At 65.1% G+C, this 110142-nt stretch carries 115 protein-coding genes, 3 tRNA genes and 1 pseudogene (2 of these 119 only partly in view); 73 read left to right on the forward strand and 46 right to left on the reverse strand.

Features of this window, described 5'->3' with window-relative positions; genetic code table 11:
• The 3 genes from BLQ71_RS15425 to BLQ71_RS15435 all read left to right on the forward strand — a co-directional run.
• Positions 1–132, forward strand: the 3' end of a protein-coding gene (locus BLQ71_RS15425) for an aminotransferase class I/II-fold pyridoxal phosphate-dependent enzyme (RefSeq protein WP_074622353.1). It extends 1047 nt beyond the left edge of the window; only the last 132 of its 1179 coding nucleotides appear in the window; the start codon falls outside the window, past its left edge; its stop codon occupies positions 130–132.
• Between the two features lie 22 nt (positions 133–154).
• Positions 155–3301: a DNA translocase FtsK gene (locus BLQ71_RS15430; protein WP_074622354.1), complete on the forward strand. Its 3147-nt coding sequence runs from the start codon at positions 155–157 to the stop codon at positions 3299–3301.
• A gap of 202 nt (positions 3302–3503) precedes the next feature.
• Complete coding sequence (locus BLQ71_RS15435; RefSeq protein ID WP_074622355.1) at positions 3504–4106, forward strand: LolA family protein; 603 nt, start codon at positions 3504–3506, stop codon at positions 4104–4106.
• Between the two features lie 39 nt (positions 4107–4145).
• Here the strand turns inward: BLQ71_RS15435 and BLQ71_RS15440 are convergent, their stop codons facing one another.
• Complete coding sequence (locus tag BLQ71_RS15440; protein WP_043142223.1) at positions 4146–4739, reverse strand: transglycosylase SLT domain-containing protein; 594 nt, start codon at positions 4737–4739, stop codon at positions 4146–4148.
• Between the two features lie 249 nt (positions 4740–4988).
• Here BLQ71_RS15440 and hspQ point away from each other — a divergent pair, with 249 nt between their 5' ends.
• The gene (gene hspQ / locus BLQ71_RS15445; protein WP_043142221.1) at positions 4989–5315 is read left to right on the forward strand and encodes a heat shock protein HspQ; all 327 of its coding nucleotides are present in this window, start codon (positions 4989–4991) and stop codon (positions 5313–5315) included.
• A gap of 31 nt (positions 5316–5346) precedes the next feature.
• Here the strand turns inward: hspQ and BLQ71_RS15450 are convergent, their stop codons facing one another.
• The 6 genes from BLQ71_RS15450 to BLQ71_RS15475 form a co-directional block, all read right to left on the reverse strand.
• Positions 5347–5940, reverse strand: coding sequence for a 2-hydroxychromene-2-carboxylate isomerase (locus BLQ71_RS15450; RefSeq protein ID WP_074622356.1), 594 nt, complete (start codon positions 5938–5940; stop codon positions 5347–5349).
• A 61-nt stretch (positions 5941–6001) separates the two neighbouring features.
• The gene (locus BLQ71_RS15455) at positions 6002–7069 is read right to left on the reverse strand and encodes a threonine aldolase family protein (RefSeq protein WP_074622357.1); all 1068 of its coding nucleotides are present in this window, start codon (positions 7067–7069) and stop codon (positions 6002–6004) included.
• A complete protein-coding gene (locus tag BLQ71_RS15460) occupies positions 7066–7536 on the reverse strand; it encodes a YcgN family cysteine cluster protein (RefSeq protein WP_074622358.1) in 471 nt (156 codons plus the stop codon). Before BLQ71_RS15460 ends, BLQ71_RS15455 begins: the two co-directional genes overlap by 4 nt.
• Positions 7533–8465 carry a bifunctional riboflavin kinase/FAD synthetase gene (locus BLQ71_RS15465; RefSeq protein WP_074622359.1) on the reverse strand — a complete coding sequence of 311 codons (933 nt, stop codon included), beginning with the start codon at positions 8463–8465 and terminating at the stop codon, positions 7533–7535. The genes BLQ71_RS15460 and BLQ71_RS15465 overlap by 4 nt, the downstream gene beginning before the upstream one ends.
• Positions 8466–8601: 136 nt before the next feature.
• Positions 8602–8916: a DUF1244 domain-containing protein gene (locus BLQ71_RS15470; RefSeq protein ID WP_074622360.1), complete on the reverse strand. Its 315-nt coding sequence runs from the start codon at positions 8914–8916 to the stop codon at positions 8602–8604.
• 5 nt (positions 8917–8921) lie between these two features.
• Positions 8922–9671, reverse strand: coding sequence for an N-formylglutamate amidohydrolase (locus BLQ71_RS15475; protein WP_074622361.1), 750 nt, complete (start codon positions 9669–9671; stop codon positions 8922–8924).
• A 160-nt stretch (positions 9672–9831) separates the two neighbouring features.
• Here BLQ71_RS15475 and pyk point away from each other — a divergent pair, with 160 nt between their 5' ends.
• Both pyk and BLQ71_RS15485 read left to right on the forward strand, forming a co-directional pair.
• Entirely contained in the window at positions 9832–11277 is a 1446-nt protein-coding gene (gene pyk, locus BLQ71_RS15480; protein ID WP_069207998.1) for a pyruvate kinase, read from the forward strand.
• Positions 11278–11305: 28 nt separating this feature from the next.
• Entirely contained in the window at positions 11306–11530 is a 225-nt protein-coding gene (locus BLQ71_RS15485; protein WP_069207999.1) for a hypothetical protein, read from the forward strand.
• 8 nt (positions 11531–11538) lie between these two features.
• Here BLQ71_RS15485 and BLQ71_RS15490 read toward each other — a convergent pair whose 3' ends face one another.
• Positions 11539–12690, reverse strand: coding sequence for an AI-2E family transporter (locus tag BLQ71_RS15490; protein WP_083342272.1), 1152 nt, complete (start codon positions 12688–12690; stop codon positions 11539–11541).
• Between the two features lie 238 nt (positions 12691–12928).
• Here BLQ71_RS15490 and rpmI point away from each other — a divergent pair, with 238 nt between their 5' ends.
• The 12 genes from rpmI to pheT all read left to right on the forward strand — a co-directional run bounded on the left by rpmI (position 12929) and on the right by pheT (position 21694).
• Positions 12929–13129, forward strand: coding sequence for a 50S ribosomal protein L35 (rpmI, locus tag BLQ71_RS15495; protein ID WP_074622362.1), 201 nt, complete (start codon positions 12929–12931; stop codon positions 13127–13129).
• A 15-nt stretch (positions 13130–13144) separates the two neighbouring features.
• Entirely contained in the window at positions 13145–13510 is a 366-nt protein-coding gene (gene rplT, locus BLQ71_RS15500; protein WP_043142189.1) for a 50S ribosomal protein L20, read from the forward strand.
• Between the two features lie 572 nt (positions 13511–14082).
• Complete coding sequence (locus BLQ71_RS26980; protein ID WP_268236878.1) at positions 14083–14205, forward strand: hypothetical protein; 123 nt, start codon at positions 14083–14085, stop codon at positions 14203–14205.
• 468 nt (positions 14206–14673) lie between these two features.
• Positions 14674–14748 (forward strand) — tRNA-Glu (locus tag BLQ71_RS15505).
• Positions 14749–14761: 13 nt separating this feature from the next.
• A tRNA-Asp gene (locus tag BLQ71_RS15510) sits at positions 14762–14836 on the forward strand.
• Positions 14837–14903: 67 nt separating this feature from the next.
• Complete coding sequence (locus tag BLQ71_RS15515; protein WP_074622363.1) at positions 14904–15629, forward strand: gamma-glutamylcyclotransferase; 726 nt, start codon at positions 14904–14906, stop codon at positions 15627–15629.
• A gap of 83 nt (positions 15630–15712) precedes the next feature.
• Positions 15713–16786, forward strand: coding sequence for a phenylalanine--tRNA ligase subunit alpha (pheS, locus tag BLQ71_RS15520; protein WP_074622364.1), 1074 nt, complete (start codon positions 15713–15715; stop codon positions 16784–16786).
• On the forward strand, positions 16787–17380 hold the full coding sequence (locus tag BLQ71_RS26045) for a hypothetical protein (protein ID WP_133066163.1): 594 nt from the start codon (positions 16787–16789) through the stop codon (positions 17378–17380).
• Positions 17381–17486: 106 nt separating this feature from the next.
• Positions 17487–17876: a hypothetical protein gene (locus BLQ71_RS15530; protein ID WP_043142177.1), complete on the forward strand. Its 390-nt coding sequence runs from the start codon at positions 17487–17489 to the stop codon at positions 17874–17876.
• Between the two features lies 1 nt (position 17877).
• Positions 17878–18159 carry a YrhK family protein gene (locus BLQ71_RS15535; protein ID WP_074622366.1) on the forward strand — a complete coding sequence of 94 codons (282 nt, stop codon included), beginning with the start codon at positions 17878–17880 and terminating at the stop codon, positions 18157–18159.
• A gap of 44 nt (positions 18160–18203) precedes the next feature.
• Positions 18204–19076, forward strand: a complete 873-nt coding sequence (locus BLQ71_RS15540; RefSeq protein ID WP_074622367.1) for a nitrilase-related carbon-nitrogen hydrolase — start codon at positions 18204–18206, stop codon at positions 19074–19076.
• A gap of 212 nt (positions 19077–19288) precedes the next feature.
• Positions 19289–21694, forward strand: coding sequence for a phenylalanine--tRNA ligase subunit beta (pheT, locus tag BLQ71_RS15545; RefSeq protein WP_074622368.1), 2406 nt, complete (start codon positions 19289–19291; stop codon positions 21692–21694).
• 42 nt (positions 21695–21736) lie between these two features.
• Here the strand turns inward: pheT and BLQ71_RS15550 are convergent, their stop codons facing one another.
• The 4 genes from BLQ71_RS15550 to BLQ71_RS15565 form a co-directional block, all read right to left on the reverse strand.
• Positions 21737–22645 (reverse strand): DMT family transporter, encoded by a 909-nt coding sequence (locus BLQ71_RS15550; protein WP_074622369.1) that lies wholly within the window; start codon positions 22643–22645, stop codon positions 21737–21739.
• A 113-nt stretch (positions 22646–22758) separates the two neighbouring features.
• A complete protein-coding gene (locus tag BLQ71_RS15555; RefSeq protein WP_043142165.1) occupies positions 22759–23211 on the reverse strand; it encodes an EF-hand domain-containing protein in 453 nt (150 codons plus the stop codon).
• An 82-nt stretch (positions 23212–23293) separates the two neighbouring features.
• Positions 23294–23635: a carboxymuconolactone decarboxylase family protein gene (locus BLQ71_RS15560; protein WP_043142594.1), complete on the reverse strand. Its 342-nt coding sequence runs from the start codon at positions 23633–23635 to the stop codon at positions 23294–23296.
• 133 nt (positions 23636–23768) lie between these two features.
• Positions 23769–25454 (reverse strand): acyl-CoA dehydrogenase family protein, encoded by a 1686-nt coding sequence (locus tag BLQ71_RS15565; protein ID WP_074622370.1) that lies wholly within the window; start codon positions 25452–25454, stop codon positions 23769–23771.
• 228 nt (positions 25455–25682) lie between these two features.
• On the opposite strand from BLQ71_RS15565, the gene BLQ71_RS15570 reads away from it, so the two are divergent.
• Complete coding sequence (locus BLQ71_RS15570) at positions 25683–26450, forward strand: sulfite exporter TauE/SafE family protein (protein ID WP_043142158.1); 768 nt, start codon at positions 25683–25685, stop codon at positions 26448–26450.
• Positions 26451–26455: 5 nt separating this feature from the next.
• A complete protein-coding gene (locus BLQ71_RS15575) occupies positions 26456–26773 on the forward strand; it encodes a hypothetical protein (protein WP_074622371.1) in 318 nt (105 codons plus the stop codon).
• A 29-nt stretch (positions 26774–26802) separates the two neighbouring features.
• Here the strand turns inward: BLQ71_RS15575 and BLQ71_RS15580 are convergent.
• Positions 26803–26878, reverse strand: a tRNA-Ala gene (locus BLQ71_RS15580).
• Positions 26879–27073: 195 nt separating this feature from the next.
• Positions 27074–27397, reverse strand: coding sequence for a TIGR02300 family protein (locus tag BLQ71_RS15585; protein ID WP_043142153.1), 324 nt, complete (start codon positions 27395–27397; stop codon positions 27074–27076).
• Between the two features lie 106 nt (positions 27398–27503).
• On the opposite strand from BLQ71_RS15585, the gene BLQ71_RS15590 reads away from it, so the two are divergent.
• Positions 27504–28193: a M48 family metallopeptidase gene (locus tag BLQ71_RS15590; RefSeq protein WP_074622372.1), complete on the forward strand. Its 690-nt coding sequence runs from the start codon at positions 27504–27506 to the stop codon at positions 28191–28193.
• A gap of 27 nt (positions 28194–28220) precedes the next feature.
• On the opposite strand, the gene BLQ71_RS15595 is transcribed toward BLQ71_RS15590, so the two are convergent.
• Complete coding sequence (locus BLQ71_RS15595; protein ID WP_074622373.1) at positions 28221–28736, reverse strand: J domain-containing protein; 516 nt, start codon at positions 28734–28736, stop codon at positions 28221–28223.
• Positions 28737–28923: 187 nt separating this feature from the next.
• On the opposite strand from BLQ71_RS15595, the gene BLQ71_RS15600 reads away from it, so the two are divergent.
• Both BLQ71_RS15600 and BLQ71_RS15605 read left to right on the forward strand, forming a co-directional pair.
• Positions 28924–29571 carry a GntR family transcriptional regulator gene (locus BLQ71_RS15600; protein WP_043142144.1) on the forward strand — a complete coding sequence of 216 codons (648 nt, stop codon included), beginning with the start codon at positions 28924–28926 and terminating at the stop codon, positions 29569–29571.
• Between the two features lie 46 nt (positions 29572–29617).
• A complete protein-coding gene (locus BLQ71_RS15605; protein WP_074622374.1) occupies positions 29618–30793 on the forward strand; it encodes a cation:proton antiporter in 1176 nt (391 codons plus the stop codon).
• A 14-nt stretch (positions 30794–30807) separates the two neighbouring features.
• On the opposite strand, the gene BLQ71_RS15610 is transcribed toward BLQ71_RS15605, so the two are convergent.
• The 4 genes from BLQ71_RS15610 to BLQ71_RS15625 all read right to left on the reverse strand — a co-directional run bounded on the left by BLQ71_RS15610 (position 30808) and on the right by BLQ71_RS15625 (position 33590).
• Positions 30808–31221, reverse strand: a complete 414-nt coding sequence (locus tag BLQ71_RS15610; RefSeq protein ID WP_043142138.1) for a thioredoxin family protein — start codon at positions 31219–31221, stop codon at positions 30808–30810.
• Between the two features lie 39 nt (positions 31222–31260).
• On the reverse strand, positions 31261–31974 hold the full coding sequence (locus tag BLQ71_RS15615; RefSeq protein WP_074622375.1) for a cytochrome c biogenesis CcdA family protein: 714 nt from the start codon (positions 31972–31974) through the stop codon (positions 31261–31263).
• A 93-nt stretch (positions 31975–32067) separates the two neighbouring features.
• A complete protein-coding gene (locus BLQ71_RS26430; protein ID WP_157923313.1) occupies positions 32068–32244 on the reverse strand; it encodes a hypothetical protein in 177 nt (58 codons plus the stop codon).
• 383 nt (positions 32245–32627) lie between these two features.
• The gene (locus BLQ71_RS15625; protein ID WP_043142130.1) at positions 32628–33590 is read right to left on the reverse strand and encodes an acetyl-CoA carboxylase carboxyltransferase subunit alpha; all 963 of its coding nucleotides are present in this window, start codon (positions 33588–33590) and stop codon (positions 32628–32630) included.
• Positions 33591–33700: 110 nt separating this feature from the next.
• Here BLQ71_RS15625 and BLQ71_RS15630 point away from each other — a divergent pair, with 110 nt between their 5' ends.
• A complete protein-coding gene (locus BLQ71_RS15630) occupies positions 33701–34558 on the forward strand; it encodes an AraC family transcriptional regulator (RefSeq protein ID WP_074622377.1) in 858 nt (285 codons plus the stop codon).
• A 2-nt stretch (positions 34559–34560) separates the two neighbouring features.
• On the opposite strand, the gene BLQ71_RS15635 is transcribed toward BLQ71_RS15630, so the two are convergent.
• A complete protein-coding gene (locus tag BLQ71_RS15635; protein ID WP_074622378.1) occupies positions 34561–35154 on the reverse strand; it encodes a LysE family translocator in 594 nt (197 codons plus the stop codon).
• Between the two features lie 72 nt (positions 35155–35226).
• Between BLQ71_RS15635 and BLQ71_RS15640 the strand changes: the two genes are divergently transcribed.
• Positions 35227–35679 (forward strand): Lrp/AsnC family transcriptional regulator, encoded by a 453-nt coding sequence (locus tag BLQ71_RS15640; RefSeq protein ID WP_074622379.1) that lies wholly within the window; start codon positions 35227–35229, stop codon positions 35677–35679.
• A gap of 73 nt (positions 35680–35752) precedes the next feature.
• Positions 35753–36547: a hypothetical protein gene (locus BLQ71_RS15645; RefSeq protein WP_074622380.1), complete on the forward strand. Its 795-nt coding sequence runs from the start codon at positions 35753–35755 to the stop codon at positions 36545–36547.
• 34 nt (positions 36548–36581) lie between these two features.
• Here BLQ71_RS15645 and BLQ71_RS15650 read toward each other — a convergent pair whose 3' ends face one another.
• Positions 36582–37541, reverse strand: a complete 960-nt coding sequence (locus tag BLQ71_RS15650; protein WP_043142122.1) for an L-malyl-CoA/beta-methylmalyl-CoA lyase — start codon at positions 37539–37541, stop codon at positions 36582–36584.
• Positions 37542–37782: 241 nt separating this feature from the next.
• Between BLQ71_RS15650 and dgcN the strand changes: the two genes are divergently transcribed.
• From dgcN to BLQ71_RS15670, 4 genes are all read left to right on the forward strand, one after another.
• Entirely contained in the window at positions 37783–38784 is a 1002-nt protein-coding gene (gene dgcN, locus BLQ71_RS15655; RefSeq protein WP_043142583.1) for an N-acetyltransferase DgcN, read from the forward strand.
• A 161-nt stretch (positions 38785–38945) separates the two neighbouring features.
• Complete coding sequence (dgcA, locus tag BLQ71_RS15660; RefSeq protein WP_043142119.1) at positions 38946–39911, forward strand: N-acetyl-D-Glu racemase DgcA; 966 nt, start codon at positions 38946–38948, stop codon at positions 39909–39911.
• Between the two features lie 95 nt (positions 39912–40006).
• Positions 40007–40870 (forward strand): D-amino-acid transaminase, encoded by an 864-nt coding sequence (locus BLQ71_RS15665; protein WP_043142116.1) that lies wholly within the window; start codon positions 40007–40009, stop codon positions 40868–40870.
• Positions 40871–40874: 4 nt separating this feature from the next.
• Positions 40875–43058, forward strand: a complete 2184-nt coding sequence (locus BLQ71_RS15670; RefSeq protein ID WP_074622381.1) for an OmpA family protein — start codon at positions 40875–40877, stop codon at positions 43056–43058.
• Positions 43059–43067: 9 nt separating this feature from the next.
• Here the strand turns inward: BLQ71_RS15670 and BLQ71_RS15675 are convergent, their stop codons facing one another.
• Positions 43068–44276, reverse strand: a complete 1209-nt coding sequence (locus BLQ71_RS15675) for a TIGR03862 family flavoprotein (protein WP_074622382.1) — start codon at positions 44274–44276, stop codon at positions 43068–43070.
• Complete coding sequence (locus tag BLQ71_RS15680) at positions 44273–45622, reverse strand: mechanosensitive ion channel family protein (protein ID WP_074622383.1); 1350 nt, start codon at positions 45620–45622, stop codon at positions 44273–44275. The genes BLQ71_RS15675 and BLQ71_RS15680 overlap by 4 nt, the downstream gene beginning before the upstream one ends.
• Positions 45623–45692: 70 nt before the next feature.
• On the opposite strand from BLQ71_RS15680, the gene BLQ71_RS15685 reads away from it, so the two are divergent.
• Together BLQ71_RS15685 and ybgC are read left to right on the forward strand one after the other, a co-directional pair.
• On the forward strand, positions 45693–45995 hold the full coding sequence (locus BLQ71_RS15685; protein WP_074622384.1) for an HNH endonuclease family protein: 303 nt from the start codon (positions 45693–45695) through the stop codon (positions 45993–45995).
• A gap of 61 nt (positions 45996–46056) precedes the next feature.
• Complete coding sequence (gene ybgC / locus BLQ71_RS15690) at positions 46057–46443, forward strand: tol-pal system-associated acyl-CoA thioesterase (RefSeq protein ID WP_074622385.1); 387 nt, start codon at positions 46057–46059, stop codon at positions 46441–46443.
• A gap of 6 nt (positions 46444–46449) precedes the next feature.
• Here ybgC and BLQ71_RS15695 read toward each other — a convergent pair whose 3' ends face one another.
• Positions 46450–47154, reverse strand: coding sequence for an SDR family NAD(P)-dependent oxidoreductase (locus tag BLQ71_RS15695; protein WP_074622386.1), 705 nt, complete (start codon positions 47152–47154; stop codon positions 46450–46452).
• Between the two features lie 212 nt (positions 47155–47366).
• On the opposite strand from BLQ71_RS15695, the gene tolQ reads away from it, so the two are divergent.
• The 15 genes from tolQ (at position 47367) to BLQ71_RS15775 (ending at position 62155) form a co-directional block, all read left to right on the forward strand.
• Positions 47367–48062: a protein TolQ gene (gene tolQ / locus BLQ71_RS15700; RefSeq protein WP_043142103.1), complete on the forward strand. Its 696-nt coding sequence runs from the start codon at positions 47367–47369 to the stop codon at positions 48060–48062.
• Positions 48063–48065: 3 nt separating this feature from the next.
• Complete coding sequence (gene tolR / locus BLQ71_RS15705) at positions 48066–48542, forward strand: protein TolR (RefSeq protein WP_043142100.1); 477 nt, start codon at positions 48066–48068, stop codon at positions 48540–48542.
• A 7-nt stretch (positions 48543–48549) separates the two neighbouring features.
• Positions 48550–49755 carry a cell envelope integrity protein TolA gene (tolA, locus tag BLQ71_RS26435; protein WP_074622387.1) on the forward strand — a complete coding sequence of 402 codons (1206 nt, stop codon included), beginning with the start codon at positions 48550–48552 and terminating at the stop codon, positions 49753–49755.
• A gap of 511 nt (positions 49756–50266) precedes the next feature.
• Positions 50267–51592 carry a Tol-Pal system beta propeller repeat protein TolB gene (gene tolB, locus BLQ71_RS15720; protein ID WP_043142096.1) on the forward strand — a complete coding sequence of 442 codons (1326 nt, stop codon included), beginning with the start codon at positions 50267–50269 and terminating at the stop codon, positions 51590–51592.
• A 67-nt stretch (positions 51593–51659) separates the two neighbouring features.
• A complete protein-coding gene (gene pal / locus BLQ71_RS15725) occupies positions 51660–52175 on the forward strand; it encodes a peptidoglycan-associated lipoprotein Pal (protein WP_069208023.1) in 516 nt (171 codons plus the stop codon).
• 3 nt (positions 52176–52178) lie between these two features.
• Positions 52179–53009, forward strand: coding sequence for a tetratricopeptide repeat protein (locus BLQ71_RS15730; protein ID WP_074622388.1), 831 nt, complete (start codon positions 52179–52181; stop codon positions 53007–53009).
• A 4-nt stretch (positions 53010–53013) separates the two neighbouring features.
• On the forward strand, positions 53014–54258 hold the full coding sequence (gene tilS / locus BLQ71_RS15735) for a tRNA lysidine(34) synthetase TilS (protein WP_232784779.1): 1245 nt from the start codon (positions 53014–53016) through the stop codon (positions 54256–54258).
• A gap of 78 nt (positions 54259–54336) precedes the next feature.
• A complete protein-coding gene (gene ftsH, locus BLQ71_RS15740; protein WP_043142086.1) occupies positions 54337–56256 on the forward strand; it encodes an ATP-dependent zinc metalloprotease FtsH in 1920 nt (639 codons plus the stop codon).
• Entirely contained in the window at positions 56253–57071 is an 819-nt protein-coding gene (locus tag BLQ71_RS15745) for a methyltransferase domain-containing protein (protein WP_083342275.1), read from the forward strand. The genes ftsH and BLQ71_RS15745 overlap by 4 nt, the downstream gene beginning before the upstream one ends.
• Positions 57072–57081: 10 nt before the next feature.
• A complete protein-coding gene (locus tag BLQ71_RS15750) occupies positions 57082–57669 on the forward strand; it encodes an MOSC domain-containing protein (protein ID WP_074622389.1) in 588 nt (195 codons plus the stop codon).
• Between the two features lie 281 nt (positions 57670–57950).
• On the forward strand, positions 57951–59627 hold the full coding sequence (locus BLQ71_RS15755) for a formate--tetrahydrofolate ligase (RefSeq protein WP_074622390.1): 1677 nt from the start codon (positions 57951–57953) through the stop codon (positions 59625–59627).
• Positions 59628–59867, forward strand: a complete 240-nt coding sequence (locus BLQ71_RS15760; protein WP_133066165.1) for a hypothetical protein — start codon at positions 59628–59630, stop codon at positions 59865–59867.
• A 40-nt stretch (positions 59868–59907) separates the two neighbouring features.
• Positions 59908–60222, forward strand: coding sequence for a chorismate mutase (locus BLQ71_RS15765; RefSeq protein WP_069208028.1), 315 nt, complete (start codon positions 59908–59910; stop codon positions 60220–60222).
• Positions 60219–61121 carry a bifunctional methylenetetrahydrofolate dehydrogenase/methenyltetrahydrofolate cyclohydrolase FolD gene (gene folD / locus BLQ71_RS15770; protein WP_043141911.1) on the forward strand — a complete coding sequence of 301 codons (903 nt, stop codon included), beginning with the start codon at positions 60219–60221 and terminating at the stop codon, positions 61119–61121. The genes BLQ71_RS15765 and folD overlap by 4 nt, the downstream gene beginning before the upstream one ends.
• Positions 61122–61267: 146 nt before the next feature.
• Positions 61268–62155, forward strand: a complete 888-nt coding sequence (locus BLQ71_RS15775; RefSeq protein WP_074622391.1) for an NAD-dependent epimerase/dehydratase family protein — start codon at positions 61268–61270, stop codon at positions 62153–62155.
• A gap of 3 nt (positions 62156–62158) precedes the next feature.
• Here BLQ71_RS15775 and BLQ71_RS15780 read toward each other — a convergent pair whose 3' ends face one another.
• The 4 genes from BLQ71_RS15780 to BLQ71_RS15795 form a co-directional block, all read right to left on the reverse strand.
• Positions 62159–62581, reverse strand: coding sequence for a PaaI family thioesterase (locus BLQ71_RS15780; protein WP_074622392.1), 423 nt, complete (start codon positions 62579–62581; stop codon positions 62159–62161).
• A gap of 41 nt (positions 62582–62622) precedes the next feature.
• Complete coding sequence (gene pdeM, locus BLQ71_RS15785; protein ID WP_074622393.1) at positions 62623–63300, reverse strand: ligase-associated DNA damage response endonuclease PdeM; 678 nt, start codon at positions 63298–63300, stop codon at positions 62623–62625.
• A 48-nt stretch (positions 63301–63348) separates the two neighbouring features.
• Positions 63349–63744 carry a hypothetical protein gene (locus tag BLQ71_RS15790; RefSeq protein ID WP_043144729.1) on the reverse strand — a complete coding sequence of 132 codons (396 nt, stop codon included), beginning with the start codon at positions 63742–63744 and terminating at the stop codon, positions 63349–63351.
• 173 nt (positions 63745–63917) lie between these two features.
• Entirely contained in the window at positions 63918–66356 is a 2439-nt protein-coding gene (locus BLQ71_RS15795) for a ligase-associated DNA damage response DEXH box helicase (protein ID WP_074622434.1), read from the reverse strand.
• Between the two features lie 111 nt (positions 66357–66467).
• Between BLQ71_RS15795 and BLQ71_RS15800 the strand changes: the two genes are divergently transcribed.
• From BLQ71_RS15800 to BLQ71_RS15810, 3 genes are read left to right on the forward strand one after another with little or no spacing between them, the layout of a single operon-like run.
• Positions 66468–67544, forward strand: a complete 1077-nt coding sequence (locus tag BLQ71_RS15800; protein ID WP_074622394.1) for a CaiB/BaiF CoA transferase family protein — start codon at positions 66468–66470, stop codon at positions 67542–67544.
• The gene (locus tag BLQ71_RS15805) at positions 67541–68209 is read left to right on the forward strand and encodes a nitroreductase (RefSeq protein ID WP_074622395.1); all 669 of its coding nucleotides are present in this window, start codon (positions 67541–67543) and stop codon (positions 68207–68209) included. Before BLQ71_RS15800 ends, BLQ71_RS15805 begins: the two co-directional genes overlap by 4 nt.
• Before the next feature lie 22 nt (positions 68210–68231).
• Positions 68232–69260 carry a trans-3-hydroxy-L-proline dehydratase gene (locus BLQ71_RS15810; RefSeq protein ID WP_074622396.1) on the forward strand — a complete coding sequence of 343 codons (1029 nt, stop codon included), beginning with the start codon at positions 68232–68234 and terminating at the stop codon, positions 69258–69260.
• Here BLQ71_RS15810 and BLQ71_RS15815 read toward each other — a convergent pair.
• On the reverse strand, positions 69257–70189 hold the full coding sequence (locus BLQ71_RS15815; protein WP_074622397.1) for an aldo/keto reductase: 933 nt from the start codon (positions 70187–70189) through the stop codon (positions 69257–69259). The genes BLQ71_RS15810 and BLQ71_RS15815 overlap by 4 nt on opposite strands.
• A 157-nt stretch (positions 70190–70346) precedes the next feature.
• On the opposite strand from BLQ71_RS15815, the gene BLQ71_RS15820 reads away from it, so the two are divergent.
• Positions 70347–71072, forward strand: a complete 726-nt coding sequence (locus BLQ71_RS15820; protein ID WP_229754889.1) for a vWA domain-containing protein — start codon at positions 70347–70349, stop codon at positions 71070–71072.
• 112 nt (positions 71073–71184) lie between these two features.
• Entirely contained in the window at positions 71185–71691 is a 507-nt protein-coding gene (locus BLQ71_RS15825; protein WP_133066198.1) for a pilus assembly protein N-terminal domain-containing protein, read from the forward strand.
• Positions 71692–71756: 65 nt separating this feature from the next.
• Here the strand turns inward: BLQ71_RS15825 and BLQ71_RS15830 are convergent, their stop codons facing one another.
• The 10 genes from BLQ71_RS15830 to BLQ71_RS15875 form a co-directional block, all read right to left on the reverse strand.
• Positions 71757–72833: a BMP family ABC transporter substrate-binding protein gene (locus tag BLQ71_RS15830; RefSeq protein WP_074622399.1), complete on the reverse strand. Its 1077-nt coding sequence runs from the start codon at positions 72831–72833 to the stop codon at positions 71757–71759.
• A gap of 29 nt (positions 72834–72862) precedes the next feature.
• Complete coding sequence (locus tag BLQ71_RS15835; protein ID WP_175459244.1) at positions 72863–73786, reverse strand: ABC transporter permease; 924 nt, start codon at positions 73784–73786, stop codon at positions 72863–72865.
• On the reverse strand, positions 73786–74871 hold the full coding sequence (locus BLQ71_RS15840) for an ABC transporter permease (RefSeq protein WP_069208037.1): 1086 nt from the start codon (positions 74869–74871) through the stop codon (positions 73786–73788). Before BLQ71_RS15840 ends, BLQ71_RS15835 begins: the two co-directional genes overlap by 1 nt.
• Positions 74872–74898: 27 nt before the next feature.
• Complete coding sequence (locus BLQ71_RS15845; protein ID WP_043144716.1) at positions 74899–76422, reverse strand: ABC transporter ATP-binding protein; 1524 nt, start codon at positions 76420–76422, stop codon at positions 74899–74901.
• Positions 76389–77327: a xanthine dehydrogenase accessory protein XdhC gene (gene xdhC, locus BLQ71_RS15850; protein WP_074622400.1), complete on the reverse strand. Its 939-nt coding sequence runs from the start codon at positions 77325–77327 to the stop codon at positions 76389–76391. Before xdhC ends, BLQ71_RS15845 begins: the two co-directional genes overlap by 34 nt.
• Positions 77324–79666 (reverse strand): xanthine dehydrogenase molybdopterin binding subunit, encoded by a 2343-nt coding sequence (gene xdhB / locus BLQ71_RS15855; RefSeq protein ID WP_074622401.1) that lies wholly within the window; start codon positions 79664–79666, stop codon positions 77324–77326. Before xdhB ends, xdhC begins: the two co-directional genes overlap by 4 nt.
• Positions 79663–81045 (reverse strand): xanthine dehydrogenase small subunit, encoded by a 1383-nt coding sequence (gene xdhA, locus BLQ71_RS15860; protein ID WP_074622402.1) that lies wholly within the window; start codon positions 81043–81045, stop codon positions 79663–79665. The genes xdhB and xdhA overlap by 4 nt, the downstream gene beginning before the upstream one ends.
• A gap of 203 nt (positions 81046–81248) precedes the next feature.
• Positions 81249–81728 carry an SRPBCC family protein gene (locus tag BLQ71_RS15865; protein WP_043144710.1) on the reverse strand — a complete coding sequence of 160 codons (480 nt, stop codon included), beginning with the start codon at positions 81726–81728 and terminating at the stop codon, positions 81249–81251.
• Between the two features lie 3 nt (positions 81729–81731).
• On the reverse strand, positions 81732–82067 hold the full coding sequence (locus BLQ71_RS15870; RefSeq protein WP_043144709.1) for an ArsR/SmtB family transcription factor: 336 nt from the start codon (positions 82065–82067) through the stop codon (positions 81732–81734).
• Positions 82068–82121: 54 nt separating this feature from the next.
• Entirely contained in the window at positions 82122–82721 is a 600-nt protein-coding gene (locus tag BLQ71_RS15875) for a MarR family winged helix-turn-helix transcriptional regulator (protein WP_069208158.1), read from the reverse strand.
• Between the two features lie 164 nt (positions 82722–82885).
• Between BLQ71_RS15875 and BLQ71_RS15880 the strand changes: the two genes are divergently transcribed.
• A complete protein-coding gene (locus BLQ71_RS15880; RefSeq protein WP_074622403.1) occupies positions 82886–84394 on the forward strand; it encodes an MDR family MFS transporter in 1509 nt (502 codons plus the stop codon).
• A 4-nt stretch (positions 84395–84398) separates the two neighbouring features.
• Here BLQ71_RS15880 and BLQ71_RS15885 read toward each other — a convergent pair whose 3' ends face one another.
• A complete protein-coding gene (locus tag BLQ71_RS15885; protein WP_074622404.1) occupies positions 84399–85328 on the reverse strand; it encodes an alpha/beta hydrolase in 930 nt (309 codons plus the stop codon).
• Between the two features lie 189 nt (positions 85329–85517).
• Between BLQ71_RS15885 and dnaE the strand changes: the two genes are divergently transcribed.
• Both dnaE and BLQ71_RS15895 read left to right on the forward strand, forming a co-directional pair.
• Positions 85518–89054: a DNA polymerase III subunit alpha gene (gene dnaE / locus BLQ71_RS15890; protein ID WP_043144773.1), complete on the forward strand. Its 3537-nt coding sequence runs from the start codon at positions 85518–85520 to the stop codon at positions 89052–89054.
• Positions 89055–89151: 97 nt separating this feature from the next.
• Positions 89152–89970: a hypothetical protein gene (locus tag BLQ71_RS15895; RefSeq protein ID WP_043144705.1), complete on the forward strand. Its 819-nt coding sequence runs from the start codon at positions 89152–89154 to the stop codon at positions 89968–89970.
• An 80-nt stretch (positions 89971–90050) separates the two neighbouring features.
• Here the strand turns inward: BLQ71_RS15895 and BLQ71_RS15900 are convergent, their stop codons facing one another.
• Complete coding sequence (locus BLQ71_RS15900; protein ID WP_043144703.1) at positions 90051–90257, reverse strand: SlyX family protein; 207 nt, start codon at positions 90255–90257, stop codon at positions 90051–90053.
• Positions 90258–90385: 128 nt separating this feature from the next.
• Between BLQ71_RS15900 and hisS the strand changes: the two genes are divergently transcribed.
• From hisS to hisG, 3 genes are read left to right on the forward strand one after another with little or no spacing between them, the layout of a single operon-like run.
• Positions 90386–91858 (forward strand): histidine--tRNA ligase, encoded by a 1473-nt coding sequence (gene hisS / locus BLQ71_RS15905; RefSeq protein WP_074622405.1) that lies wholly within the window; start codon positions 90386–90388, stop codon positions 91856–91858.
• Complete coding sequence (locus BLQ71_RS15910) at positions 91855–92937, forward strand: ATP phosphoribosyltransferase regulatory subunit (RefSeq protein ID WP_074622406.1); 1083 nt, start codon at positions 91855–91857, stop codon at positions 92935–92937. The genes hisS and BLQ71_RS15910 overlap by 4 nt, the downstream gene beginning before the upstream one ends.
• Positions 92934–93626: an ATP phosphoribosyltransferase gene (hisG, locus tag BLQ71_RS15915; RefSeq protein WP_043144699.1), complete on the forward strand. Its 693-nt coding sequence runs from the start codon at positions 92934–92936 to the stop codon at positions 93624–93626. The genes BLQ71_RS15910 and hisG overlap by 4 nt, the downstream gene beginning before the upstream one ends.
• Positions 93627–93679: 53 nt before the next feature.
• Here the strand turns inward: hisG and yghU are convergent, their stop codons facing one another.
• Positions 93680–94525, reverse strand: a complete 846-nt coding sequence (gene yghU / locus BLQ71_RS15920) for a glutathione-dependent disulfide-bond oxidoreductase (RefSeq protein ID WP_074622407.1) — start codon at positions 94523–94525, stop codon at positions 93680–93682.
• Positions 94526–94595: 70 nt separating this feature from the next.
• Between yghU and BLQ71_RS15925 the strand changes: the two genes are divergently transcribed.
• Positions 94596–95096, forward strand: coding sequence for a YdcF family protein (locus BLQ71_RS15925; protein WP_229754890.1), 501 nt, complete (start codon positions 94596–94598; stop codon positions 95094–95096).
• Positions 95097–95111: 15 nt separating this feature from the next.
• On the opposite strand, the gene BLQ71_RS15930 is transcribed toward BLQ71_RS15925, so the two are convergent.
• Positions 95112–95501 (reverse strand): hypothetical protein, encoded by a 390-nt coding sequence (locus BLQ71_RS15930; protein WP_043144694.1) that lies wholly within the window; start codon positions 95499–95501, stop codon positions 95112–95114.
• A gap of 83 nt (positions 95502–95584) precedes the next feature.
• On the reverse strand, positions 95585–96016 hold the full coding sequence (locus tag BLQ71_RS15935; RefSeq protein WP_074622436.1) for a DUF1489 family protein: 432 nt from the start codon (positions 96014–96016) through the stop codon (positions 95585–95587).
• Between the two features lie 348 nt (positions 96017–96364).
• On the opposite strand from BLQ71_RS15935, the pseudogene BLQ71_RS26825 reads away from it, so the two are divergent.
• Positions 96365–97052, forward strand: a pseudogene (locus tag BLQ71_RS26825) (SDR family oxidoreductase).
• Positions 97053–97183: 131 nt separating this feature from the next.
• On the opposite strand, the gene BLQ71_RS15945 reads toward BLQ71_RS26825, so the two are convergent.
• On the reverse strand, positions 97184–97897 hold the full coding sequence (locus tag BLQ71_RS15945; protein WP_229754891.1) for an IclR family transcriptional regulator: 714 nt from the start codon (positions 97895–97897) through the stop codon (positions 97184–97186).
• Between the two features lie 390 nt (positions 97898–98287).
• On the opposite strand from BLQ71_RS15945, the gene BLQ71_RS27160 reads away from it, so the two are divergent.
• Positions 98288–98635 (forward strand): hypothetical protein, encoded by a 348-nt coding sequence (locus BLQ71_RS27160; RefSeq protein WP_198548590.1) that lies wholly within the window; start codon positions 98288–98290, stop codon positions 98633–98635.
• 212 nt (positions 98636–98847) lie between these two features.
• Positions 98848–99096, forward strand: coding sequence for an amidohydrolase family protein (locus BLQ71_RS27075; protein WP_074622411.1), 249 nt, complete (start codon positions 98848–98850; stop codon positions 99094–99096).
• Here BLQ71_RS27075 and BLQ71_RS15965 read toward each other — a convergent pair.
• Complete coding sequence (locus BLQ71_RS15965; protein WP_074622412.1) at positions 99004–99510, reverse strand: LysR substrate-binding domain-containing protein; 507 nt, start codon at positions 99508–99510, stop codon at positions 99004–99006. The two genes, BLQ71_RS27075 and BLQ71_RS15965, sit on opposite strands and share 93 nt — an antisense overlap.
• Before the next feature lie 306 nt (positions 99511–99816).
• On the opposite strand from BLQ71_RS15965, the gene BLQ71_RS15970 reads away from it, so the two are divergent.
• The 11 genes from BLQ71_RS15970 to BLQ71_RS16020 all read left to right on the forward strand — a co-directional run.
• A complete protein-coding gene (locus tag BLQ71_RS15970) occupies positions 99817–101115 on the forward strand; it encodes an amidohydrolase family protein (protein WP_074622413.1) in 1299 nt (432 codons plus the stop codon).
• Between the two features lie 23 nt (positions 101116–101138).
• Entirely contained in the window at positions 101139–102062 is a 924-nt protein-coding gene (locus BLQ71_RS15975; RefSeq protein WP_074622414.1) for a LysR family transcriptional regulator, read from the forward strand.
• Between the two features lie 219 nt (positions 102063–102281).
• Positions 102282–102713: an ABC transporter substrate-binding protein gene (locus tag BLQ71_RS26645; RefSeq protein WP_268236879.1), complete on the forward strand. Its 432-nt coding sequence runs from the start codon at positions 102282–102284 to the stop codon at positions 102711–102713.
• Positions 102710–103150 carry an ABC transporter permease family protein gene (locus BLQ71_RS15985; RefSeq protein ID WP_074622416.1) on the forward strand — a complete coding sequence of 147 codons (441 nt, stop codon included), beginning with the start codon at positions 102710–102712 and terminating at the stop codon, positions 103148–103150. The genes BLQ71_RS26645 and BLQ71_RS15985 overlap by 4 nt, the downstream gene beginning before the upstream one ends.
• Before the next feature lie 68 nt (positions 103151–103218).
• Positions 103219–103935 carry a GntR family transcriptional regulator gene (locus tag BLQ71_RS15990; RefSeq protein ID WP_074622417.1) on the forward strand — a complete coding sequence of 239 codons (717 nt, stop codon included), beginning with the start codon at positions 103219–103221 and terminating at the stop codon, positions 103933–103935.
• Between the two features lie 94 nt (positions 103936–104029).
• Positions 104030–104893, forward strand: coding sequence for an FAD binding domain-containing protein (locus BLQ71_RS15995; RefSeq protein ID WP_074622418.1), 864 nt, complete (start codon positions 104030–104032; stop codon positions 104891–104893).
• Positions 104890–105387: a (2Fe-2S)-binding protein gene (locus BLQ71_RS16000; RefSeq protein ID WP_043144683.1), complete on the forward strand. Its 498-nt coding sequence runs from the start codon at positions 104890–104892 to the stop codon at positions 105385–105387. Before BLQ71_RS15995 ends, BLQ71_RS16000 begins: the two co-directional genes overlap by 4 nt.
• Positions 105384–107696 (forward strand): xanthine dehydrogenase family protein molybdopterin-binding subunit, encoded by a 2313-nt coding sequence (locus tag BLQ71_RS16005; protein ID WP_074622419.1) that lies wholly within the window; start codon positions 105384–105386, stop codon positions 107694–107696. The genes BLQ71_RS16000 and BLQ71_RS16005 overlap by 4 nt, the downstream gene beginning before the upstream one ends.
• Positions 107693–108739, forward strand: a complete 1047-nt coding sequence (locus BLQ71_RS16010; RefSeq protein ID WP_223306262.1) for a CobW family GTP-binding protein — start codon at positions 107693–107695, stop codon at positions 108737–108739. The genes BLQ71_RS16005 and BLQ71_RS16010 overlap by 4 nt, the downstream gene beginning before the upstream one ends.
• Before the next feature lie 326 nt (positions 108740–109065).
• Positions 109066–109995 carry an amidohydrolase family protein gene (locus tag BLQ71_RS16015; RefSeq protein ID WP_074622420.1) on the forward strand — a complete coding sequence of 310 codons (930 nt, stop codon included), beginning with the start codon at positions 109066–109068 and terminating at the stop codon, positions 109993–109995.
• Positions 109996–110026: 31 nt separating this feature from the next.
• Positions 110027–110142 carry the 5' end (the start) of an amidohydrolase family protein gene (locus tag BLQ71_RS16020; RefSeq protein WP_074622421.1) on the forward strand. 829 nt of this gene lie beyond the right edge of the window, so 116 of the gene's 945 nt are visible here — the first part of the coding sequence; it begins with the start codon at positions 110027–110029; its stop codon lies beyond the right edge, outside the window.

Below are 110142 nucleotides of genomic sequence, written 5' to 3' on the forward strand. Positions count from 1 at the left end.
CCCGGCGCCTACCTGTCGCGCGACACGGCGGATGGAAACCCGGGGCAGGGGTACATCCGCGCGGCGCTTGTCGCGCCCCAGGACGAGACAAGGGATGGGCTGACCCGGATCCGGGACTGCCTGTTCACATAATAAAGAAAAAGACGAGGCGAAGATGGCATCTTTCCAGGCAAGGGGGCGTGATCCCCTGTTCGACACCAATACCGCCGCGACGCTGGAAAAGCGGGGTCGCGAGCTGATCGGGCTGGCGCTGGTCGCGCTGGGGCTGATGGTGGCGGCCATGATCGCCTCGTATACGCCGGATGATCCCTCGTGGCTTTCGGCCACCGATGCGCCGGTGCAGAACTGGATGGGACGCCTTGGGGCCTATGTCGCTGCGCCGCTGTTCATGATCATTGGCCTGGGGGCCTGGGCGCTGGCCGCCGTTTTCCTGGCCTGGGGTGTCCGCCTGGCCCTGCACCAGGGCAATGGCCGCGCCTTTTCCTGCCTGATCTTCTCGCCCATCTGGGTGGCGCTTTGTGCGGTCTATGCCTCGGGCCTGCACGAGTCCGCCGGATGGACGCATCATTTTGGCCTTGGCGGTCTGTTCGGTGACATGATGATGGGTTCGGCCCTCAACGTGCTGCCCTTTGCCCCGGGCACGGGACTGAAGATCATGCAGCTGGGGCTGGGCGCGGGCATCCTTGCGCTGGGCGCCTTCGTGCTGGGCTTTACCCGTGAGGAATTGAAATCGCTGGGCCGCTTCCTTCTGGTCAGTGTGGTCATGACCTACGCCACGCTGGTGCGCCTGATGGGCCGCGGGGCCAACGGTACCATGACCGTGGCACAGCGGATGCAGGCCGCCAGTGCCGAACGTCGCGCCGCCCGGGCCGAGCGGCGCGCCGCCGCCGCCGAAGCCGCACAAGAGGCCGATCTTGTTGCCAGCGCCGAACCGGCGCCTGCCGCCGTGCCCTCTGCCTCGCGCGTGCTGCGCGCCGACATGGGCGTGCCGCCGTCGCCCGAGGCCGGGTTCTACGACCCCGACGAGGACATCCTGGAAGAGGCGCCCATGCCGCAGCCCGAGAAACAGGGCTTTCTGTCGCGCATGATCCGCCGGGCGGACCCTGATCCGCTGCCCGAACCCGAGCTGGTCGAGGAACTGATCGACCATGACGTCGATGTCCCTGGAGAGGACCGCATCCGGGCCAAGATCGCCCGTGCGGTGAAATCCCGCAGCACGGTGCTGCCGGGCCGTCAGACGCCGGGCATCATGGCCGACAAGCCGCTGACCAAGGGACGCGGATACGGCCCGCAGCCCATCGTCTTCCGCGACACGCCGCGCCAGCCCGCGCTGCCGCCGGAACCGCCGCTGACCGCGGCGGACCGCCCTCTGCCGCCCGAGCCGCGCCTGACCGCCGCTGATCCGGTCCCCGCGCCTGCCGCTGCGCCGGCCCCCCGGACCGCACCAAGTGCCGAGGAGGTTTCCGAACCGGCGCCGCGCGTCCTGCCCCGTGCCCCTGCCGCGGAACCCGAGGTCGATGCCGAACTCTACTCTGACCTCAGCGATTTCGACGACTATGGCGACCAGAATGGCTTTGACGACGACTACGCCGACGAAGCCGAGGTGCTGAGCGACGACTACCAGCCCGAGCCTGCCCCGCAGTCTGCACCGCAACCGCGCGCCGCCGTGCCGCTGCCGGAACCCAAGAAGGTTGTTCAACAGCCGGTGCGCAAGCCCGTGCAGCCCTCGAAACGCGCCCAAGCAGAGGCCCAGCCCCAGCTGCGTTTCGACGATGATGGGCCGGAATACGAATTGCCGCCGCTCTCGCTGCTCATGTCTCCGGACAAGATCGAGCGTCACGTCCTCTCCGACGAGGCGCTCGAGGAAAACGCACGGATGCTGGAAACCGTGCTGGACGACTACGGCGTCAAGGGCGAGATCGTCAGCGTCCGCCCCGGCCCGGTTGTCACCATGTACGAACTTGAACCCGCGCCGGGTCTCAAGGCCAGCCGCGTCATCGGCCTTGCCGACGACATCGCGCGTTCCATGTCGGCCCTCTCTGCCCGCGTCTCGACCGTGCCGGGGCGCAGCGTGATCGGGATCGAACTGCCCAACGACAACCGCGAGATGGTTTCCTTCCGCGAGATCCTGGCGGGCCGCGACTATGGCGACGGCAAGCACAAGCTGCCGCTGGCGCTGGGCAAGAACATCGGTGGCGAGCCTCTGGTGGCGAACCTGGCCAAGATGCCTCACCTGCTGATCGCGGGGACCACCGGTTCCGGTAAGTCCGTCGCCATCAACACCATGATCCTGTCGCTGCTTTACAAGCTGACGCCCGAGGACCTGCGGCTGGTGATGATCGACCCCAAGATGCTGGAACTCAGCGTCTATGACGGCATCCCGCACCTTCTGTCCCCGGTCGTGACCGATCCGAAAAAGGCGGTCGTGGCCCTGAAATGGGTCGTGGGCGAGATGGAAGATCGTTACCGCAAGATGTCCAAGATGGGCGTCCGCAACATCGACGGCTACAACAGCCGCGTCGAGGACGCGCTGGGCAAGGGCGAGATGTTCAGCCGCACGGTCCAGACCGGCTTTGACGACGACACCGGCGAACCCGTCTTCGAGACCGAGGAATTCGAACCGAAGAAAATGCCCTATATCGTCGTCATCGTCGACGAGATGGCCGACCTGATGATGGTCGCGGGGAAAGAGATCGAGGCCTGCATCCAGCGTCTGGCGCAGATGGCGCGAGCCTCGGGCATCCACCTCATCATGGCCACGCAGCGGCCCTCGGTCGATGTCATCACCGGCACGATCAAGGCGAACTTCCCCACCCGGATCTCTTTCCAGGTGACCTCCAAGATCGACAGCCGGACAATCCTTGGCGAAATGGGGGCCGAACAGCTGCTGGGCATGGGCGACATGCTCTACATGGCGGGGGGCGCCAAGATCACCCGCTGCCACGGGCCGTTCGTGTCCGATGAAGAGGTCGAGGAAATCGTCAACCACCTCAAGGCCTTCGGCCCGCCGGAATATGTGGGGGGCGTCGTCTCGGGCCCCGACGAGGAAAAGGCCGACAACATCGACGCGGTGCTGGGTCTGAACACCGGCGGGAACACCGGTGGCGAGGATGCGTTGTATGATCAGGCCGTGGCCATCGTCATAAAGGACCGCAAGTGCTCGACCTCGTACATCCAGCGCAAGCTGGGCATCGGTTACAACAAGGCCGCGCGCCTGGTCGAGCAGATGGAGGACGAGGGTGTCGTCAGCCCCGCCAACCATGTCGGCAAGCGCGAGATCCTGGTGCCGGAACAGGCCTGAGACCGGGGCAGGGAGGGGGCGCGGCCCCCTCTGCGCCTGCGGCGCATTCACACCCGGAGTATTTTTGCAGAGAAGAAGCATGGGGTGCGAGGGCATTGAAGGGGCGGCTTTCCGCCCCGATATTGACCTGCAAGAGGCCTGCTATCGCATAGCGCAGCGCGATGTGCCATGTCAGCGGGCATTCCGAGCAGGAAGGAAACACATGATCCGCAGAGCTTTCACCGCAGGTCTCATTGCCCTTGGCACGCTTGCGGCGCTGCCCGCCAGCGCCCAGCAACTGTCGCTGAACGAGATCTCGCGCTACCTGAACTCGATCACCTCGGCCACGGGCACTTTCACCCAGATCAACTCCGACGGCACGATCTCGACCGGCGAAATCGCGATCAAGCGGCCGGGCAAGGTGCGTTTCGATTACAACCCGCCAGAGCGGGCGCTGGTCATGGCAAGCGCCGGGGCCGTCTATATCCTTGACCGCAAGCTGGGCGCCCGACCGGACACCTATCCGCTGCGGCAGACGCCGCTGTCGATCATCCTTGCGCGCCAGGTGGACCTGAGCCGCGCCGGCATGGTCGTCGGGCATGGGTTTGATGGCACGGCGACCACCGTCACCGCGCAGGACCCTGACAACCCGGATTATGGCACAATCCAGCTGAAGTTCACTGGCGCACCGGTTGAGTTGCGGCAATGGATCATCACGGACCGAAACGGTAGCCAGACCACGGTGATCCTGGGCGGGCTGGAACAGGCAAACCTGTCCAACAGCGTCTTCTCGATTGAAAGCGAACTGTCCAAGCTCAAGCGCTGAGGGTGTGGCGCGGTCCCATCCCGGGGCCGCGCGTTTTCCTTACCGTGCGGCGCGGCAATTCCTGAGTTGCCGCTCGTAGAGCACCGCCCGTTCGCCCACCTGTGTCGACACCCGCAGCAGCCAGGACTTGGCATTGTAGCTGCCTCGGCGATAGCCCGTGCGACCCTCGTGGTAGGCAAGGTAATGGCGCCGCGCGTCCGACTTCGGAATGCCCAGCTCCTTGTGCGACAGATCCATGTACCAGCCCATGAAATCGGTTGCGTCGCGGATGTTGTCTCGGCGCGCACCGCGCCGGCCCGCGTCGGCCAGGTATTCGTCCCAGGTGCCGTCCAGCGCCTGACTGTACCCGAAGGCCGAGCTTTGACGCCCGATCGGGATCACGCCGAGGCTGTACCGGAAGGGGGTTCGCGCATCGCTGTCGAACTTGCTCTCCTGGTAGATCGTTGCCATCTGAACGTGCACGGGAACACCCCAGCGCCGTTCGGCACTGCGGAAGGCACGGTAATATCCGGGACGCTGTTCGAGAATCGAACAGGCGTTGTCCAGGTTGCGCGGAGACGTACCAGACCCGCCGCCACCCCCACAGGAGGCCGCAAGAAGCACGATCACCAAGGCGCGAAGGACTCTGCTCATTTGCCACTCGCCTCGCTTTGTCTTTTTATTGTAAGGCATTTTAGCTGATTGCGCCGGGCGAGGGAATCACATTTCCTCCAGTCCAGCGGGTCACCGCTGTCGCGGGGCATGGTATCGGGACCAGTGCGCCCTTGGCCTATGATCTGGACTGTTGGCGGGTGTTTCACAGAGTGTTTCCCGTCAATTTGAGGCGAAAGTTGGACAAGGCACCGGCGGAAACGGTATCAAGGAGGCAGGAAGAGGTTCGTTATGTTGCACAATCGCGCGAAATATCACCTGGGTCAGGTCGTCCGCCACCGCAAGCACCCCTTCCGGGGCGTGGTGTTTGATGTCGACCCCGAATTCTCGAACACCGAGGAATGGTACGAATCCATTCCCGAGGACAGCCGCCCGTCCAAGAAGCAGCCGTTCTATCACCTGCTGGCAGAAAACGATCAGAGCTTTTACGTGGCCTATGTCTCGGAACAGAACCTGGTCGCCGACTACTCGGGCGAGCCGGTAGATCACCCGGACATTCCCGATCTCTTCGGCGCCTTCGAGGACGGGTCTTACGCGCTGCACTTCCAGATGAACTGAGGGCTGGCGTCCCGCGGCGATGAGAACGGGATCATCCCGCCTTTGCCGCCCAGGCGGCGGCCTCGTCCAGGCGGTCGTCGCCCCAGAACAATTCTTCCCCTGCAACGAAAGACGGGCTGCCGAAGATGCCCAGGGCCTCGGCCTTGTCGGTTTCCGCGCTCAGCAGAGCCGTGCCTTCTTCGCCCGCGGCACGGGCCAGCACCGCGACAGGGTCCTGCCCCACGGCCCGCAGGCTGTCTGACAGGTTCGGATCGCTGCCCGCTTCCTTCCCGTCGACGAACCAGCGGCGGTAGGTTTCTATCGTGTAATCCTCGCCCCAGCCTTCGGTCATGCCCAGAACCGCTATCTTGTTGGCCAGCGGCAGGTCGGGCAGTGGGTAAGGGGCGGGCACATTGATCGGTAGCCCGAAAAGCTCGGCCCGCCGTTCCATGTCGCGCCACATGTAGGCGGTCTTGATCGGCTTGTCGCGAAAGGGGATGTTGTTCTGGGCCATCATGATCCGGCGCACGTCAAAGGGGCGCCATGTCACCTGCAGCCCGTGATCGCGCGCATAATCCCGCATCCGCGCGACCGTCAGATAGCTGTAGGTACTGCCGATCGAATACCAGAAATCGAGTTTGGCCATGTCAGATCCTCCTGCCGCGAGGTCAGCCTAGCGGCAGGCGGTACGGGCTGTGAAGCCCGTGTCACAGGGCGGCGCGCATGACCTTCAGGAATTCCGTGATTTCGGCTTCGGTCGTGGACCAGTTGCACACCAGGCGCGCAAGCGCCGGTTCATCGGCCTTCTCGGGCGGGTTGCCCCAAAGCGCGTAGACCGCGCCCGCCGCCTGGGCCGCCTTGTGCGCCCGCAGCGGCGCGCGAAAGAACAGCATGTTGGCGCGGGTCTTGTTCACGATTTCCAGCCCCATGTCCTGCAGCCCCCGGGCCAGGGTCTCGCAGCGGTCATTGGCCTGCTGAGCCAGGTCGCGCCACAGGTCGTCCTGAAGGTAGGCCAGCATCTGGGCCGCGACGTAACGGTGCTTGGAATAGAGGTGGCCCGCGCGTTTCACCCGCAGTTCGAATTCCTGCGCCCGGGTAAAGCCGCTGCTGGCGGGTGCCTCTGGGTCAAAGATCACCACCGCCTCGGCATCCATCAGACCGTTCTTGGTGCCGCCGAAAACGGCGATGTCCACGCCCGCCTTCCAGGTCATTTCGGCCGGGGTGCAGCCCAGCTTGACACAGGCATTGGCAAAGCGCGCCCCGTCCAGGTGCACAGACAAACCGTATTCCCGTGCCACCGCACACAGCGCCCCGATGTCGGACAGCGCGTAGACATTCCCGCCCTCGGTCACATTGGTGATCGAGACCGGCCCACGCTGTGGCCCGTGCACGCCGCGGTTGCCCTCGCCCAGGATCGCGCTGCGCAGGGCCTCAGGTGTCATCACGTCGCCGCCGCGCACAAGGGTCAGCTTGGCGCCGCCGGTGTAGAACTCGGGCGCGTTGCACTCGTCCTCGTGGATATGCGCGTGCTCGGAGCAGAAGATCGTCTGGAACGGCGCGCAGAGCGTGGCCAGCGACAGTGAATTCGCAGCGGTGCCGGTGGCCACCAGATAGACCGCCGCGTCCGGGGCTTCGAAAAGGGCGCGGACCCGGTCCGCCACTTCTGCCGTCACGTCGTCGGCGCCATAGCTTGCCGCCGAACCGCTGTTCACCCGCGCCAGAACGTCAATGACCTGTTGCGGGACCGGGCTGGCATTGTCGGACGCAAAATTCATAGCGGCTCCTCGATGATATGGTCTTCCCAGTCGTCTTCATCGACCTCGAACTCGGGCACCGTGGCGTCCCGCATCGACACGCCTGCATCATGAACAGAGTCGGGCGTGCCAGAAATCAGGGGGTGCCAATCGTAAAGGGGCTTGCCCTCGTAAAGCAGCTTGTAAGCGCAGGTCTCGGGCATCCAGTAATGGTTCTTGGCGATGTTTGCGGGCCGCAACACGATGCATTCCGGCACGAACTGATGCCGGATCTCGTACTGGGAGCAGCGGCAGGTGCTGTCGTCGAACAGGCGGCAGGCGACACGGGTCAGCGCCACCTCCCCGGTGTCCTCGTCCTCAAGCTTGTTCAGGCAGCACTTGCCGCATCCGTCGCAGAGAGCCTCCCACTCGGCGTCCGACATGTCCTGAAGGCGCTTGCGCTCCCAGAAGCGCGGCGTCAGGCCGGTGCGGGCAATCGGATCTGTCATTCGGCGGCCAGGATCTCGCGGGCTTTCAGGCAATCCGCGTCCATCTGGGTGATCAGCGCCTCAAGCCCGTCGAATTTCAGCTCGGGCCGCAGGTATTCGACCAGTCCGACCGACAGGGTCGCACCGTAGAGGTCGCCCGTGAAGTCGAAGAGATAGGTTTCGATGTTGGGCACTTCGCCATTGAACATCGGGCGGACGCCGATGCTGGCGGCCCCGCGATAGCTGCCCTTGTGCGGACCGTCGCGCACGTCCACCAATACGGCGTAGACGCCGAACCGGGGCGGGTGCAGCCCGTCTATGGACATGTTCGCGGTGGGATAGCCAAGCTCACGCCCGCGCTGTTCGCCGCCGACCACCTTGCCTTCGATCCGGTGCCAGTGACCCAGCAGGGCCGCGGCATCGCGGGGGCGGCCGTCGGACAGCGCGTCGCGGATCGCGGTCGACGAAACCTGTACACCGCCGGTTTCCAACAGGTCAGCAACCGTCACGCCAAACCCCATTTCTTCGCCGAAGGCCTGCAGACTTTCGACATTGCCCGCGCGCCCCTTGCCGAAACAGAAATCCGCGCCCACCACCACGTTGACCAGGCCGAACCCCTTGCGGATCACCCGGTCCGCGAAGTCCCGCGGGGTCAACGAGGCCAGTACCGTATTGAAATTCAACTGGTACAGCCGTTCGACCCCAAGTTTCTCAAGCCGTGCGGCGCGGGTCTCGGCGCTCATCAGGCGAAAGGGGGCAGAGTCCGGGGCGAAGTATTCGCGCGGATGCGGTTCGAACGTCATCACACCAAGGGGCGCCCCCGGCGCCGACCGGCGCGCGAGGTCGATCACCGCCTGGTGGCCCAGGTGGACGCCGTCAAAGTTGCCGATGGCGACGCTGGCACCCTGATCTTCGGGCCGCGTGTACTGATAGTCGTGAACGATCCGCATGCGCTTCCCGTTACCGGCACGCGCGCCCGTGCGCAAGCATCCCCCGGCATGGCGTGGCGCCCGTGCCCCGATTTGTGATGCCGCCCACACGGATGCCGCGCGGGCGCACAAATATCCTGTCCGACTGCGGGCGGGTTCAGCCCTTGTCGGTCACGTTTTCCTTGAAGGCCTTTTCGAAGGCGGCCTGCTTGTCGGCCCCGGCCTCGGTCTGGTGCTGCGCCTTCCACTCGGAATAGGGCATCCCGTAGTAGACCTCGCGGGCCTCTTCCTTGCCCATCTCGATGCCCTTTTCGTTCGCCGCCTCCTGGTACCAGCGGCTCAGGCAGTTGCGGCAGAAGCCGGCCAGGTTCATCATGTCGATGTTCTGTACGTCCTGCCGGTCTTCCATCAGGTGCTGGCGCAGCCGGCGAAAGGCGGCGGCCTCGATCTCGATGCGGGTTTGGTCGTCCATCTTTGTCACTCCTCTTTCTCCGTCACGGCGGCCAGCGCCTGTTGCAGCAGCGGCGCCAGGCGCGCCGCCCAGTGTCGCTGGCCGACCTCTTCCTCGATCAGGTCGTTGCGGACCTCGATCAGCGTGTTCAGGCGTCCTGCGCCAAGGGCGTGGCGGTCGATCGCATCGCCGGGCAGGTGACCGGGGTAGGGCTGGTTGCGTCCCACCACCAGATCGGGTTCCGCCTCCAGCATGTCAATGAGCGGATCGGACAGGCGCGCATCCCATGCGGCGTGGAGCACGCCGACATGCCAGGGGCGGGGCGGGCGTCCGTGCAGTTGCGGCGTGAAGGAATGGATCGCCACGATGGCCACATCGTCGCGCCCTGCCACCATTTTCGCCAAAGCGGCATCATAGGGGCGGTAATAGGCGTTCAGGCGGCGTTCCTTTTCCTCGGCGTCCGCATGGCGGTTGCCGGGGATCACCGAACCGTCGTAGAGCTTCATCAGCAGGGTCGGGTCGTCTTCGCCCCGGTTCGGGTCGATCACGAGGCGTGAGAAATTCGACAGCACAACCGGCGCATCCAGCAATTCACCCAGTTCCCGCGCCATACCGGCGGCGCCCACGTCATAGGCAATGTGGCGCGCCATGTCCGACACCGGCAGGCCGAGAGAGCCGCCAAGATCGGGCGGCACGATGTTGGCGGCATGATCACAGGTGATCAGGAACCGGCTCTGGCGGGTTTCGCCGATGATCTGGCAGGGGGAATATGTCATGGTCTCGTCGTCTTTGGCCCGCTACACATATGCCAGTTGCGCGGCAAAGGGAAATACGTGATAAAGCAGGCGCCGTTAGCGGTAACGCCGCAACTGCATTTGCCAGCGCGCACACGCGGACGCGACTGGCCACCACAGCCGACCGGGCAGGGAGAAAGACATGAAACGCGACCGTAACGTCAAGATCGTGGCCACGCTTGGCCCCGCATCCAACACCTACGAGATGATCCGGGCCCTGCACGAGGCCGGAGCGGATGTCTTTCGCCTGAACATGAGCCACGGCACCCACGAGGAAATCGAGGAACGCCACAAGATGATCCGGCAGGTCGAAAAGGACCTGGACAGCCCGATCGCGATCCTTGCCGACCTCCAGGGCCCGAAACTGCGCGTGGGTGAGTTCGCCAACGGCTCGGAAGAGCTGGAGTGGGGCCAGAAGTTCCGGTTGGACCTGGACGAAGCGCCGGGTGACGCGACACGCGTGCAGCTGCCGCACCCCGAGATCTTTGCCGCCCTCAGCGGCGGGTCGCACCTGCTGGTCAATGACGGCAAGATCCGCCTCAAAGTGGCCGACTGCGGCAAGGATCACGCAAATTGCATCGTCGAGGCGGGCGGCACGATTTCCAACCGAAAGGGCGTGAACGTTCCCGACGTGGTGCTGCCGCTTGCCGCGCTCAGCGACAAGGACCGCCGCGACCTGGAATTTGCCTGCGGGCTGGGCGTCGACTGGATCGCTTTGTCCTTTGTCCAGCGGGTCGAGGACGTCGAAGAGGCGCGGCGCCTGGTCTGGGGCCGGGCGGCAATCATCTCGAAGATCGAGAAACCCTCGGCGGTCGAGGCTTTTGACGAGATCCTGGAGGTCTCGGACGGGATCATGGTCGCCCGTGGCGACCTGGGTGTCGAACTGCCTGTTCAGGCGGTGCCGCCGATCCAGAAGCGCCTGGTGCGCAAGTGCCGCGCGGCCGCCAAGCCGGTGATCGTTGCGACGCAGATGCTGGAATCCATGATCGAAAGCCCGATGCCGACCCGGGCCGAGGTCTCGGACGTGTCCGGCGCCATCTACGAGGGCACCGACGCCATCATGCTGTCGGCGGAATCGGCCGCCGGTCAGTACCCGATCGAAGCTGTCACCACGATGAACAACGTGGCCATCTCTGTCGAGAGCGACCCGACCTACCGCGACGTGATCGAGGCCTCGCGCAACGCCGTGCGGACCTCTGTCGCCGACGGCATCGTAGCCGCTGCGCGCGAGATCGCCGAGACGACAGAGATCAAGGCGATCTGCTGCTTTACCTCCTCGGGCACCACTGCGGCCCTGGTTGCGCGGGAACGTCCGCGCGTGCCGATCATCGCCATGACCCCGATGACCGGTGCCGCACGCCGGCTGTCGCTGACCTGGGGCACGCAATGCGTCATGACCGGAGAGCTGGAGCGGTTCAAGCAGGCTGTCGTCAACGCGGCCCGTGCCGCGCGCGCGCAGGGCTATGCCGGTGAAAAGGACCAGATCGTCGTCACCGCAGGCGTGCCCTTCAACCAGCCGGGAACGACCAACATCCTGCGCGTTGCCCCCTGCAACGAGCGTTTGATCTTTTCGACCGATCCGGAATAACCTTTCCCCTGCAAGAGGGGGCAGGCCAATGGAACCTGACATGATGCTGGTCACCGGCATGGGGCTGGTCGTTCTGTCCCTGCCAGCGATCATTTCGGCCTGGTCCGACAATCGGGCGCCCCGTGTGGGCGCCCTCGTGTTGTTCGGGGGTGCGGGACTTGTCTTCTGGGCCTTCCGCGAAAAGGACGGCGGTTATCGCCCGCAGGATATTCCTGACGCGGTCTATGGCGTGATCGGTCAGATTCTGAACTGAGAGCGGGCTCAGGAAGAGGGGCGGGGTTTCGCTGTATCCTCTGTGGGTGCCTGTTCCGGCTCCATCTCCAGGTCGAGGTCCGGCAGCCCTTCGCGAGAGAGCAGGATGGCCACGGGCCGCACGCGCGGGATGTGCGAACAGATGATCATGATCGACACCATGATCGGCACCGCCAGGAACATGCCCACGATCCCCCAGACCGCGGCCCAGAAGGCCAGGCTGGCGATGATGCCGAAAGAGGACAGCCGCAGTGTCTTGCCCAGCAGCAGTGGGTCAAGCACCTGGCCCACGGTGAACTGGATCACGGTTACGATCGACAGGACCGTCAGGCCGGCAAAGGCGTCACCGGTCTGGACGTAGCTGACCAGGGCCACCACCACCGTCGCCACGATGGAGCCAATGTTGGGAATGAAGTTCAGGACGAAGGTCAACACCGCCATCGGCATCGCCAGGTCCAGCGCAAAGAAGGTCATCACCGCGTAGACCAGCGCCCCGGTGACGGAGCTGATGACCACCTTGACCACGAGGTAACGGTTCACCCGGTGGATGATCGAGGAAATGATCCGTTCGACCCGCCGCGCGCGCCGCTCATCCCCCATGAGGCTGGCCAGCTTGGTCGGGAACCAAAGGCGCTCCAGGAACATGAAGCCCACGAACAGCGTGACCAGCACCGCTCCCGAGGCGATGTTACCCGCCTGCCCGGCGAGGGATGACAGGTAAGGACCCAGCTGGATCGATTTCATCCAGTCCAGCACGGCGGTCTCGACATCCGCCCCCATCCAGCCGACCAGGTCCGCCACCGCCTGCTGGGCGGGATCCGCGTATTGCAGGATCGTGACTACAACCGTGTTCGCCTGGGCGAGGATGATCAAAGAGGCGGAAATCAGGATGGTGGCGATCAAGAGCACCGCCAGCATCGAGGCAATCCAGATCGAAACCCGGGCACTGCCGATCCTCATTCGCTGGAAATAGTTGATCGCATCGGAGGTCAGCGAGAACAGCATGATCGCGATGGCCAGCGAGATCAGCAGGAACTTGGCCTGCACCAGCAGAAAGAGGATCACCGCGAAGGCGATGATGCCCAGAAACCAGGTCTGCGCCTTTCGGATTTCGGAGACTTCCGCGCGCGCGGACTGGTCGGTGTCTGGATGATCGGGCATATGTCGGGATTGAAACTCTGTAATTGTGTTTGCGTGGCCGCGCGACCCAAGGATAATGGGGCCTGTCGCGGGGAGCAAGGCGAGGCGCCAGCGGGATCCTGTCGCTTGCGGTCCGGGGCAGGTCGTGCCCCCGTGTTCGCCCCTTGCCAAACCTGCCGCGTCCCCCTATACGGCGCTTTCCAACCGCGCGGCCGGCCACCAGTGGCATGCCGAGTCGCGCCAAGTAACGGAGATTGAAATGCCCAAGATGAAGACCAAGTCGAGCGCCAAGAAGCGCTTCAAGGTGAGCGCCACCGGCAAGGTGCTGGCTGCCCAGGCCGGCAAGCGCCACGGCATGATCAAGCGCACCAAGAAATTCATCCGCGATGCGCGCGGAACCACCACCATGTCCAAGCCTGACGCCAAGATCGTCAAGCAGTACATGCCCTACGACCGCTGATCAGGAGGATAAGATATGTCCCGTACCAAAGGCGGAACCGTTACCCACGCGCGTCACAAGAAGATCACCAGCCAGGCCAAAGGTTACTATGGCCGCCGCAAGAACACCTTCAAGGTGGCGGCACAGGCTGTCGACAAGGCGAACCAGTACGCCACGCGTGACCGCAAGAACCGCAAGCGCAACTTCCGCGCCCTGTGGATTCAGCGTATCAACGCCGCCGTGCGCGCGCATGACGAATCGCTGACGTACTCGCGTTTCATCAATGGCCTGACACTGGCTGGCATCGAGGTCGACCGCAAGGTCCTGGCCGACCTGGCCGTGCACGAGCCCGAGGCATTCGCCGCCATCGTCGACCAGGCGAAAGGCGCGCTGCCGGCCTGAGCCGAGCGCATCTCGAAAATCGGACAAGGCCCGGGCTAAGCGCCCGGGCCTTTTCTGTTGCGGGGTTCCCTGTGACGAATTGGCAGAATGCGCGGCTATGCGCGTATGGCGGGAGTTTCAGTGTGAAAACGTGCGCAAAGCGGTTTGGGCTTCGCTAGGGTCGAGCCAGACCTTCTTCCCGACACGACAGGACCCCCCTCTTGGCAGTGGTTTTTCAGGGCACGTCCGCGATCCGCGTCACCGAGATCAATGGTGACGAGATGTTCACGCTTCAGGACGCGCAGATCTATGCGTCTGGGGGGCCGTCACGCTGGGCACCGGGGCCCTGTCGACAGAGTTTCACAACCGCGGCACCGTCCTTTCGGGCGCTGCGGCGGTTGGCGTGCTCACTGCGGACAGCACGGTGGGCAATTTCGGCACGATCAATGGTGTCGTGACGGCGGTCGACTATGCGCCCGGCGCGGCCGGTCTGCACTTCCTGTAGAACTACGGCGACATCAGCAGCAGCGGTACGGCCATCGGGATGCAGGGCAATCCCGCCATGAGCCTTTTCCGGCGCGAACCTGATCCGGGTGATCGAAACGGCCTCCGGGTCCTGCATCGTCCAGTTCGAGACGACGGGCGACGGCATCGCCGATGCCGAGATCCGGGTGGCCGGTGTCGTCGGCCTGACCACGGACGACTTCGATCTGTGAACGTACAGCCGTGAATTGCGTCCATTTGGCCTTTGGCATGGGGAGGCCCTCTGCTATGCAGACGACCTGAGTTCAACTGCGAGAGACCTGTCATGTTCCCGCGCATCGCCTTTGCAGAACGCGATCCCGGCCCACCTCGGGGGATCGGGTGCTTGTGCGCGCGCAGCGACTAGCAGTCAGATCCGGTTTTTTCCCGAGGGGCGGCATCCATGTGATGCCGCCCCTTTTCTTTTGTTCCGCAGAAAGGAGCCGCCTTGGCCGAAGACCCCTACGATCCCGAGGAGGCAGAGGACCCAGTCCTCTGTCTCCGTTCCCGACCCAGACCCATGCGACCCCGGCGATCCGGCTCTCAACACCCCTTCAAGGCGGTGAATGGAGTTCCATTGATATCGTGTTAAGATTTTGATAATATTCAATAAAATACTTGAGGCGTGACGCCGAATTCACTAGGTTCCCGTCATGGCCAATGGGGCGTTCGTCTAGGGGTCAGGACACCCGCCTTTCGAGCGGATAACACGGGTTCGAATCCCGTACGCCCTGCCAGGCCCGGCGTTTGGGTCGCGTAGCTCAACGGGAGAGCACCGGATTGTCTATCCGGGTGTTGCGGGTTCGAATCCCGTCGCGATCGCCACCGCCGCCTTTGCTTTTCCGGCACGCCCATGCAAGTTGGGCCCCACGTATCCCGGGGCGCTTCATTTATGACTACCAACGATCCATTCCGTCACCACCCCGGCCTGCGCGCTCTGATCAAGCCGCGCGAAGACAGCTTTTTCGCGGATTTTCACGTCGACAAGGCCATCGAGATCGGCAAACAGCACGGGCGCGCCACCGACTGGATCCTGACCGAAGCCGAGATCGAGGCCGACCGGGCACAGGCACTGGCCGGGCGAATGGACCGCGATCTCTGGGTCTTTGCCTACGGCTCGCTGATGTGGGATCCGGCGGTGCGCTTTACCGAGGTGCGTCGCGGATTTGCGCCGGGGGCTGAACGGCGGTTCATCCTGTTCGACATCAACGGCGCGCGCGGGACAGAGGACCAGCCGGGACTGATGGCGGCGCTGGACGCGGGGCAGGGGTGCCACGGGCTGATCTTCCGGATCGCGGCCAGGGATGTGCAGGACGAGACCCGCAGCCTCTGGCACCGCGAACGTCTGGGAGAGGCCTATCTGCCGCGCTTCATTTCCGTCGAAACCGATCACGGAACCGAAGAGGCGCTGGCCTTCCTCGCCAACCATGCGGCCGGCAACATCAGGGGCGATCTGCAACATGACGAACAGGTGCGGCTGATCGCGACCGGCGAGGGGTTTCTCGGTACCAGCCGCGAATACCTTGAAAACCTCGCCGCGCACTTCGAAGAGATGAAGATCGAGGATGCAGAGGTCACCCGGCTCGTGACCGACGTGCGGGCCTACGCCTCGGGCTAGGCGGTGCCGGTAGGGACCAAAGCAAGGTTGCAAACCGGCCATGTCGGGGCTAACCCGTCGCGGGCAAGCCTGAGGGATCGGACATGGAAGACCTGCGCGAGAAATACATCGACCTGATTGCCAAGGCGGGTGACGAAGCCGCGCTGGAGGACCTGCGCGTCGCCGCGGTGGGCAAGAAGGGCGAGATCAGCCTCAAGATGCGTGAACTGGGCAAGATGAGCCCCGAGGAGCGCCAGGTCGCCGGCCCCGCGCTGAACGCGCTCAAGGATGAGATCAACGCCGCCCTGGCCGCCAAGAAGGCTGCCCTGGCCGATGTCGCGCTCGAGGAGCGGCTCAAGACCGAATGGCTGGACGTGACCCTGCCAGGCCGCCCGATGCGCCGCGGCACGATCCACCCGGTCAGCCAGGTCATGGAAGAGATCACCGCGATCTTTGCCGATCTCGGCTTTTCCGTTGCCGAAGGTCCGCAGATCGACAGCGACTGGTACAACTTCGACGCGCTGAACATCCCCAGCCACCACCCGGCGCGGGCCGAGATGGACACCTTCTACATGCACCGCGCCGAGGGCGACAATCGCCCGCCGCATGTGCTGCGCACCCACACCAGCCCCGTGCAGATCCGCCACATGGAGGCGCATGGCGCCCCCTGCCGGATCATCGCGCCGGGTCGTGTCTACCGCGCCGACTACGACCAGACCCATACGCCGATGTTCCACCAGGTCGAGGGGCTGGCCATCGACCGCGACATCTCGATGGCGAACCTGAAATGGGTGCTCGAGGAATTCGTGAAGGCGTATTTCGAGGTCGACCACGTCGAGCTGCGCTTCCGCGCCTCGCATTTCCCCTTCACCGAGCCTTCGGCCGAGGTCGACATCCAGTGTTCCTGGGAGGGCGGCGTGCTGAAGGTTGGCGAGGGCGACGACTGGCTCGAAATCCTCGGCTCCGGCATGGTGCACCCGCAAGTGTTGAAAAACTCGGGCGTGAACCCGGACGAATGGCAGGGCTTTGCCTTCGGTATGGGGATCGACCGGATCGCGATGCTGAAATACGGCATCCCCGACCTGCGCGCCTTCTTCGACTCTGACCTGCGCTGGCTGCAGCACTACGGGTTCGCGGCGCTGGACGTGCCGACGACGGCGGCTGGTTTGAGTAGGTAAATGACATCGGACCTGATAACTTTTGGATTTGCGCCTTTAGTTTGGCTCGTCATTGCCTTGTTGTGGAAATTCCACCGAGGAGAAATGAAAGGTCGTAGTATAGCACTTGAGCGACGGCTTCTCGGTTATGCCTTGTTGAAATGTCCGCGCAAGGATAGCTGCATCGAAGCTGTGAAATTCGAGGTCCTTCTGGGCATTCTAAAAAAAGTCGAAGCAAAGAATGGCGTGATGGCCAGCGTTTGGGCGCTCGTGTTGCTATTAGTGACGGTGGCATTTGAGGACATAAAGCTTTTGGCTGGTTGCGATCTGGAGAGTGATTTTCTCAATGCAGTCTTGATTGCGGCCTTGCCTTTCTTGTCTGCTTCAATTTTGGGTGCGCGGCAACTTGATAATTATTGCAATATATCTTCGCGCGAGGCGCTTTGGAGTCGCGATGAGCCTAATGATATGGAGTTGAAGCGGAAATTGAAAGAGGATCTCGAACTTGACGCTTTGCTGAAAGAGGATTTACTTTGGGTTTCTCAATCTGGAGCGCAACTGTTTATCTTGTTTTTTGTTTTGGCTTTCTATATTTCATCGGCAAGTTGGCTCTAGTTTTTCCTAACCCGTAGCACTCCCTTTATAGGTGGGTAGGCAGGCTTGTGCATTGCCGCGCAACAATGTCATCCTTGAGAACAAGCCCATCTCTCGGAGACAGCCCATGTTCCGCGCCCTCTCTCTCGCCGCCCTTCTCGCAACACCCGCCCTCGGTGACGAGGTCTGGGACAGCGCGCAAGGTCCTGTCGTCTACGAAGAGGACACTGGCGGCGCGGCTGTCCTGTCCTTTACGCATCCGAACGGCTATCCGGCCAGGCTGGTCATCCCGGGACTGGCCGGCAACTACCAGGACCGCGCCGTGCACCGGGCCTTCTGGGTCGGGCAGGGGCCAGGCACCTGCTTTGCCGCCATGAGCCTCGGCGGCCAGCCCAGCCATGACTGGGGTGAGGCGCTCATCAGTTTCGACAGGCCCGCCTTTCCGACTTCCTTCACCCTCTCGTTGGGTGACTGCTTTGGCCCGATGACCACATCCTTCCGGGCGCTCGCACGCTGACATGGCGCTCTTTACCCACGAAAATCGCCAACGCAGCGCCGACTCGCGCCGCGTCTATGCCGCCTTCGAGATCGCCCATACCACCGTCGATTTCATTGCCGCCTTCTGTTTCCTGATCGGTTCGATCCTGTTCTTCTGGCCGGAGTGGGAGACGCAGGCGATCTGGCTCTTCGTCATCGGATCGGTCTTCTTCGCGCTGAAACCAACCCTGCGGCTGGTTCGGGAATTGAGGCTGGCGGCAATGGGCGACGCCGAGGACCTGGCGGAACGCTATCGCGATTGACGCTTGCCGGACGGGCATGGCAGGCGGGGCCAAAGGGGAGGTACATGATGTCCGAAACGCTCACCGTCGGCGCCGCGCAGTTCGGCAGCCGGATCGGCGATCTCGACGCCAATTTCGAGGAACATCACCGCTGGGTGAGCCAGGCCAGGGGGCTGGACCTGCTGGTTTTTCCCGAGCTTAGCCTAGTTGGTCACTACGGGGCCGAAAACCTGCTGGACGTGACGATGAAACGGCACGACCCGCGCCTGATCGAGCTCAGCCGCGCGGCGGGGGACACGATCCTGATCGTCGGTTTCGTCGAGGAAGGCCCGGCGGCACAGTTCTACAACGCGGCGGGCGTCTACAAGAACGGCAAGCTGATCTACATCCATCGCAAGATCAATCTCCCCTCCTATGGCAAGCTGATCGAGACGAAATACTACGCCCAGGGCCGCTTCGTGGACACGCAGGAGATCACCGAGGACTGGCGCCTTGGCCTGCTGATCTGCGCCGATCTCTGGAACCCGGCACTGGTGCATCTTGCCTTCCTGCATGGCGCGACGCTGCTGGTTTCGCCGATCTCCAGCGGGGTCGAGGCGGTGGGAGAGGCGTTCGACAACCCCTCGGGCTGGACGGCCACGATGCATTTCTACTCGATGATGTATGGCGCGCCCTCGATCATGGTGAACCGGACCGGGCCGGAAGAGGATCTGAATTTCTGGGGTGGCTCGCGGATCCTCGACCCCTTCGGCCATCCGCTTGCTATCGCCGGACAGAACCCGGAGCTGATCACCGCCGAGCTTGATTATGGCCAGGTGCGCCGCGCCCGCGCCCTCTTGCCCACCGTGCGGGACAGCAACATCGGCCTGGTCGAACGCGAGATGAACCGCCTGAACGACAGATTGGGCGTTCCCGACATCATCCGCGACGACGACTAGGCCGCGCCGGGCCATCCTGGCTGGCGGGCCTCGCTGGGCGCGCGCCCATGTTTCTTTGGGCTGAAAATACCTCCGGGGGTGAAGGCCGCAGGCCGAGGGGGCAGAGTCCCCTTTTGCCTGCGGTTTCAACTGGCGGACCGCCGCCCTCTTTCCTCCCATCACCCGATCCGCTAAGGACGGCGCGACGTGACGCATTTGCGGGGCATGAAGCGATGAAATTCACCCTCTCCTGGCTCAAGGAACACCTCGACACCGAAGCATCGGTCGACGAGATCTCCGAGGCGCTGACCGATCTCGGCCTCGAGGTCGAAGAGGTCGTCGATCCGGCGAAATCGCTTTCCGCCTTTACGCTGGCCAAGGTGCAGGAGGCCGAACAGCATCCCGACGCCGACCGCCTCCGCGTCTGCAAGGTGGAAACCGATGAAGGCCTGAAACAGATCGTCTGCGGCGCGCCCAACGCACGCGCCGGGATCACCGTGGTGCTGGCCAAGCCGGGCGACTACGTCCCGGGCATCGACGTGACGCTGTCGGTGGGCAACATCCGGGGGGTCGAAAGCCACGGTATGATGGCCTCCGAGCGCGAGCTGGAACTCAGCGACGAACACACCGGCATCATCGAGCTGCCCTCGGGCGAGGTCGGCCAGAAATTTACCGACTGGTTGGCACAGAACGATCCGGCCAAGGTCGATCCGGTGATCGAGATCGCCATCACGCCAAACCGGCAGGACGCACTGGGCGTGCACGGCATAGCGCGCGACCTGGCGGCGCGCGGTCTCGGTACGCTCAAGCCGCTGAAGGTGGAAAAGGTCGCGGGCCAGTTCCCCTGTCCGATCAGCGTCACCATCGACGCGGACACGCAAGGCGAGGGCGGCTGCCACCTCTTCGCCGGGCGCCTGATCCGGGGCGTGAAGAACGGCCCGTCGCCGGCCTGGCTGCAGGACCGTCTGCGTGCCATCGGGCTGCGCCCGCGCTCCATCCTGGTGGATATCACCAACTTCTTCACCTTCGACCGCAACCGCCCGCTGCACGTCTTCGACGCGGACAAGGTCAAGGGTGACACGCTGCGCATCCACCGCGCGAAACAGGGCGACACGCTGGTGGGCCTGGATGAAAAGACCTATGCCTTCTCGGACGGGCAGGTGGTGATTTCCGACGCCGAGAGCATCGAGTCCATCGGTGGCATCATGGGCGGGCTGGAAACCGGCTGTACCGAAGAGACGACCAACGTCTTCCTCGAGGCCGCCGTCTGGGACCGCATCCAGATCGCGCACACGGGCCGTGCGCTCAAGATCAACTCCGACGCGCGCTATCGCAACGAACGCGGCATCGACCCCGAGTATGACCTGCAGGCGATGGAGGATGCGGCACAGATGATCCTCGACCTTTGCGGCGGCGAGGCCTCCGAGCTTGTCGTTGCGGGCGAGGTGCCGGACACCGCGCGCGCCTACAAGCTGGACACCGATCGCGTCATCTCTCTGGTGGGCATGGACATTCCCGCCGAGGAACAGCGCCGCACGCTGGAGGCGCTGGGGTTCCGCATGGAAGGCGACATGGCACATGTCCCGTCCTGGCGTCCCGACGTTCTGGGGGAGGCGGATCTTGTCGAGGAGGTGGCGCGCGTCGCCTCTCTGACCAAGCTGGAGGGCAAGCCGCTGCCGCGTCTCAGCGATGGCGTGACCCGTCCCGTTCTGTCGCCGATGCAGCTGCGTGAGCGCAGCGCGCGGCGGACCGTGGCCGCGCTGGGCTACAATGAATGCGTGACCTATACCTTCATCGACCAGGCGGCGGCGGCGCTGTTTGGCGGCGGTGACGATGCGCATATGCTCGCCAACCCGATCAGCTCCGAGATGAGCCACATGCGGCCCGCGCTGATGCCGGGCCTCCTGCAGGCTGCGGCCCGCAACCAGGCGCGGGGCTTCATGGACCAGGCACTGTTCGAGGTCGGCCATGCCTTCCACGGCGGCGAGCCGGGCGAACAGCATGTGCAGGTCACCGGCCTGCTGGTGGGGCGCACCGGGCCCAAGGATGTGCACGGTGCCTCGCGGCCCGTGGATCTGTATGACGCCAAGGCCGATGCCGAGGCGGTGCTGGCCGCGATGGGCGCACCTGCCAAGATGCAGATCCTGCGCGGGGCGCGGGAATGGTGGCACCCCGGGCGGCATGGCAAGTTCTGCCTTGGCCCCAAGAAGGTGCTGGGCGTCTTCGGAGAGCTGCACCCCAAGGTTCTGGCCGCGCTGGACGTCAAGGGACCGGCGGTGGGATTCACGCTCTGGCCGCAAGAGGTGCCGATGCCGCGCAAGAGCGGCGCGACCCGGCCCGCGCTGGTGCTGAACGATCTGCAGGCGGTCGAGCGCGACTTTGCCTTTGTCGTGGACGCGGATGTCGAGGCGCTGACGCTGGTAAACGCGGCGCAGGGCGCGGACAAGGCGCTGATCGACGAGGTGCGCGTCTTTGACGAGTTCATCGGCGGCAGCCTGGGCGAGGGCAAGAAGTCTCTCGCCATCACCGTGCGCCTTCAGCCCACGGACAAGACGCTGAAGGAAAAGGACATCGAGGCGGTCGCCGCCAGGATCGTCGAGAAGGTGACCAAGGCCACCGGCGGCACGCTGCGCGGCTGAGGCCCGCTTGCACCAAGCTGATCTGCGCGGGGTTCGCGCGGGTCAGCCTGGCTTCTGACCGGTGCGGCGGAGGCGCCGTTCCCGGTAGAGGATCATCAGGCCGGCAAAGACGATCAGCAGCGCTCCGGGCAACAGATCGTCGATTGGCGCCTCGTCGAAGAACAACCAGCCCAAGCCAAAGGCGATGGGTATCCCCAGATAGCTGAAAGGCGCCAGGTTACTGGGTTCGGTCATCCGGTAGGCCACGACGAGGCACAGCACCGCCGTGCCGCCGAAAAGCCCCATCAACACGATAAGCCCCAGGTCCTGCAGGTTGGCCACCGGGGTGAACCCTCCAACCGACAGGGCCAGTGTCAGCGATCCCAGCACCGCGACGGTCGAGGAATGCAGGTTGAACAGGGGGGTCGGGACCTCTGGATCGATCAGGCGCGCGGAAACGCCGGAAAACCCATAAAGCGCCGCCGCGCCGAACGGCAGCAGCATGTGCCATGAAAAACCGGCGGTGCCCGGCTGCATGATCATCATGACGCCGACAAAGCCCAGGGCGACCGCGGACCATCGGATCAGGCCGACACGTTCGCCCAGAAGCGGGACGGAAAGGGCAGTCGTGAACAGCGCGGTGGAATAGGAAATCGTGGTTGTGGTGGCAAAAGCCATAAGGCCAAGCGACAGGTAGAACAGGTACTGCGCAAAAGTGACGGCCACGCCCCGTGCCATTGCAAGCTGCCATTGGCGGATGCCCAGCCGTCGACCTCCGTTTCGCCAGGTGCTGTTCATCCACAGGACGATCGCGCTGGGCAGCAGGCCAAAGATGTTTCGGTAGGCCGAGAGTTCTGCCGCGCCGTAGTGGGGTGACAACCGTTTGATGAGAAGGCCCATCAGGTCGAACAGGACGATGGCCACGATGCTGACGATAACGGCAAGAACCACTTTGTCCGGCCTGGCTGACATGACGCTTCTTTCGCGATGATCCCTGCCAGCCAAGGATCACGTTTCAGAGGTATAGTCGACCATCTTGCCCCCGCGCGCAGTCTTTTGCGGCACGGGAGCAAGGCGGCGAAACGTCAGTTCTTGCCCGCGCCCATGCCGCGGCCAAAATCGGCGGTGGTCACGACGCCGTCTTTGTCGCCGTCCAGCCAGGCGATCCAGTCGGCGGCGGTGCCTGTGAATTCCTCCAGGCTGACCTTGCCATCGCCATCGACATCGTTGCGTTCCAGCAGCATGCCGTCGGCGGCGCGTTTCATGGCACCCCGGCCGTGGTTGCCCTGCGCGGCCATATCGGCCTCGCGGGCCTCGTCGAACAGGACATATTCCTCGGCGTCGAGAAAGCCGTCCTCGTTGGCGTCGAAGGCGGCAAAGACATTGGCGCGGCGCTCGGCCGCCTCTTTGGCCGTGACCTTGCCATCCCCGTCCAGATCCCAGTTCTCGACGAAATGGGCGCCGGGCCGCCCCTGCTGGGCAAGGAGGGGCGCGGTGGGAAGGGCAAGTGCTAGGGCAAGAGCAAGGTATCTGGTCATCGGATCCATCCGTTGTCTGAAATTGCATTCATATAACGATGGCAGAATGTGTTTCCGTCGCGGCAGGCTGCCGCAGCCCGTCTCAGGTGCCGGCGGACACCTCGTCAAAGGCGGCAAGGGCTTTGGAGGCATACATCAGGCCCGGTCCGCCCGACATCTGGATGGCGGTGCCGAGGGCCTCGACCATTTCCTCGCGCGTGACGCCGGCGCGGTGGCAGGCGCCGACATGGCTGGTGATGCAATCCTCGCAGCGCAGCGCCACGGCGATGCCAAGCGCGATCAGTTCCTTTTCCTTGTGGCTCAGCACGCCGTCCGCGCTGGCCGCCTTTTCCATCGTGACGAAACCGGCAAAGGTGTCGGGGATCGCCTTGCGCAGGTTGCGCAGGTTGTTGCGGGTTTCGGCGAATTTCTCGGTAAAGGACATATTGATCTCCTGGGATGTGTTCGGCTCCCAAGAGCATGCCGCGTTGCAGCGGTCCTTGATCCGGATCATGTGGTGTCAAACGCAAAAGGCCCCGCCACGTGGCGGGGCCTTTGTAATTCGGATCGTGTGCCGGTCAGGCCAGCAGGCGACGCGCAATCACCTGTGCCTGGATCTCGGCGGCACCCTCGAAGATGTTCAGGATGCGGGCGTCGCACAGGATGCGGCTGACCGTGTATTCCAGCGCGAAACCGTTGCCGCCGTGGATCTGCAGCGCATTGTCCGCATTGGCCCAGGCCACGCGGGCACCCAGCAGCTTTGCCATGCCGGCCTCGAGGTCGCAGCGCCGACCGTGGTCCTTTTCCCAGGCCGAGAAATAGGTCAACTGGCGGGCGATCATGACTTCCACTGCCATCATCGCCAGCTTGCCCGAGACGCGGGGGAAGTTGATCAGCGACTTGCCAAACTGCTTGCGGTCGATGGCATATTGCATGCCGACGTCCAGTGCCGCCTGCGCCACGCCGATGGCACGCGCGGCGGTCTGGATGCGGGCAGATTCGAACGTTTCCATCAGCTGCTTGAAGCCGTTGCCTTCTTCGCCGCCAAGGAGGTTCTCTCCCTTGACCTTGAAGTCGTCGAAGCCAAGCTCGTATTCCTTCATCCCGCGATAGCCCAGCACTTCGATCTCGCCGCCGGTCATGCCCTCGGTGGGGAAGGGGTCTTCGTCGGTGCCGGGGATCTTCTCGGCCAGGAACATCGACAAGCCCTTGTAGTTGTCCGTCGACGGATCGGTCCGCGCCAGCAGGGTCATCACATGGGTCCGCGCCGCATGGGTGATCCAGGTCTTGTTGCCGGTAATGCTGTAGTCGCCGTTCTCGTCCTTGACCGCGCGCGTCCGCAGCGAGCCCAGGTCGGAGCCGGTGTTGGGTTCGGTGAAGACCGCGGTCGGCAGGGTTTCACCGCTGGCAAAGCGCGGAAGCCATTTCTGCTTCTGCTCTTCCGTGCCGCCCGCGATCACCAGTTCTGCGGCAATCTCGGACCGCGTGCCCAGGGATCCGACACCGATGTACCCGCGCGAGAGTTCCTCGGAGACCACGCACATGGAGGCCTTGGACAGTCCCAGGCCGCCGTATTCCTCGGGGATGGTCAGACCGAAGACACCCATTTCCGCCAGCTCCTCGATGATTTCCATCGGGATCAGCTCATCCTTGAGGTGCCATTCATGTGCGTAGGGTTCGACCTTTTCCACGGCATACCGGCGGAACTGGTCACGGATCATCTCCAGCTCTTCGTCCAGCCCGGTGCGACCATGCGTGACCTCTGCCTGGCGTTCTTCCATCAGCTGCACAAGGCGGGTGCGGGCGCCGGGGTTGTTGCCGTGCTGCATGAGGTGTTCGACTTGGTCGGTCAGCATGGCGCGGCGTTCGTCCTGGTTCAGGCCCATGTCCGCAAGGCGCACGATCTCGCCCTGGTTCATCTGGATGCCGCCGTGGATCTGCGAGAGGTACTCGCCGAAGGCAATCTGGTGGATCAGCTGTTCGACCTCGCCAAAGGTGCCTTCGCTTTCCAGGCGCTTGGCCCAGGCCTGCATCTGGCGCAGAGATTCGACGTAGGTTGCCAGCCAGGCCAGCCCGTGAGCGGCAAACTGGTTCTGTTCGACCAGCGCGCCGGACACGCGGCCATCGGCCACCACCGTTTCCCGGACATGGGTGCGGGCGGTTTCCAGGATGCCTTCGATCGGGGCGATCGAGTCTCCGGTCAGGGTCAGAAGATCGGGCAGAATCACGCTGCCAAGGCTCAGGTCTTGTCCGTCATGCGCCATTCAACAGGTCCTCTCTCTTTGTCGCCGAGCGGGCTGGCGGGGCCACCCCATTGCGCGTATAGTGAAACATGCGTTCCAGAATTCAGGGTCAGCATACGTCTTCTCGACGGTCCTAGCTACTTTGCAGGTGCAGCGCAACAAAAATGCCTGAGGTGCGGCGGTATTGTTCATTTGTTGCGCGCTGATGAATCCGCGTGCGGTCGCGGCAGGACATGCTAAGAGGCCGTCATGCCCGGAATTCTTGCTGATCTGACCCCGCTTACGGTGCTTCTTGCCCTGGGAATTGCTTCGCTTGCCGGAGTGATCAAGGGGCTGGTCGGTTTTGCAATGCCGATGATTCTCGTTTCCGGCCTTGGCAGTCTCGTGGCGCCGGAACTGGCCCTGGCGGGCTTGATCCTGCCGACGCTGGTGACAAACGGTTTCCAGGCGCTGGCGCAGGGGCCAAGTGCAGCCATCCAATCCGTGCGCCGGTTCCGGGTCTTCCTGGCCGTTGCCTGCGTGATGCTGCTGCTGTCCGCGCAACTGGTGGCAGTGCTGCCGGCGCAGGTCCTTTTGCTGATGATCGGCGCACCGATCACCCTTTTCGCGGTCCTGCAGCTTGCTGGCTGGCAACCGCGCGTCGCAAGCGAAGGGCACCGGGGGCTGGAAATCGGGATCGGGGTATTCGCCGGCTTCATTGGCGGGTTCTCGGGCGTCTGGGGACCACCGACAGTCGCCTACCTGACGGCGATGGGCACCGAAAAGCGCGAACAGATGCGCGTACAGGGCGTGATCTACGGGCTGGGCGCCGTGGCGCTGACACTGGCGCACATTGGCTCGGGCGTGCTGAACGCGGCGACTGTCTGGCTGTCGCTGGCGCTGGTACCACCGGCACTGGCCGGCATGTGGATCGGGTCGCGGGTTCAGAACCGGATCGACCAGCGCGCTTTTCGTCGGGCAACCCTGCTGGTCCTGCTGGTCGCGGGCTTGAACCTGGTGCGTCGCGCCTTAATCTGACGTCCATGACCCAGCAGGATTGGCCCGCGCATGTGACGCGGCTTGTCGACGAGGAATTGGCGGACTTTGCGGTGGCAAGCCGGGGGGACCGGCTGCTGCTTGAGGATTTCGCGCGGATGCGCGTGCGCCGCCCGCGTCCCATCACCGTCAATTTCAGCGGGGGCTTGACCGACACCTGTTACAGCGTCACCCGTTCGAACGGGGCCTATTCGGTGCTCTTCCTGCCGAAGGCGGGGTATTTCAGTCTGTGCGTCGATAGTGATTTCGGACCGCTGGACATCGGTGTTCACGGGCCTGCGCTGGGCTGCTTCGCCTCGGTCTGAGGGCGCTTCGTCGTCTGACTGGAGGGGAATGGTGGAGCCTAGGGGGATCGAACCCCTGACCTCTACAATGCCATTGTAGCGCTCTCCCAGCTGAGCTAAGGCCCCATTCCCGGGCGACGCCAGCGGCGCCGTGCGCGGGTGATTACGCCCTGCTGCCGATGGGATCAAGCGGAAAATTGCGGCGGAGAGAGAATTTCCTCGCGGAGCTTGGGAAGAGGCCCACGCGGCGGAGGAAACAAAGAAAAACGCCGGTCGGAGAAACCGACCGGCGTTGCCGTGTTCTGCGCTGGTGACCAGCGATCAGGAGTCGTCGTCTTCGTTCGAGACGTCCGTGATATCGTCCAGGGAAACGTTGTCGTCGTCCTCATCCTCGAGAACATCGTCGTCGTCGAGATCGACGTTGACGTCATCGTCGTCGATCAGGTCGACTTCTTCCTCGGACTCCTTGGCCTTGGACTTGTTGGCCGCATCCGCCGAATCCGCAGCTATCATGCTCCGTTTGCCGGTTTCGAGGTTGACCACCTCGCCGGTGTAGGGGCTGACGATCGGGTCGCGGTTCAGGTCGTAGAAACGCTTGCCAGTGGTGGGGCAGACACGCTTGGTGCCCCATTCTTCCTTGGGCATGGGTGATCCCCTTCAACTCTCAGTGTCTGTCGACAATCCACGCCCCCTGCCATATCAGGTGAGGGATGTCAAAAGCTTTGACAGCAAGCAGCGGGGCAGGGGGCATATGGGGCAAATCACCTTGGCTGGCAACCCTCCGGTTGCGGTTGTCCTGCGGCGGTCGGCGCGTGCCCGCCGCCTGTCCCTGCGAATCTCGCAGCTGGACGGGCGGGTCACGCTGACCCTGCCGCAAAAGGTGCCCGAGGCCGAGGGGCTTGCCTTTCTGCGCGCCAAGGAAAGCTGGCTGCGCGGGCACCTCGCCGGTGTGTCGGGGCCGGTGGCCGTCGGCCCGGGCGCGCGCGTGCCTGTCGAAGGCGTCCTGCACGAGGTGCGCGGCGGCAGCGGTCGCCAGGTGCGACAATCAAATGGCGTGTTGCTGGTGCCCGGCCCCGAGGAGCGGATGGCGGCGCGACTGAAGGGCTGGCTGCGGACACGGGCGCGCGACCGTCTGGCAGAGGCCTCTGACCGCTATTCGGCGCGGCTCGGGCGGGGGTACAGTCGGCTGACGCTACGGGATACGCGTTCGCGCTGGGGCAGCTGCACCCATGATGGTGGCCTGATGTATTCCTGGCGGCTGATCCTGGGCCACCCCGAGGTGCTGGATTATGTCGCCGCGCATGAGGTCGCGCACCTGCGGCACATGGATCATTCCCCGGCCTTCTGGCGGCAGGTCGAGGCGCTTTATGGCGACTGGCGCAGTCCCCGAAAGTGGCTGAAGGAACACGGAGCAGAGCTGCACCGATACCGGTTCGACTGACCGCTTGATGCCGCGTGGGCAGCCCGGTTAGGCGCGGCGCAGCATCTTGCGCGGGTCGACCTGTGACGCGGCGGTGCACAGGCGCTGACCGGCCCGGAACCGCTCCTTTGCCTGGGCGGAGACGAAGCTGGCCCACAGTGTTTCACGTCGTTCGTATCGAGGCGGCTCTTGCCGGGGCTGTGCGGCGGCCTGCGGTGCCGCCTCGCGCGGGGCTTGCGATGGCTGACCGGCCTGCGCGCTGTCGCCGTGGGGCCCCTGTGTCTGCGCCTTGCGCCGACGCGCACGCCATCCTTTGTCGTCGCGCCGCTCCCGCGCCTCACGCTCTTTCATGATCCGCAATTTTTCGGGATTGTGCCAACGCAGCGCGTCATAGGCGTTGTTCAGTTCGGCAAGCTTGCGTGTACCTTCCTCGATATCGCCTCCGGTGACATCGGGATGGTTCGCCTTGACCAGCCTGATCCATGCCCGCCGGATGGTGGCAAAATCGTCCTCGGGGGTGACTCCAAGCGTCTTGTAGGCGGACATCGGTGCGGTACGGGTCATGACAAACTCTCTTGCGGTGCGTGGCACAGTCCAAGGCCCGCCCCCGGAACCGTCGGAAAAATCTTAAATTGAAGATAACTTTGATTCACATCCGCCGTGTAGCCCGTTTCGCCTGCAAGGGTTAACGCGGGCACACCGACGGCTGCGGGCCATTGACCGGCATCGAAAATGTGATCACAAAAGAGCCATGCAAGCCGCACCCAAACCAGAGATCGCCGCCTCCGCCCATGACCGCGTGTATCGCGGGCTGCGCACACGGATCATGCACGGGCAGATGGCGCCGGGTCAGGCGCTGACCCTGCGCGGCATCGGCCGGGAATTCGATGTCTCGATGACCCCGGCCCGCGAGGCCGTGAACCGTCTGGTGGCCGAGGGGGCGCTGACCATGTCCTCGTCCGGGCGGGTGTCCACGCCCGAACTGTCGAACGAACGGATCGAGGAGCTGGCCGCCCTGCGTGCCCTGATCGAGGTCGAGCTGGCCTCGCGCGCCTTGCCGCGCGCGCATATCGCGCTGATCGACCGGCTGCAGACCATCAATGCCACCATCGCCGACGTCGTGTCGAACCGCGATTCGGTGGGCTATATCCGCACCAACCTGGAGTTTCACCGTACGCTTTACCTGCGGGCCCAGGCGCCAGCGATGCTGGCGATGGCGGAAACCGTCTGGTTGCAACTGGGGCCGACGATGCGGGCGCTTTACGGTCGGTTGCGGCGATCGGAACCGCCACAATATCACCGCCTGATCATCGCGGCGCTCAAGGCGGGCGACGAGCCGGGTCTGCGGCTGGCGGTACGCTCGGACGTGACGCAAGGGTTGCGAATGCTGGCGGGCTGAAACGCGCCCCATTGGCAGGCTTGCCGCGATGCGGCATGAAAGACTCATGGAATTCGGACCGGTCTTCATCGCGCTGGGCGTCTTGTTCCTGGCGGGGCTTGCGGCGGACGCACTCGGCAGGCGGACGCGCGTGCCCGGCGTGACCTTGCTGTTGGTCATCGGCGTGCTGATCGGGTCGTCCGGATTGGCGCTGCTGCCGGAGGCGGCGATTCTCTGGTACGAACCGCTGTCGATCGTGGCCCTGACGATGGTGGCCTTTCTGCTGGGGTCGTCGTTGCGCCGCGACAAGGTGGCGGCGCACGGGCGGGCGATCCTGACGGTCTCCGTTGCGGTGGTGCTGGCGACGATGGTGGTCGTGGCCGCGGGCCTCTGGCTGGCGGGTCTGCCGCCAGAGCTGGCAATCCTGATCGGCGCAGTGGCCACGGCGACCGACCCGGCGGCCACGCAGGAAACCCTGCGCGAGGCCGGGGGCGAGGGCGATTTTGCCGATACCTTGCGCGGCATCGTCGCCATAGACGACGCCTGGGGGATGATGGTCTTTGCCCTGGCGGTGGTGGCCGCGCAGGCCGTCGCCATTGGTGATTTTGATCCCGGGTTGTTGCTCGTCGCCCTCTGGGAGGTTGGCGGCGCGCTGGTGCTTGGCCTGGTCATCGGCCTGCCCGGTGCCGTTCTGACCGGGCGCTTGCGCCCGGGCGAGCCGACGCGGATCGAGGCGCTGGGTCTTGTCTTCCTGACCGCCGGGCTGGCGCTCTGGCTGGAGGTGTCGTTTCTGCTGGCGGGCATGGCGGCGGGGGCGGTGATTGCCAACCGTGCGCAGCACCACGAACGCGCCTTCCACGAGATCGAGATGGTCGAGCGCCCTTTCCTGATCCTCTTTTTCCTGCTGGCCGGGGCGTCGATGCAGCTGGATGCACTCTCTGCCGTTGGCTGGATCGGGTTGGGCTATGTGATCCTGCGGATCCTCGGACGCGTTGCCGGGGGATGGCTGGGCGGCCTGTTCGGCGGGCTGACAGGCCCGGAACGCCGCTGGATCGGCCCGGCGTTGCTGCCGCAGGCCGGTGTCGCGGTGGGCATGGCCCTGGTCGCCACGGCAGAAATGCCGGCGGTCGGGGACATCCTGCTGACCCTGACCATCGGAACCACCGTGGTCTTCGAACTGATCGGCCCGGTGGTCACGCTCTTGGCCGTGCGCGCTGTGCGCAAGGCGGATGGCGGGGCCTGAGGCCCCGCCCGGCTTCAGGCCATCGCCGCGGTCAGGGCGGTGTCCATCAGCCCCTTGATCGACGCGCGCGAGGTCTGCGCGACGATCCGCCCCAGTTCCGCCTGCCCCTTCAGGACAACCAGCGTGGACCGACGCGGGATTTTCAGCGAGCGGGCCAGTTCAGAGCGGCCATGTTCATCCCAATCCACGTCGATGAAAGTGATCTGCGCCTCGTAGTCCGGGTTTTCCGACTTCAGGGCATTGATGACACGTTCCTGCGCGGCGCAGGTCGAACACCAGCTGGCCTTGAAATCCAGAAAGACGGTCTCGCCCTTGTCCAGGTGCGTGGTCACGAGGCCGGGCTTGTAGGCCAGCGGTGCCGCACGGGCGGCAAGGGGCAGGGCGAGGGCCGTTCCGGTGGTCAGGGTCAGAAAGCGGCGGCGATCCATGAGAAGGCTCCTTTGTGGGTCCGTGTCTTGGGGTTTGGGTCAGAGGGAAACGGAAAGGTCGATCAACCAGGGCGGCAAGACGCCGATGAGCCAGGCCTCGACCAGGTGATGAAGGTTGAAGAAAAGCGCCAGCCCCACGGCCACGAAGGTCGCGCCCAGGATCGGGCGCGCACGGACCGCAAGGGCGCGCAACTGGCTGTTGTAGCGGCCGACCGCGCCGCGCGTGCCATAGGCCAGTCCCAGGATCAGGGTCGAGACGCCAAGCGCAAAGCACAGCATGATCAGCGCGGCCCAGCCAAGATTCTGCCCCTGGCTGGCCAGGGAAATGGCACCGCCCAGCGTCGGGCCGATGCAGGGGCTCCAGACGGCGCCCAGCAGAACCCCGCCCAGGAATTGCCCGCGCAATGCGCCCCGGTCAATTTGGTCCATCTGCGCATCGGCACGGGCCGACAAGCCGGCGGTGGCCGTCTCAAGCACGCCTGCCGCCTGCGGCAGCAACAGCGCCAGGCCGAAGAATACCATCAGCACGGCGCCAAACCGGGACACCGTGTCGACGCCGATTCCCAGCGCATGGCCAAAGGCCGTGACCCCGACGCCCAGCACCACGAAGGACAGGCTGAGCCCTGCCGCCATGACCAGCGGGCCGACTCGGCTGGCCTGCAGGGCGGTGGCGATGACGATAGGCAGCACCGGCACCACGCAGGGATTGATCAGGGTCAGCAGCCCGGCCCCGTATGCGAATAGCAGCTCCATACCAAGGATAGTGCCGGGACGCAGGCGCCCATGTCACCCGACAAAACCCTGACGCATCGTCACGAGCGCGTGCAAATTGTTTCGGGGCCGCGCTCAGCGCAGGCAGTTCTGGCGGACGAGGCTGCAGAGCGTTTCGAATTCCGTCTCAAAGCTGCGCAGCGCGGCATCGAGTTCCGCCGCGGGCATGCTGTCATGCCCTTCCAGAAGCTCCTGCGTGTCGTTCAGCGCGTCCAGAGCGATCTCGGCCGAGCCGCCTGTGGTGAGCACCAAATAGAGCTGGCCGACGCCCGCCACCGCCAGTCCGCCGACGCAGGAGACCCCGCCCGCACCCGTCAGGGCCGCGGGACAACCATAGAGCGTCAGCGTCGCGCCAACCGCGTCTCGGTCCGGGCCAACTTGTCGGCCAGCACCGCGCGCTGGGCCTGCCAGGCGCTCAGGCTCTGGAAGTCGGCGGCCTTGATGCGGCTCTCGTTGTCGACGAACAGCGCCTCGCGATAGCGTTCGGCGGCAACGCAACTCCAGCCGCTGTACAGGCCGGGGACCGGAGTCGCGGGCAGCGATTTGGCCGGGTCGACGTTGTAGCCCTGAAGACAGCTTTGCGCAGAAACAGGCGCCGCGGCTGCAATTCCCAGGGCAACGGCAAAGGCTGAGGTTCAGGCCGCCAGGCCCTTGGACCCCATGTTCAGGAACTTGTCGCGGCGGGCGCGGATCAGGTCTTCGCGCGACATGCCGTCGAGATCGCCCAAAAGGCCGCCGATCGCGCTGCGCACGGCGGCGATGGAGGCCTCGCTGTCGCGGTGCGCGCCGCCCAGCGGTTCGGGGATCACCCGGTCGCAGACGCCAAGCTGGTAGAGATCCTGCGCTGTCAGGCGCAGGGCCTCGGCGGCTTCGCGCATCTTGTCGGAATCCTTCCACAGGATCGAGGCACAGCCCTCGGGCGAGATCACCGAGTAGACCGCGTGTTCCAGCATCGCGACCCGGTTGGCGGTGGCAAAGGCCACAGCACCGCCGGATCCACCTTCGCCGATCACGACGGAGACCAGCGGCACGCCGATCTGCAGGCATTTCTCGGTCGACCGGGCGATGGCCTCGGACTGGCCGCGTTCCTCGGCCCCCTTGCCGGGGTAGGCGCCGGGCGTGTCGATCAGCGTGACCACCGGCAGGCCGAACTTGTCGGCCATCTCCATCAGGCGCATCGCCTTGCGATAGCCCTCGGGCCGGGCCATGCCAAAGTTGCGGGTGATCCGCGAACTGGTGTCGTTGCCCTTTTCATGGCCGATCACGACCACCGGACGATCGTCCAGACGGGCCAGGCCGCCCATGACCGCGTGGTCGTCGGCAAAGCCGCGGTCGCCGGCCAGCGGCGTGAACTCCGTGAACAGCGCCTCGACATAGTCCTTGCAATGCGGCCGGTCGGGGTGACGGGCGACCTGGCATTTCCGCCAGGGCGTCAGCTTGGCATAGAGATCCTTGAGCAGTGTCTCGGCCTTGCGGTCGAGCGCGGCAGCCTCTGCCGCCACGTCCATTTCCTCGTTGTCACGCGCCATGCGGCGCAGCTCTTCGGCCTTGCCTTCGATTTCGGCCAGGGGTTTTTCGAAGTCGAGGTAATGAGTCATCCGGGTCTCCTTGCAGGGCGCTATATGGCCTCGCCGCGCGCGGGATGCAATAAAGCAAGATTTGTCGCAGCGGGCCGGTCTAGGGTCCCGGCAGACAGAGGACACCCGTGATGACCCGACAGGACCACCCCGCTGCCACATATGAGGCCCGCATCCGCAGGGTCATGCGCCATATCGTCGACAGGCCCGACGGCGACCTTTCGCTGGACGCGCTGGCGGATGTGGCGGCGATGTCGCGGTTTCACTTTCACCGGGTCTACGCCGCGATGACCGGCGAAACCGTGGCGCAGGCCGTGCGTCGGCTGCGCCTGCACCGCGCTGGCAAATGGCTGGTGCAGGGGGGTGATCCGGTGGAGGTGATCGCCGCCCGCGTGGGCTATGCCAATGCCCAGAGCTTCAACCGCGCCTTCAAGGCGCACTACGGCATCACGCCGCTGGCCTTCCGCGCCGCCGGACAGGCTGATCGCATGACCCTGACCCTGCGCAAAGGAGACCCCGCCATGTATCCTGTCGAAATCCGCAACTGCGCGCCCGCGCGTCTGGCGGCGCTACCGCATAAGGGCGACTATCACCAGATCGCCCGCGCCTTTACCGAACTGGCGGCGATTTTCTCTGCCAGGGGGCTGTGGCCACAGGCGCGCGGTATGGCCGCCATCTACTACGACTCGCCCGCGGACACGCCAGAGCCGGACCTGCGCAGCGCCGCGGGCATCCTGGTAGAGCAGGATTTTGCCATGCCCGAGGACCTGCAGGACATTCCCCTGCCGGACGGCGATCACCTCGTTCTGACCTTCAAGGGGGCTTATGCGGGTCTGCCGGCGGCCTGGGACCATGCCTATGGCGTGGCGCTGCCCGACTCCGGCCGAATGCCCGCTGACAGCCCGTCCTTCGAGGTCTATTTGAACGATCCCACCGATACGCCGCCCGAGGCGCTGCTGACCGAAATCCATGTGCCCCTGCTGGGCTGACGTCAGCCGAACAGCACCGGCACCATCGCGGCCAGCAGGATCGCTGCCATGCTCCAGTTGAACAGGCGCAGCCGTCCGGGGTGATCCAGCCAGCGGCGCAGACCTGTGCCAAGCACCGTCCAAGTCACGGCCGAGGCGGTGCCGATCACGGCGTAGGTGCCGGAGACCCAGGCCACGGCGACAAGGTCGCGGCTGGCAGCATAGAGCGTGATCGCGCCCAGGGCCATCGACCAGGCCTTGGGGTTGACCCATTGAAAGGCCGCGGCCTGCAAGAAGCTGAGGGGGCGGGCATTGCTGCCCGCTTCGCCCGGTGCTGCCTGGTTGGCGATCTTCCATGCCAGCCAAAGCAGGTACACGACCGAGACGACCTTGAGCAGCGTGTTGGCAAAGGGCCAGATCTCGAAGACCTGCATCACGCCCAGTCCCACCGGCAGGATCATCAGCGGAAACCCGTAGGCGACACCCGCCAGGTGGGGCAGGGTACGGCGCAGGCCGAAGTTCGCCCCCGATGTCATCAGCATCAGGTTGTTCGGACCGGGAGAGAACACGGTGGCGGCGGCAAAAAGCGCGAGGGCAAGGAGTAGGTCAGGTGTCATGGCGCAATATTTGCGGAGATAGCGCGCGATATTATTGCGAAATGCAGCGCTTTCTGTCTATTTCTGCAATTGATGATCGAAATAGACGCCATTGACCGAAATATATTGCGAGAGCTTTCCGCCGACGGGCGGCTGAGCAACCTGGCCCTGGCCGAACGGGTGGGGCTGTCGCCATCGGCCTGCCTGCGCCGCACGCAGGCGCTGGAAAAGACCGGGGTGATCCGGGGCTATCGCGCGGTGCTCAGCGCCGAAAAGCGCGGTATCGGCTTTACCGCCTATATCACCGTCGGCTTGAACCAGCATACCAAGCCGTCGCAACTGGCCTTTGAACAGGCGATGGCGGCGGCGTCCCAGGTGCGCGAGTGTCACAATATCACCGGGCCGGTGGAATATCTGTTGCGGGTCGAGGTGGCGGATCTGGCCGCCTACAAGCATTTCCATACCGACATCCTGGGGGCGTTGCCGCAGGTCCGCACGCTGACGTCCTATGTCGTCATGGGATCGCCCAAGGATGAGCGGGCTTGATCTGTCCCGCAGCATGTCGCGCTCTGGCGGGTCCCGCTAGGGAAAGGACGATCAGGGCAGAACGGGGCAGGGCATGCGGGTACTGATCCATCCGGGCTTTCACAAGACGGGCACCACCAGCCTGCAACGCGGGGCTGACGCACAGCGCGAAACCCTTGCGCCGCGCCTGCGCCTTGTCTTGCCGCATGATATCGAGCCGCTGAACTTCGCTGCGCGGCGTGTCTCAGTGGGGATCAATGCCAATCGCGTTGCGGCGTTTCGCGACGCGGTGGCCGGGTTCGCGCAGCGCGTCGATCCGGAAGATCCGCGCCCGCTGCTTGTCAGTTCGGAACACCTTTGCGGTCTGTTGCCGGGGCGGAAATCCGTCACCACCTATGCAACCGCGCCAGAGCTGCTGGGGCACATGGTCGAGGTCCTGGCACGTCAGGTGCCGGACCTTTCGCTGTCAGTCTGGTTCACAACCCGCGCGCCAGAGGCCTGGCTGAAAAGTCTCTACTGGCAACTCCTGCGCAGCCAGCGGCTGACTGAGGGGCCAGAGCAATTCGCCGAGGGCTTTCGTGATGCGGCAGAGCTGGATGCCATCGTGGCAAGGGTGGCGGAAAGGCTGGGCAGGCAGGCCGAGGTATCTTGCACCCGGTTGGAGGCGTGCGGCACCGATCCGCTTGGACCGCTGGGCGTGGCACTGGACCGGCTTGGCGTGTCGCGTGGTGGACTGTTGCCGCTGGCACGGCAGAACGTGCAGCCGGCAGAGGCAGCGGCGGAATTATTGGCGCTCAACCGGTCTGACCTGGACGATGCGGCGCTGGGTGCGGCCAAGACGGCCCTGTTGAAACGGCTGCGCAAGGCGGGTCAGACCCGGGCAGGGTAGGGTCGGGCCAGAAGGCCCGGCCCGGCCCGTCAGGTCAGTTGGCGGCGATCATCTCGGCCTGGCGGACGATCACCTCGGCCTGCTTGATCGAGGCGATATCGACAAGACGGCCCTTGTAGACGGTGGCGCCTTCGCCGTTTGCCTTGGCCGTTTCCATCGCCGCGAGGATCTCACGCGCTTCGTTCACGGCCTCATCGGTGGGGGTGAAGACCTCGTTGGACAGGGCCACCTGTTTCGGGTGGATCGCCCATTTGCCGACCATGCCCAGGGTGGCCGAGCGCAGCGCCTGGGCGCGGAACCCCTCGTCATCGCTGAAGTCGCCGAAGGGCCCGTCCACGGGCAAAACGCCATGTGTACGGCAGGCGGCCACGATCGCGGCCTGGGCCCAGTGCCAGGGGTCTGACCAATGCTTTTGCCCGTCGTGGATCATGTAGTAGTTTTCCTGCGTGCCACCGATGCCGGTGGTCGCCATGCCCATCGAGGCGGCAAAATCGGCGGCGCCGAGGCTCATGGCCTCTAGGCGCGGCGAGGCGGCGGCGATCTCCTCGACATGGGCGATGCCGGCAGCGCTTTCGATGATGACCTCGAACTTGATCGGCTTGGTCCGGCCCTTGGCGCGTTCCACCGCCGTCACCAGCGCATCGACGGCATAGATGTCCGCCGCGCAGCCGACCTTGGGGATCATGATCTGGTCGAGCCGCTCGGACGCCTGTTCCAGCAGGTCCACGACGTCGCGGTACCAATAGGGCGTGTCCAGCCCGTTGATCCGGACCGACAGGGTCTTGTTGCCCCAGTCGACCTCGCCGATGGCCTTGATGACATTGGCGCGGGCGCTGTCCTTGTCGGTGGGGGCCACCGAGTCCTCTAGGTCGAGGTTGATGACATCGGCCGCCGATCCTGCCATCTTTTCAAAGATCGCCGGGCGCGAGCCGGGGCCGAACAACTGGCAGCGGTTGGGGCGGGCCGGGGCGGCAGGCTGGATGCGGAAGGACATGGGGCAGGGCCTTTCGGTCAGAAAATTGCGTATACCTTGGTGTACGGGTTATAAAACTGCGTGAGCCTCCGCAAGCAAATTTCGCTGCAGAGCGGCATTCCCAATCAGCTGCACGATTCTTCGGCAAATTGCTCAGGTCACGCAAGAAACGTCGAAGAAATCTGTAAATCAGCGCAGGAACGCAAGGCAGTTCGGCAGGCGTTCTGGCATGGTCGGGCAAATTCTGATTTCGGAGGCGTCCATGATCGAGACACCCTATCTGCTGTTTCTGGGCGATGCGCCCGACCCGCTGGCGGCCAAGGTGGCCCAGGGAATCCGCGACTGGCGGCCGGAAAACTGTGTCGGACAGTTCCGGCTGGACGGATGCAAGGCCGACCTGGGCTTGCCCGACATGGATCTGGCAGCGGCCAAGGCAGCCGGGGCCAAGACGCTGGTGATCGGCGTCGCCAACCGCGGCGGCAAGATCAGCCAGACCTGGAAAAAGGTCCTGGTCGAGGCGCTGGAGGAAGGCTTCGACCTGGCCTCGGGGCTGCACAACCTGCTGCGGGACGAGCCCGATCTCAAGGCCGTGGCAGAGGCCACGGGCCGTGCCCTGCACGACGTGCGGGTGCCCGAGGTCGACTATCCGATCGCGGATGGCAAGAAACGAACCGGCAAGCGCGTGTTGGCCGTGGGCACCGATTGCTCGGTGGGCAAGATGTACACCACGCTGGCGCTGGACAAGGCGATGCGCGACCGGGGCATGAAATCGACCTTCCGGGCGACCGGCCAGACCGGCATCCTGATCACCGGCGACGGCGTGCCGCTGGACGCGGTTGTGGCGGATTTCATGGCCGGCAGCATCGAATGGCTGACGCCGGACAACGACCCCGACCATTGGGACGTGATCGAAGGGCAGGGGAGCCTGTTCCACGTCTCGTTCAGCGGCGTGACGCTGGCGTTGATCCACGGTGGTCAGCCCGACGCGCTGATCCTGTGCCACGAGCCGACGCGGACCCACATGCGGGGGCTGCCGGACTATGGTCTTCCCTCGCTGGAAGAGGTGCGGGATCTGTCGATGTCGCTGGCAAAGGTCGCTAATCCCGGCTGCCAGGTGGTCGGTGTGTCGATCAACACGCAGCACATGGGCGAGGCGGAGGCGGTGCGCTATTGCGAAGAGGTCGAGGCGCGCCTTGGTCTGCCCACGGTGGACCCGTTCCGGCACGGTGCCGACCGGCTGGCCGAGGCTCTGGCCGCGCTCTGACAACGGGCGGTCCGGCCCCTGGCCGGACGCTGTTTCGCGCTTTGCGCGAAAGACGCCCCGCCCGCCGTCCCTTGGGGCGCATCATTCGGTGCGCCGCGCTGGGGAAGGTCGGTTGCGGACGTGGGGTATTTACACCAAGAAGAAGCACAGGGAGGACGGGCATGACGATCACTGTTTCACGAGACGTGTTCCGGCTGGCCGAGGCCTTTACCATTTCGCGTGGCAGCCGAACCGAGGCGCAGGTGCTGACCGTGCGGGTCTCGCGCGGCAAGGTCATGGGCTGGGGGGAATGCGTGCCCTATGCCCGCTACGATGAAACGCTGGACACGGTGACCGCCGAGATCGGAACCCTGCCCGCGGGGATTTCCCGCATGGCACTGCAAGAGGCTCTGCCCGCAGGGGCGGCGCGCAACGCGATGGATTGCGCGCTTTGGGACCTGGAGGCCAAGGCCGCCGGGCAACGGGTGTGGGAACTGGCCGGTCTGGCGAGGCCGGGACCGGAAATCACCGCCTATACCCTGTCGCTGGACACGCCCGAGAACATGGAAGCGGCGGCGCGCAAACATGCAGCGCGGCCCCTGCTCAAGATCAAGCTGGGCACGCCTGATGACATGCCCCGGCTGGAGGCGGTGCGCCGCGGAGCGCCGGATGCCAGGATCATCGTCGATGCCAACGAGGGCTGGAGCGCCGAGGTCTACGCCGACCTTGCGCCGCACCTGGTGCGGCTGGGTGTGGCGCTTGTCGAACAGCCGTTGCCGGCCGGCGAGGACGAGGCGCTGATCGGCATGGAGCGCCCGGTGCCTGTCTGTGCCGATGAAAGCTGTCATGACCGCGCCTCGCTGCCCGCGCTCAAGGGCAAGTATGACGTGGTGAACATCAAGCTGGACAAGACCGGCGGCCTGACCGAGGCGCTGGCCCTGCGCGATGCGGCACTGGCCGAGGGCTATGATGTCATGGTGGGCTGCATGGTCGGTTCGTCCCTGGCAATGGCGCCGGCCGTGCTGCTGGCCCAGGGGGCGCTTGTCACGGACCTGGACGGGCCTTTGTTGCTGGCGGAGGACCGTGAAGTGCCGCTGAAATTCGATGCCGAGGGCGTGCACCCGCCCGTGGCCGCGCTCTGGGGTTGAGACGGCATGCCGCCGCTGCCCCCGGGGGCGGAGGCTTGCAGCCCGCAGGCGCCCTGCCTACAAGACGCTGGACACCGCTTTCAAGGATCACGCCCATGACCCGTACCGTTTATGTGAACGGAGATTTCCTGCCTGAACACGAGGCCAAGGTCTCTATCTTCGACCGGGCCTTTCTCATGGCCGATGGCGTTTACGAGGTCACCTCGGTGCTGGGGGGCAAGCTGATCGATTTCGACGGCCACGCGAAACGCCTGCAGCGGTCGCTGGACGAGCTGGAGATGCGCAGCCCCGTCACCCCCGAGGAACTGTTGCAGATCCACCGCGACCTTGTGGAGAAGAACGGGATCGTGGACGGGCTGGTCTATCTGCAGATCACGCGGGGCGCCCCGGACGACCGCGACTTCGTCTTCCCCGACCCCGAGACGACCGTGCCGACCATCGTCCTGTTCACCCAGAACAAGCCCGGCCTGGCGGAAAGCCCCGCAGCCAAGACCGGCATCAAGGTGATCTCAATCGAGGATGCCCGCTGGGGCCGCCGCGACATCAAGACGGTGCAACTACTGTATCCCTCGATGGGCAAGATGATGGCCAAGAAGGCCGGTGCCGACGACGCCTGGATGGTCGAGGACGGTTTCGTGACCGAAGGCACCTCGAACAACGCCTATTTCATCAAGGGCAACAAGATCGTCACCCGCGCCTTGTCCAACGACATCCTGCACGGCATCACCCGTGCCGCCGTCCTGCGGTTTGCCCGCGAGGCGCAGATGGAGGTCGAAGAGCGCAACTTCACGATCGAGGAAGCACAAGGCGCCGATGAGGCCTTCATCACCTCGGCCTCGACCTTCGTGATGCCGGTGGTCGAGATCGACGGCGTGGCGCTGGGCGATGGGACGCCGGGACAGCGCGCCCTGCGCCTGCGCGAGATCTACCTGGACGAGAGTCGCAAGGCCGCGATCTGATCCGATGACGGCCAAGGCGCTTGTCGAAGCCATCGGCGCGCTGGTCATCTTCCTGACCCTGGCGGGGCTTGGCCTGTTCCAGGTGCCCAGCGACGAGCCGACCATCGAGGCTGGGCTGCGCGCGCAGGCGACGGCGCTTTTGGCCGAGTATCCCGATCCGCCTGCGCTGACGGTTCAGGGACGGGTGATCACGGTCGAAGGGCTGGTCCAGAGCAACGCGGACCGGCGCGCCATTGAACGCGCGCTGCGCGGCATCGACGGTGTCGAAGAGGTGCGTGCCCGCCTGGAGGTTCTGCCTCGGGTCGGACGCTTCACCTATGGCCTGCGCAAGGACGACAAGGGGGTGCGGCTGAACGGTCATGTCACCGCAGCCACCACCGCCGAGGCGCTGGGGCGGATCAATGGCGCACCGGTCACGGACCTTCAGGTGGCACGCGGTGCGCCAATTGCCGACTGGGACAAGGCGCTGCTGGTGCTTTCCGAAAGTGCGGCCTTGCTGGACCGAGCAGTGGTCACTGTCTCTGGAACAAGTGGCACGATCCGGGGAGAGGCGCTCTGGCCTGCCGAGGCGCGGGCAGTGGCGGCACGGCTCGACACGCTGCCCAAGGGCCTGTCGATCAAGCGAGAGATTGGCGTGCGTGACGATGGCGCGCCTTTCCTTCTGGTGGCCGAACGCCACCCGCGCCGCGGCGTGTCGCTGCGGGGCAAACTGCCGCCAGGCCTGAACGTGCAGGTCCTGACGGGCGCGTTTGACAGCGTGCAGGACAATGCGCTGGTCAACGGGCCGGTCGATCCGGAGTTGCCGGACCTCGGGCGGGTCATGACAGGCGCGGTCAAGGTCCTAGGCGCGGCGGAACAGGGGGTGGCGTTGGTGACGCCAGGTGCCGTGGTGCTGACCACCTTGAGCGGGGGGGCAGAGATGGACAAGGCCCTGGCGGCCCTGCGCGCGGCCCTGCCAGCCAGCTACCGTCTGGACGTGTCGCAACTGCCCGAGGCGCCTCCGCAACCTTTCTGGCTGCAGTTTGACCGGGTGAACGGTGCGGTCACCGCCAGCGGGGTTCTGCCGGACGGCATCCCGTTCGAGGGGGTGGCCAAGGCACTGGGCGCCGACGTCTCGCGCCTGTCGCAGTCGCCTTACCCGGACACGGCTGGCTGGGCTGCCAGCATTGCGGCGGTACAGGAGGCCTTTGATGAGGTGATCGAGGGAAAGCTCCTGTTGGAGGAGGCCTCCATCACGCTGGACGCGGTTCTTGCCGATCCCGACAGTGCCGCAAGGGTCGAGACGCTGCTTGCGGCCTTGCCGCAGGGCGCTGACCTGCGCAGCCGTGTCGAGTTGCAGGACGATGGCCGCGATCCGGATGCGACCCTGATCTATCATCCCGAGACCGGGCTGTCGCTTGGCGGTGTATTGCCCGTCGATCTGGATGCGGCCACGATTGCCGGGCTGTTGGGGCTGCCGCCTGTCGGTGGCACCCTGCAGCAGGATAGGGATACCGCGCTGCCGGGCGCCGCGCCCTTGTTGAAGGCCGTCGAACCCTGGCTAGGAGAGGCGGAAACACTGACCATCACGCTTGCGCTGGGGCAGCTCTCTGTCGAGGCTGTCCTCTCTCCCGGCGTCGACCTGGAGCAGATCGAGGCGGCGACCCGCGCGGCTCTGGGACCGAATGACAGCCTGACGCTGTCGTTGCTGCAAGACTACCCGCCCGCCGACACGCGGCGGCAGAACATCGCCCTGGGGGCGGAGCAGGTTTTTCTGGCGGGCTATTGGCTACCGCTGCTGGAGTTCGCGCCCTCGGTGGCCGAATGCGCCCGCCAGAGCCGCCTGGCCGAAAGCGATGAACCGGTGCGGTTTCTCTCGGGAGAGACACGGCTGGACGCGCGGTCGATCCGGGGCGTGAACGCGCTTTCGGCGGTGGCACGGGTCTGCGTGGGGCAGGGCGGGCTGACCCTGCGCGTCGAGGGGCATACAGACAATTTCGGTGCCGAGGGCGTCAACCGGATGCTGAGCCGCCTGCGGGCCGAAGTCGTGGCGAAAGAGATCGCCAAGCGTGGGGTGCCTGTCGCCGCGATGGAGGTGCTGGGCTATGGTCCTGACCGGCCGGTGGCCGACAATGCCACGCCGGAGGGGCGGGCGCTGAACCGTCGTATCTCGCTGGCCTGGTCGACGCCGGGTCAGTCGATCCAGTAGGGCGTCTCCTCAGCGATCCCGATTGCGCACAGGTTGCGCGGCCAGCCAGTCCGCCGCGTGGCGCCCGGCCCAGAGGCCGGTGGCCAGGCAGCCGGTCAGCAGGTAGCCGCCCGTGGGCGCCTCCCAGTCCAGCATCTCGCCGGCGCAGAAAGTGCCGGGCAGGTCACGCAGCATCAACCCGCTGTCCAGCGCCGCGAAAGGGACGCCGCCGGCGGTCGAAATCGCCTCGTCCATCGGCCTGGGGGTTGCCCCCTGCAGAACCAGAGACTTGACGATCCTGGCCAGTGCCTGCGGATCATCCGGCAGCGGGCGCGCATATTCCATCAACAGGGCCTGCGCGGCGGCTGTCAGGCCCAAGGCCTTGCGCAGGGCGTTGGCACGGCTTTGCTTGCCCCGCGGACGGGACAGCCGTGCCGTCAGCGAGGCGAGATCCATGTCCGGCTTCAGGTCGATCTGCAGGGTGTGGCCGGTCCGTAGCGCAGGTGTCAGCGGATAGATGCCTCCACCTTCCAATCCGCGGGCCGAGATCACCACCTCGCCCCGGCTGGTCATGTCCCCGGCGGTGAGCGTGATGTTTTTCAGCGGTTCGCCGAAGTGCCGTTTCATGTGATCGGACCAGTCCACCGCCAGCCCGACATTGGAGGGCGCAAAGGGCGTGACCGGCAGGCCGGCGTGCCGGAAATGCCCGGCCCAGACCCCGTCCGAGCCCAGCCGCGCCCAACTGGCACCGCCGAGGGCCAGAACGGTGATGTCGGGATACTCGGTCCGTGGCCCCTCGGGCGTGTCGAAACACAGCCCGCCGTCCGTGTCCCAGCCCACCCAGCGCCAGCGGGTCCGCACCTCCAGCCCCAGGGCATCCAGCCGGGCCAGCCAGGCGCGCAGCAGGGGAGAGGCTTTCATGACCTCGGGAAACAGCCGCAGGGTCGATCCGGTAAAGGTCTTCTGGCCCAGTCCCTCGGCCCAGGCCGCGACCTCGCCGGGGCCAAAGGCGCCAATCATCGGCGCGAGGTGCGCCGCCGCCGCGCCATAGGCGGCCAGAAAACGGCCCGGTTCTTCCATCCTGGTCAGGTTCAGCCCCGACTTGCCGGCCATCAGCAGCTTGCGTGCCAACGAGGGTTTGGCCTCGACCAGGGTCACCGACCGGCCTGCGCTCAGCAGGGCGTCGGCGGCCATGAGCCCGGCAGGCCCTCCGCCGATCACAAGCGCCTGTCCCGTCACGCCTCCTGCGCCTCGGGCGCGGGGCTTTCGGTCGGGTGCTGCAATTCGATGACACGATGTGGGTAGGGGATCTCGATGTCGTGGTCCTTGAGCGCGTTCCAGATCAGGAACAACACGTCAGAGGTATATTTGTTCGCCCCGTCGTCGATCCCGTTGACCCAGAATTCGACCGCGAAATCCACGCCTGAATCGCCAAAGCCGCGCAGCTCGCAATCCGGAGGATAAGGCGTGTCCAGCACGCCGGGATGCTTGGCCACCGCTGCCTCGACGATGTCGGGGACCAGGTTGATGTCGGTCTTGTAGCTGACCGAAAACGGCGCCTCGTAGCGGTTGGCGCTGCCCTGGTCGGAATAGTTGATGACGCGGGTGGTGATGAAATCCTCGTTCGGGACGACGATCCAACGGCCATCGTAGGTTTCCAGGATCATCGCCCGAGCGGTTGTCTTGACGATGGTCCCGGCCTCGCCGCTGTCCAGTTCGACATAATCGCCCACCGTGGCCTGCCCTTCCAACAGCAGGATGATGCCCGAGATGTAGTTCGAGGCGATCTTTTGCAGGCCGAGGCCAAGGCCGACGCCGATGGCACCGCCCAGAACCGCCAGCGAGGTCAGCGGGATGCCGACGATGTTCATCAGCAGCAGGAAGGCCAGGCCGAAGATGCTGAACTCGGCGGCCTTGGCGGCCAGCTGCCTGGTGGCGGGGCGCATGTCCTCCTGCTTGTGGATATAGGCGCCGGTCTGGTCGTTGGACCAGCGACCCAGCCAGAACAGGATCGACCCGGCGATGATGCCCCGGATCACCGACATCAAGGTGAACTCGATGTTGCCCAGGCTGACCGTCAGCTCGTTCAGGCGTTCCGTGGCCACGTCCAGCAGGCCGACGGCATAAAGCGCCATGACCGGCAGCAGGATCATCCGTCCCAACACCTTGAGGAAACCGTCCTGCACGATCTCGCGCACAAGGATTCGCGCGGCGAGAAGCAGGAAGACACGCTTGCCGAAGGCGATCACCGCGCCCGAGTTGAAGATCGCCCTGGTCAGGCTCTCGCCGATGCCGGTAAATGCCCAGGCCAGGAGGGGCAGCAGCAGCGGCACGAAGATCAGCAGGAACCGCCGTGTCGAGGCCAGCAGGGACTGGCGAGAGGCCTCTGGCGTCAGGACGCGGGTTAGCCAGGGCCTCAGCCGGCGGGTTAGCAGCCAGGCCAGCAGAAAGGCGGCGGCCAGCAGCCCGAACTGTGACCAGGCGGCGGGCGAGACCAGCCATTCATGCGCGATCTCCCAACCCTGCAGGACATAGGCATAGGCCTGCTTCACGATCTCGGGCTGGTTGGTCAGGTCGAAATCCATTTGGCTTGATCCTTGGCGTCGTCGTCACATTCTCTTGCCCAATGCCAGTACCGGCCACAAGGGGAGCGATTTGGGACAGGGATCAGAACCGATTTGTCCGTTGTGCCTGCGCCGCATTCCGCCGGATGCCCGGCAGAGCCTGCACCACCTCGTGCCAAGGCTGAAGGGCGGCAAGGGCGGGCCGGTCGTCCTGTTGCACCAGATCTGTCACAGCGAGATCCACGCCCGGTTCACCGAGGCCGAGCTGGCGCGCGAACTGAACACGGTCGAAAAACTGCGCGCGCATCCCGACATGGCGAAATTCCTCGCCTGGGTCGCCAAGCGGCCGCCGACCTTTCACAGCCGCAGCGCCGGTGGACGGCGCAAGCGCTGAGACGGGGTTGCCCGTGCCGGGTGCCGCGCCTAGGGTCGCGCTGCCAGGAAGGAGCCCGCCCATGCATCGTTTCCCGATCCGCGTCTACTATGAAGACACCGACATGGCGGGGATCGTCTACCACGCCAACTACCTGAAATTCATCGAACGTGCGCGCAGCGACTGGGTCAAGCAGCAGGGCCTGGACCAGAACGCCATGCGCGAGGATGACGGTATCGTCTTTGTCGTGCGGCGGATCGAGGCGGATTACCTGATGACTGCGAAATACGACGATGCGCTTGAGGTGCGGACAGCGGTCAAGAGCATGACCGGCGTGCGCCTGGTGATGTCGCAAGAGGTCGTGCGGGGCGAAGAGGTGATCTTTCGGGCCGAGGTGACGGCGGTCTGTGTCACGCGTGAAGGCCAGCCGGCGCGCTTGCCTGTGGCATTGCGTCAGCAGGTGCACTGAGCCGTCCTACCAGGTTTCGCCGAAAGGGCGCAGGTCGATTTCGAAGGTCCAGGCCGAGCGGTCCTGTCGGGCAAGCATCAAAGCGGTGGCGGCGATCCTGTCGGGCTGGATGAAGAAATCGTCCGGTTTCCCCTTGGCAAAATCCGACCGTGTATCGGCGGTATCTATGACCCCGTCGATCAGGATATAGGCCACATGCACTCCCTTTGGGCCCAGCTGCTTGGCCAGTGACTGCGCAAGGACGCGTTGCGCCGCCTTGGTCGGGGCAAAGGCCGTGGTCCAGTCGCGCCCGCGCAGCGCTGCGGTGGCGCCGGAAACGATGATCGTGCCCGAGCCGCGTGCCGCCATTTTGCAGCCCAGCGTACGGGCGACGGTATAAAGCCCAAGCGTCCCGACCCGCCAGCTTTGCTCGAACTGGTTTTCGTCCAGATCGTCGAGCGTGCCGAACATGGCGAGATCGGCATTGTAGATCAGCACATCGGGTGGGCCGTGGTCGCGGGTTGCGTCGTCCAGGGCCTGCGTCAGCACCGTGGGATCGGCGGCGTCGCAAGCTAAGGCCGAGACCGTGGCGCCGGGCTGGGCGCGTCCCTCGGACCGCGCGCCTGACCGGCTGAGCAGGGCGAGATCATGGCCCGCTTCCATGAAGCATTGGGCATAGGCAGCGCCAAGGCCCGGTCCGTGCCCGATAATGAGGCAGAGCGGGCGGGGCATGAAACCTCCTGATTGGATCTGATCCCGACTGTAACACTTTCGGCAGCCAAGCCAAATCGAACTCTCGGGGGCTTGTGCCCGGCATGGAACCGCCCATTTGCATGTGCAGAGGCGGTACAGTGCCAATGTGTTGGCCTTTCCCCTGCAAATCGGGTAGAAATCGCTGTAATCAGAGCCCCGGCCACAGGGGCCGACAGGAAATGAGCAGGTCTATGGAAGCAGGAACGCTTGCCCTCGCCTCGGAGATCGATTTCTCCTTCTGGGGTCTTTTCATGCGCGCGACGCTGACGGTCAAACTCGTCATGCTGTTGCTGATGGTCGCCTCGGTATGGGCCTGGGCGATCATCATCGAGAAATTCGTCAGCTACCGCCGTGCCCGGCGTGAGGCGACGCGGTTCGACCGGGCCTTCTGGTCCGGGGAGCCACTGGACGAGCTGTTCGAACAGCTTGGCCCGGAACCTTCGGGGAGGTCGGAACGCGTCTTTGCCGCGGGGATGATGGAATGGCGCCGCAGCCACCGCGAGGACGGCGGGCTGATCGCCAATGCGCAAAGCCGGATCGACAGGTCGATGGATGTCGCCATCCAGAAAGAGGCGGACCAGTTGCAGCGTGGTCTGCCGGTGCTGGCCACCGTCGGCTCGACCGCGCCTTTCATCGGGTTGTTCGGCACCGTCTTCGGGATCATGCACTCCTTCATCCAGATTGCCGAACAGCAGAACACATCGCTGGTGGTGGTCGCGCCCGGTATCGCCGAGGCGCTGCTGGCCACGGGCCTGGGCCTGCTGGCAGCCATTCCGGCGGTTGTCTTCTACAACAAGTTCTCTGCCGACGCGGACCGGATCGTGGGCAACTACGAGGCTTTCGCCGACGAATTCGCCACCATCCTCTCGCGCCAGCTGGATTCCTGAGCGATGGGGGCAGGGGTCGTCAAATCCGGAGGCGGCAAGCGGCGGCGCGGATCGCGCAGGAGCCGGGCACAGCCGATGGCCGAAATCAACGTGACGCCCTTCGTGGACGTCATGCTGGTGCTGCTGATCATCTTCATGGTGGCGGCGCCCCTGCTGACTGTGGGTGTGCCGGTAGAGTTGCCCAAGACGGCGGCGCAAGCGCTGCCCAGCGATCCGCAGGAACCCTTGACCGTGACGCTGTCGGCGGATGGCAAGGTGCTGATCCAGAACACCGAGATCGCCCGCGACGAGCTGGTGAACCGGCTGCGGGCCATCGCGGCGGAACGCTCGGACGACCGGGTCTACCTGCGCGCGGACGGGTCAGTGACCTATTCGGACGTGGCCCAGATCATGGGGGCGTTGAACGCCGGCGGGTTCTCGTCGATCGGTCTGGTGACGGATGTGGGCGGCCCGGCGCTTGACGGACCCGACGGCGGCTGAGGCGCGGATGAACCGCTATTTCTATATATCCGGCGGGGCACATGCCCTGCTGTTTGCCTGGCTGCTGCTGGGTGACGTGTTCTCGGCGGAACCGCCGGACATGCAGGTATCGGACGTGACCGTGCTGAGCGAAGAGGATTTCGCCCTGCTGACGGCGCCGCCGGTCCCTGACCCTGTGCCGGAAGCGGAAACGCCCGTCGCACCGCCGCCGGAGCCAGAGCCTGAACCTGCGCCAGAACCCGAGCCGGCCCCGGCGCCGGAGCCGGCTCCCGTGCCGGAGCCCGAACCCGAACCCCAACCGGTGCCCGAACCCCAGCCCGTGCCGCAGCCCGAACCTGAACCCGTGCCCGAACCCCAGCCGGTTCCGGAACCCGATCCCGTGCCTGCCCCGACGCCGCTGCCGGATCCCGAACCCGTTCCGGCGCCGATCGCGCCGCAGCCAGCCCCGGTGCCCACGACGCGTGCGCCCAGTGCTTCGCTGCGACCACAGGCACGCCCGGCAGACCGCGTGGCCAGCGAACCCGTGGCGCCGCCCGATCCGAACACCGAACGCGCCGAAGAGCGTGTCGAGGCGGTGGACCCCGAGGCAGACGCACCCGAGGTCGTCGAGGAAGAGCGCGTGCCGACCGCCCCGCCGGAAACCGCGACAGAGATTGTGCCCGAGGGCGGCCCGCGTTTCGCGCCGACGGAATCGCTGCGTCCTCAGGCGCGCACGCCTCGCGTCGCGCAGGCGGCGACACCCCGTCCCGATCCCGCCCCCGATGCGACCCCGGAACCCTCCGGCACGCCGGACCCGGAGCCTTCGGCGCCGGACTTGCCGGACGTCAACGCCGATATCACCTCGGCGCTGGCGGATGCCCTGTCGGCTGCGCCGCCCGATGTTCCCGCCGGTCCCCCCATGACACGGGGCGAACGCGAGGCACTGCGGCTGGCAGTGCAGGCCTGCTGGATCGTCGACAACGGCTCCGAGGCGTCGAACGTCACTGTGACGGTCGGGATGGAACTCGATCAGGACGGGCGAGTCGTGCCCGGCAGCCTGCGCATGGTTGGCGCCTCTGACGGCAGTGCGGCGGCGGTGCAGACTGCTTTCCAGGCTGCGCGGCGCGCGGTCCTGCGCTGCGAAAAGGGGGGATATGACCTGCCCGCGGAGAAATACGAGCAGTGGAAAGAGATCGAGATGACATTCAATCCCGACCAGATGAGGTTGCGGTGAGGGGCACGGCGGCTCTGGCGGTCCTGTGCCTGATGGCCGCGCCCGGTACGGTCTTGGCGCAATCCTACGCCGCAGAGTTCGCGCAGGCGGTTGAGCGCTGCTGGGTGATCGACGTGAACAGCGAGGCCGCGGACATCGGGGTAACGCTGGCGTTTTCGATGCTGCCGGACGACCGGATCCAGCCGGACAGCGTGCATCTGGTCCGTGCCTCATCCGGCAGCAAGGCCGCCCATCGACAGGGCCTTTCAATCCGGACGCCGTGTGGTTCTGCGGTGCCAGTGGGGCGGGGGCTACGACCTGCCCGCCTCGGATTACGCGCGCTGGAAGGTGGTCGAGATGACCTTCGATCCTCACGAGTTGCGCCTTGAATGAGCGATTTCCTGCGCAAATTCCCCCTCTGCGACCCGGTATTGCCGGTTTTGCGGCGGGGGAAATCAGGATAGGTTAACGCAGAGCGGGCACAGACCCGCCACATCCGGTCCGAGCAGTGCCCGAAGGAGGGTTTTCCGAGATGATCGCACGTCTAGCCGCCCTGGTCCTTGCCTGTGCCACGGCATTCCTGCCTGTGGCCGTCCAGGCCCAGTCCGGTCCCCTGCGCATCGAGATCACCGAAGGTGTGATCGAACCCTTGCCCTACGCGGTGCCCGATTTCGTTGCCGAAACCCAGGCTGCGGAACAGTTCGCGGCCGAGATCAGCCGCGTCGTCGCCGCCGACCTGACCGGCACCGGCCTGTTCCGCGAGATCCCGCGCGACGCGCATATCGCCCGCGTCAGCAGCTTTGGCGCGCCGGTCCAGTTCGCCGACTGGAAGGCGATCAACGCGCAGGCGCTGATCACTGGTTCCGTTTCCGCCGATGCCTCTGGCCGCGTGGTGGTCAAGTTCCGGGTGTGGGACGTCTTCGCGGGCCAGGAACTGGGACAGGGGATGCAATTTGCCTCTGACGCCAGCGGCTGGCGCCGGCTGGCACACAAGGTGGCCGATCAGGTCTACAGCCGGCTGACTGGCGAGACGCCCTATTTCGACAGCCGCGTGGTCTTTGTCTCGGAAACCGGACCCAAGGACGCACGCCAGAAACGTCTGGCGATCATGGATTACGACGGCGCCAACGTGCAGTACCTGACCGACGACTCGTCGCTGGTGCTGGCGCCGCGCTTTTCGCCCAATGGCGGGCGGGTCCTCTACACCAGCTATGAGACCGGCTTTCCGCGCATCCACGTCCTGACCGTGGGCGACGTGGCCAGCCAGATCCTGCAGGTGGGCGAAGGCGTGATGAGCTTTGCGCCGCGGTTCTCCCCGGACGGGCGGATGGTCGTCTATTCGCTGACCCAGGGATCGAACACCGACATCTTCGCGATGGACCTGGCGAGCGGGGCGACACGGCGGCTGACCTCTGCACCCTCGATCGAGACGGCGCCGAGCTTTTCGCCCGATGGCCAGCGCATCGTCTTTGAAAGCGACCGCTCCGGCACACAGCAACTCTATGTCATGCCGGCGATGGGCGGAGAGGCGCAGCGGATCAGTTTCGGCGACGGACGCTACGGCACCCCGGTCTGGAGCCCGCGTGGCGACCGCATCGCCTTTACCAAGCAGAACGCGGGCCGGTTCCACATCGGCGTGATGCGCACCGACGGCGGCGAGGAGCGCCTGCTGACCGCCTCTTTCCTGGATGAAGGCCCGACCTGGGCCCCCAACGGCCGCGTTATCATGTTCTCGCGCGAGACGCAGGGCGCGCAGGGCTCGTCGGCGCTGTACTCGGTCGATATCTCGGGGCGCAACCTGAAACGGGTGCGCACCCCGGCGGGCGCCTCGGACCCCAGCTGGGGCCCGCTGCAATAAGACGTCATTTCCCATATATTGCGCCCTGTGATAGACAGGCCGCAATGACAAGAGCAGGACCTGATCCATGAAACATCTCACCAAGGCCATCCTGATCGGCGCGGCGCTGGCCACCGCGGCCTGTACCAACCCGTCGCGGTTCGGTGGCGACGACGCTTCGCGTGGGGCGGGCGGTCCGGGAACCTATGCGCCGGGCAGCGTCGACGATCCGGCTTCGCCGGCCTATTTCTCGGCTCGTGTCGGGGATCGGGTGCTGTTCGCGGTCGACCAGTCGACCCTGTCGGCGGAGGCGCGCGTGGTGCTGGACGGGCAGGCCAAGTGGCTGATGGACAACCCCGACTATTTGGCCATCATCGAGGGCCACGCGGATGAGCAGGGCACGCGGGAATACAACCTTGCGCTGGGCGCCCGCCGTGCCAACGCGGTGATGGAATACCTGGTGGCCAAGGGCATCCCGCAAAGCCGTCTGAAATTCGTCAGTTATGGCAAGGAACGCCCGCTCGAGATCTGCTCGGAAGAGGCCTGCTATGCCAAGAACCGCCGCGCCGTGACCGTGATCTCGGTCAGCAGCCTGACGGGATAAGACATGTTGCGTGCGGTGGTGTTCGGGGCCTGCCTGCTGGCAGGCGGCATGGCGGCGGCCCAGCAGGGCGAAACTCTGGCCGACGTCAAGCAGGACCTTGCCGTCCTGACGGTCGAATTACGCAAGCTGCGGGCCGAGCTGAACACCACGGGCGCGCCCTCTGTCGCGGTGGGCGGGTCCGCGCTGGACCGGATCACCGCGATCGAGAGCGAGCTGCAGCGCGTGACTGCCAAGACCGAGGAGCTGGAGTTCCGTATCGGGCAGGTTGTCAGGGACGGCACGAACCGTATCGGCGACCTGAAATTCCGTATCTGCGAGCTGGAACCCGGCTGTGATATTGGCCGGCTGAGCGAGACAGACCCCTTGGGCGGTGATGCCGGCCCGGCGCCGGTCGCGGCGCAGCCCGCGCCGCCCCCTGCCACGGATGCGCTGCCGTTCGACGGAGAGCTGGCGATCAGCGAAGAGGCGGATTTCCGCGCCGCGCTCGAGGCCTTGGACGAGGGCGATTACGCTGGCGCCGAGATGCTCTTTGCCCAGTTCCGCGAAACCTACCCGATGGGGCCGCTGGAACCTGCGGCCCTGATCGGCGAGGGCCGCGCGCTCGAGGCGCAGGGGGACACGCGCGAGGCCGCGCGGCGCTACCTGTCGGCCTATTCGGGCTTTCCGGATGCCAAGGTCGCACCCGAGGCGCTGTGGCGCCTGGGCGATGCGCTTGGGGCGCTGGGCTCGGTAAGCGAGGCCTGCATCACCTTGGGCGAGGTCGCGCTGCGCTATCCCGGCTCGGACGCGGTGTCCCGCGCGACCGCCAGCCGCCAGAGCCTTGGGTGCCAGTAGGACGGTGAACCTCGACCAGCGGTTTGCCGAGGCGATGGGCCAGTTGCTTGGCCCGGATTTCCCTTCTGAAATCGGCCTGGCCGTCTCTGGGGGCGGCGACAGCATGGCGATGCTGACGCTTGCGCATAACTGGAGCCATGTCTGGGGTGTGCGTCTGCGCGTGGTGACGGTGGACCACGGGCTGCGGCCCGAATCCGCGGATGAGGCGGCGATGGTAGCCCGGGAATGTGCGGAGCTTGGCTGGCCCCACACAACGCTGCGCTGGCACTGGGACGGCACGGGCAACAAGATGGACGCGGCGCGGCGTGGTCGGCTGGCGCTGATCGACGCATGGCGCGGATCCCTGTCCCACGTGCTGATGGCCCACACGCGTGATGACGTGGCCGAGACATTCCTGATGCGCCTGGCGCGTGGCTCTGGCGTGGACGGCCTGTCGGCCATGTCGGCCCGGCGCCATGTGGGCGGCATGCAGATCCTGCGTCCTTGCCTGGAGATGGGCCGTGCCGAGTTGCGCCATTACTTGACGGTCCTCAAAGGGCGCTGGGTCGAGGATCCGTCGAATGATGATCCGGCCTATGGGCGGGTGCGGATGCGGCGCCTGTTGGCGGACTTGCAGGCCGAAGGGCTGGGCGCCGAAACGCTGGCCGACACGGCGGCCCGTCTGCGCGATGATCGTTTGGCCCTTGCCATGCGCGCCGCGACGATCTGGGACGGGGTTGGTACACAGACCGGCTGGGGCGGGCTGACGCTGGCGCCGGATTGGCACGAACAGGTCGAACCGGCCACGCAGCGGCGCCTGCTGTCGGCCATGCTGCGCTTTGTGTCCGGTGCGGACTACGCACCCCGGGCCGAGGCATTGGAAGGGTTGCGGGACCGGCTGGTCAGCGGGGGCGGCGGAACGTTGCACGGTTGTGAGGTGATCCACCACCGGGGCCGGGTGCTGATGTTCCGCGAGGCGGCCGCGGTTGCCGAGGCGACAGCCATCGCCCCGGGTGTCACGTGGGACGGACGGTGGCAGGTCACGACGCCCGACCACGCAGGACGCACGATCCGCGCCCTGGGAGAGGACGGCTGGCGGCAGGTTGCCGAGACGCCGCCATGCGCTCCGCCGTTTCGCGCCGCCTTGTCCCTGCCGTCGATCTGGCAGGATGACACCTTGCTGGCCTGCGATGCCCTGGGTGTCGGCCCCGGCAATACTGCGCGCCTGTGCCGCGCCGGGGTGTTCCGCGACTTCCTGCTCTCGCATTGAAGCCGGGGCGCCGATCTCTATGTTACACTGCAACTCGCTGTGCTATGAGCCTGCAAAGCTTACAAAGGAGTTCCCCCCTTGGGTAACGCAAGAAACATCGCCTTCTGGGTCGTTCTGTTCCTCCTGATCCTGGCGCTCTTCAACCTGTTCTCGGGCGGCGGCACCACGCTGCAGAGCCGCGAAGTCGGGTATTCCGATTTCGTCCGCGCGGTTGAGACGCAGAACGTCAGCTCTGTGACCATCGACGGCGAACAGGTGCGCTATCGCACCAACGAGGGGCAGGACTATGTCACCATCAAGCCCGAGGATGCGGAACTGACCAACCTGCTGTTGGACAATAATATTCCGGTCAAGGCCGAGGCGCAGGAACAGTCGGGGTTCCAGTCCTTCCTGCTGTCTCTTCTGCCCTTCCTCTTGCTGATCGGTGTCTGGATCTACTTCATGAACCGGATGCAGGGCGGCGGCAAAGGTGGCGCGATGGGCTTTGGCAAGTCCAAGGCCAAGCTGTTGACTGAGAAACATGGCCGCGTGACCTTTGACGACGTTGCGGGCATCGACGAGGCCAAGGAAGAACTCGAAGAGATCGTCGAATTCCTGCGCAACCCGCAGAAATTCAGCCGCCTGGGCGGCAAGATTCCCAAGGGCGCTCTGCTGGTGGGTCCTCCGGGCACAGGTAAGACGCTTCTGGCGCGCGCGATCGCGGGCGAGGCGGGCGTGCCCTTCTTCACCATCTCCGGTTCCGACTTTGTCGAAATGTTCGTGGGTGTGGGCGCAAGCCGTGTCCGTGACATGTTCGAGCAGGCGAAAAAGAACGCGCCCTGCATCGTCTTCATCGACGAGATCGACGCCGTGGGCCGCGCCCGTGGCCAGGGCTATGGCGGCGGCAACGACGAGCGCGAACAGACGCTCAACCAGTTGCTGGTCGAGATGGACGGTTTCGAGGCGAACGAAGGCGTCATCATCGTGGCCGCCACCAACCGGCGCGATGTTCTGGACCCGGCGCTGCTGCGCCCGGGCCGTTTCGACCGCCAGGTGACGGTGCCGAACCCCGACATCAAGGGCCGCGAAAAGATCCTGGGCGTGCACGCCCGGAAGACCCCGCTGGGCCCGGACGTCGATCTGCGCATCATCGCGCGCGGTACGCCCGGTTTCTCGGGCGCCGACCTTGCCAACCTCGTGAACGAGGCGGCGCTGATGGCGGCGCGTGTCGGTCGCCGGTTCGTGACGATGGAAGACTTCGAGAACGCCAAGGACAAGGTCATGATGGGCGCCGAGCGGCGCAGCATGGTCCTGACCGACGACCAGAAGGAAAAGACCGCCTACCACGAGGCCGGTCACGCGGTGGTTGGGCTGGCCCTGCCGCAGTGCGACCCGGTCTACAAGGCGACGATCATCCCGCGCGGCGGCGCGCTGGGCATGGTGGTCAGCCTGCCGGAAATCGACCGTCTGAACTGGCACAAGTCCGAGTGCGAGGAAAAGATGGCGATGACGATGGCCGGCAAGGCCGCCGAGATCATCAAGTACGGCGAGCCCAACGTCTCGAACGGTCCGGCGGGTGACATCCAGCAGGCCAGCGCGCTGGCCCGTGCGATGGTGCTGCGCTGGGGCATGTCCGACAAGGTCGGCAACATCGACTATGCCGAGGCGCACGAGGGCTACCAGGGCAATACCGCGGGTCTGTCAGTGTCGGCGCATACCAAGGAACTGATCGAGGACGAGGTCAAGCGCTTCATCCAGGAAGCCTATGAACGTGCCTACCAGATCCTGACCGACCGCAAGGACGAGTGGGAGCGCCTGGCGAAAGGGTTGCTGGAATACGAAACCCTGACCGGCGAAGAGATCAAGCGCGTGATGCGGGGCGATCCGCCCCATGCGGGCGACGACGACGGCGGCTCCGGCGCGGTCGAGGACAAGCCCTCGCTGACCGCGATCCCCAAGACCAAGCCCAAGTCCAAACCCTCCGGTGACGGCGGACTGGAGCCAGAGCCCTCGGCATGACGACCGGGAAGACAGAAGACGATTGGGACCCCGGGACCTATCACAGGTTCCGGGGTTATCGTTTGCTGCCCGCACTGGATCTCTTGGCGCGGATCGGGCCATTGCCGGTGGGCGACGTTGTGGACCTTGGCTGTGGGGCCGGGGACGTGGCGCCGGACCTGCACCTGCGGTTCTGCAAGACGACCGGCGCCAGGCTGATCGGAGTCGACAGCTCTCCGGCGATGCTGCAACAGGCGCGGGGGCAGGGGGTCTATGATCGCTTGGACGAGAGAGACATCGCGGAATGGCGACCGAAAAAGGCGCCTGCACTGATATTCTCCAATGCCGCTCTGCACTGGATCGACGGTCACGAGGCCATCCTGCCCGTCCTTGTGGACAGCCTGGTCCCCGGCGGCGTGCTGGCCGTTCAGGTGCCGCATCAGAACAACGCGCCCTCGCATCGGCTGTGGCGCACCCTGGCCGAGGAACTCTGCCCCGGCCAGCTTCGGGACGTGCACCTGCCCGAGGTGTTGAAACCGGCGCAGTATTATCACCTGCTTGAAGGCCTGGGAGAAATCAGCCTCTGGGAGACGGAGTATTTCCAGAAACTTCCGCCCTGCGACGATGGGCATCCGGTACGCCGCTTTACAGAGGCGACCTATGCCCGGCCCATCCTGCGGGCCATGCCCGAAACGGCCCGCGCCAGACTGGTGGCCGCTTATGACGAACTGATTCCCAAGGCCTACCCGTTGTCCGCCGATGGGGGCGCGTTGTTCCCCCTTCGGCGGATGTTCTTTACCCTTACCCGTGAAGGGCGATCCGTTCCCGCCCCCTAGAAAGGCCCCCATGCCCGCGCTCAAACCGACTGATTACACCGCAACCGTCACATGGTTGGGGGTCGTGACGAATGCCGACCGTGTCGAACTGCTGTCCGAACCGAGAGAGCGGCTGGACCTGACCTTTGACGGCGTGGCGGGATCGTTCCACGGCGGCGCGACGCGGCCTTCTTGTACGCGGGTCAAGTCGCAGTATCCCAAGGGCACGGAAATCCGGAACGAACGTCAACTGAGTATCATCAGCGCCGAGGAACTGGCCGAGATCGCCGCCCTGATCGGCGTGCAGGCGATTGACCCGGCGAGGCTGGGCGCCTCTATGGTTCTCAGCGGATTGCCGGATTTCAGCTTTGTCCCGCCATCATCCAGGCTGCAGGCGCCTTCGGGGGCGACGCTGACCGTGGACATGCAGAACCGGCCTTGCCAGTTTCCCGCCAAGAGCATCGAGGCAGTGGCACCGGGCAAGGGGCGCGGCTTCAAGCCCGCCGCCGCGGGACGGCGCGGCGTGACCGCCTCTGTCGCCCGAGAGGGCAGTGTGGCGATCGGCGATGTCCTGCGCTTGCACATCCCCGATCAGCGCGCCTGGCAGCCCGAGGGCTGAATCCGGGCCGATCTTGGCCGAATTCCACGAATAGAGACCGAAGTTTCCGATACGAAAGTTCGTGTTGCTCTGCGCCCGTGCAGCAGTGATCTATGGGCGCAGCGGGATCACCATCCGCCCCGCCGGAGCCTGGGGTTTCCGATCAGCGGCACATGGCTGCTGACGCGGGCAACCTTCGCCGCAGTTACGCAAGAAAAGGTCGGATTCGCTTTCACAGGCGGTCCGGCACATCGCTATGGCTGGGCCATCGCGAAACCATCCGCAACAGGGACAGCACCAAGATGGCATTCAAGTCCGACATCGAAATCGCCCGCGAGGCCAACAAGAAGCCGATCCAGCAGATCGGGGATGCGCTGAACATTCCGGGTGAGCACTTGCTGCCCTACGGCCATGACAAGGCCAAGATCAGCCAGGCCTTCATCGACAGCGTCCAGGAACGCCCCGATGGCAAGCTGATCCTCGTGACCGCGATCAACCCGACGCCCGCGGGCGAAGGCAAGACCACCACGACCGTGGGTCTGGGCGACGGTCTGAACCATATCGGCAAGAAGGCGATGATCTGCATCCGCGAAGCCTCGCTTGGCCCGAACTTCGGGATGAAGGGCGGCGCCGCCGGCGGTGGCAAGGCGCAGGTCGTGCCGATGGAGGAAATGAACCTCCACTTCACCGGTGACTTCCACGCCATCACCAGCGCCCACAGCCTGCTGTCGGCCATGATCGACAACCACATCTACTGGGGCAACGAGGCCCAGATCGACCAGCGCCGCGTCACCTGGCGCCGTGTGGTGGACATGAACGACCGGTCGCTGCGCCAGATCACCTCCTCGCTCGGCGGTGTCTCCAACGGGTTCCCGCGCGAGGACGGTTTCGACATCACCGTGGCTTCCGAGGTCATGGCGATCCTCTGCCTGGCGAAGAACCTCAAGGACCTCGAAGAGCGTCTGGGCAACATGATCGTGGCCTACCGTCGCGACAAGTCGCCGGTGTTCTGCCGTGACATCAAGGCCGAGGGCGCGATGACCGTCCTGCTCAAGGACGCGATGCAGCCGAACCTGGTGCAGACGCTGGAAAACAACCCGGCATTCGTCCACGGCGGTCCCTTTGCCAACATCGCGCACGGCTGCAACTCGGTCATCGCGACGACGACCGCGCTGAAACTGGCCGACTATGTCGTGACCGAGGCGGGCTTTGGCGCCGACCTGGGTGCCGAGAAGTTCATGGACATCAAGTGCCGCAAGGCGGGCCTCAAGCCCGACGCGGTTGTCATCGTCGCCACCGTGCGCGCGATGAAGATGAACGGCGGCGTGGCCAAGGCCGATCTTGGCACCGAGAACGTCGCAGCCGTCAAGGCGGGTTGTCCGAACCTGGGCCGCCACATCGAGAACATGAAAAAGTTCGGCGTGCCGGCGGTCGTGGGCATCAACCACTTCGTCACCGACACCGACGCAGAGGTGCAGGCGGTCATGGACTACTGTGCCGAGCTGGGTGTCGAAGCGATCCTGAACAAGCACTGGGAACTGGGCGGCGAAGGCATCACCGAGACCGCGAAGAAGGTTGTCGAGCTCTGTGAAAGCGGGGCGGCCAACTACGCGCCGCTCTACGCCGACGAGCTGTCGCTGGCCGAGAAGATCGAGACCGTCTGTAAGGAAATCTACCGCGCCGACAGCGTGGTGATGGACGGCAAGATCCTGAACCAGCTGAAGGAATGGGAAGGCCAGGGCTACGGCAACCTGCCGGTCTGCATGGCCAAGACGCAGTATTCCTTCTCGACCGACCCGACCCAGCGCGGCGCGCCCACCGGCTTTGACATCCCCGTGCGTGAGGTCCGCCTGTCGGCCGGGGCTGGCTTCATCGTGGTGGTCTGCGGTGAGATCATGACCATGCCGGGCCTGCCGCGTGTGCCGGCAGCGGAATCGATCCGCCTGAACGACGAAGGTCTGATCGAAGGCCTGTTCTAAGTGACAAAGAGGACACGCCCGCGCGGAACGACCATCGTCGCGGGCGTGTTCGGTTTGCTGGTCCTGACCATCGGGACGGCGATGATTGGGGCGGCTCTGGCAAGTTGGCTGATCCCTGGTGACAGCGGCAGGGAAGGCCAACTCGGGTTCGTGCTGTTGCTGCCGGTTCTGTGGCTCTGGAAGAAATTCCTGGAATATTGCGGGATTGTTTTCCCGGGGCCGGACGGCGACGGAAAATGACGGTAGGGAGGGGCAGGTTCAATTGCGAAAAGGGAAATCCATGACGCGTCCTGCCCCCGAAACCATTGAGAGCATGGCGGAACTTCGGCTCTGCATCGACGAGATCGACGGCGAACTTGTGCGCCTTCTGGCAGAGCGTGAAGGCTACACCGACCGCGCGCCCGACCTGAAGGCGCGCGAGGGCATCGCGGCCCGGGCACCGCGCCGGATCGAGGCGGTTCTGGCCAACGTGGGCGACAGGGCTCGGGCCGAGGGGCTGGACCCGGAGCTCGCCCGGGCGATTTGGACACTCATGATCGAGACGGTGATCGCCCGCGAGGAACGGGTGATCGGCAAGGAAGGGATAGACGGATGAGCGCAACAATCATTGACGGCAAGGCCTTTGCGGCCACGGTCCGCGAGAAGGTGGCGGCGCATGTGGCGCGGCTGAAGGATGAGAACGGCATCACGCCCGGCCTGGCGGTGGTGCTGGTGGGCGAGGACCCGGCCAGCCAGGTCTACGTCCGTTCGAAGGGCAAGCAGACCGTCGAGGTCGGCATGAACTCCTACGAGCACAAGCTGGAGGCCGACACCTCCGAGGCGGACCTGCTGGCGCTGATCGACAAGCTGAACAAGGACCCGGCTGTACATGGCATCCTGGTGCAGCTGCCCCTGCCGAAACACCTCGACGAGGACCTGGTGATCAACTCGATCGAGCCCTCCAAGGACGTGGACGGCTTTCACATTTCCAACGTGGGCCTGCTGGGCACCGGTCAGAAATCGATGGTGCCCTGCACGCCGCTGGGTTGCCTGATGATGCTGCGCGACCACCACGGCAGCCTGTCCGGCATGGACGCGGTGGTGATCGGCCGGTCGAACATCGTCGGCAAGCCGATGGCGCAGCTGCTGCTGGGGGACTCGTGCACCGTGACGATTGCGCACAGCCGGACCAAGGACCTGCCGGAGGTCGTGCGCCGCGCCGATATCGTCGTGGCCGCCGTGGGCCGCCCCGAGATGGTGCCGGGCGACTGGATCAAGCCGGGCGCCACGGTGATCGACGTGGGCATCAACCGCATCGATGCGCCGGAAAAGGGCGAAGGCAAGACCCGCCTCGTGGGCGACGCGCATTACGAGAGCTGCGCCGCGGTTGCGGGTGCGATCACGCCGGTGCCCGGCGGCGTCGGCCCGATGACCATCGCCTGCCTGCTGGCCAACACGCTGACCGCCTGCTGCCGGGCGAATGGACTGGCAGAGCCGGAGGGGCTGACCGCCTGAGGGTCACCCCAGACCAAAATAGGCGCGCCCCACCGGGGCGCGTTTTTGTTTCAGCTGATACCCTCGTGGACGGGCGCGGGCCTTCCTCTGGCCATTCCGACCGGGGACCGGCATGGTGCCCCCCAAAGAAGGGGAGGACAAGAACCATGCGCATTCTGTTTACCGGAGGGTCCGGCAAGGCCGGGCGTCACGTCGTTGCCTACCTGCTGGACCAGGGGCACCGGGTTCTGAACGTCGACCGTGTCCCGCTGGACCTGGAAGGCGTCGACAACCGCATCGCCGACATCACAGACGCCGGCCAGGTCTATGACGTCATGAGCAGCCTCGCGGGCCTCGACGAGCTGGAGCCGGGAACTGGCGTGCCGAGGTTCGATGCCGTCGTGCATTTCGCGGCGATCCCGCGCATCCTCGTGACCTCGGACAACGAGTGTTACCGGGTCAACACGCTGGGCACCTACAATATCATCGACGCGGCGGTGAAATTCGGTATCCGCAAGATCGTCTTTGCCTCGTCCGAGACCACCTATGGCGTCTGTTTCGCCGATGGCGAGCGCAAGCCGGACTTCCTGCCCGTCGACGAGACCCATCCCACCGTGCCCGAGGACAGCTATGCAATGTCCAAGGTCTGCAACGAGGTGACGGCGCGCAGCTTTCAAGCGCGCAGCGGGTGCGACATCTACGGCCTGCGGATCAACAACGTGATCGAGCCGCATGAATACGCACAGGACTTCCCGGCCTACATGCAGGACCCGGCCCTGCGGCGGCGCAACATCTTTGCCTATATCGACGCGCGCGACCTGGGGCAGATGGTCGACCGGTGCCTGGCGACCGACGGGTTGGGCTACGAGGTCTTCAACGTGTCGAACGACGATCATTCGGTCGGGCTGAGCACCTCTGAACTGATCGAGAGGTTCTACGAGGGCGTGCCGGTCAAGGGCACGTTGGGCGAGACCGAGACGCTGTACAGCAACCGCAAGGCCAAGGAAATGCTGGGCTACCAGCCGCGCCACGGCTGGCGCGATGTGCTGGGGTAACGGTCAGTCCTGCCGGAGCGGGACGCGGACCATCGTCCCGGTCAGCCGGGCGATATGCCGTTCCTCGGTTCCGGTGACGGCATAGACATCGGCCTGCGTGACCAGCATCCGCTTGCCCGGCTTGATGACGCTGCCGCGGGCAACGAGGCGTTCCCCGACGCCGGGAGCAAGATAGTGGATCGCCATTTCGGACGTGACGACGTCACTTTCCGCGTCGAGCAGCGTGACGGCGGCGTAGCCGGCGGCGCTGTCGCCAATGGCAAAGGGCAGGGCGCCGTGGGCATAGCCCTGTTGCTGCGACACCTCGGGCCGGATCGGCACCTCGATCTCGATTTCGCCGGGGGCGACGCGGGTCAACGACGCGCCAAGTGTGACAAGCATGCCCTGGTGGTTGAAACTGGTGCGGATGCGCGTGTCTAGGTCCATGTTGCGACTTGGCCATGCCGCGCGGGCAAGGGCAAGAGGGATCAGCCCGCCCTTGCGCGACGGGGCATCGGAATGGCCACGGGACGCGGACCCGTCAGGATGGCCTGGGCCGACGGGTCCATAAGGTCGGAGAGGACGGGAGCATCGCAGTGCAGCCCGCCGGTGTAGGCCCCATAGGCGGGCAGGATCAGGCGCGTTTCGTCGACCAGGAAACAGGGGCGGGTCACGCTGCGCCCCCTGAGGGACAGTCGCGCCTTGGGATGATAGTGGCCCGAAACCTCTGCCCGGCCATCCGGAGTGGCGATATGGCGAAAGGTCAGAGCGGCTTCTCTGTGTTCGGAGCGATGCGCGCCTTTCAGTGTCACGGGGGCCGGATCGTGGTTGCCTGCGATCCAGATCCACTCTCGCCCCGCCTGCAGACGGGTGATCCACAGCAGGTCTTCCTGCGGCAGAGCGGACTCTATCCCCGGCGCATCGAAACTGTCGCCCAGGCAGATGACCCGCTGGGTCTTGGTGGCGGCAAGATCATCGTCCAGACGTTGCAGGGTCTCCCGCGTCTCGTAGGGCGGAAGCTGCGCGCCCCCCACGGCGGAAAGCCGCGCGGATTTGCCGAGATGCAGGTCAGAGACCACCAGTATCCCGGCCTCGGGCCAGTGCAGTGCCCCGGACGGGAGGGCCTGCAGGGTGACGCCATGAAAAGAGAACCCGTGCGTGTTCATGGCTTGTTCTTGACACGCCGTGGCGGTGTCCGCAAGCGGGTGCAAGGCTCAGGCGGCCTTGCGGTCTTCCTCGGCTGTTGTCGCGGCGTTGCGTGCCTTGCGGGCGGCCTTTTCGGCACGTGCATCGGCGGCCCATAGGTCCAGCAGGTCCTGCGCGTCCGCCTGCCATTCGTCAAGTGTGGGCGTTTCTGTCCGGACAAAGCGGGCTGGGCGCCGATCTGCGAGCGTCGGCAGGATGAAGGCCAGGGTAAGGATAAGGGCAACCGTCACGACCGCGCCGCCAACCCAGGCTGTCGCCAGAACCCACGCCCAGTGCAGCCCCGCCACCTGTGCGGCGATGCCCATTCCCGTGATGCAAAGGATGTTCAGAACGAGGATCGAGAAGACGTTGAGAACGGCAGGAGTGTCATCGTGAAGCTGGTCGGGATCGAAATGGACAGACATTGTTCGGGGCTTTCGTTGTAAGGGGGGCAGCTTTCTGTCTGCCATGACCTGCACCGGGGCAAGCCGCCGTTTTGGCCCTGCGAACGGTATAAGGGATCGCGCTGGCCGGATCACGCGGACGCTTGGGTGGTTCGGTGCGAAATCGGAGAGGAGGCCTATCCGTTGGGGTAGGGCTACCAGGGCACCCGCCATGCCGGCTTGGTTTCGACCTGCGCCAAGCCGCTTTCGTCCAGAAGGCGGGTGATTTCCTCTTCCATCAGCCGTTCGTCCGCCAACCCGTTGACCGGCACCCGCCCGGGTTCAAGAAAGAGCGGCGCGGCCAACGGGGTGACTCGGGAAAGGCGCAGGTGATCGATGCGGTCGCCGACGCGTTCGCACATCTCGCGGATGCGGGCGAAATCGACGAGGCCGCGCATCGCCTCCTCGCGGGTGATCTGCATCAAGAGGTGCTCGGGGTCGTATTTCAGCAAGGTGTCGTACAGGATGTCCGAGGACATGGTGGCCTGCCGCCCGGTCTTGCGCTGCCCGCCGATCTGCCGCTCGATCAGCCCGGCAATGGTGGCCGAGGCGCGAAAGGTGCGTTTCATCACTGCGTTGCCCGCAAGCCAAGTGTCGAGGCCGTTTTCCAACGCCTGCAGATCGAACAGCGGCACCGGATCGGTCACCGCGTCCAGCCCCCAGATCAGCGTGGCGTAATCGGTGCTGACGAAACCCATCGGTGCCAGCCCCATCTCCTCCATCCGTTTCGTCAGCAGGAGACCCAGCGTCTGCTGCGCATTGCGCCCGGCAAAGCCGTAGACCACCAGTTGCTGCCGCCCGTCGTGGGGGAAGCTCTCGACCAGCAGGCGGCCCGGTTCGGGCAGGCGCGAGACCTCGCGCTGCAGGTGCAGCCAGTCGCGGGTGTGGGGTGGCAGGTCGGGCCAGTCCTCTGCCCGGAACATCCGCAGGATACGGTCCGAAAGCTGCGTTGAGGTCGAGAATTTCGTGCCCATGAAAGTGGCGATCTTGGGCTTGCGTCCCGGGTCGCGCGTCACCTCGACCACCAGTTCGCGCAGCCCCTCGTAGCGCACGATCTGGCCGCCGATCAGGAAGGTGTCGCCCTTGGTCAGCGAGGCGGCAAAGCCTTCCTCGACCTCGCCCAGCGGCGCCCCGCCGCGTCCGCGCCATTTCACCTTGAGCGTGTCGGTGTCCTGGATGGTGCCGATGTTCTGGCGGATGCGGGTGGCGGAGCGCGGGTCGCGCAGCTGCCAACGCCCGTCCGCGCGCTGTTGCAGGCGCTGCCACTGGTCATAGGCGCGCAGCGCATAGCCGCCTGTGGCGCAGAAATCGAGACAGGCATCGAATTGCGCCCGGGTCAGCCCGGCGTAGGCGCCCGCGCCGCGCATTTCGTGGTAGAGGGCGTCGGCCTCGAATGGGCCAGAGGCGGCGGCGATCAGGATATGCTGGCAGAGCACATCGCGCGGCCCCGGCCCGCGCGGCTCGCCGTCCAGATCATGCGCCTTGACCGCCTCCAGCGCGGCCAGGCATTCGACCACCTCAAAGCGGTTGGCGGGCACCAGAATCGCCTTGGACGGCGCGTTGTAGCGGTGATTGGCGCGGCCGATCCGCTGGACCAGCCGCTTGACGTTCTTCGGCGCCCCGACCTGGATCACCAGGTCCACGTCCCCCCAGTCGATGCCCAGGTCCAGCGAGCCGGTGCAGACGATGGCGCGCAACTGGCCCGCGACCATTGCCGCCTCGACCTTTTCCCGCTGGCCGCGGTCGAGCGAGCCGTGGTGGATGCCGATGGGCAGCGCATCCTCGTTCGCCAGCCAGAGATTGTGGAAATAGATCTCGGCCTGCGCGCGGGTGTTATGAAAGATCAGCGTGGTCTTGTGGCGTTTGACTTCTTCCAGCACGGCCGGGATGGAATAGGCAGCGCCGCCCCCGGCCCAGGGCGGGGCTTGGTCCGTGACCAGCATCGAGATGTCCGGGTCCGGCCCGGGATCGGCCTGCAGGATTTCGCAGGGCTGATCGCCGTGGGCCATGAGCCGCGCGATGGCCTGCGGGTCCTCGACCGTGGCCGACAGGCCCACGCGGCGCAGGTCGGGGCAGAGCGCCTGCAACCGTGCCAGCGCCAGCATGAGCTGATCGCCGCGCTTGGATTCGCTCAAGGCGTGAATCTCGTCGACGATGACCCTTTGGAGGCCCGCGAACATGCGCGGCGCATCCTCGTAAGAGGTCAGCAGGGCGAGGCTTTCAGGCGTGGTCAGCAGGATGTGCGGCGGGTCGGCGCGCTGGCGTTTCTTGCGGCTGGCGGGCGTGTCGCCGGTGCGGTCCTCGACCCGGATTGGCAGGCCTGCCTCCTCGATGGGGATCAGCAGGTTACGCCGAATGTCGGCGGCCAGCGCCTTGAGCGGCGAGATGTAGAGCGTGTGCAGGCCGTTGCGTGGGTTCTCGGCCAGTTCTGAAAGCGTCGGCAGGAACCCGGCCAGCGTCTTGCCGCCGCCGGTGGGCGCGATCAATAGTAGCGCAGGGTCGGCGGCACGGTCCAGCATGGCGCGCTGGTGTGGATGGACCTGCCAACCACGCGAGTCGAACCAGCTTTGCAGACTGTCGGGAAGCCTTGTCATGGTCGAGAGATAACCCGCTCCATCGGAAAGCAACAGCGTGCCGACCGGCGGTTGCGACTCCTCTTTCCTTTCGCGGCGTGCTCGGCTTGACTGCGCGCGGGGAGGATCACCATGCTGAACGGCATTCGCATCATCGAGTTCGAGGCGCTGGGGCCGGGACCCTTTTCCGCCATGCACCTCGCGGACCTTGGCGCCGAGGTCATTCTGGTGCAGCGCAAGGGTGGCGAAGCCAATCCTGCCAAGGGTGCCAGCCGCCTGCTGGACAGGGGCAAGAGGTCCATTGCGCTGGACCTCAAGGATGACGGAGATCTTGGCATTGCCCGCGCGCTGATCCGATCCGCTGACGGGCTGATCGAGGGGATGCGCCCGGGGGTGATGGAGCGGCTGGGGCTGGGCCCGGAGGCGGCGCAGGCGCTCAATCCGCGTCTGGTCTACGGACGGATGACTGGCTGGGGGCAGGATGGGCCGCGCGCGACGCTTGCCGGGCACGACCTGAACTACTTGGGCCTGTCCGGCGCCCTGTTCTACGCCGGGTTGCCCGGACAGGTGCCCGGTGTGCCGCCGACGATGCTGGGCGATATCGGCGCCGGCGCGCTTTACCTGACCGTGGGGATGCTGGCGGGGCTATTGCAAGCGCGGGAGACAGGGCAGGGGACGGTTGTCGACGCGGCCATCGTGGACGGGGCGCAGCACATGATGGCGCTCCTGCGGTCGATGGGGCCGGGGTTCGACACCGGCGCGCGGGGACGGTCCCTTCTGGACGGGCCGCATTGGTCGCGCTGCTATGCTTGTTCCTGTGGCGGGCATGTGGCCCTGCAATGCCTTGAGCCGAAATTCTACGCCTTGTTCCTGGACCGGATGGGACTGGCGGAGGATCCCGATTTCGCGGACCAGTTCGATCCCGACCGTTGGCCGGTGCAGGGGGCGCGGCTGGAACGGATCTTTGCCGCCCAGCCGCGCGATCATTGGGCGGCTTTGTTCGAGGACAGCGATGCCTGCCTTGCCCCGGTCCTGACCCCGGACGAGGCGGCCTGTGATCCGCACATGCGCGCGCGCGGGCATGGGCCGGGCAGCGCCTTGCCGGCGCCGCGTTTCGATGGCGAGGCTCGGGCAACAAGACCGGCGCCGGGCCCGGGGCAGGACGGAGTGGCGATCTTGGATGAGCTGAGGGAAAGGGGCCTGTTGTGAACGAAGCCGAGACATTCGCGGACCTGTTGAAGGCGCGCTATTCCTGCCGGGCCTACCGGCCCGACCCGGTCCCGCAGGAGGTGATCGAAAGCGCCCTGCGGGATGCGCAGCAGGTGCCAAGCTGGAACAACGTCCAGCCCTGGCAGGTGATCGCCCTCACGGCGCCGGAAACCGCTGCATTCGCCAAGGCCTTCTATGCCCATGTGGAAACCGGGGAGCGGCAAAGCGACATCCCCTTTCCGTTGCGCTACGAGGGCATCTACCAGGAAAGGCGGCGCACCTGTGGCTGGCAACTGTATGGCGCGTTGGGCATCCAGAAAGGTGACCGCGCGGCCTCGGGCAGGCAAATGCGCGAGAATTTCCGCCTCTTCGGGGCGCCGCACTGCCTGTTGATCACCGCGCCGAAGGACCTTGGCACCTATGGGGTGCTGGATTGCGGGGCCTATGTCACGGCTGTCATGCTGGCATTTCAGGCGCGCGGGCTGGCCAGTATCGCGATGGCGGCGGTGGCCAGTTTCTCGCCCTTCGTGCGCGACCGCTACGACATCGCCGAGGACCGTGACCTTGTTTGCGCCATCGCCTTTGGCCATGCCGATCCGGATCATCCCGCCAATTCCTACCGCACCGACCGCGCAGACCTGTCCGAAGTCGTGGACTGGCGTTGAACGCGAAAGCAGGGGGCAGGCCATGCGCAGCAGCAAGACGATCCACGTGATCTCGGCCCATGCCGAGGGCGAGGTGGGCGACGTGATCGTTGGCGGTGTCGCGCCGCCGCCGGGAGAGACGCTCTGGGAACAGAGCCGCTGGATCGCGCGGGACGGTGGCTTGCGGGATTTTGTGCTGAACGAGCCGCGCGGCGGCGTGTTCCGGCACGTCAACCTGCTGGTCCCGCCGAAACATCCGGACGCGGATGCGGCCTTCATCATCATGGAGCCGGAGGATACGCCGCCCATGTCAGGATCAAACTCGATCTGCGTTGCGACGGTTCTGCTGGATGGGGGCATCCTGCCGATAGAGGAGCCGGTGACGGAATTCACGCTGGAGGCGCCGGGCGGGCTGGTGCGGGTGCGGGCCGAATGCCGCGACGGCAAGGCGCAGCGTATCTTTGTCCGTAATCTGCCCAGTTTCGCGCAGAAACTGGGTGTGCCGCTGGAGGTCGAAGGGCTGGGCAAGTTGACCGTGGACACGGCATTTGGCGGCGACAGTTTCGTCATCGTCGATGCGCGGGCGCTGGGCCTGGACCTGGTGCCAGACGAGGCGCATGAGATCGCCCGGACCGGCGCGCGGATCGCCCGGGCGGCCACCGCGCAGCTGGGCTTTCACCATCCAACCAACCCTGACTGGCGGCATATTTCGTTCTGTCTCTTTGCAGGGCCGCTGGACCGCGGGTCCGAAGGTTTGCGTGCAAGGTCGGCGGTGGCGATCCAGCCGGGCAAGGTGGATCGGTCGCCCACGGGCACGGCGCTCTCCGCCCGCATGGCGGTCCTGCACGCGCGCGCAGAGATGGCCGAAGGAGAGACATTGACCGCGACCTCGCTGATTGGCTCGGCGTTCTCGGGACGCATTGCCGGGACGACCAGGGTGGGCGATCTGCCCGCCGTTTTGCCGGAAATCAGCGGGCGCGGCTGGATCACCGGCATTCATCAGCACATGCTGGACCCGGATGATCCCTGGCCGCGCGGCTATCGTCTCAGCGATACCTGGGGCGCGCGCTAGGAGGCTTCCTCCAGTCGGTCCGTCGCCGGGGGCGGCGTCGGGCTGAGGGCAGACAGACGGGCATAAAGCTCTGCATCCATCTGGTAGGTCATGCCCGCCAGCGAAGGCTGCAACTGCGCCGCGTTGCGGGCGGAGAGGATCGGCGCTGGGCCGGACGGATGGGCGGCCACCCAGGCCACGGCAAGCGTGGCAGCTTCGGTTCCCAGTTCGCTGGCGATCTCGGCCAGCGCCTCGGCCGCCTGGTGCATCTCGGGGCGGGCATAGCGGTTGGCGTATCGGTCGTCCTCTGTCAGGCGACCTTCGCCGCCGCGTGCATACTTGCCGGTCAGCAAGCCACCGCCCAGCGGCGAATAGGGCACCGGCAGGATGTCTTCCGAGGCGCACATGGGCAGGATTTCCACCTCGGCCTGGCGTTTCACCAGGTTGTACATGGGTTGCAGCACGTCGATCCGGGTGCCGAAACGGGCCGCCACTCCCTGCGCCTTCATCACCTGCCAGGCGGCATAGTTGGACACGCCGATGTACCGAATTGTCCCGGCCTGCTGCAATTCGGCGAGCGTCTCGAAACTCTCTTCCAGCGGCGTATCGCCGTCCCAGCGATGCAGGTAGTAGAGGTCGATCACCTCCATGTTCAGGCGCTTGCGGCTTTCGTCCAGAGAGGTCCGGATGTTGTCACGGCTGGCGCCGCCGGGGAAATTCGCCTTGGTCGCGATGAACAGATCCTTGCGCGCGGCGGCGGCGAACTGGCCCAAAAGGCGCTCTGATGCGCCATCGGTATAGACATGGGCGGTGTCGAAATGGGCGATGCCCGCGGCGCGGCAGGCGTCGAACATGGCGCGGCTGTCAGCCTCGGAGGCGCGGCCCCCGAACTGCATGCAGCCAAAGGCAAAGCGGGCGGGTGTGTCACCCGAAAGTGTGGTCAGTGTCATGGCATCAACCTGCCACGCGGCGCGCCAAAGTCAAAGCAGCTTTGGCAGATCATGATGTGCCCACCGCTTCGCATGTGACCTGGGACACAGGTCGCAACCTACGCTGGCTCGACAGACTCGCGGGGGCCTGCCATGCTGTCAGGAAAAGGAGCCGCCCATGCGCCTGCTGCCCCGACTGGCCGGCGCGGCCTGTCTGGCCGCCGCCACCTCCGCGCCACTGGCGACGGGCGCCGGGGAAAGCTGCACCGAGGATGCGATGATCGTCTTCGACGGGTCCGGCAGCATGGCAGAGATCGGCTACAATGCGATCGGCGTGCCCCGCATCTCCGAGGCCCGCATGGCGATGCGCCGGGTGATCCCCTCTGTCGCGGCGGCGCGACGGCTGGGCCTGGTGATCTACGGCCCCGCCGGAGACCGGACCTGCGCCAACACCGACCTGCGCTTTCCGCCGCAATGGCAGGCCGGGCCGCGGATCCTGGCGGATGTCGATGCGCTGCGACCCGCTGGGGGCACCTCGCTGACCGAAAGCGTCCGGCGCGCGGCAGAGACGCTGGACTACCTCAATCGCCCCGGGACCGTGGTTCTGGTGACGGATGGCAAGGAAACCTGCGGCGGTGCGCCCTGCAGTCTTGCCGCCGAGATCGCCGCGATGGCGCCTGAACTGACGGTGCATGTGATCGGCTTCAAGGTGCGCGGCGATCATTTCGACTGGTCCAATCCGAACGATCAGATGGCCACCACCGTGGCCCGCTGCCTGGCCGACCGAACTGGCGGGCGCTATGTCCGTGCCGAAACGGTTGACGAATTGATCGGGGCGCTGCGGGTGACGTTGGGCTGCAACGTGCTGGGCGCGCTTCCGGCCGAGCGGCGGCGCCTGCGTTAGGCCGGCCTGCGGTCGGGTTTTCAGGCTTTGACAGGAATCAGGGCACCGCGCAGTCTGTCCTCATTATGCCGGAGCGGCACTTGGCCGCTGCCGATATATTGGAGGACAAATCGTGTTCAGGAAATTTTCCATCATGGCGCTTGCCGCCAGTTTCGCGTTTTGCGGTGCGGCGCCAATTTCGGCGCAGGACGCCGGGTTCGAAATCATCGGCGCCGCCGATACGATCGAGGTGAAGGCCAAGCAGGCGGTGACGCTTGCCTTTGACGATGCCTATGCCGAATTGTCGATCGGCGATCCCGAGATCGCGGATATCAGCTCTCTCAGCGGGACCCTGGTCTATCTTCTGGGCAAGGAGGTTGGAGAGACCACACTGACGGTGATCCGTGACCGCGACAGCCTGGACCTGACGCATATGACAGTGGTGGTCTACCGCGACATCGCGCCGATGCAGGGCTTTCTGGAAAAGGCCGGGGGCGACGTGACACTGGAACGTGCGGGCGTTGTGGTGACCGCCTCTGGTTGCGTTGCAGGTGACCGCCAGCGGCAGGCCCTGGAAGGCGTGATGACCCAGCTCAAGTCCTGGGGCTATGTCGCCTTGGCGGACGTGGGCGGCTGCTGACCCCTCGGCCGGAGCAATCTGGTTGAAACGAAGGCCCCGATCGGGGCCTTCGTTCCGTCATCTGTTTACTGCGGGATTTCGGCGTTGATGCCTTCGACGTAGAAGTCCATCCCCAGCAGGGTGCCGTCATCGGCCACTTCGCCCTCTGCCAGCCAGACAGAGCCGTCGGCCTTGTTGATCGGCCCCGTGAACGGGTGGTAGTCGCCCGCCGCGATGGCGGCCTTGAGGTCCAGCGCCTCGGCTTTGACCTCTGCGGGGACCGCGTCGGTGATCTCGCCGATGCCGACCATGCCCGGGCCGATACCGTCCCAGGTGTCTTCGCTGGTCCAGCTGCCGTCCATGACCGCCTGCACGCGGTCGATGTAGTAAGGCGCCCAGTTGTCGATGATCGAGGAGACGCGCGGGGTGGGCGCGTATTCGATCATGTCCGAGGCCTGGCCGAAGGTGATGACATTGCCGGCCTCTGCCGCCGCCGCCTGCGGCGCGGTCGAGTCGGTATGCTGCAGGATCACGTCGGCGCCGTTCTCGATCAGGGCGCGGGCGGCATCCGCCTCTTTCGCCGGATCGAACCAGGTGTAGGCCCAGATGATCGAGAATTCGACGTCCGGGTTCACCTTCTTGGCGTGGATATAGGCCGCGTTGATGCCGCGGATGACCTCGGGGATCGGGTAAGAGGCGATGTAGCCGATCTTATTGGTCTTGGTCATCGACCCGGCGATATGGCCCTGGATGGCGCGGCCTTCGTAGAAACGGGCCGAGTAGACGCTGACGTTGTCTGCGCGCTTGTATCCGGTGGCGTGTTCGAACTTCACGTTCGGGAATTTCTCCGCCACGGCGATGGTCGGGTCCATGTAGCCGAAGGACGTGGTAAAGATGATGTCTGCACCCGACAGGGCCATCTGCGTGATGGCGCGTTCGGCATCGGCGCCTTCGGGCACGCTTTCCTGGTAGATGGTCTTCACCTTGTCGCCAAAGTGCTCCTCGACCGCGAGGCGCCCCTTGTTGTGTTCGTAGGTCCAGCCGCCATCGCCCACCGGGCCGACGTAGATGAAGCCCGCGGTGACGTCCTGGGCCGCGGCGGCAGAGCCGAAGCCAAGCGTCAGCGCGAGGGCTGCGGTGGAGAGAAGGGTTCTTCTGTGCATTGTGGTCCCCTGTTGGTTGGTTCTGTGCCTCAGCTCGAGGCGTGGAAAGGCCGGCCCAGCGAGGCGGGCGCGGCATGCGCGCCGCGGGCCGAGATGATCACGAGCACGAGGATCGTGACAAGATAGGGCGAGGCCGACAAGAGCGCGACCGGCACGGCGGCGCCCGCCGCCTGCAGGTTCAGTTGCAGCACCGTGACCCCGCCGAACAGATAGGCCCCGATGGCCACGCGGCCCGGCCGCCACGAGGCGAAGACGACGATGGCCAGCGCGATCCATCCGGCGCCGGCGGTCATGCCCTCGGTCCATTGCGGGACGCGCACCAGGCTGAGGTAGGCGCCGCCAAGGCCCGCGCAGGCACCGCCGAATAGGATCGCCATGAGGCGGATCATGACGACCTTGTAGCCAAGCGCATGGGCGCTGTCGTGGCTTTCGCCGACCGCACGCAGGATCAGCCCGGCGCGGGTGTGTTTCAGGAAGGCCCAGACCGCGACAACCAGCGCGAGGCTGAAATAGACCATCAGGTCATGGCTGAAGAGCATCCGCCCCACCACCGGCAGGTCCGACAGCAGGGGGATGTCCAGCTTGGGCAGGGTCGGGCTTTTCATGCCCTCGTAGGGTTTCCCGATCAGGCTGGAAAGGCCAAGGCCCACCAGCGTCAGGCCCAGCCCGGTGGCAACCTGGTTCGAAAGCAGGAACTGCGTCAGCAGGCCAAACGAGAGCGCAAGCAGCGCCGAGGCCAGAGCCGCGGCGACGAACCCCAGCGCGGGAGAGGTGGAATTGACCGCCACGGCAAAGCCCACCACGGCGCCGGTGATCATCATCCCCTCGACGCCCAGGTTCAGCACGCCGGATTTCTCGACAACCATCTCGCCGATGGCGGCCAGCAGGATCGGTGTGGCCGAGACCATGATGGAGGCGACGAGAAGGATGGGATTGATGCTGCTAAGGTCCATCATGCCACCTCCCTCTTGCCGATGCGCAGGCGGAAATTGGTGAAGACATCCATTGCGAGCAGGAAGAACAGCAACATCCCCTGGAACAGCTGGATCGAGGCGCCGGGCAGGCCCAGCATCAGCTGCGCCAGCTCACCACCGATATAGGTCAGCGCCATGAGCAGACCGGCCAGCAGGATGCCGATGGGATTGAGCCGCCCCAGGAAGGCCACGATGATCGCCGTGAACCCGTAGCCGGACCCAAAGTCGATCGAGACCTGGCCCGCGGGGCCGGTGACCTCGAACAACCCTGCCATGCCGGCCAGCGCGCCCGAGAGGCCAAGGCAGATCAGGATGATGCGCGCCGGGTTCACGCCGGAAAAGCGGGCCGCGCGCGGCGCTTCGCCGGTCAGCCGGATGTTGAAGCCCAGCATGTGCCGGGTCAGCAGGACATAGGCGCCGATCACCGCGATGAAGGCAAAGACCACGCCCCAGTGCATCCCGGTGTTGGCGATCAGGTCGCTGTTATGCGCCGCGTCCCATTGTTTGAAATTGCGTGACCCGGGGAAACCACGCCCCTCGGGGTTGCGCAAAAGGCCGGTGGAGACAGAGCCGAGGATGGTTTCCGCCACATAGACCAGCATCAGCGAGACGAGGATCTCGTTGGTGCCGAATTTCGTCTTCAGGATGGCCGGGATCATCGCCCAGGCCCAGCCGCCAAGCGCGCCGGCGACGATCATGATCGGGAAGATCAGGAAACTTTCGGAAGGGTAGAAGGCAAGACCGGCGGCGGCGCCACAGATGGCGCCCATGATGTACTGCCCTTCGGCGCCGATGTTCCAGATCCCGGCGCGAAAGCCGATGGACAGCCCGATGGCGATCAGGATCAGCGGCCCCGCCTTGACCAGCAGCTGCGGTCGCGTGAACCCGGCGAATTGCGCGTTGAACAGCGGATCCCAGAAGATCGTGCGGATCGCCTCGACCGGGTTGGCACCGAGGAAGGCAAAGAGCACGCCGCCGACGAGCATGGTCAGCAGCACGGCCAGCACCGGCGTCAGGTAGGTCCAGAGTTGCGAAGGCTGCGGGCGTTTCTCAAGCCGGATCATGGGCGTGTCCCCCCTTGGCCAGCGGCCTCATTCGTCCACATGGGCCACCTCCATGTCATGGGCGCCGCCCATCATCAGGCCAATCTGCTCGATATCCAGGCTGGCGACCGGACGTGTGGGCGACAGCCGCCCCTCGTTCAGGGCGCCAAACCGGTCCGAGACCTCCATCAGCTCATCCAGGTCCTGGCTGATGACCACCACGGCGCCGCCCTTGGCGGCCAGGTCCAGGATCGACTGGCGGATAAAGGCCGCCGCCGCCGCGTCCACGCCCCATGTGGGCTGGTTCAGCACCAGCACGCGCGGGCCTTGCAGGATCTCGCGGCCGACGACGAATTTCTGCAGGTTTCCCCCTGACAGCGCCCGTGCCGCCGTGCCTGGCCCCGGCGTGCGCACGTCGAAATGGCCGATCACCTCTTCGGCGAACTGCCGCGCCTTGCCCCAGGAGATGAAACCGTTCTTCAGCATTCCCTCGCGCCGCGCCGCCGTCAGAACGCCGTTCTCGACCAGGCTCATGTCGGGCGCAGCGGCGTGGCCCAGCCGTTCCTCGGGTCCCGACAGCACGCCAAGATCGCGGCGTGCGACGGGGCCGGCCCGGCTGATGTCCTTGCCTTCCAGGATGATGGATCCGGCGGGCGCCATACGTTCGCCCGACAGCGCGGCCAGCAATTCGTCCTGCCCGTTGCCGGCGACCCCGCCGATGCCCAGTACCTCGCCCGCGCGGACCTCGAAGCTGACCTCGCGCAGGGGGGTGCCAAAGGCGCCGGGCGCGGGCAGGCTCAACTCGTTCACCGCCAGCAGCACCTCGCCGGTCTTGCCGCCCTTGGCCTCTGGGGTCGCGAAACTGGCGCCCACCATCATCTCGGCCAGTTGCCGGGCCGAAGTCTCCGCGGGGGTGCAGGTGGCCACCTTCTTGCCCAGTCGCAGGATCGTGGCGGTGTCGCAAAGCGCGCGGATTTCCTCCAGCTTGTGCGAGATATAGAGGATCGAGGTGCCTTCGGCCTTCAGCTTGCGCAGGGTCTCGAACAGGATCTCGACCTCCTGCGGGGTCAGGACGCTGGTCGGTTCGTCCATGATCAGCAGGCGCGGGTTCTGCAAAAGGCAGCGGATGATCTCCACCCGTTGCCGTTCGCCCGCCGACAGCGTGCCGACGGTACGCGTGGGGTCCAGCGGCAGCCCGTAGGTCTCCGAGACCTCACGGATCTGGCGGGCAAGGTCCGACATGGGGGGCGGCGTTTCCATTCCCAACGCCACGTTTTCCGCCACGTCCAGCGCATCGAAGAGCGAGAAATGCTGGAACACCATCGCGATCCCGGCCTGCCGCGCCTCCGAGGGTTTCGACGGCTTGTACGGCGCTCCGTCCAGCAGCATCTGCCCCTTGTCCGGTGCATTCAGCCCATAGATCATCTTGACCAGCGTCGATTTTCCGGCGCCGTTCTCGCCCAACAGCGCGTGGATCTCGCCCCGCCCGATGTCAAAGGTGACGTCATCGTTGGCAATCACGCCCGGGTAGATCTTGGTCAGGCCCTGGAGGCTGAGGAGTGTGTCGGCCACGCGTGGTCCTTCTCTTGCTGCCAGTTGAGTAGCTGCGCCACCGTGCCGATGGCAATGGCCTGCGGATGTTTGCCAAGCGCTTTGTGCCCGATCGGACAGCAGATGGCGTCGATTTGGGCGGGCGCATGGCCAAGCGCCTGCAATCGCTTGCGGAACCGTGCCCATTTCGTGTCCGACCCGATCAATCCGCAAAAGCCGAATCCGTGTGACAGGGCTGCGTGACACAGCGCCAGGTCGATCTCGTGGCTGTAGGTCAGGATCAGGTGGGCGGCGTTCCCGGGGGCGCGTGGCATGGCGCGCTCCGGCGCGGGGACGGGCAGGGCGGTGACGTCATCGGGGATCTCATCGGGGAACCGCTCCGGCCCGGTATCGACCCATGTCAGCGCCACGTCCGGCAAGGGCGCCAGAACCGAGACCAGTGCCCGGCCGACATGGCCCGCGCCCCAGATCCAGACCGGCAGGGCCGGGCGGCGGACCGCTTCCACCATCCAGCCTTGCAGGAGCTGCGGTTCGGGCGCCTCGCCCTTTGCCCGGGCCCGGTCGATCATCCGGCGCACCGCCAGCGGCATCTCTCCGGGTCCGCGCGCGATCACCTCGCGCCCTTCGAGACCGGCCACCGCCAGCGCATCGTAATGCTCGGTCAGCAGCGTCACCGCCCCGCCGCAGCACTGGCCCAGCTCCGGCCCCAGGGGATGACGCGTCAGCCCTTCATGGCTCAGCGCGGACTGTGCAGCCATGAGTTCAAGCGCGCCGCCGCCGATGGTGCCGAATTGGCCACCGTCCCAGACCAGCATGGCGGCCCCGACCTCGCGCGGGGCCGAGCCCGCAACCTCGGCCACCACGACCCGGGCGACACGCCCGTGCCGTTCGACCGCGCGGCAGAGAAGGGCGAGGTCGAAACTCATCCCTGCACCCGTGCAATAGCGGCCAGCACCCGTTCCGGCGTTGCAGGCGCGTCCAGAGCCGGATAGCCCGGCCCGCAGGCCGCCACGGCATCCGAAAGCGCCATCAGTGCCGAAATCCCCAGCATGAAAGGCGGCTCGCCCACCGCCTTGGAGCGATAGACCGTCTCCTCGCGGTTCTCACCCTCCCAGAGCGCCACGTTGAAGACCTCCGGCGCGTCCGAACAGGCCGGGATCTTGTAGGTCGAGGGCGCATGGGTGCGCAGCCGCCCGTGGTCGTCCCAGACCAGCTCTTCGGTTGTCAGCCAGCCCGCGCCCTGGACAAAGCCACCCTCGACCTGGCCGATGTCGATGGCGGGGTTCAAAGAGGCGCCCGCGTCATGCAGGATGTCGGTGCGCAGCATCCGGTATTCGCCGGTCAGCGTGTCGATCACGACCTCGGTGCAGGCGGCGCCATGGGCAAAGTAGAAGAACGGTCGCCCTTCGCCCTTCATCCGGTCCCAGGACAGTTTCGGCGTCTTGTAGAAACCGGTGGCCGAAAGACTGACCCTTCCCGCGTAACAAAAGGCCGCCGCCTCGGCAAAGCTCATCTCCTGGGCTCCGGCCAGTACCCGTCCGTTACGAAACTGGACCTCGTCCGGGCGGCACTGGTGCAATTGCGCCAGGTGCCCGGCCATGCGGGCACGGATCGTCTCGCAGGCAATCTTGACCGCCGCGCCGTTCAGGTCCGACCCCGAAGAGGCGGCTGTGGCCGAGGTATTGGGCACCTTGGCGGTATCGGTGGCGGTGATGCGGACGACCTCTTGTGGCACGCCAAAGGCCGAAGCCGCCACCTGTGCCACCTTCTGGAACAGCCCCTGTCCCATCTCGGTGCCGCCGTGGTTCATGGCGATGGAACCGTCCTGGTAGACATGCACCAGCGCGCCCGCCTGGTTAAGATGCGTGAGCGTGAAGGAGATGCCGAATTTCACCGGCGTCAGCGCGATACCCTTCTTGAGAATCGGGTTGGCCGCGTTCCACTCTGCCACCGCCGCCCGCCTGCCTGCGTAATCGCAGGAAGTCTCCAGCGCCTCTGTCATCTCGTGCAGGATGAAATCCTCGACCGTCTGGCCATAGGGCGTGACGGTCCTGGGCTTCTTCTTGGCGGAAATACCCCCCGGGGGGCTCGGCTCTGCCGAGCGGGGGGCAGCGCCCCCCTCCATCGGGTCATAGTAATTCGCCTTTCGCACCGCCAGCGGATCGCGGCCCAGCACATGGGCGACGTGATCCATGACGCGCTCGATCCCCACCATGCCCTGCGGGCCGCCAAAGCCGCGATAGGCGGTGGCACTGCACATGTTGGTGCGCAGCCGGTGGCTTTCGATCCGGACGGCGGGGAGGAAATAGGCGTTGTCCGCGTGCAACATGGCGCGGTCGGCCACCGGCAAGGACAGGTCCTGGGACCAGCCGCAGCGGGTGTATTGCTGGAACGCGATCCCCTGAACCACGCCCTCCGCATCGACGCCCACGCGATAGTCGATGCGGAAATCATGCCGCTTGCCGGTGATCACCATGTCGTCGTCGCGGTCATAGCGCATCTTGGCGGGGCGCCCGGTGGCGGCGGCCACCACCGCGCAGGCCACGGCCAGCGCGTTGCCCTGGCTTTCCTTGCCACCAAAGCCGCCGCCCATGCGCCGCGTCTCGACCCGCACGTTATGCATCTGAAGACCCAGAGCATCGGCCACCTTGTGCTGGATCTCGGTCGGGTGCTGGGTCGAGGAGTGGACCAGCATGTCGCCGTCTTCCTGCGGAAAGACAAGGGCGGCCTGGCCTTCCAGGTAGAAGTGTTCCTGCCCGCCCATTTCGATCCGGCCTTCGATGACATGCGGCGCGCCGTCGATGGCGGCCTCCACATCGCCGCGCGCCCAGATGCGCGGGCCTTCTTCGAACCGGCTGTCGGCGGTTAGCGCTTCCTCGATGGTCAGGATCGGGGGCGCGGCTTCGGTCTCGATCCGCGCCTTGGCGACGGCGCGCCGCGCCGCGAGGTGGCTTTCGGCAGCGACGAGGAATACGGGCTGGCCCTGGTAATGTAGCGTGCCGTCCGACAGCAGCGGCTCGTCATGCAGCGAGGGTGAGCAGTCGCACTCCGACGGCAGGTCATCGAAGGTCCAGACCCCCAAGACACCGGGCGCGGCGCGCACCGCGTCGAGGTCTAGCCCGGTCAGCCGACCGGCGGCGATGGGCGAAAGGCCAAAGGCGAGGTGCAGGCAATTGGCGGGCGTCGGAATGTCGTCGACGTAACGTGCCTTGCCGGTCACATGCAGCGGCGCCGCGTCATGGGGGAGGGGTTTCGCGACGCTCATGGCCGCACCTCCAGCACATTCGTGGCCTGTCCCATGTCCTCGGCCCGGTAGCGGCGCAGCATGTTGCGCGCGGCGGTCAGGCGATAGTCGGCGCTGGCACGCATGTCGCTCATGGGGGCAAAGTCCTGCGCCCAGGCGGGGCCGGTGGCCTCCAGCGTGGCCTCTGTCCAGGGCTGGCCGGTGAGGGCGGCCTCCACATGCGATGCCCGCTTGGGGATGCCTGCCATGCCGCCAAAGGCGATGCGGGCGCTGGTCACGATGCCGTCCGTGACAGTCAGGTTGAAGGCGCCGCAGACGGCCGAGATGTCCTGGTCGAAGCGTTTCGACAGCTTGTAAACGCGCAAGGCGGCCAGGGCTTTGGGAATGGTCACCGCCTCGACGAACTCGCCCGGGGCACGGTCCTGCTTGCCGTAGTCGATAAAGAAGTCCTCCAGCGGCAGATCGCGCCGGGTGTCGCCCTGGCGCAGGTGCAGCGTCGCGTTTGCCGCGATCAGCGCGGGCGGGTTGTCCCCGATGGGCGAGCCGTTGGCGATGTTGCCGCCGATGGTGGCGGCGTTTCGCACCTGGGTAGAGCCATAGCGGCGGATCATCTCGGCATAGCCGGGGCACAGCGGTTTCATCAGCGCGTGCACGCGGTCCATCGTGACGCCTGCGCCGATGCGAAAGCCGCTATCCGTCTCCTCGATCCCCTGCAGGTCAGCGCAGCGGTTCAGGAAGATCACCGTATCGAGGTCGCGCAACTGTTTCGTCACCCAAAGGCCCACGTCCGTGGCCCCGGCAACCAGCGTGGCCTGCGGATGTTCCGCGTAGAGCCGCGCGAGGTCATCGGCGGTCGTCGGGGCGTGGCAGGTCGGCGAAGGGCTTTCCGCCATTTCAGCGCCTCGGAACGCCTGATCGCCGCTGATCCAGTCGGGCACCGGCTGATCCTCTGCCACCCGGGCGGCGCGCAGGATCGGCGCATAGCCCGTGCATCGGCAGAGGTTGCCCGCCAGGGCGTCCTTGTGGCCGGTGTCACCGTTCAGATGCGCCGTGGCCATCGAGACCGCAAAGCCTGGCGTGCAAAAGCCACACTGGCTGCCGTGACAATCCACCAGCGCCTGTTGTACGGGGTGCAGCGTGCCGTCCGGGCCGGAGAGGCCCTCGACCGTGCGCACCGCCTTGCCGTGCAATTGCGGCAGGAAGAGGATGCAGGCATTCAGGGCGCGCGCGCCGCGCTCGTCCGTCACCATGACGGTGCAGGCGCCGCAGTCGCCCTCGTTGCAACCTTCCTTGGTGCCGGTAAGGCCGCGCCTCTCGCGCAGCCAGTCGAGCAGCGTTTCGGTGGGTGACACCTCAGCCAGCTCAACGCTCTCTCCATTGAGAAGAAAGGCGATGTTCATCAGGTTGTGACCCGCCGCCTTACCGAATCCCCCGCGATTTTTTCGCAGGGTGCGCGCCCTCGATGCGGCGTAGAAAACGCGCCCTTGTCCCTGTTATCGGCGGTCAGGCTAGGCGGGTAGGATGCGGCAAGGCAAGGGAAAAACGCCTGCAGATTGATCGTCACCGCCCGTTTCGGCGCCAAATCGGGCGGTGGTTGCTGACATCACAGGCTGCGTGCGATGTCCAGCATCTGGTCGGCGGCGGTGTTCCAACCCTTGCTGAAACCCATTTCCTCGTGCTTGTCGCGCGCAGCCGTGTCGTTGTGCAGCGCGGTCGCCGTGTAGAAGGTGCCCCCGTCGCGCGGTTCAAAGGTCACGATCGCGGTCATGAAGGGCTGGGCCGCGGGCCGCCAGCCAGCTTGCAGGGCATCGGTGAAAACCAGCCGCCGTTCCGGATCGACGGCAAGGAAACAGCCTTCGTTCGGCATGTCGGCCTGGCTGCCGTCGGGCAGCGGGCCTGCCATGCGGGTAAAGAATCGCCCGCCCGGGCGCAGGTCGATCACGGCCTCGGTCACATGCCAGGGTCTGGGGCAGAACCACTGCATCAACAGCTCCGGTTCGGTCCAGCAGCGCCAGAGCGTCGCGGGCGGTACGTCCATCATGCGTTCAAGGCGCAGGTCAAGATCGGGATCGAGGTCGGGCATGGGTCAGTCCTTTTTGGATGCAACGTCAAGGGATTTGGCGAAACTCTCCAGCCGGTCGGTCTGTTCCTCCCAGAGGCGCCTTTGGCGGGCGAGCCAGTGCTCTGCCTCTGCCAGTGGCGCGGCCTCGATATGGACCATGCGCACCCGGCCCTGTTTCTCGGACCGGATGAGACCGGCAGACTCGAGTTTGCGCAGGTGTTTCAGGAAGGAGGGCAGGGCCATATCGTGCGGGGCGTGCAGTTCTGACACCGGGGCAGGGCCGCCGACCAGCCGTTCGATCACGGCGCGGCGGGTGGGGTCGGCCATCGCGCCGAAGAAGCTGTCGAGATGGTTAGCCATGAGGCTACCTATTCTCGCAGCATGTCTTGCGTCAAGAGAAACCTAGCTGAATGGCTAAGTGTTGTCTTGCTGCGAGAGGTCGTCACGCAACTTGGCGATTTCCTCTGCCACGGGGCCAGAAGGGCAGGCGGCCCGTTCCGACCAGGCCGAAAAGCGTTCCAGCAAGGGCAGGAAGGTCTGGATCTCTTCCATCGTCCAGTCCTTAAGGTAAGAACCAAGCACGAGGAACTTGTAGCTGCGCACCGCCTCGACCGCCTGTTTGCCGGTCTCGGTCAGTTCCAAAACGGCGCGGCGCGCGTCCTGCTGGCTGACCGCGCGGCGCAGAAGGCCGCGTTTGATCAGCTGGCTGGTCAGGCGGCTGGCGCGTGACGGGTCGATGGCCAGCCGTGTCGCCACGGTCGAGACCATCGTTTCCTCTCCGGAGGCTTCGCCGAATTCGTTGACCGGCGCCGAGACCGCCATCAGCACGTCCAGCTCGGCAAGTTCCATCCGCAGGCCAAGGTCTTCGAGCGCGCGCAGGCCCAGTTCCCGCTTGACCACCTTGCGGCGCCAGATCTGCAGCACGGCGTCGATGTCGAAGGCGGCTTCTGCCACTTCTCCGCCGATCCCGGCGCGGTCCAGTTGCGCCTTCAATCTGTCATCCCGCGCGGTCATGCAGCCCCCGATGTGCAATATTGCGTGCTTTCGACAAATGCATGACGTTGACATGCTTTTGCGTTTGGCACATATTTAGGCCCAGATCCCAGGCGATGCAATCCGGTCGCCTGCGCCGAATCCGCCCGGTGCCGGCGCGCTGTCCCCGTTTCAAGGAAGTTTCCATGTCCCTGGCCGAAACCCCTGTTACCCTTGCCGACGACCAACCAGACCCGGCGACGCTTCGCCTGGCGCTGATCGCGATCGCGGCGACCTTGCTCTTTGCCTCTCTTGGTCAGACCATCGTGTCCACCGCAATGCCGATCATGGTCGCGGACCTTGGCGGGATGGATCATATCACATGGGTGATCACTGCCTACCTCATGGCATCGACCATCGGCGCGCCTGTGGCGGGAAAGCTCTCTGATCTTTACGGTCGCAAGATTGTCCTGCAAGGCGGCATCCTGGTTTTCGTGCTGGGCGCGGTGATCTGCGGAACGGCCGGTTCGATGGAGATGGTGATCGCCGGGCGCGTGGTGCAGGGGCTGGGCGGCGGCGGGCTGATCGTCACCTGCATGACCGCCGTTGGCGACCTGATGCCGCCGCGTGAGCGGGGCAAAGCGCAGGGATTCCTGGGGGCGGCCTTTGGCGTATCGACGGTGATCGGCCCTCTTCTGGGCGGGGCCATCGTGCAGAGCATCGGCTGGCACTGGATCTTTTTCGTCAACCTCCCGGTGGGCGTGGTGGCCTTTGTCGTTCTGAACCGCGCGCTGCCCTCGCCGCTGGAGCGGTCGGGCAAGCCGGTAGATTACCTGGGGGCGGCGCTGCTGGCAGCGATCCTCGGGTGCATCGTTCTTTTGCCCAGCATCGCGGGCAGCTATGGCTGGTCCAGCCTGCCGGTGACGTGGTTGTTCATCGGCCTCGCCCTTGCACTGGCCGGCTTCATCCGGACAGAGCGGCGCGCCGAAGAGCCGATCCTGCCGCTGCCGCTGTTTTTCAACAACACTTTCCTGGTGACCAACGCGGTCGGCTTCCTGGTGGGCATGGGGATGTTCGGAACCATCACCTTTCTGCCGCTGTTCCTGCAGATGGTGAAGGACATCAGCCCGACCGCCTCCGGCCTGTTCCTGGTGCCGATGATGGGCGGGTTGATCCTGTCGTCCACGGCGGCAGGCAAGATCATGTCCGCGACCGGCCACTACAAGCTGATGCCAGTGCTGTCGACGGGCCTTCTGACCCTGGCGCTGCTGGGCATGTCGCGGCTGGATGCGGCCAGCGCGCTTTGGTTCATCGGCGGGGTCATGGTGCTGGTGGGCTTGGGGCTGGGGCCGGTCTTTGCCGTGGGGGTGGCGGCGGTCCAGAACGCGGTGCCGCGGTCGATGATGGGCGTGGGCACGGCCTCGACCAACATGTTCCGGCTGATCGGCGGCTCCGTCGGCACGGCTGTTTTTGGCGCGATGTTCAGCGCCGGGCTGATGCGCAACCTCGCCGGAGAGATCCCGGGCGGCGTTTCGGGCGGCATCGGTGCGCTGGGCGCCAATGTGGTGCAAGCACTGCCGGAAGAGGCCCAGGCGCGGGTGCTCGACGGGTTCTCGGACGCTTTGCACCCGATTTTCTGGGCGGCGGCGGCAGCGGCTTTGCTGGCCTGTCTTGCCTCGATGCTGCTACGCGAGGAACCGCTGGGCGAGACCTGATCCGTCAGGGCCGGTCCGGCACCATGAACTCGGCGATGCGGTTGATCGCCGAGGTGACGTTCAGGATGCCGTTATGCCCGCCGTGGTCGTATTCTTCCATCTGCGCGCCGGGCCAGGCAGCGGCAAGGGGGCGCGCCTTTTCTACCGGGGCGGCGTAATCGTTGCGGGACTGAACGATCAAAAGGTCCTCGTCCCGGGTTTCGGCCACCGGCAGCCAGGGGCGATCAATGGGGCAGGGAGCGCCGAGCGCGCTCACCCGATCGACGAACTGTTCGAGGCAGCGGCCCGACAGCCCGTATTGCCGGCCGCCGAGGCGGATCAACCCGGGCAGGTCCAGTGGTACCGAGATCAGCGTCATGCGCGGTGCCGAAATACCCCGTTCAAGCGCGTGGAACATCGCGTTCGCGGCGACGCAATGGGCGACGAGCCCCGCGTAGGGCCCTTCGGACTGCGTGGCCCGGCAGATTGCGTCCACGATGTCACCGAGACTGCAGACCCTGCGCTTGGCGTGGCCGTGGCCGGGATAGATCAGCATGTCGACCGTAGCCCCCCGTTTCTGCAGGGCGCGGACGACACGGGTGAACTGGCGGATATGTCCGTCATGTCCGGGTGCGATCAAAACGCGGGGCGCATCGGCCGCGTTCCCGCGAAAGCGCGAGCGCAAGACAAAGCAGTCCTGTCCCAGGTCGACGATTTCGAACCGATGTGACCGGCCCGCAAGCCTATCCAGCACGGCCTGGTCGGAGGTCAGGTAACGGCGTGCCAGTTTGTCGGCGGCCAGGCGGGGTGCAAGGATCGTTGCCGACAGCAGCACCGTACGGCGCAGTCGGGCCCGCAGGCCGCGGCCGGGTGTCAGGTTCGGGGCGGAACTGTCGGGGGAGGTGGACCCGGGCGCCGTTTCGACACGCGCAATACTATCTGCATGGATCTGCATGACTGGTACTGAAATCCCATCGGCGGCATGTGACTTTCCTGGGCTCAGAATGACACTAAAATACAATCAGGGCACGACTTTGTCGGGATTGTGCCCACGGCGGGGCCGTTCGGAAGTATGCCGCCATTCCCGGGATCGGGGCACGGATTGGGGCTTTTGCCAGAAAAGACCACAGCATAGGGTATGCAAATGGCCGATCCCCGATTCATTCACCTGCGTGTCCACACCGAATATTCCCTGCTCGAAGGCGCCGTGCGGCTGAAAAAGCTGCCCGGGCTCTGCACCGACATGGGAATGCCCGCGGTGGCCGTGACCGACACCAATAACCTCTTTGCCGCGCTGGAGTTTTCCGTCGGTGCCAGCGGCGCCGGCGTGCAGCCGATCATCGGCTGTCAGGTCGATCTGCGCTATATCGATCCGCAGCCGGGGGAGCGCCCGAAACCGCCCGCGCCGCTGGTCCTGCTGGCCCAGACAGAGACCGGGTACGAGCACCTGATGAAGCTCAACTCGTGCCTGTACCTGCGCAAGGATACGGAACTGGCCCATGTGACGCTGGACGAGCTGGCGGCGCATTCCGAGGACGTGATCTGCCTCAGCGGCGGGCCGGACGGGCCGGTGGGCCGGCACCTGCGGCAGGGACATCGCGGCGCGGCGCAGGCCCTGATGACGCGGCTGGCCGAGATCTTTGGCGACAGGCTTTATGTCGAACTCCAGCGCCACCCGGGCGAGGACGGCACTCCGCCCGAGGCCGAGCGCCTGACGGAACGCGGTTTCGTCGAGATGGCCTACGAGATGAACCTGCCGCTGGTCGCCACCAACGACGTCTATTTCCCCAAGGAAAACATGTACGAGGCGCATGACGCGATGATCTGCATCGCCGACGGCGCCTATGTCGACCAACAGGAACCCCGTCGGCGCCTGACGCCACAGCATTACTTCAAGAGCCCGCAGGAAATGGCGGTCCTGTTCGCCGACCTTCCAGAGGCGCTGGACAACACAGTCGAGATCGCCCGGCGCTGCGCCTTTATGGCCTACAAGCGCCCGCCGATCCTGCCGAAATTCGCCGATGACGAGGTCGCGGAACTGCGCCGCATGGCCAATGAGGGGCTGCAAGCCCGTCTTGCGGTGATCCCGCACGCGGTCAGTGTCGAGGAATACCAGGAGCGGCTCGATTTCGAGCTGGGCATCATCGAGGGCATGGGCTTTCCCGGCTACTTCCTGATCGTTGCCGATTTTATCCAGTGGGCCAAGGACAACACCATCCCGGTTGGGCCGGGGCGGGGGTCGGGGGCAGGCAGCCTTGTTGCCTATGCGCTGACCATTACCGACCTTGACCCGCTGCGCTACTCGCTGCTGTTCGAACGCTTCCTGAACCCGGAACGGGTGTCGATGCCGGACTTCGACATCGACTTCTGCATGGATCGCCGCGAAGAGGTGATCCGTTACGTGCAGGACAAGTACGGCCACGACAAGGTGGCGCAGATCATCACCTTTGGCGCGCTGCTGTCCAAGGCGGCGGTGCGCGACATGGGCCGGGTGTTGCAGATGCCCTACGGTCAGGTGGACCGCCTGTCCAAGATGATCCCGGTCGAGGGGGTGAAACCCGTCTCGATCGAAAAGGCGTTGCAGGACGAACCGCGCCTGGCCGAAGAGGCCCGCAACGAGGAGGTCGTCGACCGCCTGCTGAAATATGGCATGCAGGTCGAGGGGCTGCTGCGCTCGGCGGGCACCCACGCGGCGGGGGTCGTCATCGCCGACCGTCCCACGGACGAGCTGGTGCCGCTTTATCGCGATCCGCGCTCGGACATGCCGGCGACGCAGTTCAACATGAAATGGGTCGAACAGGCCGGCCTCGTGAAATTCGACTTTCTCGGCCTCAAGACCCTGACCGTGATCCAGAACGCGATGGATCTGATCTTCAAGTCCGGGCGCCCGTTGCACGTGGCGGCGGATGGCACGGAACTGTACGAACCGGCGGAAGGGGCGGAAAACCACATCAACGCCATCCCGCTGGACGACGAGGTGACCTACAAGCTCTATGCCAGCGCGAAAACGGTGGCGGTGTTCCAGGTTGAAAGCTCGGGCATGATGGATGCGCTCAAGCGCATGAAGCCAACCTGTATCGAGGACATCGTCGCGCTGGTGGCGCTGTATCGTCCGGGCCCGATGGAAAACATCCCGGTCTACTGCGAGGTCAAGAACGGCCTGCGCGAGATCACCTCTGTCCATCCGTTGATCGACCACATCCTGGAAGAGACGCAGGGCATCATCGTCTACCAGGAACAGGTGATGCAGATCGCCCAGGTCATGGCGAAATACACGCTGGGCGGCGCTGACCTGCTGCGCCGGGCGATGGGCAAGAAGATCAAGGAGGCAATGGACGCCGAACGCCCCAAGTTCACCAAGGGGGCGGCGGAAAACGGTGTCGACGCCAAGAAGGCCTCGGAGGTTTTCGACCTTCTGGAAAAATTCGCCAACTACGGCTTCAACAAATCGCACGCGGCCGCCTATGCGGTGGTCAGTTACCAGACCGCCTGGCTGAAGGCGAACCACGCGGTCGAGTTCATGGCCGGTGTCATGAACTGCGATATCCACCTGACCGACAAGCTGGCGGTCTATTTCGAAGAAGTTCGCAAGGGCCTGAAACTGTCCTGGGTGCCGCCCTGCGTGAACCGGTCTCAAGCGACTTTTGACGTTGTCGACGGCGAGCTGGTCTATGCTCTGGGCGCGCTCAAGAACGTCGGGCTCGAAGTCATGCGGCTGGTGGTCGCGGGACGGGCCGAAGGGGCGCCGCAGGGCCAGGATCGGCCCTTCGTCAACATCTATGACTTCGCGCGCCGGGTGGATCTCAAGAAGATCGGCAAGCGCCCGCTGGAGATGATGGCGCGTGCGGGGTGTTTCGATGTGCTGGATTCGAACCGGCGGCGGATCTTCGACTCGCTTGATGCGCTGGTTGCCTATTCGGCGGCGATCCACGAACAGAAAGCCAGTGCGCAGGTGTCGCTGTTTGGCGAGGCGGGCGAGGACCTGCCGGAACCGCGCCTGTCGCCGGTGTCCGACTGGCTGCCCGCGGAACGGTTGGCCGAGGAATTCAAGGCGGTCGGTTTCTACCTCTCGGGCCACCCGCTGGACGACTACATGCCGCAACTGCGCCGGGTCGAACGCAATGGCAATTTCGTGACCCTGGACGAGCTGACCCACAAGGTGCAGTCCAACGGGCCGATGCTGGCCAAGCTGGCGGGCGTGGTGGCTGGTCGGCAGGAACGCAAATCGGCGCGCGGCAACCGTTTTGCCTTCGCCCAGCTGTCGGATCCGACCGGCGCCTACGAGGTCACGCTGTTCTCGGAGGCGCTGGAGAAATCGCGCGAATACCTGGAAAGCGGCTCCAAGGTGCTGGTCACGGTCGAGGCGACGATGGAATCGGACCAGCTCAAGCTGTTGGGCCGTTCCGTCGCGCCGGTCGAGGTGGTGGTGGCCGGGGCCGGGGGCAGCGGTTTGCGCATCTATGTCGAATCCGCAGGCGCCCTGCCGCAGGTCGCCTCTGTCCTTGGGCGTGCGGCGGAACAGATGCCCAAGGCGGCGCGCGGGCCGATCCAGCTGTGCCTCAGCGACCCCAGTCTGCCGGGCGAGGTCGAACTGGACGCCGGCCTGGAATTCCCGGTCAGCCCCGAGATCAAGGGCGCGGTGAAATCGCTCGACGGGGTGCTGGCGGTCGAGGAAATCTGAACCGTATCGGCGGTCGTTGGCGCAATCTGTCGACGGCCAAGGTGGACGCGGCCCCCTTGACCGCGCTAGAACCCCCGGAGTTTTCGGGGAGAACGACATGGGCGCTCGCGTGATCAGGGGGGGATTTGTCCTCTGCGTGGGACTTTTTCTGGCTGGCTGTGGCGATCCGCTGTCCGGCGTTCCCAAGTATCAGGACGTGCCGCTGGCCGATGATGCCGGTCAGGCCGATGTGGTAACGCCGGAAACCCCGCGCACGCCGGTGACAGATGCGCCGCCCCGGCGCGGGCTCCTGGGCCTGTTCGGCGCGAGGGCCGCGGCGGCCAAGCGCGACGACGCCACGGAACTGGCCGCTGCGGGGGGCGCAACCCTCGACGAGGACGCCGACAGGCCACGGAAACGTGCCCGCGCGCCGCGCCCCGGTGCGCCGGATGCGCGCGAGATTCCCTTTGGCACCCGGCTGCCCTATGGGCAGATCGCCCGTGTCTGCGATGCGCCTCGCCGCAAGCTGGGCAAGAAGATCGAAGGGTATCCCGAGCGCCGCAGCACCTATGTTCTTTATGACAGCGCTCCGGACACAAGCAGCGCGCGCAGCTTCTATCTGACCGGGTTCGACGATGGCTGTGCCCGGCAGTTCACCGCGGCGCTGGTGATCTTTGGCTCGCCCGAAAGCTACGAACAGATCCACTATGGCCCCTCGGGAGAGGCGCAGCCGATCTCGGAGACGGACAAGGCCTATGAGAAGGTCAAGCGACGCGTCTGCGGTGTCCGCAAGGGCAAACCCTGCGGGTCCAAGATGCGGCGGCTGGAGCGCGACACTGTCTTTGTCAGCGTCTACGAGCGGTTCGGCAGCAATCCCCGCTGGAAGAACATCCTGTTGCACGACGGTGAAGTCGTCGCGATGGACATGAAGGACTGACAGGGGCGCCGGAGGTGGGGCGGTGGGTTGGAACAACCCACCCTACAGGCGCGGGCCAATTGCCCCGCGACGATGGCGCCCTAATAATGCGGTGGTTTCTCGTCTCCGAAGATGACTCCGCCGGAGCCTTCCGCCTCGCGCGCGGCCTCTCGTTGCAAGAGCATCTCGACCCGCGCGGTGAGGCGGGTGATCTCGCGGTCTTGGCGGGCGACGGTTTCGGAGAGGTCGTCGAGCGCGCGCAGGGCGTGGGCGAGACCTTCTTCCAGTTGATCGGTTCTGTCGGTCATGGGCTGCGCTCCGTGGTTGGGTCAGGGGTGGGTATGTCTACCAGGAAGAAGCTGCAAGGCGCTCTGCTTGCCCCGCACCGGTCGAAGGGATAGAGGAAGCGCGACATATCCGACAACCGGGATGACTCATGGCCAAGCAGAAGAAAGCCCCGCGCCCCAAGGCGCAGACACCCAAGGGGTTCCGCGATTATTTCGGTCCCGAAGTGACCGAGCGCGCAGAGATGCTCAACACCATCGCCGGGGTTTACCATCAATACGGTTTCGATGCGCTGGAAAGCTCGGGCGTGGAGACGGTCGAGGCGCTGGGCAAGTTCCTGCCCGACGTGGATCGCCCGAACGAGGGCGTCTTTGCCTGGCAGGACGAGGACGACAGCTGGATGGCGCTGCGTTATGACCTGACGGCGCCCCTGGCGCGGGTCTATGCCCAGCATCGGAACGATCTGCCGCTGCCCTACCGGCGCTACGCGATGGGGCCGGTCTGGCGTAACGAAAAGCCGGGGCCGGGGCGCTATCGGCAGTTCTACCAGTGCGATGCGGATACCGTGGGTGCGGGCAGCGTGGCGGCGGATGCCGAGATCTGCGCGATGCTGGCGGATACCTTGGAGAAGGTCGGCATTCCGCGCGGGGATTACCTGATCCGGGTCAACAACCGGAAGGTTCTGAACGGTGTGCTGGAATGCATGGGGCTGGACGATGATGCCCAGCGCGATGCGGTGCTGCGGACCATCGACAAGTTCGACAAGGTCGGCGAGGCCGGGGTGCGCGAGCTTTTGGGAAAGGGCCGGCTGGATGCCTCGGGCGCCTATATCGACGGCGTTGGCCTGAGCGACGCGCAGGCCGAGCCGGTCGTCGCCTTCCTGACCTCGGGCAGGCTGGAGGCGGCGGAGACACTGGCCAACTTGCGCGCCGCGATTGGCGCGTCGACCGTGGGCGAAGAGGGCGTGGCCGAGCTGGAGCAGATCGCCGAGTTGCTGGCGGCGCAGGGCTACGGCCCTGACCGGATCATCATCGACCCGTCGGTCGTGCGTGGCCTGGGCTATTACACGGGGCCGGTCTTCGAGGCCGAGCTGACTTTCGAGATCCTGGATGAGAAGGGTCGCAAGCGGCAGTTCGGCTCTGTTGCCGGGGGCGGGCGCTATGATGATCTCGTCAAGCGGTTCACCGGGCAGGCGGTGCCGGCCACCGGCGTCAGCATCGGGGTTGACCGGCTGCTGGCGGCGCTGCGCGAAAAGGGCCGCATCGGTGGCAGCGTGCAGGGGCCGGTGGTCGTGACGGTGATGGATCGTGACCGCATGGGGGACTACCAGGCGATGGTGGCAGAATTGCGCCAGGCCGGGCTGCGGGCCGAGGTTTATCTTGGCAATCCCAAGAACTTTGGCAACCAGTTGAAATACGCGGACAAGCGGGCAAGCCCTGTCGCCGTGATCGAAGGCGGTGACGAGAAGGACAAGGGCGTGGTGCAGATCAAGGACCTGATCCTTGGCGCCAAGTTGGCCGAGGATGCCAGCCTCGAGGAATGGAAAGACCATCCCAGCCAATACGAGGTGCCGCGCGACCAGATGGTGGCCAAGGTCCAAGAAATCCTGGACCTGCACAAATGAGCCTTGCCGCGATCAAGGAAAAGGCGGCCACGCTCAAGGCGGGGTTCATCGAAAGCGGTGCGGAGCCGGTGGATTGTCCCGTGCTGCTCCCGGCGGACACGTTGCTGGATCTCTATGGCGAGGACATCCGCACGCGCGCCTTCCTGACCCATGATCCGGTGCGGGGCGAAGTCATCCTGCGCCCGGATTTCACCGTCCCGGTGGTGCAGAAACATATGGCCGAGGGCGCGGAACCGGCGCGCTATACCTATGCCGGAGAGATCTTTCGCCGGCAGGAAGAGCACCCGGAACGCCCTTCGGAGTATCACCAGGTGGGCTACGAGGTCTTTGACCGGGCCGACCCGGCGGGTGCCGATGCCGAGGTCTTTGCCAGGTTTTCGGAGGCTCTGGCGTCTTACGGATTGCGGGCCGTGGTGGGCGATATCGGCATCCTGATCGCCGCTGTGGAAGGGTTGGAGACGTCTGAGGCGCGCAAGGCGGCGCTTATGCGGCATATCTGGCGGCCGCGCCGGTTCCGGGCGCTGCTGGATCGGTACGCGGGCAGGGCGCCGGTGCCGTCCAGCCGGACCGCGCTGCTGGCTTCGCCGGATCCGCTGTCGCTGGCCGGGCCGATGATCGGGCTGCGCGGTACCGCAGAAATCGCGGCGCGCGTCGATGCCCTGCGCGCGGATGCGCAGGACCCGGTGTTGCCGGGCGATCAGGTGGACCTGCTGGAAGCGCTGGTGAAGGTTTCGGAAACCTGCGGCAACGCGCTGGAGCAGCTGCGGGACATCGCGGTGGACATGCCTGCCATCGCCGGGGCGGTCGACCGCATGGCTGCGCGGTGCGTGGCGCTGGCTGCGCGGGGGATCGACGTGACCTCGTTGATGTTCGACGCGAATTTCGGCCGGACCTCGATGGAATATTACGACGGGTTCGTTTTCGGGTTCTCGGCGCGCGGCCGACCGGACTGGCCGCTGGTGGCGTCGGGCGGACGCTATGACGCGCTGACCCGACAGTTGGGGCAGGGCAGAGAGATCCCCGCGGTGGGCGGTGTGATCCGGCCCGGCCTGCTGGTCGACCTGGAGGAGGCGGCATGAGCATCAAGCTTGGGGTGCCCTCCAAGGGGCGCTTGATGGAGAAGACCTTTGACTGGTTCGGTGCGCGTGGCATCGGCTTGGCGCGCAGTGGGTCAGAGCGCGAGTATTCCGGAGAGGTGACCGGCGTCGAGGGTGTCGAACTGGTGCTTCTGAGCGCCGGGGAAATCCCGCGCGAACTGGCGGCGGGGCGCATTCACCTGGGCGTCACGGGGACCGACCTGGTGCAGGAAAAGCTGGTGCAATGGGATCAGAAGGTGGCGCCGCTTGCCGAACTGGGCTTTGGTCATGCCGACCTGATCGTGGCGGTGCCCTCTTGCTGGGTGGATGTGAACACGCTGGACGATCTGGACGCGGCGGCGGCGGCCTTTCGCGCGCGGCACGGGTTCCGCATGCGGATCGCGACCAAGTACCACCGGCTGGTGCGCGCCTACCTGCACGAGGGTGGCGTTTCTGATTACCAGCTGGTCGACAGCCAGGGGGCGACCGAAGGCACGGTCAAGAACCTGACCGCCGAGGCCATCGCAGACATTACCTCGTCGGGGGAAACCCTGCGCGCCAACCATCTCAAGATCCTGGCCGAAGAACCCGTTTTGCGCAGCCAGGCGACCCTGTTCAAGTCGCGCGTTGCGCCGCTGGAAGAAGGGGAGCGCGAGACCATGCGGCTTTTGCAGGACCGGCTGGGTCTCTAGACCACGCGCAATGGGATGCCCCGGGCCTCGCACTGCGGGCCCGGGGCGAAATGTCACTCGGCCTTGGTCACAAGTCCGGTTTCGAAATCGCTGGCGGCGTGGCGTTCCGGCAGCATGCCCTCATCGGTCCGGTTCACGAGGCGGCCGCGTTGGACCGCCGGACGCTCCAGGATTTCATCCGCCCAGCGCAGCACGTTGGTATAGGTTTTCACGTCCAGGAACTCGCCCGCGTTGTAGGATTCCCCGTGGACGGTGCGACCGTACCAGGGCCAGATGGCCATGTCGGCAATCGTGTAGTCTTTGCCCACCATGTAGCGGTTTTCCGCAAGATGCCGGTCGAGGACATCCAGCTGGCGCTTGGTCTCCATCGCGAAACGGTTGATCGGATATTCCATCGGGTAGGGCGCATAGGCGTAGAAATGGCCGAAACCGCCGCCCAGGTAAGGGGCGCTGCCCATCTGCCAGAACAGCCAGCTGAGCATCTCGGCGCGCTTTTCGCGTGGCCCTTGGAAAGCATCGAACTTCTCGGCCAGGTGCATCAGGATGGCGCCGGATTCGAAGACCCGGACCGGCTCCGGCCCGGACCGATCCACCAGCGCGGGGATCTTCGAGTTCGGGTTGATCTCGACAAAGCCCGAGCCGAACTGGTCGCCCTTGCCGATGCGGATCAGCCATGCATCGTATTCGGCATCGTGCCCGGCGGCCAGCAACTCTTCCAGGAGGATGGTGACCTTGACCCCGTTCGGTGTGCCCTGCGAGTAGAGCTGGAACGGATGATCCCCGACGGGCAGTTCCTTGTCATGGGTGGCCCCGGCGATGGGGCGGTTCAGCGACCCCCAGGTGCCGCCGTTTTCCTTGTCCCAGGTCCAGACTTTGGGGGGCGTATACTGTTCGGTCATGGCGCGTGTCCTTCTCATATCTCGTCGCAGAACCTATAGGTCCTGAAGCGAAATGCCAGAGGGGGCAGGGGTGCACAAAGCATGTGCAAAGACGCAAGGGGCGGCGCTGGTGCTTGGGGCGGCAGTGCGCCCGGACGGGACGCCCTCGCCTGCTGTGGTGCGCCGGGTCGGGCATGCCGTCGCGCTTTGGCAGTCAGGTCAGGTGGGCCTGTTGGTGCTGTCCGGGGGTGTCCGCACGCATCCGCCAACAGAGGCCGAGGTCATGGCACGGCTCTGCCGCGAGGCGGGCGTGCCGGACGCGGCCCTGCTGCTGGAAACCCGCGCGCTGACCACCGAGGAGAACATGCGTCTTGCGCAACCTTTGCTGGCCGGGCTGGGTTGCCAGGACGTGGTGATCGTGACCGACAGGTACCACGCCGCGCGGGCGCGGCTGGTGGCGCAGCGGGTTGGGTTGCGGGCAACGGCCAGTTGCCCGCGTTTGACGGGCGCCCCGATGTCGCGCGTGCTGCGTGCCTGGGCGCGCGAGGCGGTGGCGCTTGGCTGGTACTGGCTGCGCGGGGCCGGACGCTGATCCGGCCCCGCCACGTCATCCGGGCAGGATGACCTCGATGTATTGCATGTAGCCGTTCTGGCCGTAGACGTTGACGATCACATGCATGTTGCCGCGCATGATCGCATTGGCCACATGTGGCGGCATGTAGCCGTTGTTGACCATCTGCTCCAGCCGAGCGCGTGCATTGATGTCTCCAAAGTAGGGATCCCACTGGTCCCCGTATTGCGAGATCCCAAAGCGGTGGTAGTTGGCCCGGTCCTGACGCAGAACCTGTGCCGGTGTGCTTAGCCGGACGCCATTGGAATTGTAGAGATCCTGCTGCCCGATGAAGGCGTTGTAGGACCCAATCAACTGCTGCGCCTGCACTGCGGCGGGCGCCAGCAACACGCAGGCAAGAGCGGAAAGAAGGAAACGGCGCTTCATGATGGCCTCCCGTCATCTGTTGGCGATAGCAAGAGTCTAGCACCGGTTTGACAATCGCACCTTGATGCAGGCCAAGCCCGGGATCAGAGCACGCCGATTTCGGCCAAGGCTCCGGCCAGTTCGGGGGGCAGCGGCTCTTCTTCCGCCCGGCTTCCCGGCAGGTCGGGCGGGGCGTCGGCGGCGGCGAGGTAGCGCCAGCCCTGGAACGCGCGCTTGGGCGCGGCAGCGGTGCGGGTAATCTCCGGGTCCAGCACAAGGGCGCAGCGGTTGATCCCGTCCGCGCCCGTGACCGGGTCAAGCCGCAGGATACGTTGGCGGCACTGGATCAGCCCCTTGATCACCCAGTAGATCGAGCCGCCGTTCAACACCTCTTCCTCGCGCCGGGGCCACATGCGGGTGATGTGTCGCGGCAGACCATCTTCGGTCTGGGCGCGTCGCATGCCTTGCCAGTCCATCAGGCTGTCGACGCTCTCCGTGCCCGCGCTGAGTTTTATCAGGTGAGTTGTCTTGGCCATGTCATCCCCTTGGCTGCCAAGGATCATAGCGGTGCCTGTCTCGGGTTCAAGCCGGGGGAGGCGCGTGTTGATCCTTGCCTCAAAGTTGATCCGGATCGTGATCGTGGCCTTGTGGTTGCGGGTGGTGGTGGGAGGTCGGCTTGCTGTCTTTGGAATTATTCAACTACAAAAATAGTCGGTTACAATTAATGATAGGCTTGTGCCTTTGTGCTCGGGCTGGCGGTCCTGTCGGTGAGAGTGCCGATTTCTGTAGGTCGCTCCAGTCTTGGGGCGCAGTGGTATTCTTGAGGAGGAGCGGCGATGAGTGTGTCGGATGAGGTCGTTTTGATCAGCGGTGCAGCCAGGGGGATGGGCGCAAACGAGGCGCGGAGCTTTGCCGCCGCGGGTGCAAAGCTGGTGCTGGGCGATGTTCTCGACGACGAGGTGCAGGCGCTTGCTGCGGAGCTTGACGAAGAGGCGGCCCTCGCGGTGCATCTGGATGTGACTAGGGCGAAGATTGGGAGGCTGCCGTCGCCGCAGCGGTAGCGCGTTTCGGCAGGATCGACGTGCTGGTCAACAATGCCGGTATCCTGCGGTTCTCGGGCATCGAGACCTGTACGGACGAGCAATGGGAGCAGGTGATCGGGATCAATCTTGGGGCGTTTTCAAAGGGATTTGCGCCGTCACCCCTGCGATGAAAGATGCGGGTGGAGGCTCGATCGTCAATATCCCGTCGACGTCGGGAATGAAGGGCTTTGCCGATGTGCTGGCCTATATTTCCTCCAAGTTCGGAATCCGGGGGCTGACAAAGGCCGATGCTGTCGAGCTTGCGCCGTTGAACATCCGGGTCAACTCTGTTCATCCGGGGAATATCAATACGGATAAAGTCGACGACCTCTATCCCAATTTCAACCACGGCCCGATGAACCGCCTGGGCGAACCTGAGGAGATCAGCAAGCTGGTGATGTTTCTGGCCGGTGACGACAGCTCGTTCTCGACCGGGGCCGAGTTCGTGGCGGATGGCGGCGAGACCAGCGGTATGCCCAATTTGTTCTGATGCCATACGGGTAGCGCCTCACAGCGTCGCCCTATTTCAAACGTATTCCGCGAATTCGATAATCTATGGATAATTGTAATGCATGAACTGTCCGCCAGCCGGATCGGCCGTCGCGCTTGGCGTGTTCTGCCTCAATGGGCCGGCACGTACTCCAGTTCTGATGACAGGTCGCCGGCGGCTTCGATCAGGGCGGGAATGAACCCTTCCTCTGCCCGGCCCTTGAGGTAGTGGTCCTGTCCGAAAATGGTGATGGCCATGACCATCTGCCCTGCATGATCAAAGACCGGCGCCGCATAGGCCGAAATGCCGGGCACTGGTGGGACAACGACCGTTGCGTAACCGACCTCTCGGATATGGTCGAGTTCCTTGCGGGACATGAAGCGGTGGACGCCAACCCGCCCGCTGTCGGTCTTTTCCCGTTTCTCAAGGTTGATCGTGGCCTCGACCGTCGCTTCGGGCAGGAAGGCGGAAAAGACCCGGCCACTGGCAGTGCCGGACATCGAATAGACCTTGCCGGGGCGAGTGTTCATGTTCAGCTGGCTGCCGCTTTCCGTGACCACGGTTGGCCCGAAGGATCCCCAGACCACCAGGGCAACGTGCAGGGCCGTGCGGTCTGCAAGTTCCGTAACCGCGTCGGTGGCCAGGCTTATCGGGTCAATGGTGCGTATGCTGGTCACGCCTAGATCAAGCGCGAAGCGTCCACGGCGATAGTGGCCCATTTCCTCGTCCTGTTCGATCAGGCCGATCTTGCGATAGCTGACGAGGTAGGCATGTGCCTGGGCGGGGGCGAAGCCAGCGACCTGTGCAAGATACTTGAGCATCATCGGTTCGATTTCTTCTGCCATGGGCAGTCCGCTCGGCATTGTCCTCGGACCAATGGCGGATCAATACCTCGCCATTGACGAGGAGGTGGATCTTGGTCGTGAAGCCACCACGCGAACGGCCAAAACTCTGTCGCGGAGTCCCCCTTTAACGGGAAAATCACGGATGTGCGAAAACGAAGGCCAGTGGACCGTGCAGGGAGGTCGGCCACACTGCTGCCCGGCGAGCCGGCCGTGCGAAGGTATCCGAGCGTTCTGGGACGAACTGCCCCCCCCGCGCGCCCATTCTCACGTGCGTCAGTTTTGTGTGTGAAGGCGGCTCTTGCTTTGCCTTGTTCATGAGGAGATACGCGAAAAGACTGCGGATACTGCAAAGCGCTTTACAACCGATAAAAGCGCTGGAGTGACGGGGGCGTGTTCGCTCGGATCATTGCGGGCATGGCGTCCGAACGCAGCGAAGAAAAGACCGTCATGATCGACGCGTCCAAGCTGAAAACCTGCCATGCGGCGTCCGGCACTGCATCGAAGGGATTTCGGTCAACAGAGCCCCTCGATCAACTGAAGAGATCTCTAAAAGCGTTCGTTGCGGGCGTTATTAAACGCTTTTCTTACACAATCCATTTCGAGGCGCAACTGACCCATCCGACCGCGTTGGCCGAGGCAATGGTGCCCTGCGGCACGTCGCCGATCTATTCGGAATGCCTCGACTTGCTGAGCGCGGCCGCGGATGAGGGCATCGAGGCGGCGCAGAACCTGTTTTGAGACCATGACAAGCCACCCTATCGCCTGTTCGCCTTTGCCCCGGGAAAGAAGACCGCAGCCACGGTCACCGAGGCGGTGCTGAACATGGAACCGGTGATCGGGCTGGGCGAGTTCGAGCATTTCACCTACAGCTCCGGCAGCGAAGACGATTTCCGCAAGGCCACCTAGGTCCGCGAAAAGGGGGGGGCATCAACCTGATCCATGCGATCAAGATGGCGACGCTGAACTCCGCACGGTCCTTCCACATGGACGACAGGCTTGGTTCACTGATGCCCGGGCGTTACGCCGATATCGTGCTGACCGACAGCCTGTCGACCATCAACCCACGCTTCGTTTTCAAGGGGGGCGAGCCGCCGTGCGTCGCCGTTTCAGTCGATCGACGCGCCAAGCGCGCGGCGCATCTCTTCGGTGAACATCGACGAAGCCAGCCCATGCGCGCGTTTCTGTCGGCGGACCAGTGACAGGGTGTTGCTGCCGAAGGCGCCGTCGCGGATCGGGATATAGGTCAGCTTGCCCTCGCGGCGTTCCTCGAGGATGTCGAACCGGCTGAGAAAGGCGATCCCGCCGCTGCCTGTGGCGTTACTCTTCATCGCCTCAATGGAATTGGTCTCGAAGGCGGGGTTGACGTCCTGCCCGGAGGCGTCGAACGCCTCGGCCACGATCTGTCGTATCGGCATGGATTTGTCCGCGAAAATCAGCGGATAGGTGAGGCATTCGCTTAGCGGCACCATGTTCATATGTGCGATCGGATGTGCCGTCGAAACCACCGTGCCGAGTTGCGCGTTCATCCGGGGCATGACTTCGATAGTCGGCGTGGGCGGCAGGTTGTAGGCAAAGCCCAGATCGGCCTTGCCATCCAGCACCGCCTGCAGCACGTGCTTGTTGATCGAGGGAGAGGCAGGTTAAGCCGCTCCCCCGCCGCGCGGATCGAGCCGGAGCGTGCCACCTCGTCGAGATAGCGCAAGACACGGGAATGCAGCATGAGGCGTCTCGGTTCATCGCCGTTCTGGCGGAGCCGGTATGCCCGAGCGGGAGGGGGGGCGTCCAGAAACGATTTCGGGCTACGGCAGAGGCCGGATCAATTATTGCGGATTTCTTATCAGTAAAAAAGATTATTTAATTTGTGAAAAGAGTATGGCTTGCTTAGTGTCCCCGGGAGTTTCCAACAAAAGGGCAAGGTCATGGGCACCGTCGGCGATCAGCTTTCATTCTTTGCAGCCAACCGCGAGCGGCCGATCCTGCTGGCCGGAGGCCGCATCACCGGCGCGAGCGCGCAGGCCGAACAGGCCGATATTCTGATCGGCACCGATGGCCGCATCGCGGCTGTGGGGCCGGGCCTTGCGTCGCAGCCCGATACGGTGCGCGTCGATGTCTCCGGGAACCTGATTTCGCCCGGTTTTGTCGACATGCATCAGCATCTGGACAAGACCGGTGTGCTGCGCTTCACGCCAAATCCCTCGGGTACGTTGCAAGGCGCGCGCGAGGCTTTCGCGGCCTATGCCCGAACCGCCGGCCCCGAGGACATCACCCGGCGCGCCTCGCGGACAATGGCACGGTGCCTGTCGCGCGGCACCACCGCGATCCGCAGTCACATCAATGTCGACAAGGATGCGGGTTTCAACGGGATCGAGGCACTGGCCCGGCAGCGGGAGGCTTGGGCCGATCGGATGACACTGCAACTGGTGGCCTTCATGACTCCGCATCCCGGGCAGGACCTGGAATGGCTGGCCGGGAACATCGACCCGGCGGTACGTTTCGCCGATGCGGTGGGCGGCACTCCGGCGGTCAGCGAGCACCCGGAACGCTATATGGACATCCTGTTCGAGGCCGCGGCCCGCGCAGGCAAACCCGTTGACCTGCATCTGGACGAACATCTCGACCCGGACAACCTGCATATGCATGCGGCGCTCGACCGGGTAGAGCGTTTCGGGATGCAGGGGCGCACGGTGTTCAGCCATATTTCGGTGCTCAGCGCGCTGGAGCCTGACGCCGCAAGGGCGATCATGGAGCGGATGATCGACCTCGACGTGGGGGCGGTGACGCTTCCGGCGGCCAATCTCTATCTTCAGGCCCGCGACCGCACAAAGCTGCCGCCACGCGGGCTGACCCGGGTGGCCGAACTGCTGCGCGGCGGCGCCAAGATCGCCACCGCCTCGGACAATATCCAGGATCCGTTTGTGCCGACGGGGTCGGGCGACATGCTGGAAATCGCGCGCTGGACGCTGCTGGCGGGGAACCTGATGGCGGACGAGCTGCGCGACGTGCACCGGATGATCACCGACATCCCCGCCCGACTTATGGGGCTGGGGGCGAATTACGGCATCCGCCCGGGCGCCTGGGCCGATCTGGTGCTGACCGATTGCGAGGACACCGATACGCTGGTGGCCGGCGGGCCGGTCCAGTCGCGGGTGCTGGCGCGCGGGCGGCTGGTGTCGGAAACCGCGACGGTGCTGCCGCAGGCGATGGCCGAAACGGCCTGACCGGGCCGGGAGAGGGGCGGGTCATGAATGTCACGCTGCGCCAGATCCGCGCCTTCCTTGCGGTGGCCGAGCTTGGGCGTTTCAACCTTGCGGCCGGCGCGCTGGGGCTGACCCAGGCAGCGGTCAGCCTGCTGATCAAGGATCTGGAACAGGAGCTGGGTGTCCGGCTGTTCGACCGCCACACCCGCAAGGTGAACCTGACCGATATCGGCATCGAGTTCCTGCCCCAGGCGCGCAAGGCGATGGAGGACCTGGACCTTGCCACGCGCAGTGTCCGCGAACGCGCGCAGCTCAAGAAGGGCAAGGTGGTTGTCGCCAGTTCGATCATCTTTTCCTCAACCACGATTCCTGCGCTGATCGCCCGTTTTCTGGACCAGTACCCGGGCATTTCGGTCGGGTTGCGCGACATGCCCGAGGAGGAAATCCGCCCTGCCTTGCTCCGCAACGAGGCGGATATCGCTTTGGGGACCCTGCTGGACCACGACCCCGAGATCAGGTCGCAGCCTGTCAGCCAGGACCGGCTGATGCTGATCTGTCGCGCCGATCACCCGCTGGCCGCGCGGCAGGCCATCGGCTGGACCGACCTGTCGGATCAGAAGCTGATCGTGCTGGCGCTGGACAACCCGCTGCGCCAGATCGTCGAACGGACCATGATCGGCGTCGCGCCGTACTTCCTTCCGGCCTACGATGTGCGCTTTTCCACCACTGCCATCGGCATGGTCGCGGCGGGCCTGGGGGTGTCGGTGCTGCCGGAAAACTCGATGGAACTGACCTCGGCCGCTGGGGTGTGCAGCGTGGCGCTGAGCGATCCGATCATCACCCGAGATATCTGCGTCATGCAACACAAATGGCGAAGCCTGTCGCCGCCCGCCGAACGGTTGAAAGAGATCATCCTCGCGGCATTTCCCGAGGCCGCTGCCGCGTCCCGACCCGCGTCCGATCCTTAGCCAGCCCCACTAGAGCCAGCCGCAATCCTGCGTTCCGCCATCCTGGCGGGGCGCGTTTCGGGTTTCGTGAGCCAGCGAAAGTGCGTGCGCAAAAAAGAGATCGTTCCGCGTCAAATATCGTTCTTCTAGAGAGAGCGCATCAATGACGTTTTTTTATGCCGAGGCGCAGCACGGCGGCTTCTACCAGGCCAAGACGCCGGGTCTGAACGAGGCCGCGGGCTGGACGTCACGCTGCGCATGGGCGGGCCGCAGGTGTACGGCATGCAGCCTTTGCTGGCGGGTGAAGCCGATGTGTATACCGGCTACGACTTCCAGGTGCTGAGCGGAGTCGAAAAGGGGCTGCCGGTGCGTGCCGTGGCAGCGACCTTCCAGCATGACGTGAACGGTATCCTGACCCATGAGGATGTCGCCGGGGCTGGACGATTGGTCTTCGTGCCCCATTCGATCTACGAGGCGGTGTTCCCGTCGACCCACGTCGCGGTGATGGCGGCACGGCCCGGGCGGATCTCGCGCATCATCGATATCGACCATGCCGGACGCCGGGACGAAACCTTCCGTGGCAGCCCTCGTTTCGCAGCGCTGTGCAGCGAGTTGTCCGAGGCGCTGCGCGACGCATCTGGGCAATCTGGCGAGATGGGAGAACCACGATGAAACGATCTTTTGCAAACGCGGCTGCCTCGATCGAGGTCTTTGGCCCGATCCTTGTCGGCCTGGCCGTGCTGATCCTTTGGGAGGTGCTGTGCAGTGCGTTCGACGTGCCGGTCTACCTGTTCCCCAAGCCCAGCGATGTCTGGCACAGCATCCTGGCCAACGGCGCCGACCTTCTGGGGGCGATGTGGGTCACGCTGTCGATCACGCTGCGGGCTGTCGTGCTGGCCGTGGTGACGGGCACGCTGATCGCCGTCGTGTTCAACCAGAGCCGGCTGTTCGAGGCCTGCCTGTTTCCCTACGCGAACATTCCGGGGCCGGGTGCACCTGTCGGGGCGAGCCGGACCGCGGGTCGATTCGATGCGTGGCCCCTTCGGAGACGTCCTTTGAACGGTTTGCCTGAGATGGGAGGAGCATTTCAAAATAATGTTTTTAAATAGAAAAAATCTTATTGTTGACAATGAATGGTGGTCCGGTCTAGCGTTCTTGCACCAATGACGAGGTTGCCGTGACAAAGCCCCAATTCCGCAGAAAGGCGGCTGCAAAAGCCGAACTGAAAAGCGGCCAGGACGCAGAAGAGCGCGTGTTCTCCCTTGTGGTCGAGGCGGTGCAGGACCAGAGACTCAAGGCGGGTGACAGGCTGGTCGAACGCGAACTCGCAGAGGCGGCCGGTGCCAACCGGCAGGCGATCCGCAACGGGCTGCTGCGACTGGTAAATGCCGGGCTGGTCGAGACCAGCCGCAACAAGGGGGCCCGCATCGTCCGGCTCAGCGCGGCAGAGGCCGAACAGGTTTTCGAAGCCCGCCTGGTGGTCGAAACCGGGCTGCTGCAACGACTGGCCCGGACCTATACCGACGAGGCAGGTGTTCGGTTGCAGGAGATCCTGCGCGCCGAAGGGGCCGCCTATGACGAGGGCAATGTCGTCGAGGCGCGGCATCATTCGCGGCTGTTCCACATGGAGATGGGGCGCCTGGCCGGAAACAGGCACCTGTCGCGGTTGCTGAACGACCTGATCAATTGCCAGCCGTTGCTGATGTCGCATCGACGCGGACGGCCCTCGGAGTTTTCGGGTCACAACCTGCATATCAAGACGCTGGCCGCCTTGGCCCGTGGCGACAGCGAAGGGGCGGTTCACTACAACAACCAGCTTCTGAGTGCGGTCAAATCGGAAATGCTGCTCGATATCAAGGCGAGCGAAGATGACGACGGGCCACCCTCGGCCTGACACCAAATACCCGGCGAAGCCCCTCACCAGGATTAGCGGCCACCCATGAAACGCCAGCGGCACGTTCCGTCCGCTGCGATCTGAAGGAGGCCAGATGCGACGCTTTGCCTATCATGAACCCAAGACCCTTGAAGAGGCCTCGCGCCTCTTGGTCGACCTGGGCGAAAATGCCCACGTGCTGGCCGGTGGAACCGACCTTTTCGTCGAGATCCGCGAAAGGCTGCGAGATGTTTCCGATGTGGTGAACATCAAGAATATCCCCGGCATGACCGATATCACCTGGGATCCGGCTGTGGGGCTGACCTTCGGCGCGCTGGTCACGGCGCGTCAGCTTGAAACCCTGCCGGGTGTTCAGCGCACCTATCCGAATTTCGCCGAGGCGCTGCGCCTGCTGGCCTCGATTCAGGTGCGCAACCGGGCGACCGTGGTCGGCAATCTCTGCCGCGCGTCGCCCTCGGCCGATACCATCCCGCCGCTGATCGCCGATGGCGCGATCATCCATATCTACACGCCAAAGGGGATGCGCCGGATGCCGCTGGCCGAGTTCTTTACCGGACCCGGGCGCACCCGGCTGGAACGCGGCGATATCGCCACCGGTATCGTGATTCCGGCCCCGGCTCCCGACAGCGGACGCATCTATCTCAAGCATGGCCGCCGCAAGGCGATGGAACTGGCCACGGTGGGCGTGGCGGTCAGCCTGGACCGCGATGGCGACACCTGCACCAATGCCCGGATCGCGCTTGGCGCGGTGGGGCCGACGGTCCTGCGTGCATCGGCGGCCGAGGCGCTGCTGAAAGGCCGGAAGATAACGGATGAGCTCATCGCGCAGGTGGGCGCGCAGGCGATGGCCGAATGCACCCCCATCAGCAACGTGCGCGCCAGCGCCGAGTACCGGCGCAGCATGGTGGGTGTCCTGACGCGCCGTGCCGTGAAGACTGCAATGGAGGCGACCCAATGAAACAGATCGTGGAACTGACCATCAACGGGGATCCCCAAAGCCTGGCCGTGGAAGGGCACCGTTCGCTGCTGGACACGCTGCGCGAAGAGGCGGGACTGACCGGAACGAAAAAGGGCTGCGACGTGGGCGATTGCGGCGCCTGTACGGTGATCGTCGATGGTCAGCCGGTCAATGCCTGCCTGATGCTGGCGGTCGAGGCGCAGGGCCGCAATGTCGAGACCGTCGAGGGGATGCAGCAGAGCATCGACATCCTGCATCCGCTTCAGGATGCCTTCATGCGCCACGGCGCATCGCAATGCGGGTTCTGCACGCCGGGCATCCTGATGATGGCGCGCAAGCTGATCGAGGAAAACCCCGATCCCAGCGATGACGAGATCCGCTTTGGTCTCAGCGGCAATATCTGCCGCTGCACCGGCTACACCAAGATTTTCGACGCGGTCCGCAGCGCGGCCGCCGAGATCCGCGCGGTGCGCGCGCAGGAGGAAACGGTATGAACAAACCCGCGAACAACCTGAGAAATGCATTCAGCACGATCGGCAAGAGCGTCAAGCGCGAGGACGTGATCGAAAAGGTCACGGGCGAAGGGGTCTATGTCGCCGACCTGAAGCCGGTCGGGATGCTTTATGGCAAGATCAAGCGGTCGGAGGTGGCTCACGCCAGGATCAAGCGGATCGACGTGAGCAAGGCCCTCGCCTACCCGGGCGTGAAGGCGGTTCTGACCCATGAGGACGTGCCGCGTGTGCTGCACTACGGCTCACCGCACCCGCGTTCCGTCTCTTGCACCAAGGATCAGTATATCCTGGACGACAAGGTTCGGTACTGGGGCGAGGGCGTGGCCGCGGTGGCCGCGATCAGCGAAGAGATCGCCGACGAGGCGCTGGACCTGATCGAGGTCGAATACGAGGAACTGCCTGCCGTTTTCACCCCCGAAGAGGCGATGAAACCGGGCGCGCCGCAGATCCACGAGGTGGGGCCGGGCGGCAACCTTGTGCTGGACCCGGTGCGCGTGGAACGCGGCGATGTCGACAAGGGGTTCGCCGAGGCGGATTTTGTGCTTGAGGGCGAATTCTCCGGTGGTCGGCCTATGCCCGGCTACATGGAGCCCAATGTTTGCCTGGCCGATTGGGACGGGTCCGGCAAGCTGACTTTCTGGACCTCGACCCAAAGCTCTTTCATGGTCCGAGGCATCCTGGCCGAGGTTCTGGGGCTGCCCAGAACCAAAGTGAGGGTGCTGGTTGATCACATGGGGGGCGGCTTTGGCGCCAAGCAGGATTGCTTCCAGCATGAGTTCCTCTGCGCCTTGCTGGCGCGGGAGACGCGCAAGCCGGTGCGGATGGAATTCACGCGGTGTGAGACCTTCCTTGCCGGACGGTCGCGCCACCCGTTCAAGCTGTGGCTGAAACAGGGGTTCCGCAAGGACGGCACGATCACCGCGCGCGACATGCGGATCGTGTTCGACTCCGGGGCCTATGGGTCTCACAGCCCGGGGGTCACGACGGTGGGCACCAATTCGGCCACTTCGCTCTACCGCTGCGAAAACGTGCGGCTGGATGGGCGCGCGGTCTATACCAACACCCCGATTGCGGGCGCATTTCGCGGTTATGGCGTGGTGCAGACCTACTACGCCCTCGACATCCAGATGGACGAGGCGGCAGAGCGGCTGGGGATGGACCCGGCGGACCTGAAACTGAAAAACGCTGTGCGTGAGGGCGATATAGCGCCTTCTGGCCACGCGATCGTCGGGCATGGGTTGGAGGCCTGCATCGAGCATGGCACGCGGGTCTTTGACTGGAAGGGGTTGCGGCAGGGCGCGCGCTGCCCCGACCCGGCGGCGTCGCATGTCCGCAAGGGCTGGGGTCTGGGCTGTGAAATGCACGGCTCCTCTGCCTATCCCGGCATCAAGGAACAGGGCAACGCCCTCATCAAGGTGAACGAAGACGGCTCGGTGACGTTGATGACCGGCGCGGCGGGCCTGGGCACGGGCGCCCATACCGCGCTTGCGCAGATCGCGGCGGAAGAGCTGAACATGCCCTTTGAAAGCGTCTCGGTCGTGCATGGCGATACCGACGCCGTGCCCTGGGACATCGGTGCCTTTGCCAGCCACACCACTTACCTGGTGGGCAGCGCCACTCGGATGGCCGCCGCCGAGGCGCGCGCCGGTATCCTGAGACGTGCCGCTGAAAAGCTTCAGACCACGGCCGATGCGCTGGACATGGTCGACGGCCGGATCTTCCTGCGTGCCAGTCCTGACAGCGGCCTCACCGTGGCCGAGGCTATGGGGCCGACCCCAGGGATCCCGTCTGCCAATATCCTGGGGCGGGGGACGTATGAACCGACCAAGTCCTATTCCTTTGCAGCGCATTTCGTCGAGGTGACGGTGGACACGGAAACCGGCCTGGTGACGGTGGACCGGGTGGTTCCGGTGCATGACGTGGGCAAGGTGATCCACCCGATCGCCGCCGCCGGCCAGATCGAGGGCGGCATCCAGCAGGGCATCGGCCATACCCTGACCGAGGATTACATCATCGACACGGAAACCGGCCGGTCGCTGAACGCAGGGCTGGTGGATTACAAGATGCCGCTGTCGATGGACATGCCCGACATCGACACCGTGATTCTGGAGGCGGCCCCCGATCCCGGCGGCCCCTGGGGCGCCAAGGGGGTCGGCGAAGACCCGATCATCGCCATCGGTCCGGCCATCGCCAACGCGATTCACGACGCGATCGGGGTGCGGTTCCATCACTACCCGATCACCCCCGAAGACATTCTGAATGCCCTCAACGAGAAGGAGCGCCAATCATGATGAACGTTCACGAAATCCCCAAGGACAAGCTGCCGATCACCATTCTCACCGGCTTTCTGGGATCGGGCAAGACGACGCTGCTCAACTACATCCTGACCGAGAAACACGGCTATCGCATCGCCGTGATCGAGAACGAATTCGGCGAGGTCGATGTAGACAGTGACCTGGTGCTGGCCTCGGACGAAGAGATCTACCAGATGCAGAACGGCTGCATCTGCTGCTTCGTCGACGTGCGAAACGACCTGATCGACGTGATGAAAAAGCTGCTGGCCCAGAAGGACAAGTTCGATCACATCATCGTCGAAACCTCTGGCCTGGCCGACCCGACGCCGGTGGCGACCGCCTTTTTCGCCGATCGCAGCGTCGCGGACGAGGTCAACCTGGATGCCATCGTGACGCTGGTGGATGCCAAGCACATCGACCAGCACCTGTACGATCCGGTGCTGGACGGGCGCGACAACCAGGCGGTGGATCAGATCGTGGCGGCGGACCGGATCATCGTGAACAAGGTGGACCTGGCCAACGAGACTGGACTGGCCAAGCTGGAAGGCGATCTGCGCGGTCTGAACCAGACAGCCGAGATCCTGCGTTCGGAGTTCGGGGTGGTGGACCTGGACAATATCCTGAACGTCAATGGTTTTCAGCCGTCCTATGTCAAGGAACGGGCGGAGATCCTGCAGATCGACATGACGGCCGAGAGTGACCATGAACACCACCATCACCATCATCACGGCCACCTCCACGATGAAACGGTGTCCTCTATCAGCCTGACCTTTGAACAACCATTTGTCCTGGACAAGCTGCACGCGGTGCTGACCGCCTACCTCGATGAAAAAGGGCCGGCTATCTTTCGCACCAAGGGTATCCTGTCGATGGCTGGCGACGACCGTTTCTATGTCTTGCAGGCGGTGCACCAGCTCTTTGACCTGCGCCCGGATCACCCCTGGCAGGACGACCAGCGCCGCTCCAAGATCGTGTTCATCGGGCGCGATCTGGACCGTGACGAGATCGAACGAAAACTCTCTTCCTGCCTGGTAGACTAACCCCTCCTCCTCTTGGTCCCGGGTAGGGAAGCGGCCCGCGCGATCCGCGCGCGGGCCGCTTTGGTGTTTCATTATGTATAATAAAAACAATTACTTATATAACTTTTCCTGTTGACCTTGGATGGTCGCGGGCGTAGTCTGGGACAAGAGTAGAAGCGCAGCCAATTGCTCACCAACCCATTGAGAGGTGAGGCTGCGATGTCGAAACTCCCCACTTTCCCGATCCGGATTGGCCCCAAGGGGACCATCCCCCGCACAGCGTCCTTCGGGCCGTTCGCGGGCGGGACCGGCATTGCATCCAGGCACCTCGTTCCAGGAGGTTCCTCATGATTATCGACCTGAGTTGCTATCCGACGGATCTCGTCGATCTGGCCTGGCGCCACGACGGCGAGCCCTTCACCGGAGAGCGGCTGCTGAAGATGATGGACGGCCCGTTCTATGTGAACGGCAAACCCCGTCGCGTCGACAAGGCATTCATCCAGCCGCCACAGGGCAACACGATCTACACCCACGGCATCCACGAAAAGGAAGGCAAGGCCGCGATCCGGGAATACATGGGCTATACCGAAAAGATGGTCTGTGAACACCCGGACCGTTTCATCGGCTGCTTCGTGTACAACCCGCGCTACGGCACCCAGAACGGCGCCGAGGAAATCGAACGCTACGTCAAGGAGTTCGATTTCAAGATGGTGCAGCTGCAGGCCAACATGCATGCCTATCGCCCTGACCGGGCGCTGGACTGGCTGCGCCCGGCGATGCGCGTCTGCGCGGACCTGGGGATCATGGTCAAACTGCACACCGGCGACGGCCCCTATTCGATCCCGACGGAATTCATCCCGATCATCCGGGAATTCCCGGAGGTGAACTTTATCCTGGCGCATTTCGGTGTGCAGACTGGCGGTGTCTACACCTTCGAGCCGTTCCAGATGGCGATGGACGAACCCAATGTCTACGCCGAAAGCGGCTGGTGCCTGCAGTCGCGGATCGTCGAATTCGCCAAGGAACTGCCCAAGCACAAGATCCTGTTCGGCACCGACACGCCGCCCAACGAACCGGGCATGTGGATCAACCTACTGGAGGTGCTGTGCCACGAGCCGCCGCAGGGCCTGAACCTCGATGAGGACACGCTCGAGGATTACCTGGGCAACAACACCGCACGGATGATCGGGCTGGAGCCGACCGCGCCGCCGAAAACCGTGGCCGAGGCAGAGGCCTATCTGCGGGACAACGGCGTCGTGCTGGAACCGGCAGAATAAGCCGCCCAAAGACTTTCCGAAGGAGACCAAGATGATTATCGACACCCATCTTCATCCGACCAACCTGGTGGACGAGGCGTGGCGCCATACGGGCGAACCCTTCACCGGCGAGCGGATGCTGAAAATGATGGACGGCCCCTACATGAT

The organism is Antarctobacter albus, from assembly GCF_900101505.1.
In the GTDB taxonomy this organism is placed as follows: Bacteria; Pseudomonadota; Alphaproteobacteria; order Rhodobacterales; family Rhodobacteraceae; genus Antarctobacter; species Antarctobacter albus.

Bases quoted from the DNA above. Each gene is read 5' to 3' on its own strand.
- BLQ71_RS15430 (WP_074622354.1), top strand. From the start codon at position 155: ATGGCATCTTTCCAGGCAAGGGGGCGTGATCCCCTGTTCGACACCAAT.
- BLQ71_RS15435 (WP_074622355.1), top strand. From the start codon at position 3,504: ATGATCCGCAGAGCTTTCACCGCAGGTCTCATTGCCCTTGGCACGCTT.
- BLQ71_RS15440 (WP_043142223.1), bottom strand. From the start codon at position 4,739: ATGAGCAGAGTCCTTCGCGCCTTGGTGATCGTGCTTCTTGCGGCCTCC.
- hspQ (WP_043142221.1), top strand. From the start codon at position 4,989: ATGTTGCACAATCGCGCGAAATATCACCTGGGTCAGGTCGTCCGCCAC.
- BLQ71_RS15450 (WP_074622356.1), bottom strand. From the start codon at position 5,940: ATGGCCAAACTCGATTTCTGGTATTCGATCGGCAGTACCTACAGCTAT.
- BLQ71_RS15455 (WP_074622357.1), bottom strand. From the start codon at position 7,069: ATGAATTTTGCGTCCGACAATGCCAGCCCGGTCCCGCAACAGGTCATT.
- BLQ71_RS15460 (WP_074622358.1), bottom strand. From the start codon at position 7,536: ATGACAGATCCGATTGCCCGCACCGGCCTGACGCCGCGCTTCTGGGAG.
- BLQ71_RS15465 (WP_074622359.1), bottom strand. From the start codon at position 8,465: ATGCGGATCGTTCACGACTATCAGTACACGCGGCCCGAAGATCAGGGT.
- BLQ71_RS15470 (WP_074622360.1), bottom strand. From the start codon at position 8,916: ATGGACGACCAAACCCGCATCGAGATCGAGGCCGCCGCCTTTCGCCGG.
- BLQ71_RS15475 (WP_074622361.1), bottom strand. From the start codon at position 9,671: ATGACATATTCCCCCTGCCAGATCATCGGCGAAACCCGCCAGAGCCGG.
- pyk (WP_069207998.1), top strand. From the start codon at position 9,832: ATGAAACGCGACCGTAACGTCAAGATCGTGGCCACGCTTGGCCCCGCA.
- BLQ71_RS15485 (WP_069207999.1), top strand. From the start codon at position 11,306: ATGGAACCTGACATGATGCTGGTCACCGGCATGGGGCTGGTCGTTCTG.
- BLQ71_RS15490 (WP_083342272.1), bottom strand. From the start codon at position 12,690: ATGCCCGATCATCCAGACACCGACCAGTCCGCGCGCGCGGAAGTCTCC.
- rpmI (WP_074622362.1), top strand. From the start codon at position 12,929: ATGCCCAAGATGAAGACCAAGTCGAGCGCCAAGAAGCGCTTCAAGGTG.
- rplT (WP_043142189.1), top strand. From the start codon at position 13,145: ATGTCCCGTACCAAAGGCGGAACCGTTACCCACGCGCGTCACAAGAAG.
- BLQ71_RS15515 (WP_074622363.1), top strand. From the start codon at position 14,904: ATGACTACCAACGATCCATTCCGTCACCACCCCGGCCTGCGCGCTCTG.
- pheS (WP_074622364.1), top strand. From the start codon at position 15,713: ATGGAAGACCTGCGCGAGAAATACATCGACCTGATTGCCAAGGCGGGT.
- BLQ71_RS26045 (WP_133066163.1), top strand. From the start codon at position 16,787: ATGACATCGGACCTGATAACTTTTGGATTTGCGCCTTTAGTTTGGCTC.
- BLQ71_RS15530 (WP_043142177.1), top strand. From the start codon at position 17,487: ATGTTCCGCGCCCTCTCTCTCGCCGCCCTTCTCGCAACACCCGCCCTC.
- BLQ71_RS15535 (WP_074622366.1), top strand. From the start codon at position 17,878: ATGGCGCTCTTTACCCACGAAAATCGCCAACGCAGCGCCGACTCGCGC.
- BLQ71_RS15540 (WP_074622367.1), top strand. From the start codon at position 18,204: ATGATGTCCGAAACGCTCACCGTCGGCGCCGCGCAGTTCGGCAGCCGG.
- pheT (WP_074622368.1), top strand. From the start codon at position 19,289: ATGAAATTCACCCTCTCCTGGCTCAAGGAACACCTCGACACCGAAGCA.
- BLQ71_RS15550 (WP_074622369.1), bottom strand. From the start codon at position 22,645: ATGTCAGCCAGGCCGGACAAAGTGGTTCTTGCCGTTATCGTCAGCATC.
- BLQ71_RS15555 (WP_043142165.1), bottom strand. From the start codon at position 23,211: ATGACCAGATACCTTGCTCTTGCCCTAGCACTTGCCCTTCCCACCGCG.
- BLQ71_RS15560 (WP_043142594.1), bottom strand. From the start codon at position 23,635: ATGTCCTTTACCGAGAAATTCGCCGAAACCCGCAACAACCTGCGCAAC.
- BLQ71_RS15565 (WP_074622370.1), bottom strand. From the start codon at position 25,454: ATGGCGCATGACGGACAAGACCTGAGCCTTGGCAGCGTGATTCTGCCC.
- BLQ71_RS15570 (WP_043142158.1), top strand. From the start codon at position 25,683: ATGCCCGGAATTCTTGCTGATCTGACCCCGCTTACGGTGCTTCTTGCC.
- BLQ71_RS15575 (WP_074622371.1), top strand. From the start codon at position 26,456: ATGACCCAGCAGGATTGGCCCGCGCATGTGACGCGGCTTGTCGACGAG.
- BLQ71_RS15585 (WP_043142153.1), bottom strand. From the start codon at position 27,397: ATGCCCAAGGAAGAATGGGGCACCAAGCGTGTCTGCCCCACCACTGGC.
- BLQ71_RS15590 (WP_074622372.1), top strand. From the start codon at position 27,504: ATGGGGCAAATCACCTTGGCTGGCAACCCTCCGGTTGCGGTTGTCCTG.
- BLQ71_RS15595 (WP_074622373.1), bottom strand. From the start codon at position 28,736: ATGACCCGTACCGCACCGATGTCCGCCTACAAGACGCTTGGAGTCACC.
- BLQ71_RS15600 (WP_043142144.1), top strand. From the start codon at position 28,924: ATGCAAGCCGCACCCAAACCAGAGATCGCCGCCTCCGCCCATGACCGC.
- BLQ71_RS15605 (WP_074622374.1), top strand. From the start codon at position 29,618: ATGGAATTCGGACCGGTCTTCATCGCGCTGGGCGTCTTGTTCCTGGCG.
- BLQ71_RS15610 (WP_043142138.1), bottom strand. From the start codon at position 31,221: ATGGATCGCCGCCGCTTTCTGACCCTGACCACCGGAACGGCCCTCGCC.
- BLQ71_RS15615 (WP_074622375.1), bottom strand. From the start codon at position 31,974: ATGGAGCTGCTATTCGCATACGGGGCCGGGCTGCTGACCCTGATCAAT.
- BLQ71_RS15625 (WP_043142130.1), bottom strand. From the start codon at position 33,590: ATGACTCATTACCTCGACTTCGAAAAACCCCTGGCCGAAATCGAAGGC.
- BLQ71_RS15630 (WP_074622377.1), top strand. From the start codon at position 33,701: ATGACCCGACAGGACCACCCCGCTGCCACATATGAGGCCCGCATCCGC.
- BLQ71_RS15635 (WP_074622378.1), bottom strand. From the start codon at position 35,154: ATGACACCTGACCTACTCCTTGCCCTCGCGCTTTTTGCCGCCGCCACC.
- BLQ71_RS15640 (WP_074622379.1), top strand. From the start codon at position 35,227: ATGATCGAAATAGACGCCATTGACCGAAATATATTGCGAGAGCTTTCC.
- BLQ71_RS15645 (WP_074622380.1), top strand. From the start codon at position 35,753: ATGCGGGTACTGATCCATCCGGGCTTTCACAAGACGGGCACCACCAGC.
- BLQ71_RS15650 (WP_043142122.1), bottom strand. From the start codon at position 37,541: ATGTCCTTCCGCATCCAGCCTGCCGCCCCGGCCCGCCCCAACCGCTGC.
- dgcN (WP_043142583.1), top strand. From the start codon at position 37,783: ATGATCGAGACACCCTATCTGCTGTTTCTGGGCGATGCGCCCGACCCG.
- dgcA (WP_043142119.1), top strand. From the start codon at position 38,946: ATGACGATCACTGTTTCACGAGACGTGTTCCGGCTGGCCGAGGCCTTT.
- BLQ71_RS15665 (WP_043142116.1), top strand. From the start codon at position 40,007: ATGACCCGTACCGTTTATGTGAACGGAGATTTCCTGCCTGAACACGAG.
- BLQ71_RS15670 (WP_074622381.1), top strand. From the start codon at position 40,875: ATGACGGCCAAGGCGCTTGTCGAAGCCATCGGCGCGCTGGTCATCTTC.
- BLQ71_RS15680 (WP_074622383.1), bottom strand. From the start codon at position 45,622: ATGGATTTCGACCTGACCAACCAGCCCGAGATCGTGAAGCAGGCCTAT.
- ybgC (WP_074622385.1), top strand. From the start codon at position 46,057: ATGCATCGTTTCCCGATCCGCGTCTACTATGAAGACACCGACATGGCG.
- BLQ71_RS15695 (WP_074622386.1), bottom strand. From the start codon at position 47,154: ATGCCCCGCCCGCTCTGCCTCATTATCGGGCACGGACCGGGCCTTGGC.
- tolQ (WP_043142103.1), top strand. From the start codon at position 47,367: ATGGAAGCAGGAACGCTTGCCCTCGCCTCGGAGATCGATTTCTCCTTC.
- tolR (WP_043142100.1), top strand. From the start codon at position 48,066: ATGGGGGCAGGGGTCGTCAAATCCGGAGGCGGCAAGCGGCGGCGCGGA.
- tolA (WP_074622387.1), top strand. From the start codon at position 48,550: ATGAACCGCTATTTCTATATATCCGGCGGGGCACATGCCCTGCTGTTT.
- tolB (WP_043142096.1), top strand. From the start codon at position 50,267: ATGATCGCACGTCTAGCCGCCCTGGTCCTTGCCTGTGCCACGGCATTC.
- pal (WP_069208023.1), top strand. From the start codon at position 51,660: ATGAAACATCTCACCAAGGCCATCCTGATCGGCGCGGCGCTGGCCACC.
- BLQ71_RS15730 (WP_074622388.1), top strand. From the start codon at position 52,179: ATGTTGCGTGCGGTGGTGTTCGGGGCCTGCCTGCTGGCAGGCGGCATG.
- BLQ71_RS15745 (WP_083342275.1), top strand. From the start codon at position 56,253: ATGACGACCGGGAAGACAGAAGACGATTGGGACCCCGGGACCTATCAC.
- BLQ71_RS15750 (WP_074622389.1), top strand. From the start codon at position 57,082: ATGCCCGCGCTCAAACCGACTGATTACACCGCAACCGTCACATGGTTG.
- BLQ71_RS15755 (WP_074622390.1), top strand. From the start codon at position 57,951: ATGGCATTCAAGTCCGACATCGAAATCGCCCGCGAGGCCAACAAGAAG.
- BLQ71_RS15765 (WP_069208028.1), top strand. From the start codon at position 59,908: ATGACGCGTCCTGCCCCCGAAACCATTGAGAGCATGGCGGAACTTCGG.
- folD (WP_043141911.1), top strand. From the start codon at position 60,219: ATGAGCGCAACAATCATTGACGGCAAGGCCTTTGCGGCCACGGTCCGC.
- BLQ71_RS15775 (WP_074622391.1), top strand. From the start codon at position 61,268: ATGCGCATTCTGTTTACCGGAGGGTCCGGCAAGGCCGGGCGTCACGTC.
- BLQ71_RS15780 (WP_074622392.1), bottom strand. From the start codon at position 62,581: ATGGACCTAGACACGCGCATCCGCACCAGTTTCAACCACCAGGGCATG.
- pdeM (WP_074622393.1), bottom strand. From the start codon at position 63,300: ATGAACACGCACGGGTTCTCTTTTCATGGCGTCACCCTGCAGGCCCTC.
- BLQ71_RS15790 (WP_043144729.1), bottom strand. From the start codon at position 63,744: ATGTCTGTCCATTTCGATCCCGACCAGCTTCACGATGACACTCCTGCC.
- BLQ71_RS15795 (WP_074622434.1), bottom strand. From the start codon at position 66,356: ATGACAAGGCTTCCCGACAGTCTGCAAAGCTGGTTCGACTCGCGTGGT.
- BLQ71_RS15800 (WP_074622394.1), top strand. From the start codon at position 66,468: ATGCTGAACGGCATTCGCATCATCGAGTTCGAGGCGCTGGGGCCGGGA.
- BLQ71_RS15810 (WP_074622396.1), top strand. From the start codon at position 68,232: ATGCGCAGCAGCAAGACGATCCACGTGATCTCGGCCCATGCCGAGGGC.
- BLQ71_RS15815 (WP_074622397.1), bottom strand. From the start codon at position 70,189: ATGACACTGACCACACTTTCGGGTGACACACCCGCCCGCTTTGCCTTT.
- BLQ71_RS15820 (WP_229754889.1), top strand. From the start codon at position 70,347: ATGCGCCTGCTGCCCCGACTGGCCGGCGCGGCCTGTCTGGCCGCCGCC.
- BLQ71_RS15830 (WP_074622399.1), bottom strand. From the start codon at position 72,833: ATGCACAGAAGAACCCTTCTCTCCACCGCAGCCCTCGCGCTGACGCTT.
- BLQ71_RS15835 (WP_175459244.1), bottom strand. From the start codon at position 73,786: ATGGACCTTAGCAGCATCAATCCCATCCTTCTCGTCGCCTCCATCATG.
- BLQ71_RS15840 (WP_069208037.1), bottom strand. From the start codon at position 74,871: ATGATCCGGCTTGAGAAACGCCCGCAGCCTTCGCAACTCTGGACCTAC.
- xdhC (WP_074622400.1), bottom strand. From the start codon at position 77,327: ATGAGTTTCGACCTCGCCCTTCTCTGCCGCGCGGTCGAACGGCACGGG.
- xdhB (WP_074622401.1), bottom strand. From the start codon at position 79,666: ATGAGCGTCGCGAAACCCCTCCCCCATGACGCGGCGCCGCTGCATGTG.
- xdhA (WP_074622402.1), bottom strand. From the start codon at position 81,045: ATGAACATCGCCTTTCTTCTCAATGGAGAGAGCGTTGAGCTGGCTGAG.
- BLQ71_RS15865 (WP_043144710.1), bottom strand. From the start codon at position 81,728: ATGCCCGACCTCGATCCCGATCTTGACCTGCGCCTTGAACGCATGATG.
- BLQ71_RS15870 (WP_043144709.1), bottom strand. From the start codon at position 82,067: ATGGCTAACCATCTCGACAGCTTCTTCGGCGCGATGGCCGACCCCACC.
- BLQ71_RS15875 (WP_069208158.1), bottom strand. From the start codon at position 82,721: ATGACCGCGCGGGATGACAGATTGAAGGCGCAACTGGACCGCGCCGGG.
- BLQ71_RS15880 (WP_074622403.1), top strand. From the start codon at position 82,886: ATGTCCCTGGCCGAAACCCCTGTTACCCTTGCCGACGACCAACCAGAC.
- BLQ71_RS15885 (WP_074622404.1), bottom strand. From the start codon at position 85,328: ATGCAGATCCATGCAGATAGTATTGCGCGTGTCGAAACGGCGCCCGGG.
- dnaE (WP_043144773.1), top strand. From the start codon at position 85,518: ATGGCCGATCCCCGATTCATTCACCTGCGTGTCCACACCGAATATTCC.
- BLQ71_RS15895 (WP_043144705.1), top strand. From the start codon at position 89,152: ATGGGCGCTCGCGTGATCAGGGGGGGATTTGTCCTCTGCGTGGGACTT.
- BLQ71_RS15900 (WP_043144703.1), bottom strand. From the start codon at position 90,257: ATGACCGACAGAACCGATCAACTGGAAGAAGGTCTCGCCCACGCCCTG.
- hisS (WP_074622405.1), top strand. From the start codon at position 90,386: ATGGCCAAGCAGAAGAAAGCCCCGCGCCCCAAGGCGCAGACACCCAAG.
- BLQ71_RS15910 (WP_074622406.1), top strand. From the start codon at position 91,855: ATGAGCCTTGCCGCGATCAAGGAAAAGGCGGCCACGCTCAAGGCGGGG.
- hisG (WP_043144699.1), top strand. From the start codon at position 92,934: ATGAGCATCAAGCTTGGGGTGCCCTCCAAGGGGCGCTTGATGGAGAAG.
- yghU (WP_074622407.1), bottom strand. From the start codon at position 94,525: ATGACCGAACAGTATACGCCCCCCAAAGTCTGGACCTGGGACAAGGAA.
- BLQ71_RS15930 (WP_043144694.1), bottom strand. From the start codon at position 95,501: ATGAAGCGCCGTTTCCTTCTTTCCGCTCTTGCCTGCGTGTTGCTGGCG.
- BLQ71_RS15935 (WP_074622436.1), bottom strand. From the start codon at position 96,016: ATGGCCAAGACAACTCACCTGATAAAACTCAGCGCGGGCACGGAGAGC.
- BLQ71_RS15945 (WP_229754891.1), bottom strand. From the start codon at position 97,897: ATGGCAGAAGAAATCGAACCGATGATGCTCAAGTATCTTGCACAGGTC.
- BLQ71_RS27075 (WP_074622411.1), top strand. From the start codon at position 98,848: ATGGCGACGCTGAACTCCGCACGGTCCTTCCACATGGACGACAGGCTT.
- BLQ71_RS15970 (WP_074622413.1), top strand. From the start codon at position 99,817: ATGGGCACCGTCGGCGATCAGCTTTCATTCTTTGCAGCCAACCGCGAG.
- BLQ71_RS15975 (WP_074622414.1), top strand. From the start codon at position 101,139: ATGAATGTCACGCTGCGCCAGATCCGCGCCTTCCTTGCGGTGGCCGAG.
- BLQ71_RS15985 (WP_074622416.1), top strand. From the start codon at position 102,710: ATGAAACGATCTTTTGCAAACGCGGCTGCCTCGATCGAGGTCTTTGGC.
- BLQ71_RS15995 (WP_074622418.1), top strand. From the start codon at position 104,030: ATGCGACGCTTTGCCTATCATGAACCCAAGACCCTTGAAGAGGCCTCG.
- BLQ71_RS16000 (WP_043144683.1), top strand. From the start codon at position 104,890: ATGAAACAGATCGTGGAACTGACCATCAACGGGGATCCCCAAAGCCTG.
- BLQ71_RS16005 (WP_074622419.1), top strand. From the start codon at position 105,384: ATGAACAAACCCGCGAACAACCTGAGAAATGCATTCAGCACGATCGGC.
- BLQ71_RS16010 (WP_223306262.1), top strand. From the start codon at position 107,693: ATGATGAACGTTCACGAAATCCCCAAGGACAAGCTGCCGATCACCATT.
- BLQ71_RS16015 (WP_074622420.1), top strand. From the start codon at position 109,066: ATGATTATCGACCTGAGTTGCTATCCGACGGATCTCGTCGATCTGGCC.